The organism is Streptomyces sp. NPDC031132 (assembly GCF_055570595.1).
Window position 1 is genome coordinate 131,255 of record NZ_JBVIGX010000011.1, and the last position, 113,826, is coordinate 245,080.

Sequence of the window (113,826 nt, forward strand, 5' to 3'; positions counted from 1 at the left end):
CTGTCGTCTATGCGCTTCTTCCCCTCCCCCCCCCCCCCCGCCCCTCCCCCCCCCCCCCCCAGGCCCACCGCGCCGAGCCCGCCCGCGGGCCTACGCGCCGAACGCCTGCGACACCGCGTAGATCAGCAGTCCTGCCAGGGCGCCGACCACCGTGCCGTTGATGCGGATGAACTGCAGGTCGCGGCCGATGTGGGCCTCGATCTTCCGCGACGTGTGCTCGGCGTCCCACCCGGCCACCGTGTCCGTGATCAGCGAGGTGATCTCGGTCCGGTAGGTGGTCACCACGTACACCACCGCGCCCTCGATCCAGCCCTCCACCTTGTCCTGGAGCCGGCCGTCCGTCGCCAGCCGCGCCCCCAGCGACATCAGCGAGGACCGCACCCGCAGCCGCAGCTCGCTGTGCTCGTCCTCCGCCGCCGAGATGATCATCGACCGGATCGCGCTCCAGGCGGAGGCGATCGCGTCCTGGATCTCCTCGCGCTGCAGGATCTCGGACTTCAGGCGCTCCACCCGGGCCCGGGTGTCCGTGTCCGACTGGAGGTCGGCCGCGAAGTCCGTCAGGAAACGGTCCACCGCCCCGCGCGCCGGGTGCTCCGGCATGTCCTGCATCTCCGTCAGGAAGCGGAGCAGCTCCTTGTACACGCGCTCGCCGACCTTGCGGTCCACGAACCGCGGGGTCCAACCGGGCGCGCCGCCCTGGACGGCTCCCATGACCGAGTCCCCGTGCGTCACGAGCCAGTCGTGGGCCTTGAGGCAGACGAGGTCGACGACGCGGCGGTGCCCGCCGTCCGAGACGACCTTCTCCAGGGTCTTGCCGATCCCCGGCGCGATCTCGGCGGTCTCGGCCCGCCGGGTGATGGCCTCGCCGACGACGGCCTGCACGTCGGCATCGCGCAGTACGGTCAGGGCTCCGCGCAGCGCGGTGGCCAGCTCGGCCGTGACCCGGTCGGCGTGCGCGGGCTCGGCCACCCAGGCTCCGAGTCGGCTGCCGATGCGGAGGGCGTGCAGGCGGGCGCGGACCACGTCCGGGGAGAGGAAGTTCTCGCCGACGAACTCGCCGAGGGAGATGCCGAGCTGGTCCTTCTTGGTCGGGATGATCGCGGTGTGCGGGATGGGCAGGCCGAGCGGGCGCCGGAACAGCGCGGTGACGGCGAACCAGTCCGCGAGCGCGCCGACCATGCCGGCTTCGGCGGCGGCCCGGACGTAGCCGGCCCAGCCGCCGGCCCCGGTGTGCTCGGCCCAGGTGGTCAGTACGTAGACCAGCGCGACCAGGATCAGCAGGCCCGTCGCGGTGGTCTTCATGCGGCGGACGCCGCGGCGGCGCTCCTCGTCGGCCTCGCTGAACACGAAGCCGCCGGTTCCAGTGCCATTGCCTACGGCGTCGGTGCGGTTGTCCACGTGCTCCTCCCTTCCCCCGGGCGCCGGTTTTGTCTGCATAGCATCCGACTCCCCGGAGCCCCGAGGAGTTCCCGGCGCGCCGGTTCACTGCCCGCGAGGGGCCCGGCGTCCCGTACGACCCGACCGAGCCCGGTCACACACGGCCGCCGAGCCGGCGCCGGGGGGTGTCCGCGAAGTCGTGCCGGGCGCCCGACGGGCGCCGCGGGCCAGGCAGGACTCTGCGGACACCCCCTAGAGCTCCTTGCGGAGGTTCGGGCCGCCGGGGAGGGGCTTGGGGCGCTTCGGGGGTTTGGTTTTGATCTCTACGCCGCCCCAGAACGCGAAGCCCGTCACCACCACCCGCGGGGCGCCCGGGGTGACCGGGCCCGGGGTGTCGCGCTGGTCGAAGGCGCCCATGAAGCCGAAGCCCCGGACGTCGACCTCCACGCCCGGCGGGACGGTGATCTCGATCCCGCCCATGATCGCGACGCAGTTGATGACCACCTCCCGCTGCGCGAAGTTCGCCTCGCGCAGGTCGAGCTCGCCGCCGCCCCAGAACGCCACCGCGTCCAGGCGGGCGGGCACCGTCCAGTTGCCCTTGCGCTGGAACGACGACATGACGGCGACGGCCGGCGACGATCCCGCGGGCAGTCCGGTGCCCCCGATCCTGGACGGCCACGAGCGGTCCCCCGCAGCAGGCACCGGGGCCGGGGCCGGGCCCGACGACGCCATCACCATCGGGGCCGCGCCCGGCGCCGGCAAGTCACGGGTCAGTGGTTCCAGTGCGGCGTACGTCTTCGACTTGTACGCCGCTTCCAGCCGCTCCTCGAACTCCTCCATGTCGATCCGGCCCTCGGCGACGGCGTCCCGCAGACGCTCCACCACCCGGTCACGGTCGGCGTCCGACGCCCTCAACTCCGGCAACGGCTTCTCCGGCCGCTCGTCAGTCATGGGCAACAGCCTATGCAGCCACGCAAGGGAGTTGTATGGCCCAGCCCTGGACCCGTCCCCCGCTCGCCCCTGATTTATCCCCTACCCCTGACCCCTGACCCCGGACGCCTGGCCCCTGACCCGGACGCCTGGTCCATGGCCCCGGACGCCTGGCCCCTGACCCGGACGCCTGGTCCCTGGCCCCGGACGCCTGGTCCGTGGCCCCCTACCCCCGACCCCTGACCGCCCCCTCACCCCCGCCCCGCGTACATCCGCGCGATCACGTCCTCGATGTCCGGCTCCCGCACCGACAGGTCCAGGAGCGGGTACCGGGCCGCCACCTCCGCCACCAGTGGCGCCGCCGACGTCCCCGCCGGGAACGCCAGCCACTGCCGCGGGCCGTCCACCTTCACCACCCGCGCCCCCGCCACGCTGATCTCCGGAAGCTCCCGCTCCAGGTCCACCACCAGCGTCCGTTCGCCGCCGCCCTCCCCCATGGAGTGCAGGCCGGCCAGGACCCCGTCGTACATCAGCCGTCCGTGGTCGATCACCATCACCCGCTCGCACAACTGCTCGATGTCCTGCAGGTCATGGGTCGTGAGCAGCACCGTCGTCCCGAGCTCCGCGTTCAACTGCCGCAGGAAACCCCGTACCTTCGCCTTGCTCACCACGTCGAGCCCGATCGTCGGCTCGTCCAGGTACAGCACGTCCGGATCGTGCAGCAGCGCCGCCGCGATGTCTCCGCGCATCCGCTGCCCCAGCGACAGCTGCCGTACCGGTACGTCCAGCAGCTCGGCCAGGTCGAGACGGTCCACGCAGCGCTCCAGGTTCTCCGCGAACCGTGCCGCCGGGATCCGGTACATCCGCCGCATCAGCCCGTACGAGTCCTTCAGCGGCAGGTCCCACCACAGCGTGGTCCGCTGCCCGAACACCACCCCGATCCGGTGCGCCAGCCGCATCCGCTCCCGCGCCGGGTCGATGCCGGCGACCCGCAGCCGGCCGCCGCTCGGGGTGAGGATGCCGGTCAGCATCTTGATCGTCGTCGACTTCCCGGCGCCGTTGGGCCCGATGTAGCCGACCACCTCGCCCCGCGCCACCTCGAAGCTGATCCCGTCAACCGCCCTGACCTGCCGTTTCTCCCGACGCATCAAGCCCACCCGGCGCCGTACGTCGAAGACCTTCTCGACCCCGTCCAGCTCGATCAGCACATCCGTGCCCACAGCCGCTCAGCTCCCCGTACTCCGGTACGAACGAAGACCCGCACGCCACACCAGCGACGCGGGTACGAACACCACCAGCGCCACCAGCGGGCTCAGGAACGCCACCCACCCCGGCAGCCCCAGCGGATCGGGCCGCCCCAGCACGTACAGGGCGGGCAGCCAGTTCACGAAGGCCAGCGGCACGAGGAAGGTGACCCCGCGCAGCAGGTCCTTCCCGAACACCGTCGGCGGGTACTGGAGCATCGTGTTCCCGCCGTACGTGAAGGAGTTCTGCACCTCCGCCGCGTCCCCGGCGACGAACTGGAAGGCCGCCCCGGCCACCATCACCGCACCGAAGATCGCCGCCCCGGCCACGACCATCACCGGCATCAGCCCCACCTTCCCGGCCGTCCACTCCACGTCCAGCGCCGAGACCGCCCAGACCAGCACCGCCAGGCCCTGCCCGATCCGCCCCACCCGCCGCAGCGCGAAGCGGTCCGCCGCGACCTGCGCGAGCACCGGGACCGGGCGCACCAGCATGGTGTCGAGCGAGCCGTCGCGGATCCGGACACCGATCCGGTCCGTATTGCCGAGGAGCAGGTCCGCGAGCCCCAGCGAGGCCGAGGCGGACCCGTACAGCAGGGCGATCTCGGGCAGCGTGAAACCGCCGAGCGCGTCCACGTGCGAGAACATGATCCAGATCGCGACGAAGTCGAGGAGCGTGATCGCCGCGTTCCCGAAGGTGGAGAGCAGGAACGACGTCCGGTACGTCATCGTCGACCGGACCCACATCGCCACGATCAGCCCGTAACCGCGCAGCCCCTCCACGGCCCGGTTCCGCTCCGGTACGTGCAACGGCTCCGCGGGCCTCCCCGCCCCGGCCACCACCGCCTCAGCCACCCTGGACCACCGCCTTCCGCGTCGCCGCCGACTGCAACAGCCGCCCCGCGCCCAGCAGTACGAGCGCCCACCCCGCCTGGAAACCCAGCGCCCGCACCGCGCCCCCGGCGCCGGCGTGCACGCCCATCAGCACGTCCAGCGGTACCTGGATCATCGCCGCCCACGGCAGGACGCGGACGAACTCGCCGAAGCCGCCCGGGAACACCGTCAACGGCAGCAGCATCCCGGAGCAGAAGATCGTGACGACGACGGCCATCAGGTTGACCCCGGCCCCGTCCATCAGCCAGAACGCCGCCAGCCCCAGCAGGTACCGGATCCCGAAGCTGACGACCAGCCCGAGCAGGACGGACACCAGGAACAGCAGCCAGCGCACCGGATCGGCGGGCAGCGCCAACTCGAACGCCAGCGCCCCCGCGAGCAGCGGCACCACCCCGCGCCCGAGCAACTGGAAGGCCGCACGCCCCAGATCGGCCGCGAGCCACCACAGCTGCAGATCGGCCGGCCGGTACAGGTCGACGGCGATGTCACCCGTACGGATGCGCTCCTGGATCTCCTCCTGGAAGCCGCCGCCGATGAGCGCGCCCGCGGCGAGCAGCGACTGGCTCACCCAGACGAAGGTCAGCGCCTGCGCCTGGTCGTAGCCGCCGAGTCCGGGCCGCTCGTCCCACAGCGCGACGTACGTGTACGCGAGGATGAAGCCGAAGACGGTGTTGGTGAACACCCCTGCCGCCGTCGCCGTCCCGTACGTGGCGTAGCGCCGGAACCCGCCGGCCGCGACGGCCGGATAGAGCCACGCTCTGCGAGCCGTTGCCTGGCGCACCGTATCCCTCCGATTTCCCCGGTCGTTCCTACGTCGGCCAAAGCGCGCGAGCTTAGTGCGGAGGGGCGATCCACGCGACCGATTTACGCCCGTCCGAAGCGGAATGAGCGGTCATCGGGTAGACAGCACGGAGTACAGATGTGGATATTTCGTACGGCGTCGAGGAGTCCTGGCGATGAGCGACCAGTCACCACCACCGGGCTGGACCCCTCGTGACCCGGACACCCCCGCACAACCTCCCGCGCAGCGGCCGGCCACGCCCCACGACCGCAGCGACAACAACAACGAGAAGCAGTCGCGCAGAGCCGCCAACAAGGCCGAGCGGCAACGGAAGCGGACCGGCTGGCGCCGCCTCGTCCCCACCTGGCGCATGGTCCTCGGCACCGTCCTGCTGCTCGCCCTGCTGGTCCTCGGCGCCCTCGTCGCCGGCTACCTGCTCGTCCGCATCCCGCCCGCCAACGCCGCCGCCACCGCCCAGTCCAACCTCTACCTCTACGCCGACGGCTCCCAGCTCGCCCGCGACGGCGAGGTCAACCGCGTCAACGTCCCGCTCTCACAGATCCCCCGCACGGTGCAGGAAGCCGTACTCGCCGCCGAGGACCGGGACTTCTACTCCGAGCGGGCCGTGGACCCCAAGGCGATGATCCGCGCCGCCTGGAACACGGCGACCGGCAAGGGCACCCAGTCCGGCTCGACCATCACCCAGCAGTACGTCAAGAACTACTACCTGGGCCAGGAACAGACGATCAAACGCAAGGTCAAGGAGTTCTTCATCGCGATCAAACTCGGCCGCGAGAAATCGAAGGACTACATCCTCGAGGGCTACCTCAACACCAGCTACTTCGGCCGCAACGCCTACGGCATCCAGGCCGCCGCCCAGGCCTACTACGGCAAGGACGTCGGCAAACTCACCACCGCCGAAGGCGCCTACCTCGCCACGCTCCTCAACTCCCCCAGCGCCTTCGACGTCGTCGCCCACCCCCAGAGCCGCACCCGCGCGCTCGCCCGCTGGAACTACGTACTCGACGGCATGGTCAAGAAGCAGTGGCTCCCCGCGGCCGAGCGGACCACGACGCAGTTCCCCGAACCCGGCAAGGTCCGCCCGGCCGCCGGCCTCTCCGGGCAGCGCGGCTACCTCGTCGAAGCCGTCAAGGACTACATCGTCGAGCGCAAGATCCTCGACGAGAAGACCCTCGCCGAGGGCGGCTACCGCATCACCACCACCATCGACAAACGCCGCCAGAACGCCTTCGTCGACGCCGTCGACGAGAAGATGGTCAGCAAGCTCGACCCTGAGACGCGCAAGGCCGACCGCGTCGTACGGGCCGGCGGGGTCTCCATCGACCCGGCCACCGGCAAGGTCGTCGCCATGTACGGCGGCATCGACTACACCAAGCAGTACGTCAACAACGCGACCCGGCACGACTACCAGGTGGCCTCCACCTTCAAGCCGTTCGTGTTCGCCGCCGCCGTCGAGAACGACTCCCGCACCCAGGACGGCCGCCTGATCACCCCCAACACCGTCTACAACGGCGACAACAAGCGCCGCGTCGTCGGCACCCGCACCCCCTACGCCCCCGAGAACGAGGGCCAGTTGTCGTACGGGAACATCACCGTCACCACCGCCACCGACCTCTCCGTCAACGCCGTCTTCGCCCAGATGGTCGTCGACGTCGGCACCGCCAAGGTCAAACAGACCGCCATCGACCTCGGCATCCCCGAGAACACCCCGAACTTCGTCGCGAGCCCCGCCATGGCCCTCGGCACCATGCAGGCCAGCGTCCTGGACATGACCCAGGCCTACGCCACCCTCGCCGACCACGGCCGCCACACCCCGTACACGTTCGTCGACAAGATCACCAAGGGCAGCGACAGCATCCACCTGCCCGACCGCACCCCGCAGCAGGCCGTCAGCCGCGAAGCCGCCGACACGACCACGTCCATGCTGGTCAGCGTCGTCGACAACGGCACCGGTACGGCCGCCCTCGCCGCCGGGCACCCGGCCGCCGGCAAGACCGGCACCGGCGAACTGGACCGCTCCGCCTGGTTCGCGGCGTACACCCCGGACCTGGTCACCGTCGTCTCGATGATGGGCCAGGACCCCGACACCGGCTCCCTGGAATCCCTGTACGGAGCACTCGGCGAGGCCCGGATCGGGGGCGGCGGCTACCCGGCCCGGATCTGGGCGCAGTACACCAAGACCGCCCTGGAGGGCAGCGACCCGCTGGACTTCGACCTCGAACTCCAGCCGGGCGCCGAACCGTCCCCGCCGCCGTTCATCCCGAGCAGCCCGGAGCCGACGCCGGACGAGGACACCCCCGAATCACCGGCACCGCCGAGCCGGCCGAACCGCCCCGGCCGGCCGACACCACGGGACGGAGACGAGGACCAGGGCGGCCGGAACCAGGGGCAGGACACCGAGGGCCGGACCACGGAGGGCGACACCACCGCAGGCCAGAGCAACGAGGGCACCACCGGCGGAACGACCCCCGGAACCACCGGCGCAACGACCTCGGGCACCACGGCCGGCACCACCGCCGGCGCCCTGGGCGGCGTCACCGGCGGCCGCCCGCGCAGCCGCCCCCCGTCGGAATACCTGGAATAACCGGGACCACAGGAGTAGCCCGTACGAGGGGCTCAGTGACCGGAGGTCGCCTTCAGCCCCACCACCGCGACCAGCAGCAGGCAGATGAAGAAGATCCGGGCGGCGGTGACGGGCTCACCCAGCACCGCCATGCCCAGCACCGCCGCCCCGGCCGCACCGATGCCCACCCACACGCCGTACGCGGTACCGATCGGCAGGGACTTGGCGGCGTACGAGAGCAGCACCATGCTGGCGACGATCCCGGCACCGGTGAACACACTCGGCCACAACCGGGTGAAGCCCTCCGTGAACTTCATACCGATCGACCAGCCGACCTCGAGCAGACCGGCGACGAGAAGCAGAACCCAAGCCATGACAGGCACCTCCGGAACGAGAGCGAACGGGGTGCGTCGTCTTGTCGTACAGCCACGGCTACCCGGTACGGCGCGTCTCGTCGGGGGTTCCCCACCACCGTAGCAAAGCGCGTGCAGAAGGGCCGGTGACCCCGGTCACCGGCCCTTCGACGATCACTCTCCTACGGGTTCCTACAGGTAGAGCCCGGTGGAGTCCTTGGACCCCTCCAGCCGCTCCGCGGCCACGGCGTGCAGATCCCGCTCGCGCATCAGCACGTACGTCGCACCCCGCACCTCGACCTCGGCCCGGTCCTCGGGGTCGTACAGCACCCGGTCGCCCGGCTCCACACTGCGTACGTTCTGCCCGACCGCGACCACCTCGGCCCAGGCCAGCCGCTTGCCCACGGCAGCGGTCGCCGGAATCAGGATGCCGCCGCCCGAGCGCCGCTCGCCCTCCGGCAAGTCGGACTTCACGAGCACACGGTCGTGCAGCATGCGGATGGGCAGCTTGTCGTGGGTGGTGGTGTTGTCGCTCACGCCACGAACCTACCCGTCCGCGCCCCGCCCGTGCGCCGCAGGGTCATCAGCGCTTGCGCCGCGCCGACACCACGAGCAGGCCGATCACACCCGCCGCGAGCAGCGCGACGGGCGCGATCCGCTCGAAGCGCGGAGCGCCGTCCTCGTGGCACAGGCCGTCCCGTACGTCCGTCAGAAGACGGTTCACGGCGACGACGGCACGCCCGGCGGTGTGGTCCACGGTCGAGGCGACCCTGGCCTTCGCGTCCCCGATGATCGTCTTCGGGTGCATGCGCACGCCGATCTCGTCGAGCGTCTCGGCGAGCTGCTCGCGGCGGCGGACGATGTCCGCCTCGATCTGTGCGGGGGTCCTGGCTTCCGGCACCGCGCTGCCTCCGTCGTCGTGGTCGTGGTCGCATGGGGGCGTAGTCCGCCATGAACAGTCTGTCAGCTTAGTCTCGGACCGTACCGATCCCCTCCCGAGGAGACTGTTGACATGAGCGAGCGACTCCAGCCGGGCGACACCGCCCCCGCCTTCACCCTGCCCGACGCGGACGGCAACGAGGTCTCGCTCGCCGACCACAAGGGCCGCAAGGTGATCGTGTACTTCTACCCCGCGGCGCTGACGCCGGGCTGCACCAAGCAGGCCTGCGATTTCACGGACAACCTGGCGGTGCTGGCCGAGGCCGGCTACGACGTGATCGGCGTGTCCCCGGACAAGCCGGAGAAGCTGGCGAAGTTCCGCGAGAAGGAGCACCTGAAGGTCACCCTGGTCGGCGACCCGGAGAAGAAGGTCCTCGAGACCTACGGCGCGTTCGGCGAGAAGAAGCTGTACGGCAAGACGGTGACCGGGGTCATCCGATCCACGGTGATCGTGGACGAGGAGGGCAAGGTCGAGCGCGCCCTCTACAACGTCAAGGCCACGGGCCACGTAGCCAAGATCATCAAGGACCTGGGCATCTGACTCCGGCCAGCCCTCCACACCGACGGCCCGCACCAACCAACCGGTGCGGGCCGCTCCGTTAATCGGACGTAACTATCCGCATACCGGTTCGTTAACCCGTACGAAGCCACGAACGCGTGGCCGGCCCGGAGGGGCAACGATGGCGGTGCGATACACGCGAGACCTCCTGGAAGAGGCGGCTCGGGAAACGACGAACTTCAACGACGCGGTGATCTGGTGCGGGGCACCCCTACACCGGGCTCCAGGCGCTACCTGCGCGCGAAGATGCAGGAGGCAAGCGTCGACTTCTCCCACTTCCCGACGCAGTGGGTGCGGCACACGGAAGAGCGATTGCGAGAGTTGGTCGCAGCCTCGACGTCCGTCAGGGAGGTGGTCTCCCGGCTCGGCATCAGTCAAGTCGGCGGCAACCACACGCACATCAGCCGACGGATAGAGGCGCTGGGTATCGACACCTCGCACTTCACCATGACGCGGAAGCAACGCCCAAAGGGATCTCTGGGACCTGTGCTCACCCTGCGGACCCCAGAAGAGGGCAGGGTCCCGGGCGAGCGGCTGCGCAGGGCTCTGCTTGCGTCCGGAGTGCCGGAGGAGTGCGCGGAGTGCGGCGTCGGAGTGGAGTGGAACGGCAAGCCGCTCCGTCACGAAGTCGACCACGTCGATGGCAACTGGAGGGACAACCGAGCCGAGAACCTGCGGCCCATGTGCCCCAACTGCCACGCCGCGACCGACACCTACCGCGGACGGAACCGGCGGCGCGCGCCATGAAAAGTCAGAGGTACACACGTGACCTGCTCACACAGACAGCGCAAGGCGCCACCAGCCTCGTGGATCTGATGCGCCAACTCGGCGTCTCTCTCGAGAGCGGCGATCGCAACTACCTGCGCAACCGACTGGCCCACTACGGAATCGACACAGCACACTTCGTCGACGAGGCACTTCCCGCCCGAATCCCCCAGTCTTACACGAGGGAACGGCTGGCGGAGGCCGCCGCCCATTCGCACAGCATCGCCGACATGCTTGCCTACATGGGCGTCGTGCCCTACGACAGCGCGTTCGGCCACCTTCGGAAGAAACTCGATCGCTTTGGGATCGATACATCACACTTCACCACGCAGCTGCGCGGCAGAGAGCGGCTCTTCTCACGTGACGAGATCACCCAGGCCGTCGCCGAGTCCCAAAGCATGGCGGGAGTGATGCGATCGCTGGGGCACGGCGAATTCAGCGGAGCGGCTCGCGCGAAGGCGAGGCGGAGCATCAAGGAGTACGGCATATCGACGGAGCACTTCACAGGGCAGGGCCACACCGCAGGACGTCCCTCACCGACCCGCAGGGCGGCGGAGGACATCCTTCGACGGCTCGAAGTCGGCTCCAGCCGCGAAAAGACCGCTGTTCTGCGCCGCGCCCTTGATGACCTGGACGTACCGCACGTCTGCGACGAGTGCGGAGTCGGCGACACTTGGCAAGGCAAGCGGCTCGTTCTGGAGATCGATCACATCAACGGGGACCCGCTGGACAACCGCCGCGAGAACCTCCGTTACCTGTGTCCGTCCTGCCACAGCCAGACGGGTACATTCGCGAAACGATCTCGCCGCACAGCACAGGGGTAGGCACAGTAAAGTAGCCGCGATGGGTCCGTACCCCAGCTGGCCAAGAGGGCGCCGGTTTAGGTCCGGTGTGTCGTGGGTTCGAGTCCCACCGGGCCCACTCCACCGAGGCCCCGTACGCGAGTTCCGCGTACGGGGCCTTCGGCGTGCCAGAGCCGACTCAGCCCAGCAGGGCGCGGATGAACGGGACCAGGGCTCGGAAGGCCTGGCCTCGGTGGGAGATGGCGTTCTTTTCCGCCGGGGTGAGTTCCGCGCAGGTGCGGGTGTCGCCCTGGGGCTGGAGGATCGGGTCGTAGCCGAAGCCGCCGGTGCCCGAAGGGGCGTGGCGGAGGGTGCCCAGGAGGCGGCCTTCGACCACGCGTTCGGTGCCGTCCGGGAGGGCCAGGGCCGCCGCGCACGCGAAGTGGGCTCCGCGGTGTTCGTCGGCGATGTCCCCGAGCTGGGCCAGCAGCAGGTCGAGGTTCGCCTTGTCGTCGCCGTGCGTACCGGCCCACCGCGCCGAGAAGATGCCGGGCGCGCCGTTCAGTACGTCCACGCAGAGGCCGGAGTCGTCGGCGATCGCCGGCAGGCCGGTGGCCTGGGCCAGGGCGTGGGCCTTGAGGAGGGCGTTCTCGGCGAAGGTGACGCCCGTTTCCTTGACGTCCGGGATCTGCGGGTACGCGTCCGCGCCGACCAGCTCGTGCGGCAGGCCGGCGTCGGACAGGATGGCGTGGAGCTCGGCGATTTTGCCCGCGTTGCGGGTGGCGAGGATCAGGCGGCTGGTCATGGCGCCCATTATCCGGTCCGCTCCGAGCGGGTGGCGGCTCAGCCCGGGGTGCAGACCTTGGACAGTTCCTTCGCCGCGTCGGCGACGGGCTGGATGTCCGGGGTCGGGTTGCCGTTCTCGATGGCCGTGCGGACGTTCTGTACCGCCGTGGTCATGGAGGAGACGGCCTTGCTCAGGTCGGCGTTGTCCGTCTGGTCGCCGACCTTCTTGAGGTTCGTCTCGATCTGGTTCAGCGCGTTCTGGGCGTCCTGCGGGCTGTTGCCGGCCTGGGAGACCGCCTGCTGGAGGTCGTTCGCGCCGTCGGTTATGGCCACCGCCGTGTTCGCGCAGTCCATCGCCGTCGAGATCGCGTCACAGGACGTCAGCGCCGGGACGGCGAGAGCCGCGGCGAGCACGACCGCCGCTATGCGGTGCTTCGGGTTCATGGTTCGGGTCTCCCAGGGATCGACACGGATACGAGGACGGGCGCACGGCTGTGACACCGTGCGCCCGTAAGCAAGGGGACGCAGGAGCGCGCCCCGCGGTTCTGCCGGACACCCCCTAGAGCTGGAGCGCGCCGAGCTGGATGGCCTCGAGGTCGGCGCAGCCGCCGGCGGCCAGGTCCAGGAGGGCGTTGAGTTCCTTGCGGTCGAAGGGCTCGCCTTCGGCGGTGCCCTGGACCTCGACGAAGCGGCCGTCGCCGGTGCAGACGACGTTCATGTCGGTCTCGGCGCGCACGTCTTCCTCGTAGCAGAGGTCGAGGAGGGGGACGCCGTCGACGATGCCGACGCTGACGGCGGCGACGGTGCCGGTGAGGGGCTTGCGGCCGGCCTTGATCAGCTTCTTCTGCTGGCCCCAGGCGACGGCGTCGGCGAGGGCGACGTAGGCGCCGGTGATGGCGGCGGTGCGGGTGCCGCCGTCGGCCTGGAGGACGTCGCAGTCCAGGACGATGGTGTTCTCGCCGAGGGCCTTGTAGTCGATGACGGCGCGCAGGGAGCGGCCGATGAGGCGGGAGATCTCGTGGGTGCGGCCGCCGATCTTGCCGCGTACGGATTCGCGGTCGCCGCGGGTGTTGGTGGAGCGGGGCAGCATCGAGTACTCGGAGGTGACCCAGCCTTCGCCGCTGCCCTTGCGCCAGCGGGGGACGCCTTCGGTGAAGGAGGCGGTGCAGAAGACCTTGGTGTCGCCGAAGGAGATGAGGACGGAGCCCTCGGCGTGCTTGCTCCATCCGCGTTCGATGGTGACCGGGCGGAGCTGTTCGGGCGTGCGGCCGTCGATGCGAGACATGCGTCCGAGCCTAGTCGGTGCGCGGATACGCGAAGACCCCGTCCGGGTACGTGGGGGACGGGGCCTCGTGGGGGTGGGCGAGCGGGAGCTCAGCTCGCACCGTGCTCGTTCCGTACTTACATCATGTCTTCGATGTCGGCGGCGATCGGGTCGGCGTCGGTGCCGATGACGACCTGGATCGCGGTGCCCATCTTGACGACGCCGTGGGCGCCGGCGGCCTTCAGGGCAGCCTCGTCGACCTTGCTGGGGTCGATGACTTCGGTGCGCAGGCGGGTGATGCAGCCCTCGACCTCTTCGATGTTGTCGATGCCGCCGAGCCCGGCGACGATCTTCTCAGCCTTGGTGGCCATGTGTTTCTCCCTGAGTTCTACGAAGAACGAGTCTCGGCGGCCCTGTTCCAGCCAGCGCGGTCCGCTTTGTCACGGTAGCCCACTGTTGGCCCAGCTACGCGAGCGCGGGTCCAGCTTCTGCCGAATGATGACGATCAGCAGCAACCTGCCCTACGGGCGGGTGAGTGCGACCGCATCATAAGTGGTCTACACCAGTGTGCCGCACCGGGCGCACCTGCCCAAACGGGCCCGCCAGGAGGACGCCGATGAGCGCGAGCAGTGCCGAGGCAGCACCGCAGCCGAAGTGGTGGAGCGGCTTGTATCCGGGGCTGCAGAAGATGGGGCGCAGTCTTCAGCTGCCGATCGCGGTGCTGCCCGCGGCCGGGCTCCTCAACGGGCTGGGGCAGCCCGGTGTCTTGGGCGAGGAGGGCTTGAACTGGACGATCGTGGCCAGGGTGATGGTGGCCGCGGGCGGTGCCCTACTGAACGCGGACATCGGGCTGCCGTTGCTCTTCTGCATCGGCGTGGCGATCGGCATGGCCAAGAAGGCGGACGGTTCGACGGCCCTCGCGGCGGTGGCGGGCTTCCTCGTCTACCGGGGTGTGCTGCACGCCTTCCCCAACGTCTGCCCGGTCGGCACCACGGACATCGGCGGCGGCTGCCTGGGGCCGAACAACACCTTCGTGGAGTTCACGTATCAGAACCCCGGCGTGTTCGGCGGCATCATCATGGGCTTGCTGGCCGCCTGGTTCTGGCAGCGCTTCCACCGGGTGAAGCTGGTCGACTGGCTGGGCTTCTTCAACGGCCGCCGGCTGGTGCCGATCATCATGTCGTTCGTGGCGATCGGGTTCGCCGCGATCTGCCTGTGGATCTGGCCGCCGGTCGGCAGCGCGCTGGAGAGCTTCTCCGACTGGCTGGTGGGGCTGGGCTCCTGGGGCGCCGGCATCTTCGGTGTCGCCAACCGCGCGCTGCTGGTGATCGGCCTGCACCAGTTCCTGAACGTGCCGGTGTGGTTCCAGTTCGGCAGCTACACGAAGCCGGACGGGACGACGGTGCACGGTGACATCAACATGTTCCTGGCGGGCGACCCGAACGCCGGGCAGTTCCTGACCGGCTTCTTCCCGATCATGATGTTCGCGCTCCCTGCGGCGGCGCTGGCGATCACCCACTGCGCGAAGCCGCAGCGGCGCAAGGAGGTCGCCGGTCTGATGCTGTCGGTCGGCCTGACCTCGTTCGTCACGGGCATCACGGAGCCGATCGAGTACTCCTTCCTGTTCGTCGCGCCGGTGCTGTACGCGATCCACGCGGTGTTGACGGGCGTGTCGATGGCGGTGACGTGGGGGCTGGGCGTCCACGACGGCTTCAGCTTCTCGGCGGGCCTGATCGACTACCTCATCAACTTCGGCCTGGCGACGAAGCCCTTGTTGATCATTCCGATCGGCCTGTGTTTCGCGGTGGTGTACTACGTCGTGTTCCGCTTCGCGATCACGAAGTTCGACATCCCGACGCCGGGCCGGGAGTCGGACGAGGAGATCGCCGCGATGCAGGCGGACAACACGAAGGCGTAACGGACGCTCCACTGCGTCGAGGCCCTCGGATCCACGGGATCCGGGGGCCTTCCGCTTGTTGCGGGCCGCCGGTCGCCCGCAGGGGCGAGGTGTGGTGTAGACCACAGGAAATCGAAGGTTCCTTATCTATCCCCGACCATGCTACAACTGGTCTACACCACGGATTGGTGTAGACCACGCAAGCCCGGTCCGGAGCTCGCGTACCCCCGTTTTGAGACGCCGCCATCCCCGTTTGCACCCCCTGGGCGGCGCCTTGCCTTCTGGAGGAAGCCCATGTCCACAGCCACCGCTGCGGAAAAGAAGAAGGGCGCGGGCGTGATGGCAGTCATGCAGCGCATCGGCCGGAGCCTCATGCTCCCCGTTGCCGTGCTCCCGGCCGCCGCGCTGCTCGTCCGCCTCGGCGACAAGGACATGCTCGGCGACCCCTCGCTGCCGACGTTCCTGACCAAGATAGCCGGATACATGTCCGCCGGCGGCGGCGCGATCCTCGACAACATGGCGCTGCTGTTCGCCGTCGGTATCGCGATCGGCTTCGCCAAGAAGTCCGACGGCTCGACCGCGCTCGCCGCGGTGACCGGCTACCTGGTCTTCAAGAACGTGCTCGCCACGTTCACCGACTCGAACCTGCCGAAGATCGCCAAGGCGGTCGACGGCAAGGTCGTCATGATCGAAGCGCCGGTCGACGCCAAGGTGCTCGGCGGTGTCGTCATGGGCATCGTGGTCGCCCTGATCTACCAGAAGTTCTACCGGACCAAGCTGCCCGAGTGGGCGGGCTTCTTCGGTGGCCGCCGTCTGGTCCCGATCCTCTCCGCGTTCGCCGGTCTCGTCATCGGCATCGTCTTCGGTCTGATCTGGCCGGTCCTCGGCACGGGTCTGCACAGCTTCGGTGAGTGGCTGGTCGGCTCCGGCGCGGTCGGCGCGGGCATCTTCGGTGTCGCCAACCGTGCGCTGATCCCGGTCGGCATGCACCACCTGCTGAACTCCTTCCCGTGGTTCCAGGCGGGCGAGTACAACGGCAAGAGCGGCGACATCCCCCGTTTCCTGGCGGGTGACCCGAGCGCCGGACAGTTCATGACCGGCTTCTTCCCGATCATGATGTTCGCCCTTCCGGCGGCCTGCCTCGCGGTCGTCCACTGCGCCCGCCCCGAGCGCCGCAAGGTCGTCGGCGGCATGATGTTCTCCCTCGCGCTGACCTCCTTCGTCACCGGTGTGACCGAGCCGATCGAGTTCACGTTCATGTTCATCGCCCCGGTCCTGTACGCCATCCACGCGGTCCTGACCGGTGTCTCCATGGCCCTGACGTGGGCGCTCGGCATGAAGGACGGCTTCGGCTTCTCCGCCGGCGCCATCGACTACCTGCTGAACCTGGGCAAGGCCACCAACCCGCTGGGCCTGGCGGCCGTGGGCCTGTGCTTCGCGGTGGTCTACTACGTGGTCTTCCGCTTCGCGATCACGAAGTTCAACCTCCCGACGCCGGGCCGCGAGTCCGACGAGGAGCTCGCCGAGCTGCTCAAGGCCGAGGCCAAGTAACCTCGGCGCTGCGTACGGCGAAGCCCCCGCTCTCCCTGGACAAGGGAGGGCGGGGGCTTCGTCGTACGTACGGCCGCAGAGCCGTGCTCAGACCTCGTAGACGGCGCCCGCGTACGCGAGGTCGACCGAGCCGTCGTAGGCGGCGCGGGCGTCGGCGAGGTTCTGGCGGGCGTCCGTCCACGGCGGGATGTGCGTCAGGACGAGCCGGCCGACCCTGCCGCCGCGCGCGAACTCCCCGGCCTCGCGGCCGTTGAGGTGGAGGTCCGGGATGTCCTCCTTGCCGTGCGTGAAGGAGGCCTCGCACAGGAACAGGTCCGTGCCCTCGGCGAGCATCCCCAGCTCGGGGCAGACGCCCGTGTCGCCGGAGTACGTCAGGGAGCGGCCGCCGTGTTCGACGCGGATGCCGTAGGCCTCGACGGGGTGGCTGACCCGCTCGGTGCGGACCGTGAACGGGCCGATCTCGAAGCTGCCGGACTTCAGGGTCCGGAAGTCGAAGACCTCGCTCATGGAGCGCTCGTCGGGGACGTCCTCGTAGGCGGTCGTCAGGCGCTTCTCGGTGCCTTCGGGGCCGAAGACGGGGATGGTGCCGCAGCGCCCGCCCTCGTGCCGGTAGTAGCGGGCGACGAAGTAGGCGCACATGTCGATGCAGTGGTCGGCGTGCAGATGGCTCAGGAAGATCGCGTCGAGGTCGTAGAGACCGACGTGGCGCTGCAGCTCGCCGAGGGCGCCGTTGCCCATGTCGAGGAGCAGCCGGAAGCCGTCGGCCTCGACGAGGTAGCTCGAGCAGGCCGATTCCGCGGACGGGAACGACCCCGAGCAGCCGACGACGGTGAGCTTCATGGAGCGAGAACCTCCGGGGACGGTCCGTGGACGGAATGCGGGCCGTGCGTGGGTCGAGCGTAAGGCGCGAAACGTCAGGTCGCTCCTCCGCGGCAGGCCGTTGTGGGGGGAATCACCTGTGCTGTCACCCGGGGGAGCGACGGTGGGCACGGGCGTGCCGGTGCACTGCCGTGCTGAGGGGTCCGGGCGCGGCTACCTTCGGAATATGGACACGTCCTGGTGGCCCGCGGCGGCCGCGGTGGTGGCCGTGGTGCTGGTGGTGCTGGTCGCGGGGCGTCGGCCGGGGTTGCCCCGGCGGGCCCCGCCGCCGCACGGGCCGGGTGCGGCGCCGCGGCCGCGGTCGGGTGAGCTGTGGTGTCTGGCGGACGGGCGGCTGTGCCTGGTGCTGGCGGTGTCGTCCGTACGGGCCCACCGGGCGCGGGTCGCGTGGATCACCGGGAAGTACGACGACCGGCGGGCCGGGGTGATCCCGCTGCCCCCGGGGACGGTGGGGGCGCAGGGCCGGGCGAGCTTCCTGGAGGCGGACCGGCCGGCGGAGGTGTGGGTGTGGGAGTTCCGGAGCCGGCTGGGCGTGCTGGATCCTGCGGTGTGGGACGAGGTCAAGGGACTCGGAGGTGGCGCGTGATCCGGTTGCGGCGTGTGTACGACCCCCCGGAGCCGGAGGAGGACGGCGTACGGGTGCTCGTGGACCGGCTGTGGCCGCGGGGCCTGGCGAAGGCGGTGGCGGGGGTGGACGAGTGGCCCAAGGCGGTGACGCCGTCCGGGGAACTGCGGAAGTGGTTCCACGGGGGCGGGGGCACGGCGGAGGAGTTCCGGGCCCGCTACGAGGCGGAGCTGGAGGCGCCGGAGGCGGTGGCGGAGCTTCGGCGGCTGCGCGGCTTGGCCGAGGCGGGGCCGGTCACCCTCCTGACGGCGGTCAAGGATCCCGCGTCCAGCCACGCCGCCGTCCTGGCGGACCTGCTGTCCCGGTGACCGGGTGCCGGCTCCGCCGCCGGGCGGGGTGCGGGGCCGCTGCGTGTGCCTTCTCCCCGCCCCGCCCTTCTCCGGTTCACCGGGGCGAGCCCCGGACCCCGTTGCGGGGGCGCTGCTCCCGCGCCCCCGCGCCTCGAACGCCGGCGGGGGTGATCAGCCGCCGGCGGGGCCGGACCTACGCCCAGAGTTGGCCCTGGAGGGTTTCGATCGCTTCTTCCGTCGTCTTCGCCGTGTAGACGCCCGTCGAGAGGTACTTCCAGCCGCCGTCGGCCACGACGAACACGACGTCCGCCGTCTCGCCGGCGGCCACCGCCTTGCGGGCCACGCCGATCGCCGCGTGCAGGGCGGCGCCCGTGGAGACGCCCGCGAAGATGCCCTCCTGCTGGAGGAGTTCCCGCGTGCGGGTCACCGCGTCCGCCGAGCCCACCGAGAAGCGGGTCGTCAGGACGGAGGCGTCGTACAGCTCCGGGACGAAGCCCTCGTCCAGGTTGCGCAGGCCGTAGACGAGGTCGTCGTAGCGCGGCTCCGCCGCGACGATCCGTACGCCGGGTACGTGCTCGCGCAGGTAGCGGCCGACGCCCATCAGGGTGCCCGTCGTGCCCAGGCCCGCCACGAAGTGGGTGATCGAGGGGAGGTCCCGCAGGATCTCGGGGCCGGTCGTCGCGTAGTGGGCGCCCGCGTTGTCCGGGTTCCCGTACTGGTAGAGCATCACCCAGTCGGGGTGCTCCGCGGCCAGTTCCTTGGCCACCCGGACCGCGGTGTTCGATCCGCCCGCCGCCGGCGACGAGATGATCTCCGCTCCCCACATGGCCAGGAGGTCACGCCGTTCCTGCGAGGTGTTCTCCGGCATGACGCACACGATCCGGTAGCCCTTGAGCTTGGCCGCCATCGCGAGGGAGATGCCGGTGTTGCCCGAGGTGGGCTCCAGGATCGTGCAGCCGGGGGTCAGCCGGCCGTCCTTCTCGGCCTGCTCGACCATGTGGAGCGCGGGGCGGTCCTTGATCGAGCCGGTCGGGTTGCGGTCCTCCAGCTTGGCCCAGATGCGGACGTCGTCCGAGGGCGACAGGCGGGGCAGCCGGACCAGCGGCGTGTTGCCGACCGCGGCCAGCGGGGACTCGTAGCGCATCAGACGGAGCCGCCGGCGACCGCCGGGAGGATGGTGACGCTGTCGCCGTCCTTGAGCGCGGTGGAGATGCCGTCGAGGAAGCGGACGTCCTCGTCGTTGAGGTAGACGTTCACGAAGCGGCGCAGCTTGCCGCCGTCGACGATGCGCTCCTCGATGCCCTTGTGGCGCGTCTCGAGGTCCGCGAAGAGCTCGGACAGCGTGGCGCCCTCACCGTTGACGGCCTTCTCGCCGTCGGTGTAGGTGCGGAGAATGGTCGGGATGCGGACCTCGATGGCCATGGCAGGCTCCAGTTGTGAAGTGATGCGGGAGGGGCGTAAGGGCGCGCGGCGCATGGGCCCCCGCGCGAGGGGCCGTGGTGCTCAGGCGGCAGGACAGATGCTGCTGGCGAGGCGGCACAGGTCGACGTGCAGCCGCGCCACAAGCAGCAGCCTGCTGGGCGTCTCGATGCTCACGTCGTGGGGAACCATGCGGTCATGTTAACGATTCCCGGTCCCCCGTTTGGAGTGTGATCCCGCATCGTGGACCCAAACCGCTCACATCGTGGTCAGTAGGCCTCTACGACCCGCACTTCTTCCTCCGTGATGACGCCTTCGACGATCCGGTACGAGCGGAACTGGAACTCCCCGAGGCCGTCGGTGTCCGCCGTCGAGACCAGCACGTAGTGCGCGCCCGGCTCGTTCGCGTACGTGATGTCCGTACGGGAGGGGTAGGCCTCGGTCGCGGTGTGCGAGTGGTAGACGATCACGGGGTCCTCGTCCCGGTCGTCGAGCTCGCGGTACAGCTTCAGCAGATCCTTCGAGTCGAACTCGTAGAACGTGGGCGAGCGGGCCGCGTTGAGCATCGGGACGAACCGCTCGGGGCGGTCGGTGCCCGCCGGTCCGGCCACGACGCCGCACGCCTCGTCCGGGTGGTCCTTGCGGGCGTGCTCGACGATCTGGTCGTACAGCGCCTGGGTAAGGGTCAGCATGAGCGACAGGATAAGCAGACGGGCCCTCCCGTACCGAGGTGTGGTACGGGAGGGCCCGAATGCTGGACACGGGGCCCGTCAGGACCCGAGCGGGGCGCGGGCTAGGCGGCCGGCTCGGAGACCTTGCCGGCCTTGTTGAAGGCGGCTCCGGCCGGGTTGCGCTTCTTGAGCACCAGGTAGGAGACGCCCAGGATCAGGCCCCACAGCGGCGCGCAGTACAGCGAGACGCGGGAGTCCTTGTCGATGCCCATCATGACGATGACCATGCCGATGAACAGCAGGGCGAACCAGCTGGTCCACGGGGCGCCGGGGGCGCGGAAGGGGGACTGCGGCAGCTCGCCGCGGTCGGCCTTGGCGCGGTAGCGGATCTGGCAGACGAGGATCATGATCCAGGCCCACATGCCGGAGATGGTGGCGAAGGAGACGACGTAGTCGAAGGCCTTGCCCGGGGCGACGTAGTTGATCCAGACGCCCACCAGCATCAGCGCGGCGGAGAACGTGGTGCCCACGAGCGGGGTGCCGCTCTTGGTGAGCTTGGTGAAGAACTTCGGGCCCTGGCCGTTGAGCGCGAGGTCGCGCAGCATGCGGCCGGTGGAGTACATGCCCGAGTTGCAGGAGGACAGCGCGGCGGTCAGGACGACGAAGTTGACGATCGCGGCGCCGACGCCGAGGCCCATCTTCTCGAAGGCCAGCACGAACGGGCTCTCGCCCGCCTTGAAGTTGGACCACGGGATGACCGACATGATCATGATGAGGGCGCCGACGTAGAAGACGGCGATGCGCCACGGCACGGTGTTGATGGCCTTGGGCAGGGTCTTCTCGGGGTCCTTGGACTCGCCGGCGGTGACGCCGACCAGCTCGACCGCCAGGAAGGCGAACATGACGATCTGGAGGGTCATCAGCGTCTCGCCGATGCCGTTAGGGAAGAAGCCGCGGTCGCTCCAGAGGTTGGAGACGGAGGCGGTCGCGGCGGCGTCGGAGAAGCCGACGGTGAGGATGCCGGCGCAGATCAGGATCATGCCGACGATGGCGGTGACCTTGACCATCGAGAACCAGAACTCGAGCTCGCCGAAGAGCTTCACCGAGATCAGGTTGGCGGCGTAGAGGATGACCGTGAAGATCAGCGCGTAGGCCCACTGCGGGAAGCTGTCATGGGTCCAGTACGACATGTACTTGGCCGCCGCGGTCACCTCGGTGATACCGGTGACCACCCAGAAGAGCCAGTACGTCCAGCCGGTCGCGTACCCCCAGAAGGGGCCGAGGAACTCCCGGGCGTAGTCCGAGAAGGAGCCCGAGACCGGGCGGTACATCAGCAGCTCGCCCAGGGCGCGCATGATGAAGAAGATGACCAGGCCCGCGATGGCGTAGGCCAGGATGAGGCTCGGGCCGGCCTTCGAGATGGCCTTGCCGGCGCCCAGGAAGAGGCCGGTGCCGATGGCTCCGCCGATCGCGATCATCTGGATCTGGCGGGCTCCGAGTGCGCGGTGGTAACCCTCGCCGCCCTCGGCCCCGGCGCCCTCACCGGGTGCCCTGTCGTGCTGCTCGACCTGCACAGAGGTCATGTCTTGGTGCGCCTTTCTCCACGCCGACCCGCGCCTCGAAGGCAGCGGATCGGGTCCTCGATCCCCCCGGATACGGATGGAGTTGCACCCGGCGGTCAGCCGGTTCCAGCAGGCCGGGGGACATGGGTGGCGCCCCGTCGGCGGTCGTGAAGATTTATCACGGGCTTACGGGTGGCGCAGGCGCGGAAAAGTGATCTGGCGCACATCTAATTCAGGACAAAGGTCCTGAAACGCATCAGATCACCGCATCGCGGTGATCTGATCGTTATCCGGATTTGAGCGTCCGCTGAGCGAACAAGTTCGCGCGGGCGGAGTTCTCAGAGCGTTTCGATGAGCGTCTCCTGGAGGCCGCCGAGCCACAGGTACGCCATCACCATCGGCTTGCGCGGGTCGTCGTCCGGCAGCCGGAAGAGCATCGCGCTCTCGTCGTCCTCGGTGATGTCGAGGCGGGCCGCGATGGTCAGGCGCAGGTCGTTGAGCGCCCCCAGCCAGCGCAGCGGGAGTTCCCCGGTGAGCTCGAGCACGGCCGCCCCGTCGCCGCCGGGGGTGAGCGCGTCCAGGCTGCGCACGACGGCCAGCGCGTCCTCCCGCTTGCGGCTGCGCAGGTCGTTCTCGGTGAACCGGCGGAATTCCGCCGACCGGGCGGCGAGCTCCTCCGGGTCCGCCTTCTGGTCCTCGGGGCCGGGGCCGCCGTAGGCGTCGGGGAAGAGTCGCATCAGCGCGGGGTCGGAGGGGCGCTCGGTGGGCCCCTCGTTGCCCTCGGCGAACAGCACGGCCAGCGGGTCGGCGTCCTCGTCGGGCTCGGGCGCGCCCGGGCCGATGAGCTCCAGCAGCTGTACGGCGAGGGAGCGCAGGATGGAGATCTCGATCTCGTCCAGCGCGACGGCGGCGCCGCCGCCCTTGAGGGCTTCGAACATCCCGGCGGAGCGCCCCATCAGAAGCGGTCCTGGGAGAGGGTCGCCCACAGGCCGTAGCCGTGCATGGCCTGCACGTCGCGCTCCATTTCCTCGCGGGTGCCGCTGGACACGACCGCCCGCCCCTTGTGGTGGACGTCGAGCATCAGCTTGTGCGCCTTGTCCTTGGAGTAGCCGAAGTACGCCTGGAACACGTACGTCACGTAGCTCATGAGGTTGACCGGGTCGTTGTGCACCAGGGTCACCCAGGGAACGTCGGGTTCGGGGACGGCAAACGTCTCTTCGGCCGACTCGGTGCGTTCGATCTCAATGGGAGCAACACTCACTTGTCCCATGCTGCCACTGTGACCGGCCGGTCGCACAAACGGGTGTGCCCGGCCGGTCGCACGAACGGGTCCCGAGATCTCGTCACTTTGACGAAATGTGCGCTAGCATCCGTGACATGAACCCTGCGGACCTGGGCCTGCCGGTGGACGTGCCGTCGACAGCGCTCTTCACTGATCACTACGAGCTCACGATGCTGCAGGCCGCGCTGGCGAACGGCACCGCCGACCGCCGCTCGGTCTTCGAGGTCTTCACCCGGCGACTGCCCGAGGGGCGCCGCTACGGCGTGGTGGCCGGCACCGGCCGCGTCCTGGACGCGGTGGAGAACTTCCGCTTCGACAGCGCGGTGCTGGAGTTCCTGCGCGAGCGGGCCGTCGTCGACATGCGGACCCTGGACTGGCTGTCCTCGTACCGCTTCTCGGGCGACATCTGGGGCTACCCGGAGGGCGAGGTCTACTTCCCCGGGTCGCCGATCCTGCGCGTCGAGGGCAGCTTCGCCGAGTGCGTGCTGCTGGAGACGGTCATCCTGTCGATCCTCAACCACGACTCGGCGATCGCGGCCGCGGCCTCGCGGATGGCGTCGGCGGCCGGTGACCGGCCGCTGATCGAGATGGGCGCGCGGCGCACCCACGAGCTGGCGGCGGTGGCGGCCTCGCGCGCCGCGTACGTCGGCGGCTTCACCTCCACCTCGGACCTGGCGGCCGGCTTCCGGTACGGGATCCCGACGGTCGGGACCTCGGCGCACGCCTTCACGCTGGTGCACGACACCGAGCGGGACGCCTTCCAGGCCCAGGTGTCCTCGCTGGGCAGCGGGACGACCCTGCTGGTGGACACCTACGACGTGGCGGAGGCCGTGCGGACGGCCGTCGAGGTCGCCGGTACGGGGCTGGGGGCGGTCCGGATCGACTCCGGCGACCTGCTGCTGGTCGCGCACCGGGTGCGGCAGCAGCTGGACGAGCTGGGGGCGACGGCGACGAAGATCGTGGTCACCTCCGACCTGGACGAGTACGCCATCGCCTCGCTGGCGGCGGCGCCGGTGGACGCGTACGGGGTCGGCACCCAGCTGGTGACGGGCAGCGGGCACCCGACGTGCTCGATGGTCTACAAGCTGGTGGCGCGTGCCGCGTCGGCGGACCCGAAGGCTCCGCTGGTGCCGGTGGCGAAGAAGTCCACGGGCGGGAAGACCTCGATCGGCGGCCGCAAGTGGGCTGCGCGGCGGGTGGACGCGGAGGGCGTCGCCGAGGCGGAGGTCGTCGGCACGGGGCCCGTCCCGTCCGCGCTGGTGGACCGGCAGCTGCTGGTCGAGCTGGTCAAGGCCGGCGAGGTGGTCGCCCGCGAGCCCCTGGAGGCGCCGCGCGACCGCCACCGCGAGGCCCGCGCCGGGCTCCCGCTCTCCGCGACGCAGCTGTCGCGCGGCGAGCCGGTGATCCCGACCGAGTACGCCTAGCCGGTCCCCCGGGGCCGGGGGCGGCGCCCCCGGTTTCGGGGAGGGGCGGGGTGGGGGAAGAGCCCGCGCAGCGGCACATACGACAACCGAAGGACACGCGACATGCACCGCGCACTGATCGTCGTCGACGTACAGAACGACTTCTGCGAAGGCGGCAGCCTCGCGGTCTCCGGAGGGGCCGACGTCGCCGCCGCGATCACCGAGCTGATCGGCCAGGCCACGGCCGGCTACCGGCACGTCGTCGCCACCCGCGACCACCACGTCGACCCCGGGGCGCACTTCGCGCACCCCCCGGCCGAGCCGGACTTCGAGACCTCCTGGCCGGTGCACTGCGTCGCCGGAACCGAGGGCGTCGGGTTCCACCCGAACTTCGCGCCCGCGGTCGCCTCCGGGGCCGTCGCCGCCGTGTTCGACAAGGGGGCGTACGAGGCCGCGTACAGCGGGTTCGAGGGCGCCGACGAGAACGGCACCCCGCTCGCCCGGTGGCTGCACGACCGGCAGGTCACCGAGGTCGACGTCGTCGGGATCGCCACGGACCACTGCGTGCGCGCGACGGCCCTGGACGCGGCCCGCGCCGGTTTCACCACCCGCGTGCTGCTGGACCTGACGGCCGCCGTGGCCCCCCACACCGCCGCGCGCGCGGTCGAGGAGCTCCGGTCGGTCGGGGTCGGGCTCGTCGGCGAGAGCCCCCGCCAGAGCCCGTGACGGGCGGGGCGGGCCGGGCCGGGCGGCGGCCGGGTCGTCTCCCTAGTGGCCCAGCAGGGCGCGGATGGGGTGCCAGAGCTCCTGGGCCCGGTCCGGGGCGCCGCGCCACAGCAGCCCGTCCGGGTGGTGCAGGACGGCCGTGACCTCGTCCGGGGTCGGCGGCTGCGCGTTGCCGCGCAGGTACACCGCCCGCATCCCGAGGTTCCGCAGCCTGGTCAGGGCGCGGGCCCGGTTCGCGGCGTGCACCAGCACACGGACGTTTCCGCCCTCGCCGCACGGCCTCGGCAGCGTGAGCGCGACCACCACGCTGCCGCCTGGCAGTCTGACGAAACCTCCACCGGGCATGATCTTCAGCTCCCCCGTCAATAAGAAAACTCGCACCCGCATCTAAACGCGATCGGCCGCCGCCCGCTAGAGGGCGACGGCCGATCATGCTTTGACCTGCGGATTTACCGAATTACTTGGCGGCGGGCCCGACCTCGATCGTCATCTGGAGGCCGTCGTAGGTCTCCTTCGCGATCTTGATCTTGGTGTTGGTGTCAGCGACCTTCACCGAACCGGTCGGGTTCTCGTCGTAGTAGTACTTGCCCTTGTGGTCGTCGAAGACCAGGTTCGCGGGCTTCGGCTTCAGGAACAGCGACTCACCGTTCTTGTGCAGGGTGAACGCGTCCGTCGAGTACGCGCTGAACGTCGCGTCGTACGGCTGGATCTTGTTCCGCAGCAGGGTGCCGTCCGCCCACTTCATCGGCTTGGCGTTGGCGTCGATCGGGAGGATCAGACCCTGGCCCGGGTGCTGGCTGGTGTTGTTGTCCTTCTGGGACTTGTCCCACAGCCAGATCAGCAGGCCGTCCTGGTACGGGTAGTGCTCGACCCAGCCCGGCTTGGAGTTGGCCCAGCCGAAGTTGTACGGGCCCACCTTGAGGGTGGAGTCGTACGAGACGTAGCGGCGGTTCTCCGCGAGGTAGTACTGCGGGTACTCCTTGGTGAAGCCGGCGCCGATGCGCGAGAAGCCCTTGCCGGTCCAGCCGTTGTCGCCGTTCTCGGCGCCGTCGGTGAACAGGTTCTGGCCGTCCGCGGTGATGGTGAAGGCGTCACCGGTGAAGCCCTTGCCGCCCGCGCCGCCGTCCGTGGCGTAGCGGAACCGGACGTCGATCTTCTTGCCGGCGTAGGCGTCGAGCGGGAACTTCAGGTCCTGCCAGCCGCCGGAGACGTCGGTCAGACCGGCGTTGCCCGCGGCGTCGGCCGGGATGGCCTTGCCGTTGGCCGTGCCGTTCAGGACGGTCCAGGCGGCGCCGCCGTCGGTGGACACCTCGGTGTAGAGGTAGTCGTAGTCCTTCTCGATGTCCCACCAGCCCTTGAGGGACAGTGCGGCGGAGGACTTGCCGGTCAGGTCGACCGAGCGCGACAGGGTGTTCTTGAGGTCGTCGCCCATGTTGCTCCACCACTGCGAGGAGCCCTCGGCGGGAGCGACGATGTCGGTCTTGACCTGCTTCTTCGGCAGCTCGACGACCAGCGCCTGCTTGTCCTTGGTGTTGTACTCCGAGACGCCCAGCTTGTGGGTGGACTTCGTCGCGGCCTTGGCCGTGTCGTAGTTCAGCCAGCCCAGCTGGAGCTTGTCCCAGGCGGTCATGTCGCCCGGGAGGTCGCCTATGGAGTCCTTGCCGTTGCCGAGCCAGGAGCCGGCGGACATCAGGGACCAGAAGCCGACCGAGTTCTCGCCGCCACCGGAGGTGTCGTAGAGGTCCGGCAGACCGAGGTCGTGGCCGTACTCGTGCGCGAAGACGCCGAGGCCGCCGTTCTCCGGCTGCATCGTGTAGTCGCCGACCCAGATGCCGGTGCTGCCGATCTGGGTGCCGCCGGCCTTGTTGTTCGCCGGGCCGGTCTTGCCCGCGTCGGTGCCGTAGGCGTACCAGCGGTGCGCCCACAGCGCGTTGGTGCCCTGGACACCGCCGCCGGCCGACTCGTCCTCGCCCGCGTGGACGATCTGGAAGTGGTCGATGTAGCCGTCGGGCTCGTTGAAGTTGCCGTCGCCGTCGAAGTCGTTGCGGTCCCACTGGTCGTACTGCGCCAGCGTGGCCTTGATCTCGGCGTCGGTCTTGCCGGCCTTCTTCTGGGCGTCGACCCACGCGTTGACACCGTCGCGGACGGTGTCCCAGACGTTGGCGCAGTTGGTCTGACCGCAGTAGTTCGAGCCGTAACGGGCCTCGTTGTACGGGATCTTGACCCAGTCGGCGACCTCGCCCTCGACCGAGTAACGGCCCGAGGAGGTCTTCTCGTAGTAGGTCTTCAGCGAGTTCTTGCCCTTGCCGGTACCGAAGTACAGGTCCTGGAAGTACTCGCGGCTGAAGTCCTTGCGCCAGGCGGTGCTGTTGTTCGTGGCGCGGTCCGGCTGGGCGATCTGGTTGCGCGCCGGACCGGGGTTGCCCCCGTACTTCGGGACGGCCGGCTTCGGGCCGTCCGCACCGTCCGGGTCGAACATGGTGGTGTTGTCGACCTGGTCACCGAACTCGACGAGGATCGTGAAGATCTTGTCGGTCTTCTCGCGGCCGAGCTCGACGTACTTGCTGTCGTCGAGCTTGACGACCTTGGAGGCGCCGCGCTGCTCGACGGTCTTCTTACCCGACAGCACCTGCTCCAGGGCGGCTTCCCGCGCCTGGGCCTGCTGGTCGCTGAACGGACCCTTCAGGTTGTGCTGGACCGCCTCCTTCGCGGGCGCGGTCGGGTCCTGGCGGTCCGAGGCGGGCGCGGTCGACGGCGCCTCGGAGGCCTGGGCTGTGACGAGGAAGGCGCCCGAAGCCGCAGTCGCGGCCAGGGTCACACCGATGGCTGCGGTACGCAGCGCTCGTCGACGGCTGGAATTGCTGGTCACTTGATGTCGTTCCCCTCCCGCGGCCGCGACACAGGTCGGAACGTCTCCATAGGAGCGGGGGGTTCCGCGCGGCGCGCGTCTCAAGTGACGACATTTGACCGGAGAGTCTAAAGAAAAGACAGACCTTGACTTCTTCCTTACAACTGCACTATGCGGTCAGGGAGTTCCGGTATGCGGACGTTCCTCTGCCATATAGGACGAAGGGCGCGTCCTGACCACACTGTGGGACGGGTGGGTGAACCCGTGCGCCCCCCATGCCCCGGGCACCGTGGGTTAGGTCACGCTTACTGGCGGTTCCGCTCGGGAATCCCCCGACGTAGAGTCGCTTGACGCGCGACCTAGTTGAGCAGACTCCCCCTCCCCGCCTTGAGGACGGATATCGCCATGCCGCGTCCGACTGCCGCCCAGCTGTTCTACGGGTCCGCCACCGTAGTCGTGTCGACGATCGCCATGCTCCTGCTCTCGGAAACGAGCACGGGACGCGGGATCGCCGTCATCACCACCGTCGCACTGGCCCTCGGACTGCTCGTCGCGCTCACCGCCGCGAGCCCCCGCCGCCGCGGCCGGCACGCCGCCCCCGCCGGAGCCCCCGCCCGTACCCCTGCCGTTCCCCCCGGTGTTGCCGAAATCACTCCCGGACCGGCCCCCGCGGCCCCCGCGGACGCGGCGGCCGCCCGGGTGACTGAGCCCCGGGCGGCCGCCGTCGAACAGCCGGTGCACCACTGAGCCGTAGGCCGCCCAGCCGTACGCCGGTCCTCCTCGTCGCTACGCCCTCACCACCACGGTCTTGCCCACCTTGTCGTGCAGGCCCTGCTTGTACGGTTTGTCCACGAGGATCGAGACGATCAGCACGATCTGCCACAGGCAGGGGCAGCACAGGAGCGCGGGCAGCCAGAGCATGGCGGCCCGCCCGAGGGCCGCGCCGGACTGCGGGACGCTGCCGTCGTTGAGCATCGCGACGCGCAGCCCCAGCGCCTTCTTGCCGATGGTCCTGCCGTCCTTCTGGGCGAACCACCAGTCGTAGCCGACGAACAGGACGATCGAGATCAGCGTCATGGCCAGCCCGCTGCCGCTGTACGACTTGGTGAAGACCTCGCTGACGTCCTCACCCTTGTTCGTCTCGACCACGTAGCGGTTGGTGCCGAACGCCAGCTGGATGAGGAACAGCGGGATGAGCACGATGATCACGTCGATGATGCGGGCCCCGAGCCGCCTGCCGAAGTCGGCCAGCGGGGGCATTCCCGCGAGCGGATCGGGCATGCCGTAGCCACCGCCGTACGGGTCGCCCGGGCCGCCGTACGGGGGCGGCGGGGGCGGGTATCCGCCGCCGCCGGCGCCGCCGCCCGGGCCTCCCGGCGGCGGTGGGGTGCCACCCGGGGGCGGGGTCGGGCCTCCCGGCGGCGGGCCGTACGGCGAACCGCCCGACGGAGGCGTCGGTTCCTGGGGCTTCTTGAGGAACGGGTCGTCCTCGGGCGGCTGGCCCGGCGGCGGCTGATCGGTACTCATGGCCCGAGTCGAACCCGGCTCCGCGAACCCCGCAACGGGACGGCGTCCGTTCGGGGGAAGCGGCCCCCGGGCGGCCCCTGGCCGGGCCTCAGCGGGCCACGTACGTGCCGGCCGCCCGGTCGTGCCAGCCCCGGCGGCGGGGCCGGTCCACCAGGCACCAGAGGCTGCCGGGGAGCCCGAGGAACGCGTACACCAGCCAGCGGCGCAGCGCCGCGCCGAAGGTGGGCGGGCGGAGCGTGGCGGCGGACAGCACCCGGACCCCGAGGAGCTTCTTGCCCGGGGTGCGGCCCCAGCGGGCGGTGGGCAGCGCCTCGTAGAACACCCCGAAGAGCAGTACGGCGCCCAGGACGAGGCCCGCGTATCCGGCGATGGTGGTGTCGAACAGCCACACGGTGGTGGTCCGGCCGCTGCCCTTCGCGGCGTCGACCTTGGCCTCGAGGTGGGCGGCGGCCGCGGGAAGGAGGGGCCGGGCGGCCCCCGCCGCGACCGCGCCGAGTACGAGGGTGTCCAGCGCGCGGGCCAGGGCCCGGCGCACCAGACCGGCGGGGCGGACGGCCCGCTCCGCCATCCGCTCGAAGACGGCCCGCTCGGTGGGCCGGGAGGCCGTACGGCCGGCCGCCGGAGCCGGTGCCGCCGCGGCTTCGAGGCCGCGATCCGCCTCGGCGGGGGTGGCCGCCCGGCGGGGGGCAGGGGCGCCATCCGCGGCGGACCCTGCGGCCGGCCGGGGCCCGGACGCGGGGCGGCGGGCCGCCGGGGACTGCGCGGCCGGCGACGACGACGCCTGCGCGGACCGGGCCGGCGAAGCGGCAGCCGGGTCGCGCCGTACCGGCGTCACGGGCTCGGGGCGCGCCACCGCGTCGCGGTGCATCGGGGCCTCCGGCTCGGGCCGGGCAGCCGGGTCCCAGGCCGCCGGGGCCTCGGGCTCGGGCCGGGCCGCCACCGGGTCGCGCCGCGGTGCCGGGTCGCGGCGTACCGGGGTCTGCGGCCATGAGGAGGTGAGCCCGGACGGTCCGGCGCTGCCGCCGGGGGCGGCGGGCCACGCGGGCTCGACGGGAGCCGGGGCCGGGGCAGGAGCGGGAGCCGGGGCCGGCGCCTGGGCGGCCGGGGAGCGCGCGGACAGGATCCCCACGCCCTCGGCGGAGCCCCGGGCCGCCGAGGCCTGCTCGGGGAACCGCTCCGCGGTCGCCGCCGCGGCAGCGGACGGCGTACGGGCGAAGGACACCCCCGGCCCGCGCTCGGGCCGTTCGGCGGCGTCCAGCGGCTCCGGGCGCGGCCCGCGGCCCAGCGAGACCCCCGACGAAGGGGCGGGCGCGTGCCCCGCGTCGGGCTCGGGCGGCGGCGGGTTGCCCCAGGACACCCGGTGGTCGCGGGGCCCGCCGAAGCCGGCCTGGTGCAGCGGGTCGGCCTGCCAGGCGGGCGCGGGAGCCGGTACGGCGGGCCCGGCGACGGGTTCGGGCCCCGGTTCGGGCAGCGCCTCGGTCACGCCGGTCTCGTCCAGGAACACCGGGCCCGTCTCGTCGGACCGCGCGGCAGGGCGGCTCGTACCCGGAACCCAGTTGAGGCCGTTCCAGTACCGGACGAACCCGGGGATGGACGGATCGGGGTAGTAGCCCTCGCGGGCCGCGTGCTCGCCGTCACCAGGGGAGGCCGTCAATGTCCCCAACTCCGATCGTGGCTTGAGGCTTGTGGAAGGGGAGGACCATAGCCAAGAACCGTGCCCCGACAGGTCCTGTAACGGGAGATTCCAAGCGTCTTTGATCAGATGCGTGATCCCGTGCCGGACGTGGTGTATGGCACGGGGATGAGGGTCTCGGTCCGGTGGGTGGGGCCGCGTGCGGCGATACGGCGCCATGCGCGGCGGCCTCGGTCGCCCTGCCGGCCGCACCCGTCACGCCCGGGCGGGGCGGTGGTCCGGCCCGGGCGGCGCAGCGCCGTCCATACGGTCGACGGAAGCCTGCGGCCCGCGGCCTCCTCGCCGGAGGCGATCGCATCCACGTCATCCGCGTTCCAGTGCTCGGCCGGTGAGCGGCAGCCTCCGGCTCATGACCGCCCCCCTTCCGGCACCACGCTGTGCGGTCATACGACCAACGACGGGCACGGGAAAAAGGCACGCACCCGATCCCAGAATCTGCGCACGGCGACAGGATCGGGCGCAGCACACCATCGCAGTGGGGGGGGTGGCCCTTAGGGCGAACGGCTGTTCCTACGGCTGCTTTCAGCCATCCGACGGGATCAGGCCAATCCCCGATTCGGTGCGCGAAGTCGCGTCATACCCGGGCACATCGGCGCTCTCTCCGGGTGTGGGGCGCGAACCGGCCCCGCGACACGAACCGGAGATCCCGAAGTGAGGCCGCCATGCACCACCCCGTCATCGAGCGCGAGCTGGAACTCAAGCTGGTCCTGTCCCCCGAGCGCAGCGTCGCCGTCCCCGCCCGGCTGGTCTACCTGACGGACGACCCGTTCGCCGTGCACGTCACCTTCCACACCGGCTCCAGCGCCCCGGTCAACTGGACCTTCGCCCGCGAGCTGCTGGTCGAGGGGGTCTTCCGTCCGTGCGGCCACGGAGACGTCCGGATCTGGCCCACGAAGGTCGACGACAAGGCCGTCCTCTGCATGGCCCTGACCTCCCCCGACGGCGACGCCCTGCTGGAGGCCCCGGCCGGCTCGGTGTCGGCGTGGCTGGAGCGCACGCTGCGCGTGGTCCCGCCCGGCACGGAGGCCGAGCGGCTGGGCCTGGACGACGCGCTGGCGGAGCTGCTCGCGCCGACCCCGGCCGACGACCTGTGGATGCGGGATCCGTGGCCGTCGGACGAGTCGGCGGACGGCGACCTGTGATGCGGATCCGCCACCTCGGGCTCGTACGTTCCATACCCGGACCCGGCGTACGGTCAGAAGAGCTTGCCGGGGTTGAGCAGGCCGAGCGGGTCGAAGGCCTGCTTGACCGCGCGCTGCATCTCCAGCCCCACCGGTCCCAGTTCCCTCGCGAGCCACTCCTTCTTCAGGACCCCGACCCCGTGCTCGCCGGTGATGGTCCCGCCGAGGGCCAGTCCCAGCGCCATGATCTCGTCGAAGGACTCGCGGGCCCGGCGCGTCTCGTCCTCGTCGGCCGGGTCGAAGCAGACCACCGGGTGGGTGTTGCCGTCGCCGGCGTGCGCGCAGACCCCGATGAGCAGGTCGTACGTGCGGGCGATGGCGGCCGTGCCGTCGAGCATCTCGGCGAGCCGCGAGCGCGGCACGCAGACGTCGTCGATCATCGTCGCCGGGCGCAGGGTGTCCAGCGCGGTCAGCGACATCCGGCGGGCCTGGAGCAGCAGTTCGGACTCGGCCTCGTCCTCGGCGGGGACGACGGCGGTGGCTCCGGCGGCCGTGCACAGCTTCCCCACGGCCGCGAGGTCGTCGGGGGCGTGCGGGGTGTCGAAGGCGGCGAGGAGCAGGGCCTCGGTGGCGTCCGGCAGGCCCATGTTGCCGAGGGCGTTGACGGCGCGGACGGTCGTACGGTCCATCAGTTCCAGCAGCGAGGGCGTGAGGCCGGCCTCCATGACGGCGCAGACGGCCGCGCAGGCGGCCGCGGCCGAGGGGAACTCGGCGGCCAGCGCGAGCTGCCGGGGCGGCGCAGGGCGCAGGGCGAGAACGGCCTGGACGACGACGCCGAGGCTGCCCTCGGAGCCGACGAAGAGCCGGGTGAGGTCGTACCCGGCGACGCCCTTGGCGGTGCGCCGGCCGGTACGCAGGAGCCGCCCGTCGGCGAGGACCACGTCGAGGCCGAGCACGTACTCGGCGGTGACCCCGTACTTGACGCAGCACAGGCCGCCGGACGCGGTGCCGATGTTGCCGCCGATCGTGCACTGCTCCCAGCTGGAGGGGTCGGGCGGGTAGTACAGGCCCTGGGCGGCGACGGCCCGTGAGAGCACCGCGTTCACGACGCCGGGTTCGACGACGGCGATGCGGTCGACGGTGTTGATCTCGAGGATCCGGTCCATCTTGACGAGGGAGAGCAGGATGCAGCCGTCGGAGGCGTTGGCGGCGCCCGACAGACCCGTGCGGGCGCCCTGCGGGACGACGGGGACCCGTAGCGCGGTGGCGGTGCGCAGCACGTGCTGCACCTGTTCGACGGTGCGGGGCAGGACCACGGCGGCCGGGGTGCCGGCGGCGCAGAAGTTGGCCATGTCGGTGGCGTAGGAGGCGGTCACCTCGGGATCGGTGAGAAGGGCCTCGGCGGGGAGCCCCTCCAGGAGGCTCGCGCGCAGACGTACGGAGAGATCGTCGTCCATGACATCCATGAGCCCAGCGTGACACCGGGGGCCATCGGTGTGAACACGGCCGCGACGGGCTTCGGACACCTCGGCTAACTCATCATATTGACGCACAGTGACCCCATGGACCGTATCGACCGAATCGACGAGGAAGCGCAGCAGCCCGCGCCACCCGTGACCTTCACCGGCCGCAAGACCCTCGTGGCGGCCGCGGTCGCGGTGGTCCTGATCGCCGGGGCCCTGCTGATCCGGCCGGCCCGCCAGGGTGACGACGCGCGCCCGCCGGGGCCCACCGAGCGGGCCGCCTCGGCGGTCGGCATGGGTGCGCCGGCGGCGGCGGTGGACCTGACGGCGTTGGTCGCGGACCGGGAGAAATGGGTCGCGGGGCACGACAAGGACGACGCGTCCTGGGCGGTGCTCGGGGCGGCGTACCTGGAACAGGCGCGCCGGACGGCGGAGCCCGGCTGGTACCCGAAGGCGGAGAAGGCGCTGAAGCGGTCCCTGGAGATCCGCCCGGCCGAGAAGGGCAACTTCGACGCGATGACGGGCATGGGCACGCTGGCCAACGCCCGGGGCGACTTCGGAACCGGGAAGAAGTGGGGCGAGCTCGTACGGGCGCAGGCACCGAAGCGGTGGACGGCGTACCCGGTGCTGGTGGACGCGTACACGGGCCTCGGCGACTACAAGGCCGCCGAGCGGTCGATGGAGCGGCTGGTGGACCTGCGGCCGGGGCTGGCGGCGTTCATGCGGGCCTCGCAGGTGTACCGGGACCGCGGCTGGCGCGAGGACGCCACGATGGCGATGGAGCACGCGGGGGGTGCGGCGAAGGCGCCGGCGGAGAAGGCGTACGTGTTGTTCCGGCTCGGGGAGCTGGCCTGGGAGCGGGGGGACGCGAAGGAGGCGCTGCGCCAGTACGAGGGCGCGCTGCGGGCGGACCCGGCGCAGGCCGAGGCGCTGGGCGGCCGGGCCAGGGCACTGGCCGGGCTGGGCCGGGGCGGGGAGGCGGTCCGGGACTACCGGATGGCGCTGGGCCGGGCGCAGGTGCCGCGGCTGGCGCTGGAGCTGGGCGAGCTGCTGGATGCGCTGGGGCGCGGGGACGAGGCGAAGGCCCCGTACGAGATGCTGCGCGCGGCGGCTGCGCGGGGCGCGGCGGAGGGGGTGAACGACGCGGTGGTCCTCGGCCTGTTCGAGGCGGACCACGGGGATCCGGCGGTGGCCGTGCGGCGGCTGACGGAGGAGTGGTCGCGGCACAAGAACATGCACGTGGCGGATGCGCTGGCGTGGGCGCTGCACAAGACGGGCGACGACGCGGGGGCGCTGGAGTACGCGAAGAAGTCGACGGAGCGGGGGGCGCGGAGCGCGGACTTCGCGTACCACCGGGGGATGATCGAGCGGGGTCTGGGCGACGACGCGGGGGCCCGGCGCCACCTGGAGGAGGCGCTGCGGACGAACCCGCGGTTCTCCCCCGCCCGGGTCCCCCTGGCGAAGGAGGCCCTCGCTTCGATCGGCCAGCCGCCGCCGGGCGGCCCGGAGAACATGCAGCCGACCAAGCCGTGGGTGGCCCCGGACCTCCCCAAGGCGGCGAAGCCGAAGCCCCCGACCCCGGCGGCAAAACCGAAGCCGAAGCCGAGCCCCTCCCCCAAAACGGCCAAACCCAGCCCCGCGAAGGCCTGAGGCTCGCCCCGGCAGCGGCCCGCCCGTTCCAGCCCGCCGCGTTCGAGGCGCGGGGGCCCGGGGGCGGAGCCCCCGCAACTGAGCCGCACGTGAACCCGGCCCCGCCACACCCGGCCCCGCCGGCGTTCGAGGCGCCGGGGTTCGGGGGCGGAGCCCCCGGCAACGGCGCCGCACCCGAACCCGGAACCCGACACCGCCGGAGGCAACGGCAGAGCCCCCGGCGCCGACAGGCGACGCCAGGGGCCCGGGACCCGCGACCTACAGGTTGCCCCGCTTCTCCTGCTCCCGCTCGATCGCCTCGAACAGCGCCTTGAAGTTGCCCTTGCCGAAGCCCATCGACCCGTGCCGCTCGATGATCTCGAAGAACACCGTCGGGCGGTCCTGCACCGGCTTGGTGAAGATCTGCAGCAGGTAGCCGTCCTCGTCCCGGTCGGCCAGGATCTTCAGCTCGCGCAGCTCGTCGATCGGCACCCGCGTGTCACCGACCCACTCGCCGAGCGTGTCGTAGTACGAGTCCGGGACCGACAGGAACTGGACGCCCGCCGCACGCATCGTCCGCACCGTCGCGACGATGTCGTTCGAGGCCAGCGCGATGTGCTGGACGCCGGGGCCGCCGTAGAACTCCAGGTACTCGTCGATCTGCGACTTCTTCTTCGCGATCGCCGGCTCGTTGATCGGGAACTTGACCTTCTTCGTCCCGTCCGCGACCACCTTCGACATCAGCGCCGAGTACTCGGTCGCGATGTCGTCGCCCACGAACTCCTTCATGTTCGTGAAGCCCATGACCTTGTTGTAGAACGCGACCCACTCGTTCATCCGGCCGAGCTCGACGTTGCCCACGCAGTGGTCGATGGCCTGGAAGGTCCGCTTGGCCGGCGCCGCCACCATCGGCTCGACGGCGACGTAACCCGGCAGGTACGGCCCGGTGTAGTCGACGCGCTCGACGAGCGTGTGGCGGGTCTGCCCGTACGTGGCGATGGCGGCCAGCACGACCGTGCCGTGCTCGTCCTTCATCTCGTACGGCTCGTCCAGGCCGCGCGCGCCCTGCTCGACGGCGTACGCGTACGCCGCCCGCGCGTCCGGGACCTCGATCGCGAGGTCGATGACACCGTCGCCGTGCTCGGCGACGTGCTCGGCGAGGAAACGGCCGTGGTCCGTCGTCGGCTTGATCACCGAGGTGAGGACGAAGCGCGCGGAGCCGTTGGTCAGGACGTAGCTGGCCGTCTCGCGGACGCCGTTCTCCGGTCCGGAGTAGGCGACGAGCTTCATGCCGAAGGCGGTGGAGTAGTAGTGCGCGGCCTGCTTGGCGTTGCCTACGGCGAAGACGACCGCGTCCATGCCCTTCACCGGGAAGGGGTCTGCCTCACGCGCGGTGTGCGGGGTGGTCTCGAGGGTCTCAGTCATGAGCGCAGAGTCCCGCCGATCCACAAGCTGCGCAATAGTTTCCTGTTTGGCTGTACAGACTGACCAGCTGAGACGGAGTATGGCTGAGAGATCTGTGCAGTATGACCACCCGCGGAGCGGCCGGAGGCAAGCCATGGGAATCGACGAACTCGACGGCCGGCTCATCGTCCTGCTCGCCCGCGAGCCCCGGATCGGGGTCCTGGAGGCCTCGCGCCGGCTCGGCGTGGCGCGCGGCACCGTGCAGGCCCGGCTCGACCGGCTCCAGTCGAACGGGGTCATCCGCGGCTTCGGGCCGCAGGTGGACCCGGCGGCCCTCGGGTACCCGGTGACCGCGTTCGCGACGCTGGAGATCAAGCAGGGCCAAGGGGCCGACGTAAGGGCGCACTTGAACGGGGTGCCGGAGGTGCTGGAGCTGCACACCACGACCGGGCACGGGGACATGCTGTGCCGGCTCGTGGCCCGGTCCAACGCCGATCTGCAGCGGGTGATCGACCGGGTCGTCGGGTTCGAGGGGATCGTGCGGGCCTCGACGGCGATCGTCATGGAGAACCCGGTGCCGCTGCGGGTCATCCCCCTGGTGGAGCAGGCGGCGCACGAGGGCTGAGCCGTCCGGGCGGTTCTCAGAGGTTCCAAAGAAGACGTTGCAAAGAAACCCTTGCATAGAACCCTTTGCAACCTTACGGTTGAGGCATGCCCGTAGAGCCGAACGCCGAAGAACCGAACGCCGACGAACCCAAGGTCCGTACGCTCGACGCCCGCTCCCTGCGCGGCCTCGCCCACCCGCTGCGCATCCGCATGCTGGCCACGCTGCGCCTCGAAGGCCCGGCCACGGCCTCGCAACTGGCGGAGCGGCTCGGGGAGTCCAGCGGTTCCACCAGCTACCACCTGCGCCAGCTCGCCGCGCACGGGTTCGTCGAGGACGCGCCGGAGCACGGCAAGGGCCGCGAACGCTGGTGGCGGGCCGTCCACGACGGCACCCAGTTCGACGAGAAGCTGATCTACGCCGAGGACCCGGCCACCCGCGGTGCGGCGGACCTCTTCCTGCACGAGATCGCGACGATGCACACGCAGGAGGTGAGCACCTGGATCGGTACGGCCCACAACTGGCCCCAGGACTGGCGGCGCGCCTCGGAGATCAGCGACTTCACCCTGCGCCTGACGCCCGAGCAGACCCTCGAGCTGATCCACAAGGTGCACGACGTGATCAACAGCTACCGCGACCTGCCGCCGTCGGAGGGCGCGAAGACGGTCCGCCTCCACTCGCACGTCATCCCGCGGACCGGCGAGTAACCGCACCCGCCCCGCTGTCCTCCCCTTCCCGAGAAGGAGTCCTGCCGTGCACGCCTTCACGCCTGCCGAAATCCACGCCGAGACGCACGCCGGCCGTACCGCCGAACTCGCCGCCGAGGCCGCCGCCTGGCACCTCGCCCGTGACGCCGCCCCGGCCGCCCCCGCCCTGCGCGACCGGCTGGGCGAGGCCCTCGTGAGCGCCGGGATCCGGCTGATGCGGCCCGCGCACATCCACGCCCGGATCGCAGACGCCCTGAACGGTCCGCATGCCGCCCACGCCCCGCGCGCCGCATGAGCCGACGCCCCTTCGCGGCCGTCCTGGCCGCCAACACCATCTCCATAGCCGGGAGTTCCATCACCCTGATCGGCGTCCCGTGGTTCGTGCTCCAGACCACGGGCAGCGCCGGCCGGGCCGGGATCGTCGCCTTCTGCGCCACCCTGCCCGTCGTCGTCGCCGCGCTGGTCGGCGGCCCCGTCATCGACCGGATCGGCCGCCGCCGGGTCTCGGCGGCCTCCGACCTCGTCTGCGCCGTCTCGGTCGGCGCGATCCCGCTGCTGCACTACGCGGGCGCGCTGGAGTTCTGGATGCTGTGCGCGCTGATGGCCGTCGGGGGCCTCGTCCACACCCCCGGCCTGACCGCCCGCGGCGTCCTGCTGCCGGACCTCGCCGAGCACGCCGGCACCACCGTGACCCGCGCGGCGAGCCTGTACGACGCGGTCTCCCGCGGAGCGCGGATGATCGGGGCCGCGCTGGCCGGCGTACTGATCGCGGTCTTCGGCGCCGAGCCCGCCCTGCTGCTGGACGCGGCCACCTTCGCCGTGTCGGCGCTGCTGGTCACCGCCTTCGTGCGCGGGGTCCCGGCCGCCGAGCCGCAGCGCGCCTCCGGGAAGATCTCCTTCGCCGGCTACCGGGCCGAACTGGCCGAGGGCTGGACCTTCCTCACCCGCTCCCGGCTGCTGGCCGGCATCACCGTGATGGTGATGATGACCAACGGCCTGGACCAGGGCTGGTCCGCGGTCCTGCTGCCCGTGCACGGCCGCGAGTCCCTCGGCGGCGCCACCGCGGTAGGCCTGCTCGTCTCCCTCTTCGGCGGTTTCGCGCTGCTGGGCGCCCTGCTCTACGGGGCGTGGGGCGAGCGGTTCTCCCGCAGGACCGTGTTCGCAACGGCCTTCCTGCTGTGCGGTGCACCCCGGTACGCGGTGGCCGCCTTCAGCGACACGCCGCTGCCGCTCACGGTGACGATGGCGCTGTCCGGGCTCGGCGCGGGCATGCTGAACCCGATCCTGACCACCGTGCTCTACGAGCGGATCCCGGACGAGCTGCGCAGCCGCGTCTCGGGCGTGACCACGGCGGGCTGCGAGCTGACCATGCCGCTGGGCGGGCTCGCGGCGGGCCTGCTCGTCGACGGGTTCGGGGCGACGCCGGCCCTGCTGCTGTTCGGCGGCGCGTACCTGCTGACCACGCTCGCACCGCTGGTCTTCCCGGCCTGGCGCACGATGGAGCGCCTGCCGGAGGCCGGCGGGGACCCGGCCGGCCCGGCGGAGCTCAGCAGGACGGAACCGGCTCTCCCCGGGTGAGCGCGCGCAGCGACTGCACGGCGTCCGTCAGCGAACCGACGGGGACCAGCCGGAGCCCCTCGGGGAGTTCGGACTGCGCGTCGGCGCACTCGGCCTCCGGTACGAGGAACACGCTCGCCCCGTCGCGCTGCGCGGCCTGGGTCTTCAGGGCCACGCCGCCGACGGCGCCGACCTTGCCGTCCGCGCTGATGGTGCCCGTACCGGCGATCGTGCGGCCGCCGGTGAGATCGCCGCCGCTGCCGTCGCCGTCGAGCTTGTCGACGATGCCGAGGGAGAAGAGGAGGCCGGCGCTCGGTCCGCCCACGTCGGCGAGGTTGAGCTGGACCTTCACGTCCTTCGGGTCCTTGTGGAGGTAGCCGAGGGCGGCCTGGGTGGCCGTCGACTGCGACGTGGCCATTTGCTCCAGGTTGTGCTCCTCGATCTCCTCGTCGCTTCCGCCGGAGGGGTAGACCGCCTCCTTGGGCATGACCGCCCGGCTGCTGTCGAACCAGTCGTCGACGAGCTCGGGCAGGGTCACGGTGGTGGAGGGACCGGTGGCCTGGATGGTGGTCATCCGGAGCTGGCCCGTGGTCTGCCGGGTCGGGGCGCCCGTCACGGTGATCACGGGCTTGCCGTCGCGGGCGCCCAGCACGTCGGCCGTGAGCCCCGGCTGGGCGATCACGAAGGGCAGCGGTGCGAAGGCCGCGGCGGCGAACAGCCCGAGCACGGGCACGGCGCAGACGGCCAGGGCGGTGGGACGCGGCAGACGTGTGAGGCGAGAGAGCACCCGACCAATCTATCGGGCGCTCCCGACGCTCCCACGCCCCGCCATCCCGCCGCCCCTCGGCGCAGGGCGTCGGCGCGCTCCGGCGCAGGGCGTCGGCGCGCCTCGGCGCAGGGCGTCAGCGCGCCTCGGCGCAGGGCGTCAGCGCAGGGCGTCGGCGACCTCGCGGGCCGCGTCCACGACGCGCGGGCCGACCCGCTCGGGCACGGCGTCGGCCAGCATCACGACGCCCACGCTTCCCTCCAGTCCCGTGATGCCCACGAGGGGCGCCGCCGCGCCGCTGGCGCCCGCTTCGAGCTCCCCGTGAGTGAGCGTGTAGCCGGGCTCGGTGAGCGTGCCCTGACGGGCCGCCAGAATGGCCCGCCCGGCTGCCCCGCGGTCCAGCGGGTGGCGGAAGCCCGGCCGGTAGGCCACGTGGTAGTCGGTCCAGGTCGGCTCGACGACGGCCACGGCGAGCGCCTCGGTGCCGTCCACGAGGGTCAGGTGCGCGGTGGCGCCTATGTCCTCGGCGAGGGACCTCAGCGCCGGCAGGGCCGCCTCGCGCACGAGCGGATGCACCTGCCGCCCGAGCCGCAGCACGCCGAGCCCGACGCGGGCCCGGCCGCCGAGGTCGCGGCGGACGAGGGCGTGCTGCTCGAGGGTGGCCAGCAGGCGGTAGACCACGGTGCGGTTCACACCGAGTCGGTTGGAGAGCTCGGTGACGGTCAGACCGTGGTCGGTGTCGGCGAGCAGTTTGAGGACTCTGAGTCCTCGGTCCAGAGTCTGGGAGGTTTCCGCGGTCACGACGCCTCTCCCTCTCTCGGTGAGCGGCGGTGACTCTCGGGATGGAACGACGCCGGTCCCACGGCGACGCACGGAGAGGCCGCCGGTAGCGGCCATGGCACCGGCTGCGCTCCCGCGGCGGCGCTGCCACGGGGCGTTCGATGCGGGGACAGTAGCGAGCGGGTCCGCTCAGCGGAAGGCCTCGTCCAGAATCCGGGCGCCAACTGCCCCTTTGTGCCGGTTCAGGAGCGCCCGCGGAGCCTGTTCGTGACCTCGGCCCGCCGGCGGTGCCTGTGCGATCCCCCGACGCCGCTCCCGCGTCCGGGACCCCCGCAGCGCCGTGTGCGGACCCGCGGACGGACACGGAACGTGACCGGGGCCCGTACGAATCTCCGCACGGACCCCGCGTCACAGTCCGTAGAAACGGTGACGGAAGAGCAGAACGACGCGAGGACGGCGGGGGGACGGACGGGAGGCCGGACGGGCAGGACCGGAGCAGGGGACGCCGGGCGGACTCACCGCATCCGCGTGGCCCACTCCTGCACCTTCTTGATCCGCTCCCGCAGCTGCCCCGCCGTCGCCTCCGCGCTCGGCGGCCCGCCGCACACCCGCCGCAGCTCGGTGTGGATCACCCCGTGCGGTTTGCCGCTCTGGTGGACGTACGCGCCCACCATCGTGTTCAGCGACTTCCGCAGCTCCAGCAGCTCCTTGTGCGAGACCACCGGCCGCCGGTCGGCCGGCAGCTCCAGCAGGTCCGCCTCCGCGTCCGGCTTGCGGCGGCTGTGCGCGATCTGCCGCGACTGCCGCTTCTGCAGCAGCATCTGCACCTGGTCCGGCTCCAGCAGTCCCGGGATGCCGAGGTAGTCCTGCTCCTCCTCGCTGCCCGGGTGCGCCTGCATGCCGAACTCGGCGCCGTCGTACAGCACCCGGTCGAAGACGGCGTCGGACTCCAGTGCCTCGAAGGACATCTGCTCGTCCTCGCCGGTGTCCTCGTCCTCCTGCCGGTTCGCCTCGTCCATCTCCTTCTCGGACTCGGCGTACGGGTCGTCCTCGCCCTTCTTCTTCGGCTTGTCGAGGACGTGGTCGCGTTCGACCTCCATCTCGTTCGCGAAGCCCAGAAGATAAGGAATGGTCGGCAGGAACACGGAAGCCGTCTCGCCGCGCCGCCTCGAGCGCACGAAACGCCCGACGGCCTGCGCGAAGAACAGCGGCGTCGAGATCGTCGTGGCGTACACCCCGACCGCGAGGCGCGGTACGTCGACGCCCTCGGACACCATCCGGACCGCGACCATCCAGCGGTCGTCGTTTCCGCTGAAGGTGTCGATGTTCTTCGAGGCGCCGGTGTCGTCGGAGAGCACCAGGGTGGCCTTCGTCCCGGTGATCTCGCGGATCAGCTTGGCGTACGCGCGCGCCGAGTCCTGGTCGGAGGCGATGACGAGCCCGCCCGCGTCCGGGATGCCCTTCCTGACCTCGGTCAGCCGCTGGTCGGCGGCGCGCAGCACGTTCGGCATCCAGTCGCCGCGCGGGTCCAGCGCGGTGCGCCAGGCCTGCGAGATGGCGTCCTTGGTCATCGGCTCGCCGAGGCGGGCGGCGATCTCGTCGCCGGCCTTGGTGCGCCAGCGCATGTTGCCGCTGTAGGACAGGAAGATCACGGGGCGCACCACGCCGTCACCCAGGGCGTTGCCGTACCCGTAGGTGTAATCGGCGGAAGACCGCCGGATCCCGTCGTTCCCTTCCTCGTAGGTGACGAAGGGGATGGGGTTGGTGTCGGACCGGAAGGGCGTACCGGTCAGCGCGAGGCGCCGGGTCGCCGGGTCGAAGGCCTCGAGGCAGGCCTCGCCCCAGGACTTCGAGTCACCGGCGTGGTGGATCTCGTCGAGGATGACGAGGGTCTTGCGCTGCTCGCAGCGGTTGCGGTGCAGCATCGGCCGCACGCCCACGCCCGCGTACGTGACGGCGACCCCGTGGTAGTCCTTGCTGAGCGGTCCGGCGGAGTATTCCGGGTCCAGCCGGATGCCTATCCGGGCGGCGGCCTCGGCCCACTGCTTCTTCAGGTGCTCGGTCGGCGCGACGACGGTCACCTGCTGCACGACGTGGTGGTGCAGCAGCCAGGACGCGAGCGTCAGCGCGAAGGTCGTCTTGCCTGCGCCGGGCGTCGCGACCGCGAGGAAGTCTCGGGGCTGGGTCTGGACGTACCGGTCGAGCGCACCCTGCTGCCAGGCACGCAGCTTGCTGGCGGTACCCCAGGGGGCACGGCCGGGGAAGGCGGGTGAGAGGTGGTGGGAGGCGGTAGTAGTCACGGTCTCCGGTTCGGGCTCTCGGCGGCGGCGGTGGCGGCGGTCGTACGTAGGACAACCGGGCCACCTTACCGGGGCGGGCCGGTCCCTCGGGGAGGGACAGGCCCGTGACCTCGGCGGGTGCGGTGAGCGTCACATCCGGCGCAACCGCTCGGCGATACGGGCCACATCGGCCTCGTCGCCGGCCGCGACATCGATGACCAGGTCGTACGCGGCCTCTTGGTCGACGTCGGCGAGGTCGATGCCGTTCACGGCCAGGAAGGTCGCGGCGGCGAGCCAGGCCGTTCGCTTGTTCCCGTCGACGAGGGGGTGGTTGATCGCGATCCCGTGCAGCAGCGCGGCGGCCTGCTCGTACGGGTCCTCGTAGGCCGGCGTACCGAACATCCGGGCCCGCGGCCGGTGCACGGCGGACTCCAGCAGCCCGGGCGCGCGCAGCTCGACGCTCTGCTCGTTGGCGAGACAGGCGAACCGGGCCACGTCCAGCACCTCGGCGAGGGTCAGGTACCGCACGCCGGTCCCGGTCTCGGTCCCGATCCCGGTCGCGTTCCCAGTCCTGGTCCCGTTCCCGATCCCGGTCACCGGCTGAGCCGCTTCAGCAGCACTTGATGCCGCTGCGCCAAGCGCGCGGCCTCGCTCCCGACCCGGGTGCGCTCCTGCAGCAGGTACTGGCGCACGGCCTCCTGCACCACTTCCTCGGGGCTCCGCCCACTCGCATCGGCAAGATCGGCAAGCCCGGCCCGGTCGGCGTCCTCAAGTCGGATGATCAGCTTCTCCACGCCCGCAGCCTACGCACTGACGCCCCCCTCCTCACCCTCTTTTGGGCCCCGCCGAACCCGGCCGGGTCGCCACCCAGGCCTCGGCCCAGTCCGGCCCGCCGGGCCGAACCCAGCCCCGCCGGCGTGTGAGGCGCGGGGGGTCTGGGGGCAGAGCCCCCCGGCAGCCCGCGGCGCAGCCCGCCTACACCCGCGCAGCCACCGGCTCATCGGCGTCCAGCCGGGTCGCCACCCAGGCCCCCGCCAACGCCACCGCGGCCATCGGCAGGAACACGACCAGGAACGCGGCGGGGTGCGAGCCCGCCCCCTCAGCGGCCACGGCATGCGCCGCCCCCACCGCTCCCCCGCCCAGCGCGGCGAACGCCGCGCCCCCCGCCGCCAGCAGCACCACATTGGCCAGCGCGTCCGAGATCTGCAGCGCAGCGGAATTGGCCCCCGCCTCCTCCGGCGCCGAAAGCTTCAGCAGCAGCACGCTCGTCGAGCCGATCACCAGCCCCATCCCCAGGCACCCCACCGCCCATGCGGCGGCCAGGGTCCACACGGGCACGGACTCGATCAGCACGGCCGGGGCCGTGGCGATGGCGAACGCCACGAGCACCATCCCGCCGACCATCAGCCGTTCCCGGTACGGCGCCATCCGCCCCTTCGACTGCAGCCACGAGCCGCCCGCCCAGGTCACCCCGCCGGCCGCCAGCGAGAACCCGGCCAGCGTCGGGCTCAGCCCCCGCTGGGTGACCAGCATCAGCGGCACGAAGCTCTCCGCCGCGATGAACGACCCCGCGGCCACCCCGCGCAGCAGCACCACCGACGGCAGCCCCCGCCGCGCCAAGTAGGTCCCGCGCGGCAGCAGCCCCCGTACGGCGGGCACCAGCAGCGCCGTACCGGCCGCGGCCGGAAGCAGTGACAGCCACCGAAGGTCCTGGGCGGCGTACTGCAACAGCCCCGCCCCGACGGAGATCCCGAGCGCCAGCCGGATGCGTCGCCGGTCGAGGGCGGCGGGCGGCGCATCCGGATCCACCGGCCCGGACGCGGTCCGCCGTATCGCCGGCAACGCCACCACCAGCGGGACGACGACCAGCACCGGTATGCCGAGGAACACCCAGCGCCAGCCGAGGTGCTCGGTCACGGTGCCCGCGGCCAGCGGCCCGACGATCGACGGCACCACCCAGCTCGCGGCGAAGGCGGCCATGATCGCGGGCCGCAGCCGTTCCTCGTACGCACGGCTCACCACGACGTACAGGGCGACGATGACGAGCCCCCCGCCGAACCCCTGCACGGCCCGCCCGAGGACGAACACCCACATGTCCCCGGCGGTCCCCGCGAACACCAGCCCGGCGGCGAAGGCCCCGATCCCGACGGTCAGCGGCCGCAGCGGCCCCTGCCGGTCGGACCACTGCCCGGCCAGCACCATGCCGAAGAGGCTGGTGGTGAAGTAGGCGGAGAACGCGAAGGCGTACAGCCCGATCCCCTCCAGCTCCCGCGCGGCGACGGGCATGGCCGTCCCCACGGCGGTCGCCTCGAAGGCGATCAGGAAGATGACGGAGATGATCCCGATACTGAGCGTCCGGTACGCGGGCCCGAGGATCCCGCCCTGGGGCTGGGGCGGGACCGGCGACGCATCGCGCTGTGGCACGCGGGGTTCAAGGGCACTCATCGCCCCAGAGTAAGGCGCGTGCCCGGGTTGCGCCCCTGTCAATTCGGCGGATTCCCACTAGTCCGCGGGACCTAGGCCCCCTGCGGCCCATGAACGCAGCATGGCAGTCGCATTGCAGCCCCCACGTCCCTCTTCCCACCCCCCGCAGCCCCCCATACGGTCATACCCGTAACCACCCCACAGCCGTGTGCCCGAGTGGTTGAGGGACTCGCCTGCAAAGCGAGTTACGCCGGTTCGATTCCGGTCACGGCTTCCCGGGAAGGCCGCTCAGCCCCGCCTGAGCGGCCTTCTTCACGGCTTGGTCTTGGCGATCTTCTGTTTGACGACCAACGTGCCCGGGAGCCCGCCGTTGTCCTTGCACCCCAGCTTCCTGCTCATCGCCAGAGCAGCGGAGTGGGCGACGGCAAGGTTGGCTTCCCGCAACGACGGATCATCCCCCTTGGAGCCGGAGGCGACGCTCACGCCCACCTTGACCGGTACGGCGGTATCGGGTCCTGCGAGGCGAGGGCTGGCGCAATCGAAAAAGAGGAGAGCCTGGTCGGACAGGACCAGCGCACTCCGGCCCAGTTCGTACTCCCAGTAGTAGCCGTTGCCGAGCTCGCTGCCCTCTCCCGTCCGCTGCGATTCGGGCTGGATCTCGAACGACACCGACACGCGCCGCCTGTTCGTCGTGTCGAACGGCACTGCCTCGCAGACCCTCCCGCCCCGCGATGCACCGATAGCGGCGTAGCCACCGGAGAGGCTGTCGGCCACTGCTGCCACACTTTCGTGGGCGCTCTTGCGCGGCGGATCGAATTCCGAGGCTCCGGTGAGCAGCTCGACCGCACGCGCGGCCCCGGCATTGAGGAGGACGTCGCCGCACACTCCGGCTGCGGTCATCCGGACCGGTTGCCCGTCCTCCTGCTTCTCGCCGCTGCACCCCGCGAAGAGAGCGACCGCCATCACCGTTCCCAGGGCGGCACGGTTCCGGCGAACCGTACCCCGACCCAAAGCTGTGCGCCGCCCGCTCACTCGCCCGGCTTCTTGGCCTGGGGCTCATTGCCCGTATGCCTCTCAAGGCCCCAGCCGGTGTTGTATCCGGTCATCGATGACTGCCTCAGGACCTCGTCCAACGGGTCGTCCTCGCCGACCGGGTGCCGTTCGAGGAAGCGGTCCACGGGCTGTCGGGAATGACGCTCACCTTCTTGGTACACGGTCGCCTTGTCGTCATGCGCCTTGCCTTCGATCTTGTCCTTCTTGTGTTCCGACTCCGCGTCCGACCAATCGCTGATGAGCCCACCTGCGGCCTGCTCCAGCACTCCGCTTCCGGTGTCGACGGCCAGCGGCACGATCACGGCGGCCGCACCAGCCGCTAGGGCAGTGGCCGGCAAAAAGGCGACGCCCGCCGCGATACCTGCCGTGGCGCCGAACTCGATCCACCCCGAACGCTTCTCCAGAGCACGGTCGTAGTCCTTGAGCCACTTGTCCGCGTCGGCATCGATCTGCTTGCCCCGAGACTCATCCAGAATCCCCTGGAACTCCCCGCCGGTTCGGGCCGCCTCCATCAGGCCGCTCTGGTTGAGCTTTCCATCCGCACCCACCTGGCTCTCCAGCACGGAGGCCTGGAAGATCGACTCCGCCCGCGACATCGTGAGCCAGGACTCGGGATGCTGGCCCAAGGTGCTGAGGAATTTACGGGCCGCCTCCTGATCGAACTCCGCATGGCCCCCGGCGACCTGCGCGAAGACGCTCTTGGAGCCGTTTTCGTTCAGCGAGTGGTTCAAGTCATCGATGTAGCCGGCGCCCATGCGCCCGAGGCTGTCCGCCATCGACTCCTGGTTCTTCAGCAGTGCCGCATCCCCTCCGTACTTGGAGACGACCTCTTGCATGATCCGGGAGGAGACCTCGTCACGTTCGAGCTTGGGCGACGGGTCGTCCCAGGCGTGGCCCAGGGTTGCTGCCTCCAGGGCGTGGCCCAGGGCGTCCGGCATGTACTGCTGGACCTTCTTCAGGTCGTCGGGGTTCGTGCCTTCCATGTCGATCGTGAAGTCGTACTTCGCGTTGCCGAAGAAGTCGAGGTAGTTCTTGATCGGCTTCTTGTCAGCGCCCTTGCCCAGGTCTGCGGGGCCCGGCTTTTCCGTGCCGTCCTGGTTGTACGCGTGCGGGGGCCGTTCAGGGTCGAAGAACTGGGCCGATGCCTCCGGGCTGTGCCCCAGCGCCTCCAGGAAGCTGACCACCGGGTCGTAGCCGGCACCGTTGGTCCCGGAGGGGTTGAAGAGGTTCTTGCCGTAGCCGTTCAGCTGCCGGGTCTGGTTGAAGAAATCCGGATCCTTGGCATGGATCTGCGTGGCGTGCTCGGCGATCGGGACCAGGAACTTGGGGTCGTAGTTCCCGTACCGCATGATGCCGCCGAGCAGCTGGTACCCGTACGGCGGATGCTGGTCGTACTTCGCGAGCGGGATGTGCTCGGTACCCAGCCTGCGCAGGTCCTGCGCGAAGCTGTCGGGGAGGTGGGGCTCGCTCTTGGAGCTGGTGGCCGTGGCGAGGTTCAGTCCCAGGTTCTTCTGGAGCTCCTGGACGTCCTTGAGCCGCTGCTCGTCGAGCTTCGCGTAGTCGTACGTGTCCGTGGACATGTACCCGAAGAACTGGAGCGCGCCCTTGGGGCCGAGCGCCTCGTAGAAGTCCTTGGAGAACTCCGGGACCTTGGCGTTGTCCGCCAGCAGTTCGTTGAGCTCGACGAGCTCGGCGTGCGTCAGGGCCCGGCCCTTCTTGGCCAGGTCTGCGGCATGGCCGGCCTGCTCGGCGTCGAGGCCGGCGTACTTGGGCCCGCTGAAGTCGTGGCCGTCGGTGACGTTGGCGGCGAGCAGGCGGGCCAGCGACTGGTCGACGTCGTCGCAGTGGTCGACGATGTCGTCGATCTTCTTCTGCCACAGCCCGCGGTTCTCCCGGATCGACTGCTGGTAGTCGGGATCGTGACGCGCCGCGTTCCGCTCCGCCTCGGTGGCGAGCGGGGTGGCGGAAACCCGCCCGCCCGCATCCACCTGGAAGCCGGCTGCCGGTGCCTCCTCCGCCGCGATCTTCTTCAGTTGCTCCTTGGAGGACTTGAAGGCGGCGAGCCCCTCGGTCAGGGCCTTGTGGACGCCCTTGGCCTCCTTGGCCGCGTCCTCGAACTCCTTGGCCGTCTTGTCGACGAACCCCCGCGCCACACCGGCGGTGACACCGCTCCACTGGGCCTTGTCCGACTTGGCCTTCATCCCGTTGCGGGCCGACTCGGCCAGTTCGTCGAGCTTGTCGGCCATCGCCTTCCAGTCGGTGACGGCCGTCTGGAGCTTGTCGACGGGTGCGTTGAGCACGTTCTCGTACGTCAGCATCGTGGGCCTACTTGAGGTACTTGTCGATGGCGGAGGCCGTGAAGTCGGCTTGGAGCTGCTGCTCGTCCTTGGCATGGGAGGAGAGCGAGTAGTTGAGTCCGTTGGAGACGTTCGCGCAGGCGGCCACCAGGGTCTTCACCTGGCTCTCCCATGCGGTGTTGGCCTTGGCCAGAGCGGCGCCGCTGGAGAAACTCTCCTTGGAGAGGGCACCGGCCGCCTCGGCCGAGGATGCTGCGGCGTGCTTGCCGTCGGTCAGGAGCCGGGAGTGCAGCTTGTAGGCCTCGGTCCCGATGCCGCCGATGTGGTCCTGGTTGATCTCGAGATCGCCGCTGCCGGTCCCGCCACCGCCGGGGTCGGTGGGGACGTGGTTGATCCGCATCGAGACGTTGGCCGCGGCGGTGGCGCGCGCGGTGGACCATTCCTCGTCGAACGACATCGCGTGCTTTTCTCCTTGTGTCACATCAGCGTCTAACACGTTGAACTGTGCTTGTGGTTACGGCTCCGGCTGAGCAGGCAGGCTCCCATCCCGGGCAGGGCCCGGGGAAGGAGTCTGCGGGTGTCCGTCTGGTTCTGTACGTGGGGGGCGGATGTGGTGGCCGGTCTGCGGCGGCCCGGGGCAGGTGGAGGCTGCCGCCGCTGCGTCGGGGCGCGGGAAGGCATCCGCCGAACGGGGGTCGCCGGGGCGGGCAGCGCGGTGGGCGGGCGTATGGCTCCGCAGCCGGGGCGCGCGGACCGGAGCAGGGCTGGGGGCGTGGGCCCTCTCGCCGCCTACGGCCGCGGGGGAAGATGAGTTGGCCCTTGCGTAGGGCGACGTGCCGGACGGCGCCGTCGAGTTCCTCGCTCTGGGCCCAGCCTGGCGGATCGCCCCGGTGATCGGCTGACGGAGGCGCGGGCTTCGCCGCCTGCGGTGATGCGGAGGCATGTGGATTTCGGCGCCTGGGGCCGGGCTGCCGCTTGACGGTGTACGCGCTCAGGGCAGCGATACCGGTGTCGTGATCGTCGTGTCGGCGCGCTCGTCGCCGTCGTACCCGTGGGGGAAGTCCCTGCCCTGGACCGACTGGCCCTCGAGCTCGGAGATCCGGCCGACGCCGGTGTCGATCACGCCCTCGGGACGAGATGCCGCTGCTGAAGCCGAACCGTCTCGGCATGGGCGGCCGGGGTCGCGGCGACCCCGGCCGGCAGGAGACCCACCGAGGCCGAGGCCGCCCCGCGCCGCTGCATCTGGCCCCGTCAGGCGTTCCTGCGCCGGACTACGACCGCCGTGACGGCTCCCCCGATGAGGACGCAGGCTCCCAGGCCGAGCCCGATCCAGAGGAGGCTGCTGCCGCCGTCCTTCTTGGCCTCTGCCTGGGGTGCGTTGGACTCGGGCTTCTTGCCGTCAGCTGACGGGGCCGGCGAGTTCTTCCCGTCCGCCGCCGCCAGGTCGGGGAGCGGGAAGACGTCCGCCGGGCCGGGGTCACCGGGCGTGGGCACGGCAATCCGGGGCCGGACGATGCCATAGCCGATGTAGTCGTTGCGCGGAGCACCGTCAGTCGGCTTGCCGGCGGTGTTCAGGAGGACCCGGAGGACCTGGTTGTTGGTCCAGTCGGGGTGCGCGGACCAGAGCAGGGCGGCGGATGCGGAGGCGAGGGCGGTCGCGTCACTCGTGCCGTGGCTCGTGCAGAGACCGGTCTTGCCTGCGCACGCCGTGACGATGTCGATGCCGAGGGCCGCCATGTCGAGCTGCGGGCCGTGCTGCGATTCCTTGGTCGGTTCCCCCTTGGCGTCCACCGCGCCGACGGCTACCACTCCCGGGGTTGCAGCGGGATATTTGATCTCGTTGAGCGTATCCCCGTTGTTGCCGGCGCCAGCAAAGATCAGCTTCCCCTTGGAAAGCGCATACTTCACCGCTTCACGACGGGCTTCGTCGTCCTTCGGCGTGCCGGAAATCGCCAAGGAGATGTTTATGATCTTGGCATCTGAATCAGCCGCGTACCGGATGGCCGAAACCCAGGACGGGGTACTCAACCCGTCCAGCATGTTGGGCACACGGATCGGAAGGATCTTGGCGCCGGGTGCAAGGCCGAAAGCGCCATCACCACTCGGATGCTTTCCGGTTGCGGCAATGATTGCCGCCATGGTGGTGCCGTGACTGCTGGTGTCCGTACGTTCATCACCGCCGCTACCGCCCGGAAGGAAATCTTTGCCGGGGAGCACCTGCCCTTCAAGTTCCGGGATGTGGTTGACACCGGTATCGATCACCGCAACGGTGACGCCCTTCCCGTTGCTGATCTTCCAGATGTCATCGGCTTTCATGGTGTCGAGATGCCATTGCTGCGAGCGAATGGTCTCCGCATGGGCCGGGGTCGCGGCGACCCCGGCCAGCAGCAGGCCCACCAGGGCCGCGGTCGCCTTGCGCATGTGCATCTCGTACAACGTCCGTTCTGCTCAGTCGATCACCGGCGGAGCAACACGATGGTTGCCCTGCCAGGTCTCTTCGTCCTCGACCAGGTAGTCGGGGCGTTCGCCGTCCTGGTCCTCACGTCGCTTGCCCGGAGCGTGCGTACCCGCGTGGCCCATGGCACCGCCGCCGTTGCGTACGAGACCCGAGCCGCCCTGGGTGAACGGCTGGCCGCCGGTGGCCGCACGTCCGCCGGCCACACCCGGGCGGCCGCCCACGACGCCGCCCGGCTCCGAGGCCAGCCGACGTCCCACAGGGGAACCGCTCACTCCGCTGCCATGGGCACCGCCACCGTGGGGACCGCCCATCATGCCGCGGCCGGTCTGCGTACCTTCGTTGCCGATCACCGTGCCTCGCGGGATGCCCGCGTTGGGGCCGCTGGTCTGCACCTGGCGGCCCCCCATGATGCCGGAATCCCGCGGAGGCAGCCCGGAGATCGGGTTGACCTTGCTGAGGCCGTTACCGCCCGGACCGAGGTTCGGCAGCGGACCGGGGCCAAGACCGAGTCCGGGGATCGCCTTGCCGGTGATCGGCGGGAGACCCAGGGGCGGGATGGGGGCGACGGGGCCGGGTCCGGGGCCCACGGGGAGGTTGGGGACCGGTGTGCCCGTCGGGGGCAAGGTCGTCGTGGGCGGAGGCAGGGTGCCGACGTGGTCGAGGTCCACGTCCACGTTGTGGTCCGGGATTCCGGGCACGTGCGTCGGCCCTGTCGTCTGGGGCGGGGTGGCGTCTGCCTTCGGCTGATGCCCCGGTACCCAGCCTGGATCGTCATCAGAGCGGCCGTCGCCAGTGGTAGGCGACGTGTATGTCGTGTGACTCCCCGATCCGGAACTGCCTGTCGGCCGGGCCCTGTCCGTATCAGCAGCCACGTCTTGCGGCACGAAATCCGCCGGCGGCGGCGGAAACGTCGGGATCTCCGCCTTGTTCATCTCGCCGTACGACAGCTCGTAAGACTGCGCCAGGTTGTTCATCAACCTGATGGACTCACGGTGGTCCGCGTTGAGCTTGCTCTGCTCCTGCTGGGCGATCTGCTGCGCGTCCGGGTCGTTGTGCGCCTTGCGCGCCGCTTCCAGGTTCTCGGCGGACTTCGTGTCGTAGGCGGGCATGTCCCGCGCCTCGATCATCTTCTGGACGGTGTCACCCATCCACTTGGCGCCCGTCGCGCTGTACTCGCTCAGCCGGAGCGTCGCATTGCCGGCCCGGCCCACCCACTCCTGGAAGGCCGTGGCCGCTTCGCCCTCCCAGCCAGTGACACGGTGGTTCTTGAGCTTCTCCGCGATCTTCGCGATGTCCTCGGACGCCTTCTGCAGGCGGTCGGCACGGTCCTTGACCGCAGTCGGGTCCAGCGAGGCCCTCATCTCGCGCAGCTTCTGGTGCGAGTAGCCCTCAAAATTCGTTGCCATCAGTTGGTACCCCCTGCCGCGGGCTTCGAGGCCGCCAGCTTGCGCTGCTCCTCCAGATACGGGTCGCGCTCCGGCACGTACTGTGCCTCGGCCTGCTTGGCGATGGCCACCATGCGTCGCTGCGTGTCATCGTCCACCCCGGCAAAGCCCTTGCCCGCCGTCAGGATTGCGATGCCCAGGGCCTCGATCTGCTCCGCCAGGCCCTTCGAGAGCTTCTGCAGCTCCGTGATGACCGTGCCGTACGACTTGAAGAGGGCGTCCGCCTCCGGGAAGCCGCTGCCGAGCTTGCCCGCCGGCAGGGTGTCGTTCGCCAGCTTCTTGTGGTCCGCATTCGAGCCGGTGAGGTCGTCCAGCAGGTCCTTCACCATGGTCTGGTACCCCGACAGCGTGTCGTATTCGACCTTCAGCGCTGCCGCTTTCGCCTGCGAGGCAGCCTGCGCCCTGATCGCGTCCGCCATGCTCGTCGCGGCTCCCGCCCCGAACAGCCCCAGCCCGCTTTCCTCTGCCACGATGGCCTCCCCGACTCCCCGAAATCCCCGTGGTTGCAGCGTTTCCGCCGCTTCCCGTCCCCGTTCGCACCCGTTCGCACGCGCGCGTACTACGTCTTACCGATCACTCTAGCGACCGGTTCCGACAGTCCCAAGCTCGGGGTTGCACGTGCAATGGGGGTCACACGGTCACGAGTTGGGCGCCGCGACCGCCGCCGAGGGGCGGATCGGGAGCCTGTTGACCGGGCGGCCCGTGGCCGACCGTACCGCCGAGGCCACCGCCGCCGGGGTCGTCACCACGGGGATCGCGCTGGCCGCCTTCGCCCCGAACGGGGCCACCACGTCCCGCTCTTCGACCAGTTTGACGATGCGGACCACCGGGGCGTCCAGCGACGTCGGCAGCGCATAGCCCGTCAGGTCGGGGTGGCGGATCAGGCCCGAGGCCGAGCGGAGGTTCTCCGTCAGCGCCGCGCCCACGCCCTGCGTGACGCCCGCTTCGATACGGGCCTCCAGCTGGCGGGGGTTGAGGATGCGGCCCACGTCCTGGGCCACCGCCAGCTCCACCACCCGTACCGAGCCCAGCTCGATGTCCACGTCCACCACCGCGCGGATCGCGCAGAAGGCCAGGCCCACGAAGGCGTCGCCCTGACCGTCGCCGTCCAGGGGCTCCGTCGGGTGGGGGCGGCACTGGGCCGTGGCCCAGAGTTCCTTGCCCGCCATGGCTTCCGCGACCGACATCGAGAACGCGCCGTCGTACGACGTGATCCGGCCGTCCTGGATCTGGAGGAGTTCCGTCGACATGCCCAGCTTGTGGGCCATCGGCTGGAGGAGTTGGGTGCGGACCATTTTGGCCGCCCGTTCCACCGCGCCGCCGCTCACCCACGTGTGGCGGCCGTGCGCCGCCGGGCCCGCCGGCGGCTGGTCGGTGTCGACCGGGGCCGTCACGACCTCGTCCACGCCCAGCGTCTCCTGGACGATCTGGCGCGCGAGGGTCGAGAAGCCCTGGCCGGTGTCCACCGCCGCGCAGATGACCGTCGCCGATCCGTTGACGACCTTGACCGTCGCCGTCGAGACCTCGTCCGTTCCCTCCGCGCCGAGCATGTGGACCATGCCCACGCCGTACCCGACCCCGCGCCGCACCGCGCCCGGCTCGCCCGCGCCCTCCGGGCCGCCTGGCAGCAGCCAGTCCTCCTCGGGGGTGTCCTTCGGGAGGGAGGGGAGCTCGAAGTCGCGTACCGCACGCAAGAGTTCGGCCACGGGGGCCGGGCACGTCACCGTCTGGCCCGTGGGGAGGAGGTCGCCCGTCGCGAGGACGTTGCGCAGGCGCAGCTCCGCGCCGTCGATGCCGAGCGCGGCCGCGAGCTTGTCCATCTGGCCCTCGTACGCGGCGCAGACCTGCATCGCTCCCTCGCCCCGGACGTGGCCGGAGGGGGGGTTGTTCGTGCGGACCGCCCAGCCTTCCACGAAGGCGTGCGGGACGACGTACGGGCCGCACGCGAAGGCCACCGCCGCGGCCAGCGATTCGGAGGACGAGTCCGCGTACGCGCCCGCGTCCATCAGGATCTGGGCCTCGACCTTGACCAGGCGCCCCTCCGCGTCCGCGTGGTGGCGGTAGCGCAGCAGCGTCGGGTGGCGGTGGGTGTGGCCGAGGAAGGACTCCTCGCGGGTGGCGGCCAGCTTGACCGGGTGGCCGGTACGCAGGGCCAGCAGGCCCAGGGGAAGTTGGAAGGCCGCGTCCTCGCGGTCGGCGGTGGCGCCCGGGACGCCCGTGACGACGACGCGCACCCGGTCCGGTTCGAGGCCGAAGCACGCCGCCGCCAGGTCGCGGTCCAGGTGCGGGTCGGTGGAGGCCGTGTAGATCTCCACGCCCCCGTCGGGCCGCGGCACGGCCAGCCCGGCCTCGGCGCCGATGGGCGCGGGGTCCTGGCGGCCGATCCGGTACAGGCCCTCGACGACGACCTCGCCGGTGGCTTCCGGGTCGCCGTAGCGGAGCGGGATGTGCCGGATCAGGTTGCCGTCGGGGTGCAGGGCGGGGGCCCCGAAGGACTGCTCGGGGTCGGTGACCGCGTCGAGCAGCTCGTACTCGACGGCGATCGCGGCGGCCGCGAGGCGCGCGGTGTCCGGGTGGTCGGCGGCGACGGCGGCGATGGGCTCGCCGTGGTGGCGCACGACGTCGTGCGCGAAGACGGGCCGGTCGGCGATCCGGCGGCCGTGCGTGGTCGCGCCGGGGACGTCGGCGTGGGTGACGACGGCGCGCACGCCGGGCATGGCGGCGGCCGCGGAGGTGTCGACGGAGAGGATGCGGGCGTGGGCGTGCGGGGAGCGCAGCACGGCGGCCCAGAGCAGGCCCTCGGCCCACAGGTCGGCGGCGTACGGGAAGGTGCCCTCGCTCTTGGCGCGCGTGTCGGCGGCCGGTACGGAAGCGCCGATTCCGCGCGGTACCTCCTGCTCGCCCGTCTCGGGCGGCGCGGCCGCCGAAGCGCTCGTGGAGACCGTTACCGTCGCCGTTGCCGTGGCCGCGTCGTGCCCGCTCACGCCATGCCTCCGTGGTGGTGGATCCCGCCCTCGCCGGGCGGCGCCTGGTGCGGGATGCGCGCCTCCGGGCCGTTCCCGGCGCCGCTCCCGAGCCCGGACCCCTTGACGGACCCGCTCGCGGCCCCGTTGCCGGATGACGCTGCGGGCGCGTCGCCCGCAGCCGTCGCCTCGCGCTCCGCGACGACCTCGCGGACGGCCTCGATGACGCCCTTGTAACCGGAGCAGCGGCAGAGGTTCCCGCACAGGGCCTGCCGGGTCTCCAGCTCGCTGGGGGCGTGGTTGCCCTCCAGCAGGTCGTGGATGGTCATGGCCATGCCGGGTACGCAGAACCCGCACTGCACCGCACCCGACCTGCACAACGCCTGCTGCACGTCCGAGAGTTCCCCGCCACTGGCGAGTCCCTCCACGGTGCGGACCTCGCTGCTCGCCGCCGTCGCGGCCGGGACCAGGCAGGAGGCGACGAGCCGGCCGTCGACCTGCACCGCGCACGCGCCGCATTCGCCCTGCGAGCAGCCGTCCTTGGCGCCGGCGAGGCCGAGGCGCTCGCGCAGCACGTAGAGCAGGGACTCGCCGATCCATGCACCGGTGACGGGCCGGTCGGCGCCGTTGACGCGCAGGACGTAGGAAGCCAGCGGGTGCTCGTGATGGGCGACGGCCCCGGCAGTCGCTTCTTCTTCGTACGCCGGCCCCTCGATCGGGAAACCTCCGGCCGTTCCCGCGTCCGGCGCTGCCACGGCGCTGTCGGCGGTGTCCGCACCCGGCGCATCCCCGGCCCCGGCTCCGCCGGAGCCCGAGCCCGGACCCCCCGCAGCCCCGGCCTCCGCAACCACCCCGGCGGCTTCGCCGACTCCGAGTCCGCCTCCGGGCCCGGGCTCGAAGCCGCGCCCGTCCGTCCCGCCGGGCTCCGCCGTGAACCCGTGCTCACCGGGTTCACCCGCCGGTCCGGGCTCCGCCCCGGCGACGCCGTGGCCGGATGCCGTGAAACCGTGCCCGTTCGTGTCCCCGGGCTCCGCGAAGCCGCCGGTACCGCCGACGCCGTCTGCGCCCGGACCACCCGCGAGGGCGTACTCCGCCGCCGCGACGGTGCTCACCTCGCGCTCCCGCTCGGCCGCGTCGGCCACACCCGAAGCCACCGCCGCGTCGGCCACCGCCACCGCCCGCAGCTCGGGGGCCTCCGCCCCCGGATGCGGCCGCTCCGCCGTGACCGGCGTCGCCGCCGGGCCGTGGGCGGCCTCGATGTCCTGCGGAGCCGGATGCACCGGCTCCCCCTCCGGGAGCGTGCCCACGCCGGGCCCGCCCAGCACCCTCGGGCCGCGCCCGGGACCGCCGACCCCGGGGCCGCCGAGCCGCCGCAGGCCCGCGCCCGAGGTGCCCGCGTCCATCGTGTCCGGACGTGCCTCGGGCAGCACGCCCGAGCTCATCCCGGCACCCGGAACCGCACCCCCCGGAACCGCATCCGGAACCGCACCCTGAGCGGCATCCGCAACGGCATCCGGACGCGCGGCTGCCGCGGCCTCGAAGTCGGGGTGGGTCGCCCAGGGGGCCGCAGCGCCGCCCGGCAGGGTCGCCGGAGCCTGGCTCCAGTCGGCCTCCAGCCCGCTCCGCCGGAACTCGCCGGTCTCCTCGGGGAGTTCCGGAAGGGTCCACTGGCCGGTGGTCACGGGCTCGGAGTCCTGCACGGCCTCCGGGAACCGCCACTCGGCGGTCGCACCGGGATCGTGCCCGGCCTCGGCCGAAGCCGGAGCGTGGCCCACGGCCCGGCCCTGGGCGGCGTGGCCGTGCGCCTGGCCCTGCCCGAGCTCCTGGCCGTGGCCAGAAACCTGCCCCTGCCGCTGATCCGCGAACGCCGCCGCCACCGACGCCGGAATCGGGATCGAGGCCGGGATCGGCCCGCCGACCGGCGAGGGCGCAGCCGCGCCCACGGCACCGGCGCCGCCGGCCCCCGTACCGGCCTGCGGCGTCGTCCCCGCCTCCGGCCACTGCACCGGAATCGCCCACGTCCCCGTCGCCGCCGGATCCGCACTGGCGGAGCCCAGCGGCACGATCATCGGCGGCGGCACGTAGCCGTGCCCGGGCGCCGCGAGCGGCTCACCGGTGCCGAGCGCGTCCAGCATGTCCTGCGGCAGCTTCACGAAGGCCGTCGCGTCGGAGTCGTACTCGCCGCCCTGCGGCACCGGCTCCCAGCCCCAGCCGGCGCCGGTCCGGTCCGCAGGCCCTGCGGGTCCCGCGGGACCCGCCTCCTCCGTCGTTCCGCTCACGTTCTCGTTCTCACTCATGAGGTCAGCGCCCTCCCCAGGGCCCTCCGTGCCAGCACGGCCACCGTCCGCCGCAGATGCAGTACACCGGGAGCCACCGGTTCCCCCTGGTCGGGCACGCAGGCGGCCGCGACGTACTCGCCGAAGGCCTCCAGTGCCTCGGGGGCCAGCGTCCGCTCCCCGTCCCAGTCGATCAGCGAGGCCACCCACTGCTCGGCCTCCAGCGGCCGCAGCGGCATCGGGGCGACCGCGCCGATCGCACAGCGCACACCCCGGCGCGCGGGGTCCAGTACGAGCCCCACGGACGCCACGGCGCGCCCCGGCCCCGTACGCCCCGTGGCCTTCAGGAAGACCTGCGGCGCGTGCAGCAGCGGAACCCGTACGAAGCCGATCAGCTCGCCGGGCCGCAGCATCTCGCGGCCGGCCAGCAGGTGCGAGACCGGGATCTCCCGGCGCGAGCCGCCCGGGCCGTGGATGACGAGGATCGCCTCCAGCGCGGCCAGTACGGGCAGTGCGTCGCCCGTCGGCGCGGCGGTGGCGATGTTGCCGCCGAGGGTGCCGGCGTTGCGGATCTGCGGGGGTCCGGCGGCGCGTGCGGCCGCGGCCAGCGCGGGGATCAGAGCGGCGAAATCCGGCCGTCCCATCCGCGCGTGGGTGAGCCCGGCGCCGAGCAGGGCGTGCCCGTCCTGGTACTGCCAGCCGCGGATCTCGTTGATCCGGCCCAGGCCCACCAGGGCGGCGGGCCGCAGCAGCCCGGCGTTGACGGCGGCCATGAGGTCGGTGCCGCCGGCGACGGGCACGGCGGCGGGCATGGCGGCGAGCGCCGCCACGGCCTCGTCGAGCGAGGCCGGCAGCGTCACGGACTGCGCCGCCTGCGGCCCCTGAGATGAATGCAGTGCATGCGGTGCGTGCGTGGTCAACCCAGCTGCCCCTTCCCGATGTCCCGGTCCCGGCGCTCACGCCTGTCCGCCGTACGGTACGTGCTCACCGCCGGGACGTGGCAACTCTGGCACATCTTCCCCACCACCCGGCGCGAGGGTCCGGCGGGCGCCCCTGGAGCTCCCGGCCGTCCGGTTTCCCCCGTATCCACCGAATAAGCCGAATCAGAAGTATTCGCCGAATACACCGAAATCGAGCAAGAGTTCCCGACAGCCCCCAAGGACGAAGGACGTCCCGGAAGCCTCGAGAGTTCCGCAGAAGTCCGAAGGATTCCGAAGAGTGCCGAACCGTCCGGAAGGCCTCACGCGCTCACCCGCAGCCGCCGACGGCCACCCCGGCCGCCCAGGGCCTCAAGAACACCGCGCGCGAGACCCCGCGCGACACCGCACGAGACCCCGCGAGACCCCGCGATTCCCCCGCGACCGACGCGCAAGGGGCGTGCGAGGGCACGGGAGGTGCGCGGAAGGGCACGCAACGGCGCGGAAAGGTTCCGGCCACCGCCCGCTGCCCGCCCTCCACCCGCATCACACGTTCGGGGGCTCCCCTTCGATCGGACGCCCGAGCACCCCGGGCCGCCTCTGCCACGGCAACGGGCCGCCCGGCGGCCGGTAGTCGACGCCCAGCGCGTCCAGCCGCCGGTAGTGACCGTCCATCCGGGCCTCGAAGCCCGCGTAGTCCCGCTCCGCCGGCTCCGGCAGCCGCGACCACACCACCTCCGCGAAGGCCGCCAGCCGCGGGAACACCTGGTAGTCGACCCGGGCCTGGTTCTCCATCACCTCGGTCCACACGTTGGCCTGCGCGCCCAGCACGCGGGCCGCGGCCTGCGCGGACAGCTTCGGCGGCACCGGCTCGAAGCGGTACACGTCCTCCAGCGAGCGCACGTACCCGATCGGCATCGGCTCGTCCGGGCCGCCCGCCTGACGGTGGTCCAGGTACACCTGCTGCTCCGGGCACATCACCACGTCGTGCCCGGCCTCGGCGGCGGCGATCCCGCCCGCGTACCCGCGCCACGAGGACACCGCGGCCCCCGGTGCGAGCCCGCCCTCCAGGATCTCGTCCCATCCGATCAGCCGCCGCCCGCGCTCCGCGAGCCAGCCGTCGAAGTGCCGGACGAACCAGGACTGCAGCCCGTCCTCGCCGTCCACCCCCAACTCCCGGATCCGCTCCTGCGCGAGCGCCGACGCCCGCCACTGCTCCTTGGGGCACTCGTCGCCGCCCACGTGCACGAACGGCGAGACGTCCGCCGGGAACAGCTCCAGCAGCTCCTCGAACACTCCCTCGTAGAAGCGCAGTACGGCCTCGGTCGGTGCGAGCACGTTCTCGTTGATCCCCCAGTCGTCCCACACCTCCAGAGCGGCGGTGTCCACGACGTCGGTGTTCCCCAGCTCCGGGTACGCGGCGATCGCGGCCTGCGAATGCCCGGGCACGTCGATCTCCGGAACCACCCGGACGTGCCGCTCGGCGGCGTACGCGACGATCTCGCGGACGTCGTCCTGCGTGTAGAAGCCGCCGTGCGGGGTCTCGTTCCACAGCGGCGAGGCCCGGTGCCCCCAGCGGCTGCGCGGCCGCCACGCGCCGACCTCGGTGAGCCGCGGGTGGCGCTTGATCTCGACCCGCCAGCCCTGGTCGTCCGTCAGGTGCAGGTGCAGCACGTTGAGCTTGTGCGCGGCGAGCAGGTCGATGTACCGCAGCACCCCGTCCTTCGGCATGAAGTGCCGGGCCACGTCGAGCATCATCCCGCGCCAGCCGAACCGCGGTCCGTCCTGGACGCCCCCCACCGGCAGCCGCCACTCGCGGTCCGGCGCCGTCGGCGCGCGCCGGTGGGCCTCGGGCCCGAGCAGCTGACGCAGCGTCTGCGCGGCGTAGAAGAGGCCCGCCGGGTCGGCGCCCTCGAGCAGCACCCACCGCTGCGTGACGTGCAGCTCGTACGACTCCGCGCCGACGCTCCGCGCGAGCTCGGGGCGGAGCACCAGCCGGATGACCACGCGCTCGCCGTACGACTCCCCCGCCGCCGGCGCCGGCAGCTCCCAGCCGGTGGCGGCGCCCAGCTCGCGGCGCAGCCAGCGGGCGGTGCCCGCGGCGCCGGGGCCGACGTCGAGCAGCGGATCGTCCAGCACGCACGTGCCGGCGTCGCGGGCGAACCGCGCGTACCGCGGCTCCGGAATCAACTCGGGCATGGCCTCGGCCCCTCCACCGTCCGGGCGTTGCAGTATGCGCAACGCGCGTTTCGCATGGCGCCTGGCGCCTGCGCTGCGGCCGACTCTAAGCGGCCTCGGGGAAGTGGGAGTGCGTTTCCGCGTCGATCGGTGCGAGCTCCCGGCGTGCCGGGCGGCGTGGGGATGCGCCCCCACTGCCCCGAGGCCGCTCAGCTCTCCCCCGGGCACGGCAAAGGCCCCCGGACGCGCACCGGCGCGTCCGGGGGCCTTGGTCCTGCCGGGAGGGGCGAAGGACTACCCGAGGGCTACTTGTTGTCCTTGCCGCCCTTGTCCTTGTCCCCGCCGGGGCCCATCGACTCGTAGATCTCCTTGCACATGGGGCAGACCGGGTACTTCTTCGGGTCCCGGCCCGGCACCCAGACCTTGCCGCAGAGCGCGACGACGGGGGTCCCGTCGAGGGCGCTCGCCATGATCTTGTCCTTCTGGACGTAGTGGGCGAAGCGCTCGTGGTCGCCGTCGCCGTGGGACACCTGCGGCGTCGGCTCTACGAGGGTCCCCGTACCAGTCCCGCGCTCGGGCTCAAGAGTGCTCATAAAAGCCAGGGTACCGACCCCCGCGCGGGTCAGTTGAGCGACGGGTCGTCGGGATAGGTGGCGACCATCGCGAGGTCGCTGCGCTGGCGTCGCAGCACCGCGCGCCACAGCCTTTCCGGGTCCGGGAAGGACACGTCCCCCGGCTCCGACTCCACCACGTACCAGGCGCCGTCGCCGAGCTCGGTCTCCAGCTGGCCCGGGCCCCAGCCCGAGTAGCCGGCGAAGATCCGCAGCGAGCCGAGGGCCGCGGCCAGCAGCTCCGGCGGGGCCTCCAGGTCGACCAGGCCGATCGCCCCGTACACGCGGCGCCATCCGAGTGGCCCCTCCTCGCCCGGGATGACCGCCACCCCGAGGGCCGAGTCCAGGCCCACAGGACCTCCCTGGAAGACGACGCCCGGATCGCCGGCCAGCGTCGCCCAGGGCAGCAGGATGTCGCCGACGCCCACGGGGGTGGGCCGGTTGAGGACCACGCCGAGCGAGCCCTGCTCGTCGTGGTCGAGCAGGAGCACCACCGCGCGGTCGAAGTTCGGATCCGCGAGGGCGGGGGTGGCCACGAGCAGCCGCCCTGTGAGGGAGGACACCTCGGTCATGCCGACATGATCTCGCACAATCGCCGTTCAGGGGGAGCGGGCGAAGGGATCGGATCGCACGCAGCTCAGGGCGCACGGCAGCAGGAAGGAGCGCGCGGGGCCGGTACGGGCGGAATGCGACACTCCGCTGTGGGGCGGGCACTGAGGGTGTTGTGGCTAATTCATGACAGTCCTACGGCCGCGTCGACCTTACGAACAAGGGGGTCGTGCCCCTTACCCTTTTCCCTGGCCCCCTGCCCACCCTCCTCTGGCCTCGCCGGGGGAGCCCCTCTCCGGAACGCGAGATTCATGACCGGCACAGACAGAGACGACGTACTACTTGTCCATGGCGGTACCCCGCTCGAGGGCGAGATCCGTGTCCGCGGTGCGAAGAACCTCGTGCCCAAGGCCATGGTCGCCGCTCTGCTCGGCAGCGGACCCAGTCGGCTCCGCAACGTTCCCGACATCCGCGACGTCCGGGTCGTGCGCGGGCTGCTCCAGCTGCACGGAGTGACCGTGCGCCCCGGCGAGGAGCCGGGCGAGCTGGTGCTCGACCCGACGCACGTCGAGAGCGCGAACGTCGCGGACATCGACGCGCACGCGGGCTCGTCGCGCATCCCGATCCTGTTCTGCGGCCCGCTGCTGCACCGCCTCGGCCACGCCTTCATCCCGGGCCTCGGCGGCTGCGACATCGGCGGCCGGCCGATCGACTTCCACTTCGACGTGCTCCGCCAGTTCGGCGCGACCATCGAGAAGCGCGAGGGCGGCCAGTACCTGGAGGCCCCGCAGCGCCTTCGCGGCTGCAAGATCCGCCTGCCCTACCCCTCGGTCGGCTCGACCGAACAGGTGCTGCTGACGGCCGTCCTGGCCGAGGGCGTCACCGAGCTCAGCAACGCCGCGGTGGAACCGGAGATCGAGGACCTCATCTGCGTACTGCAGAAGATGGGCGCCATCATCTCCATGGACACCGACCGGACCATCCGGATCACCGGTGTGGACAGCCTCGGCGGCTACAACCACAAGGCGCTCCCGGACCGTCTGGAGGCCGCGTCCTGGGCTTCCGCGGCGCTGGCGACCGGCGGCAACATCTACGTGCGCGGCGCACAGCAGCGCTCGATGATGACGTTCCTGAACACGTACCGCCGGGTCGGCGGCGCGTTCGAGATCGACGACGAGGGCATCCGCTTCTGGCACCCGGGCGGCCCGCTCAAGGCGATCGCGCTCGAGACGGACGTGCACCCCGGTTTCCAGACCGACTGGCAGCAGCCGCTGGTGGTGGCCCTGACCCAGGCCGCGGGCCTCTCGATCGTCCACGAGACGGTCTACGAGTCCCGGCTGGGATTCACTTCGGCCCTCAACCAGATGGGTGCACACATCCAGCTGTACCGGGAGTGCCTGGGCGGCAGCGCCTGCCGCTTCGGCCAGCGCAACTTCCTGCACTCGGCGGTCGTCTCCGGCCCGACGAAGCTGCAGGGCGCCGACCTGGTCATCCCCGACCTGCGCGGCGGGTTCTCGTACCTGATCGCGGCCCTGGCGGCCGAGGGCACCTCGCGGGTCCACGGCATCGACCTCATCAACCGCGGCTACGAGAACTTCATGGAGAAGCTCGTGGAGCTGGGAGCCAAGGTCGAGCTCCCGGGCGGCGACCTCGTCTGAGGCGTTCGCGAGGCGAGTTCGAGGCGGGCGCCCCCCGAGGGAGGCGCCCGCACCTCGCTCCGCCGGCCCCGCACCGGCGCCGGCAACGCCCCTGCAAGGGCCCGCCAAGGCCCTGCAAGGGCCCCTGGACAGGCCGAAGGGCGGCCACCCACCCGGGTGGCCGCCCTTCGGCGTTCTCTGCGTACTGCTGCCGTCCCGAGGGCCTGCGCGGCCCCCGGCACAAGGGCGGACTACTTGCCCTTGGCGGCTTCCTTGAGCTTGGAGCCCGCGGAGACCTTCACGCTGAAGCCGGCCGGGATCTGGATGGGGTCGCCGGTCTGCGGGTTGCGCGCGGTGCGAGCGGCACGGTGGGTGCGCTCGAAGGTCAGGAAGCCGGGGATGGTGACCTTCTCGTCGCCCTTGGCGACAATCTCGCCGACGGTCTCGGCGAGCGCGGCCAGAACGGCGTCGGCGTCCTTGCGGGTCACCTCGGCGCGCTCGGACAGAGCGGCCACCAGCTCACTGCGGTTCATGTTGTACTCCCGTGTTCAACTTGCCTTAGAGGCGTGAGATCGAAGCCGATGCTGCCAGGGCCCTCGGACAGTCCCCGGACCCGGGTCTGAACGTCAGACCCTCTCGCCCGGTTACGCATCCTGCCCCCACCAGCGGCGGGAAAGCCAATCCGGCACCCGCCAGGGTCACACGAAAAGCGCCACAGTCACGCCGCGGTGACGCTCCGTCCGCACTTGGTGGATGCGGACCGCGGACCTCGCGGGCATCCCCGCAACCCTAGAGGCGGCCCGGCGGGCCCGCATCTCGCGACGCGCCGGGATCGGCAAGCCGTGAGGGCCGTCACAGCGGCCCCCACGCCCCTTGGCGGACACCGGTGGGCCCGGCGCCGGCCGGACCGCCGACGAGCCCGCCGACGGGCCCGCAGACCAGACCGTGCGTCAGGTCGCCGAGGCGGCCTTGCGGACGGCTCCGGCGACCGCGCCGGCCACCTTGTCGTTGAAGACCGACGGGATGATGTAGTTCGCGTTCAGCTCGTCCTCGCCGACGACGTCCGCCAGCGCGCTCGCCGCGGCGAGCATCATGTCCGTGTTCACCGTGCGGGACTGGGCGTCCAGCAGGCCGCGGAAGACGCCCGGGAAGACCAGCACGTTGTTGATCTGGTTCGGGAAGTCGGAGCGGCCGGTGGCCACGACGGCGGCGGTCTGGCGGGCGACGGCCGGGTCCACCTCGGGATCCGGGTTCGCGAGCGCGAACACGATCGCGCCCTCCGCCATCGCGGCCACGTCCTCGCCGGACAGCACGTTGGGGGCCGAGACGCCGACGAACACGTCCGCGCCGACCACGGCCTCCTTCAGAGTGCCCGTGTAGCCCTCGGGGTTGGTGTTGTCGGCGATCCAGCGCAGCGGGGAGTCGGCGTGCGCGTCGACCAGGTCGGGGCGGTCCGCGTGCACGACACCGTGGATGTCGGCGCTGACGACGTTCTTGACGCCGGCCGCGAGGAGCAGCTTGAGGATGGCCGTACCGGCCGCGCCGGCGCCCGACATGACGACCTTGACGTCGCCAACTGCCTTGCCCACCACGCGAAGTGCGTTGGTGAGGGCGGCGAGGACGACGATGGCGGTGCCGTGCTGGTCGTCGTGGAAGACGGGGATGTCGAGGGCCTCGCGCAGGCGGGCCTCGATCTCGAAGCAGCGCGGCGCGGAGATGTCCTCGAGGTTGATGCCGGCGAAGCCCGGGGCGATCGCCTTGACGATGGCGACGATCTCGTCGGTGTCCTGGGTGTCCAGGCAGATCGGCCACGCGTCGATGCCGGCGAAGCGCTTGAAGAGGGCCGCCTTGCCCTCCATGACGGGCAGTGCGGCCATGGGGCCGATGTTGCCGAGGCCCAGGACGGCGGAGCCGTCCGTCACGACTGCGACGGAGTTGCGCTTGATGGTGAGGCGGCGCGCGTCCTCGGGGTTCTCGGCGATGGCCATGCACACGCGGGCGACGCCGGGGGTGTAGATCATCGAGAGGTCGTCGCGGTTGCGGATGGGGTGCTTGGACGCCATCTCGATCTTGCCGCCGAGGTGCATCAGGAAGGTTCGGTCGGAGACCTTGCCGAGGCTGACGCCCTCGATCTCCCGGAGCTTGCCGACGATCTCGTCGGCGTGCGCGGTGGAGGTCGCGGCGATGGTGACGTCGATGCGGAGCTTCTCGTGACCGGAGGCGGTCACGTCGAGGCCGGTGACCGACCCACCGGAAGACTCCACGGCGGTGGTGAGCTGGGAGACCGCGGTTCCGCTCGCGGGCACTTCCAGGCGGACCGTCATCGAGTACGAGACGCTGGGCGCCGTTGCCATGGCCGTGTTCCTCTGTTCTGTCCCTGGTTCTTCTGTACACACAGGGTCCCGCTGCACGCCGGGTGCGGCAGGACCTGTTGTCCGATCGTCCCACCTACCAGCCAGTACAAGGTAACCAGCTACAAATTTCGGAAAGACACTTCCACCATACGAGATTGTCGGGGTGCGGGGAAGCGTAGCCGCGTACGAAAAAGGTCCGCGCCCCTCGGTGACCGAGGAGCGCGGACCTGTGTGAACGTCTATGACACCGACCCGCCATGCTCGCCTCGCGGCAAGTGGTCGCTCTAAGCGACGAAGGTTGGGCCCGGGGGCTTGGATCGAGTCGGTGCCGTACCCAGGCTAACAAAGGATCGCCGGAAGCGATCCCCCTCCAGGGGCTTGACCTCGCCCCACCACGCCGTTGGCTGCGGGCCATCCGGTCGTACGGGGCGAGCTCGGCCCGACTACGGCCTCAGCAGGCCGGGGACGCCCGCCGCGTCGGGCTCGTCGCGGCCCGTCGAGACCACCGTCAGCTGCTGCGTCGCGCGGGTCAGGGCCACGTACAGGACGCGCAGGCCCGCCGGGGACTCGTCCGCGATCTCCGCCGGGGAGACGACCACCGTGGCGTCGTACTCCAGGCCCTTCGCCTCGAGGCTGCCGAGCGCCACCGCCCGCTCCCCCAGGTCCGCCAGCCAGCCCGCGGCCTCCGCGCGCCGGTCCATGGCCACGACCACGCCGACCGTGCCGTCCACCTGCTCCAGCAGCCGCCGGGTCTCCTCGCGCACCGCCGCGCCCAGATCGGCCCCGGCAGCCGTGAAGCGGGGCTCCAGGCCCGTGGAGCGGACCGCCGTCGGCGGCTCCATGCCCGGCATCGCCAGCCGCAGCACCCGGGCCGCGACCTCCGCGACCTCCGCCGGGTTGCGGTAGTTCACCGTCAGGGTGAACCGCCGGCGCGGCCGGGACCCCAGGGCCTCGTCCCGCGCAGCCGCCGCCTCGTCCGGGTCCGTCCACGAGGACTGCGCCGGGTCGCCGACCACCGTCCAGGTGCCGTGCCGGCCTCGGCGGCCCACCATCCGCCACTGCATCGGCGTCAGGTCCTGCGCCTCGTCCACGATCACGTGCGCGTACTCGGTGCGCTCCGCCGCGATCCGCTCCGCCCGCTCCCACTGGGTCTCCTCGCGGGTCGGCATCAGCTCCTCCAGCCCGCTGAGCTGGTCCAGCGGGTCGAGCTGCCGCTTGCGCTTGGGCCGGGCCGGCGCGCCGAGCAGCAGCTGGAGCTCGTCCAGCAGCGCCACGTCGTGCACCGACAGCGGCCCCTTGCCGTCCGGGCCCACCCGGCGCAGCGAGCGCGCCAGCTGGCGGGTCTCGCGCGGGTTCAGGACCCGCCGCGACCAGCGCCCGAGCCGGCGCTCGTCGGCCATCGCGGCCAGCACCCCGCGCGGGGTCAGCTCGGGCCACCAGGCGTTCAGGAAGTCGATGAACGCGTCCTCGGTGGAGATGTCCTCGTCGAACGCGGAGCGCAGCTCGGCGGCGAGCTCCGGGTCGCTGTGGCGGCCGGCCCCGCCCGAGCGCGCGTACAGGGCGTCAAGGAGCAGCTTGCGGGCGCGCGGGCGCAGCAGGTTCACCGGCGCGGTGCCGCTGAGCACGTTCTGCCGGATCCGGTTCAGCTCGTCGGCCTCCAGCTCCTGGCGCCGCCCGAAGGCCACGACCCGCAGCCGCTCGGGCGCGTCCCCGAGTTCCAGTGCGCCCCGTACGGCCTTGTGGAGCACCTTGCGCATGCGGGAGGAGCCCTTGATGCGGGCCACGGCCGGTTCGTCGTACGTCGTCGCCTCCGCGCCGTCGACCAGCGAGCCGAGCGCCCGGATGGCGACCTGGCCCTCCTCGCCGAGGGAGGGCAGCACGCCCTCGGTGTACGCGACGAGCAGCGGGGTCGGCGAGACGATCAGGATGCCGCCGGAGTAACGGCGCCGGTCCTGGTAGAGCAGGTAGGCGGCGCGGTGCAGGGCGACGGCGGTCTTGCCGGTGCCCGGCCCGCCGGCGACCTCGGCGACCGAGGCGGCGGGGGCCCTGATCACCATGTCCTGCTCGGCCTGGATGGAGGAGACGATGTCCCGCATCGAGTGCGTACGGGCCCGCCCGAGCGCGGCCATCAGGGCGCCGTCGCCGATGGCGGGCAGCTCCCGGCCGTCGAGGAACGCGGTGACCTCGGGGCGCATCAGGTCGTCCTCGACACCGAGCACCTTGCGGCCCTTGGAGCGGATGACCCGGCGCCGCACGACCCGGCCGGGGTCCTTCGGCGTGGAGCGGTAGAACGGCGCCGCCGCCGGCGCGCGCCAGTCGATGACCAGCGGCGCGTAGTCGGCGTCGAGCACGCCGATGCGCCCGATGTGGAGCGTCTCGGCGATGTCGGCGGTGAGGTCCTCGCGGATCGCGTCGTCGGCCGGCTGGACGGAGGTGTACGCGCCGTCGGGCCCGCGCTCCCCGTCCTTGCCGAGGACGAGATCGATCCGCCCGAAGAGGAAGTCCTCGAACTCGTTGTTCAGCCGGTTCAGGTGGATGCCTGCCCGGAAGACCTGCGCGTCGCGCTCGGCGAGCGCGCCGGGCGTGCCGACCTGACCGCGCTTGGCCGCGTCGTTCATCAGGAACTCGGCCTCGTCGATCTTCTCCTCGAGGCGGCGGTACACCTGGTCCAGATGCGTCTGCTCGACCGCGATCTCCCGATCGCGGACGGAATCCGCCGTGCTGTCGACAGCGGCATTCTGCGCGGCCACCAAGGCCCCCTTCTGACGTGCATGGGCGACCGTCAACCGTACGCGAATCCACACCCTGTCCGCACGCCCGTTCCGGTGACCGGGCGAAGATCACTTCCCAGGCACCCTCCGGCGGCTACCCGGGGCGCGCCGCGAGGACCCGGCGGCGGTGCCGGGCGACCCGCTCGCGGTTGCCGCACAGCTCGCTCGAGCACCAGCGCCGCCGGTGGCCCCGCGAAGTGTCCAGGTAGACCCGGGTGCAGCCGTCCCCCTCGCAGGACCGCAGCAGGGCCCGCTCGCCGGGGTCGGTGAGCAGTTCCACGGCGTCCCGGGCGACGGCGGCGAGCAGCGCACCGCACTCCACCCCGCCACACAACTCCCGTACGAGGTGACCCTCTTGGTCCTGTACGGCACACAGTCCCGGGGGTGGACCGGCGGCCAGCGCGTTGACCCGGGCCAGCGCGCCCTCGTCGGGACCGGCCCCGGCGAGCTCGGCCCGTACGAGGCTCCCCACGTCGCAGCGCAGCGCCCGGAAGGCGTCGACCCAGTCGGGGCCCACCCGCGCGATCGGCGTCCGGTCGGGCACGAGCCCGGCTCCGGCGAGCCACAGCCGCAGCTCGTCGCCGTCCTGGATCTCCTCGGCGCCCGCGGGGGCGGCGAAGGTGGCCACCAGGTCCAGGCAGACCCGCCCGGAGTCGAACCACATGCCCGTCACCGCCTCTTGCGCCGGACACCCCGTGGGGGCGTGCCTCTCAGAGTGCCGCGCGCCGCTGCGATGCGGAACCCCCCGTACGGGGGCCAGGGCGCGCTCGTCTAGGGGGTGTCGTCGAAGTCCCGTCTGGCCGGCGGGGCCCTCACGGGCGGACGACGCTACTTTGACGACACCCCCTAGAGCGGCGGGTCGTCGTGCAGGAGGCGCTGGAAGAGGCGGTGGTCGCGCCAGGCGCCGTCGATGTGCAGGTAGCGGGGCGCGAGCCCGTACTGCTCGAACCCGGCCTTGGCCAGGACGCGCTGGGAGGCCACGTTGTCGACCAGGGTCCCGGCCTCGACGCGGTGCAGCCCGAGCTCGTCGTGGGCGATCCGGCAGACCTCTTCCAGGGCGGCGGTGGCCAGCCCCTTGCCGGCCCAGGCCTGGTCGACCCAGTAGCCGACTCCGCCGCTGCGGAAGGGCCCGAGGGAGATGCTGCCGAGGTTGATCGTCCCGACGGGCGCGCCGGTGGCGGCCTCGACGAGCACGTACGGTGCGAGGCGCCCGCCGTCGCGCTCGGCGAGCAGCGCCTCGATACGGGCGACCTGGCCCTCCTTGGTGAAGAACACCTCGGACCGCCACGGCTCGAAGGGCGCCAGGTAGGCCCGGTTCCGCGCCAGCACATCGGCCAGCCCCCCGGCGTCCCCGACCTCGACGCCCCGCATTTCCACCCCGCCAATGATCATGCACGCATCATTGCAGCGCCGCAGACGAAAATCAGCCCCGTCTGCGTTCGAGGCGCGGGGTCAGGGGCGCAGCCCCGGCAACGGCGCCGCACCCGACCGGTTCAACCGGTGGAGCCACTGGCGCACTCCCCCGCGTCCAGCGCCAGCCGGTACCCCCTCTTCACCACCGTCTGGATGAGGTTCGGCGCGCCCAGCGCCCCCCGCAACCGCGCCATCGCCGTCTCCACGGCATGCTCGTCCCGCCCCGCCCCCGGCAGCACCCGCAGCAGATCCGGCCGCGCCACCACCCACCCCGGCCGGTGCGCCAGCGCCCGCAGCAGGGCCATCCCCGCAGGCGGCACCGGCCTCAGCTCCGCGTCCACGAGCACCCCGTGCCCCCGGATCTCCACCCGGTGCCCCGCCACCGGCAGCACCCGGGCCCGACCCGGCAGCTCCTGGCACAGCAGCTGCACGAGCGGCCCCAGCCGGAACCGCTCCGGCTGCACGGTGTCCACCCCGCGGGCCTGCAACGGCAGCGCCGTCACCGGCCCCACGCACGCCGACAGCACGTCCCCCCGCAGCCCCGCGAGCACGGCCTCCGCCATCCCCCGCTGCTCCGCCCGGGACAGCAGCGAGGCGGCCGCCGGGGCCGAGGTGAAGCTCACCGCGTCGACCCCGCCGCAGGCCACGGCGTCCAACAGCCGGTCCAGCGGCCCGAGGTCCTCGGGGGCCATCCACCGGTACACCGGGACCACGACCACGTCGGCCCCGCCGGCCCGCAGCGCCTCGACGAACCCGGGCAGCGGTTCCCCGTGCAGCTGGAGCGCGATGCGCCGCCCCGCGACCCCGGCGGTGAGCATCCGGTCGAGCACCTCGGCGAGGGACTCCGACTCCGGGGACCAGGTCTCCACCAGCCCGGCGGCCCGGACGGCGCCCTTCACCTTCGGTCCGCGCGCCAGCAGTTCGGCGGCCCGCAGCCGCGCGAGCAGGTCCTCGCCGATGCCCCACCCGTCGGCGGCCTCGATCCAGCCGCGGAATCCGATCGCGGTGGTGGCGACCACCGTGTCCGGCGCGCAGTCGATCAGCTCCTTCGTGGCGGCGAGCAGTTCGCTGTCGTCGGCCAGCGGCACGATCCGCAGGGCCGGGGCGTGCAGGACCGTGGCGCCCCGCCGGCGGAGCAGGGCGATCAGCTCGTCCGCCCGCCGGGCTGCGGTGACTCCCACGGTGAATCCCGCCAGCGGGCCCGCCGTCGGGGCGGTGCCGGTGTGCGTGTCGTCCATGGTGACCTGCCTTGCCCAGTGGGTCGGTATCACATCGCGCGATCACGTGTCGCGTGAACGGGACCGAGCCTGTCAAGTCGGCGTGTCAGGCTCGGTTCCGTCGTATTTCGTGTCCGTAAACCGCCGTTACACCGAGGTGAGCTGGGGCTTCGCCTCGGCCCCGGCCGTCGGGAGTACCGTGAGGGCGGGTCGGCGAAGGTATACCGCCCACGTCACCGCGCAGCACGCCGCGTAGAAGCCGAGGAAGGTGACGAAGGCGGCCGTCCCGGATCCGGAGGTCGAGAACGCCTCCCGGAAGACCAGGTTGATGCCGAGTCCGCCGAGCGCGCCCACCGCGCCGATGAGCCCCATGGCGGCCCCGGACAGCCGGCGCCCGTACGCGGCCGCGGCCTCGGCGTCCATGCCCCGCGCCAGCCCCTTCGCCTGGAAGATGCCGGGGATCATCTTGTACGTGGAGCCGTTCCCCAGCCCGCTGAGCACGAACAGCGCCACGAATCCGACGAGGAAGACGGACAGCGACTTCTGGCCGGAGGCGTAGACGACGACCCCGGTCGCGGCGGCCATCGCCACGAAGGTCGCGAGGGTGATCCGCGCCCCGCCGAACCGGTCCGCGAGGGCGCCGCCGACGGGCCGGATCAGCGAGCCGAGCAGCGGCCCGATGAAGGTGAGCGAGGCCGCCTGCAGCGGCGTGCGGCCGAACTGCGTCTGGAGCACGAGGCCGAAGGCGAAGCTGTAGCCGATGAAGGACCCGAACGTGCCGATGTAGAGGAAGGCCATGATCCAGGTGTGGGCGTCCCGGACCGCCTCGCGGACGGCGCCCGCGTCGTTGCGCACCGGCGCCAGGTTGTCCATGCGCAGCAGGGCGAGCGCGGCCGCGGCCACGATCAGCGGGAGGTAGACCGCCAGGAGCAGCCTCGGGTGTCCGGCCCCGGCGGTGCCGATGACCAGCAGCGCGATGAGCTGCACCACGGGCACGCCGATGTTGCCGCCGCCCGCGTTCAGGCCGAGCGCCCAGCCCTTCTTGCGCAGCGGGAAGAAGGCGTTGATGTTGGTCATGGAGGAGGCGAAGTTCCCGCCGCCCACGCCCGTCAGTGCGGCCACCGCCAGGAAGGTCCCGTACGAGGTCCCGGGCTCCATGACGACCAGTGCGGCCACCGTCGGCGCGAGCAGCAGCAGGGCGCTGACGACCGTCCAGTTCCGGCCGCCGAACCGGGCGACGGCGAAGGTGTACGGCACCCGCACGAGGGCGCCCACGAAGGTGGCGGTCGCGATGAGGAAGAACTTCCCGGCCGGGTCGATCCCGTACGCGGGGCCCATGAAGAGGACCATCACCGACCACAGGGACCAGATGGAGAACCCGACGTGCTCGGAGAGCACGGAATAGAGCAGGTTCCGGCGGGCGATGCGCTCCCCGGACTCCTTCCAGAACGTCTCGTCCTCGGGTTCCCACCGCTCGATCCAGCGGCCCCCCTTGCGCGGTGCGGTCGTACTGGTCATCACACGCCTCCACAGCTGTCGCGTCCGTGGTGACGACGGTAGGAACGGCGCGTTTCGGCCCCGGTCCCCGCCGGATGACCGGTGGGAAACCTTGCACTCACCCGCCGCCGGAGCCGCCTGTGAGCGCGGCGGGGCGCCAGCCGGCCGGGGGTACGTCCAGCCAGCCGCGCTCGGCGGCGATCCCGGCCGCGGCCTGGTGCAGCGCGTCCAGCCCGGGATGGCTGAAGCCCTTGCGCCAGACCATCGACAGCGGGGACAGCGGCAGCGGCTCGACCAGCGGCCGTTTCACGGATCCGGGCAGGTCGAGGAAGTCGACGGTGACCAGCACCGGATTGCGGGTCTTGGCCATGACCCGGCGGAATTCCTCCTTCCCCATCGCCACGGGTGCGGGCGGCGCCAGGGCGATCCCGCGCCCGGCGAACAGTTCGCGGGCGAGCCCGGTCCACTCCAGGGTCCGCGGATTGCCGGCCCCCGCGTACACGGTCTCCCCGGCCAGCGCATCGAGCGGTACCTCGGCCCGCGCGGCCAGCGGGTGCCCGTCGGGCAGCAGCACCGCGAGCGGCTCGTACCGTACGGGCCGGTGCGCGAGGCGGGCCCGCAGCGCCGGGTCCAGCCCGTGGGCGTATCCGAAGGACACGTCGAGGCGCCCGGCGGCGACCTCGGCGGCCGCGTACGTCAGTCCGCTTTCGAAGCGGGCCATCAGCTCGCAGTCCGGGGCGAGTTCCCGGGCCCGCTCGAGCACCGTACGGGCGGTGCTCGGCCCGTCGGTGTTCAGGTCCACGAGCAGCGGGCGGGTGCCTGCGGAGGCGAAGGCGGCGGCGAGCTCGTCGTGCGCGGCCAGCACCCGCCGGGCCGGCGGCAGCAGCCGCTCCCCGTCGGCAGTCAGCTCGACGGCGCGGGTCGTGCGGACGAACAGGCTTGCGCCCAGGACCTCTTCGAGCCGCCGTACGTCCCGGCTCAGCGCCTGCTGGGCGATGTACAGGCGGGCGGCGGCGCGGGTGAAGTGCAGCTCCTCGGCCACCGCGACGAACCCGCGCAGCAGCCGGGGTTCCACATCACGGGGATTCACCCGAGGAGACTAACAACGGAAGCGGGTGAATGGCTCCCGAACAGGTGTTGGACGCCCGGGCACCCCGCGCCGGAGCCTTGGACCATGCCACCGCTGATGACCGTGACGGGCTCGACGCTCGTGATAGCCCCCGCCCCGCACCGCCGCCGGCCCCGCGTCGGGGGCCCGTACGCACGCCTCTTCTCGTATCCCGGGACCCGCGCCTTCACGGCCGGGAACCTGCTGGCCCGCCTCCCCATGGGCATGTTCGGCATCAGCGCGGTCATGATGATCGCCGGCCAGCGCGGCTCGTACGCCCTCGCCGGCGCGGTCACCGCCACCGGACTGGCCGCCACCGCGCTGGTCGCGCCGTGGACCGCCCGCCTGGTCGACCGGTACGGCCAGGCCCGGATCGCCGTCCCGGCGACGCTGATCGCGGTGCTCGGCTCGGTGGGGCTGGTCCTCTGCGTCCGCACGCACGCCCCGGCCTGGACCCTGTTCGCCTCCTACGCCGCCACCGCGACCACCCCCAACATCGGAGGCATGTCCCGGGCCCGCTGGACCCACCTGCTGCGCGACTCCCCCGCCGCGCACCACACGGCGATGTCGTTCGAGCAGGCCGCGGACGAGCTGTGCTACATGTTCGGCCCGGTGGCGGCGGCGTTCCTCTGCTCGGCCGCCTTCCCGGAGGCCGGCACCCTCGCGGCGGCCGCCCTCCTGCTCACCGGCATGCTGGTGTTCACGTCCCAACGGGCCACGGAACCCCCGGTGTCGGCGCCCGGCCGAGGCAGTTCCCCGCTCCGCGCGGTACGCCCCCTCCTGGTGCTCTTCCTCCCCCTGGGCGTGCTGTTCGGCTCGATGGAGGTCACGTCGATCGCCCACCTCGAGGCCCGCGGCCTGGGCGCCGCCACCGGCCTGGTCCTGGCCCTCCAGGCGGCGGGCTCCTGCGCGGCCGGCCTGCTCTACGGCGCCTTCCGCCCGCGCAGCCTGCGGACCTGCCTGATCACCCTGACCGCGGCGATGGCCCTCCCCTGGGCGGCAGCGGCCACGGGCTCCCTCCCGCTGCTGGCCGGCGCCCTGCTCCTGGCGGGCATGGCCACGGCCCCGACGATGGTGACGGCGATGTCCCGCATCCACGCGGTCACGCCCGAGGGCCGCCTCAACGAGGGCATGACCCTGGCGGTGACGGCCATCTTCGCGGGCATCTCGCTGGGCTCGGCCACGGCAGGCTCCCTGGTCGACCGCCTGGGCCCCACCACCCCCTACGCCCTCCCGGCGGCGGCGGCCGTGATCGCCCTCGTGGTGGGGACGGCGGCCACCCGTATCAGGTGACGGAGCGGCGGAACCCCCAGCCGGATGCCATCCGGATTCTGCGCCGCCTCGCCGAACTCCAACAGGGCCTGGAGCCGGTGACACGGAATCCTTCGACATCGAAGCGCTCCAAGGCCACCACGCGCATTGGCGCCTCAGGGTCGGCGACCACCGCGCCGTGTACACCCTTGAAGAGGGCCCGGACGGAGAGCTCGTCGTCACGGTCTGGGTCGTGGCCGTCGGCCACCGCCGCGAAATTTACCGCGCCCTCTAGCCGCCCGTGCACATGACGAAGGCCCCGCAGCCTGGCGGCTGCGGGGCCTTCGCCCAACATGGGATGAGTGGAGATGGCGGGAATCGAACCCGCGTCCAACGGTGCAGAAGCAGGGCTTCTCCGAGCGCAGTCCGCTGCGCTTTTCTCGGCCCCGGAGATCACACGGACAAGTCTCCGACGGGCCCAGTCACTGTTTGGTTTCCCTCCAACCCCCGTGACCGGGGCTAGAGGTTTAGATCCCTAATTGACGCCAGGATCCGGACCGGGACCACTTCCGGGCTGACGCTCCTCACAGAGGCTTCAGCTCACTGTTATTAGGCAGCGAGGGTGAAGCGGGAGTTATCGCTCTTGGAGTTGGCGATTATTTTTTGCGACATGTGGTTAGCGAGATCATTGCCGCTTCCTCGGCTCGCTTCCCCTGCATCGACATCCGCTGTCGAAACCGATCATCCCCATGTTTCACGCTGTTCAGTTAGGTAATGCACAAGCTGCTCCACCCCGGGGGGCGGTGCTGACGCCATGGTACGCGAAGTGGACCACGGGATGCCAGGAGATTACAGCTGGCCGCGCTCCTTGCGCTTCACGGCCGAGATCACCCGGTTCGTCTCGCGCGTGTCCTGCTTCTCGCGCAGGGCCTGGCGCTTGTCGTACTCCTTCTTGCCCTTCGCCAGCGCGATCTCGACCTTCGCCCGGCCGTCCTTGAAGTACAGCGAGAGCGGCACGATCGTGTTGCCCGTCTCGCCGGTCTTCGAGTCCAGCTTGTCGATCTCCTCGCGGTGCAGGAGGAGCTTGCGCTTGCGGCGGGCGCTGTGGTTGGTCCAGGTGCCCTGGCTGTACTCCGGCACGTGCACGTTGTAGAGCCAGGCCTCGCCGCTCTCCACCGACACGAAGCCGTCCACCAGCGAGGCCCGGCCCTGGCGCAGGGACTTGACCTCGGTACCCGTGAGCACGAGACCGCACTCGTAGGTGTCGATGATCGTGTAGTCGTGTCGCGCCTTCTTGTTCTGGGCGATCAGCTTGCGCCCTTTTTCCTTAGCCATAGTGCGGTCATTTTCGCACTACGGACCCACCCCGAGGCCACCCAATACCGTGCGCGCCCGTTCCTCGGCGCCGTCGGCCGCCGCCAGGTCCGGGGTGATGCCGTTGCCGTCGAGGCTGCGGCCCCCCGGGGTGCGGTACGTGCCGACCGTCAGCTCCGCCACCGAGCCGTCCGGGAGCTGCGTCGGCATCTGCACCGAGCCCTTGCCGAAGGTCCTCGTGCCCACCGCCACCGCGCGGCCGCGGTCCTGGAGGGCGCCCGTGACCAGCTCCGCCGCGCTCATCGTGCCGCCGTCGACCAGCGCCACCAGGGGTCTCGCGGTGTCCCCGCCCGGGCGCGCGTACAGGGCGCGCTGGGCCCCCCGTACGTCGTACGTGGCCACCAGCCCGCCGTCCAGGAAGGCGGAGGCGGCCGTCACGGCCTCGGTGACCAGGCCTCCGGGGTTGCCGCGCAGGTCGAGCATGAAGCCGGCGCCGGCCGGGGCCGCGCGGACGGCGGCCCGGACCTGTTCGCCCGAGCCGCGGGTGAAGGAGGCGACCTTGATGACGGTGATCCCGCCCGGGAGCTCCCGTACGGTCACGGGCTCGGCGCGCAGCTGCTCGCGGCGCAGGGTCTCGGTGCGGTCGACGCCGTCCCGGGTGAGGTGCAGGACGACAGGGGTGCCGGCCTCGCCGCGCAGCAGGGCGACCACGTCGCAGACGCGCAGGCCGGTGACGGGGTGGCCGTCGACGCTCAGCAGCCGGTCCCCGGCGCGCAGGCCGGCCCGGGCGGCGGGGCTGCCGGGCTGGACCTTCTCGACGGCGATGCGGTCGTCCCGGCGGCTCTCGATCCAGAGCCCGACGCCGGTCCAGCGGCCGTCGAGGTCGTCGGTGAAGGCGGCGTACTCGCCTTGGTCGTAGACCATGCCCCAGCGGTCGCCGCTGCGGCTGACCACCTCCTGGGCGGCCTTCTTGCCGGACTTGCCCTCGGCGACGGCCTCGGCCGCGGCGCGGGCGACGGCCTCGCGGTCGGCGGTGCCGCCCTCCCGGGGCGGCTCGGACGCGGCCGCGGGGGTCTGCGCGGCGGCCGTTAACCCGCCGCCGGCAGCGCCCAGGGCGTCCGCGCGGTCCCAGCAGCCGGTGCCCGCCGCGGTGCCGACGGCGGCGATGAAGGCCAACGTCAAAACGGCCCCGCGACGCAGGTCGCGGGGCCGGAGACAGAAGGCGGGCAGACCCGGCATGGCGCCGAGTCTAGGACAAGCCCCGTGGGGGCACGGCGGGTTGGGCGGACCTCACACGGGGCGCTTGTCACACCTTCAGGTACTTGCGCAATGCGATGAAGGCGGCCAGCGAGGGCATCAGCACCCCGATGACCAGCACCAGCGGCAGCTTGGTCAGGACGGAGTCCCAGCCGATGAAGTTGATCAGCTCCATCTTGGTGCGCAGCGAGGCGCCGTGGTCGATGACGAAGTACTGGCCGGCGCCGAGCATGACGCAGGCGAACATGCCGCCGATGAGGCCCGCGAAGGCGGCCTCCATGATGAACGGCACCTGGATGTAGAAGCTGGAGGCGCCGACGAGCCGCATGATCCCGGTTTCCCGCCTCCGGCTGAACGCCGAGACGCGCACGGTGTTGACGATCAGCAGCAGGGCCACGATCAGCATGATCAGCATGATGCCGAGGGCGGCCAGGTTGAGGTAGCCGAGCATCGTGAAGAGGTTGTCGAGCTCCTGGTGCTGGTCCTCCACCGACTGCACGCCGTCGCGGCCCGCGAAGGCGGTCGTGATGACCTTGTACTTCTCGGGCTGCTCCAGCTTCACCCGGAAGGATTCCGGCATCTGGTCCGGGGTGATCACCGAGGCGAGCGCGGTGTGCCCGAAGCGCTCCTTGTAGTGCTTGAAGGCCTCGTCCGAGGACTCGTAGCGGACCGTCTCGACGAGGTCCATCTTCTTCAGGTCGGTCTCGATCTGCTGCTTCTGCTCGGGCGTGACCGCGCCCTTGGCGCAGGCCTTGCTCCCGCTCTCGCTGGTGTCCTCCGCGTCGCTCTTGTTGCAGAGGTAGATCGAGACGTTGACCTTGTCGTACCAGTAGCCCTTCATCTGGCTCACCTGGTCGCGCATGAGCAGGGAGCCACCGAACAGGGCCAGCGACAGGGCCACGGAGATGATGACCGCGAAGGTCATGGTGAGATTGCGACGGAGACCGACGCCGATCTCCGACATGACGAACTGGGCGCGCATGACGTCTCAAAGCCCTTCAGTGCTGGTAGCCGTAGACGCCGCGCGACTGGTCGCGTACGAGTCGGCCCTGTTCGAGTTCGATGACGCGCTTGCGCATCTGGTCCACGATCTGCTGGTCGTGCGTGGCCATGATCACGGTGGTGCCGGTCCGGTTGATCCGGTCCAGCAGCTTCATGATGCCGACCGAGGTCTGCGGGTCGAGGTTGCCGGTGGGCTCGTCCGCGATCAGGAGGGCCGGCCGGTTGACGAACGCGCGGGCGATGGCCACGCGCTGCTGCTCACCGCCGGAGAGTTCGCCAGGCATCCGGTCCTCCTTGCCGCCGAGGCCCACGAGCTCCAGGACCTGCGGGACGGCCTTGCGGATCTCGCCCCTCGGCTTGCCGATGACCTCCTGGGCGAAGGCGACGTTCTCGGCCACGGTCTTGTTGGGGAGGAGGCGGAAGTCCTGGAAGACGGTCCCCAGCTGGCGCCGCATCTGCGGGACCTTCCAGTTGGAGAGCTTGGCGAGGTCCTTGCCGAGCACGTGGACCTGGCCGTGGCTCGCCCGTTCCTCGCGCAGGACCAGCCGCAGGAAGGTGGACTTGCCGGAGCCGGAGGAGCCGACCAGGAAGACGAACTCGCCCTTCGCGATGTCCAGGGAGACATCTCTGAGTGCAGGACGGTTCTGCTTCGGGTAGGACTTGGAGACGTTGTCGAATCGGATCACGGGTGCACCACGGTCGCCGGGAGTAGGTGTGCGGAGTCGGTGTGCGTGACCATACGCGAACGGGCGGGGGGTGGGGGCCCGGCGGCCGGAGTTGCCCGATATATCCCCTGGTCCGGGAGGGGCCGGGCCGTGATTGCCCGGACGGGCCGCGCCGAATGTCGCGGGAGCTGGCACAGTGGTAGGGGAACGGACTCGTTCCGTCAGGCGTTGTTCAAGGGGACGAGAGGAGGAGAGCGCATGACATATGACCGGCTCGTGTGCGCGAACTGCGCCGCGCCCGTCAGTCAGGGCCGCTGCCCGGTGTGCCGGGCGAACCGGGAGCGCCTCCAGCAGGAGGGCCCCTTCGCCGGCCTGAACCCCATGGCGCTCATCTTGCTCCTGGTGGTCCTCGTGGCAGCCCTGGCCTGGGTTGCACAGCAGGCGGCGTAGCCTCCCCGCGTTCCGATCATGACATTCCGGCATGGGAAGGGCCCGGACACCTCAGGTGTCCGGGCCCTTCCTGCGTCGCGCGCCGCCTTACGCGGTCTGCTCCTGCTGCTTGCGCCAGCGGATGCCGGCCTCGAGGAAGCCGTCGATCTCGCCGTCGAGCACCGCCTGCGGGTTGCCGACCTCGAACTCCGTCCGCAGGTCCTTGACCATCTGGTACGGGTGCAGGACGTAGGACCGCATCTGGTTGCCCCAGGAGCTGCCGCCGTCCTTGAGGGCGTCCATCTTGGCCTGCTCCTCCTGGCGGCGCCGCTCGAGCAGCTTGGCCTGGAGGACGTTCATGGCGCTGGCCTTGTTCTGGATCTGCGAGCGCTCGTTCTGGCAGGAGACGACGATGCCGGTCGGGATGTGCGTGATGCGCACCGCCGAGTCGGTCGTGTTGACGCCCTGGCCGCCGGGGCCGGAGGCGCGGTACACGTCGATGCGCAGCTCGGTCTCGTCGATCTCGACGTGGTCGCTGGTCTCGACGACCGGCAGCACCTCGACGCCCGCGAAGGAGGTCTGGCGGCGGCCCTGGTTGTCGAAGGGCGAGATGCGCACGAGGCGGTGGGTGCCCTGCTCGACCGAGAGGGTGCCGTAGGCGTACGGGGCCTTGACGACGAAGGTGGTCGACTTGATGCCGGCCTCTTCCGCGTACGAGGTCTCGTAGATCTCGGTGGGGTAGCCGTGGCGCTCGGCCCAGCGCAGGTACATGCGCTGCAGGCGCTCGGCGAAGTCGGAGGCGTCGACGCCGCCGGCCTCGGCGCGGATGTTGACCAGCGCCTCGCGCTCGGCGTACTCGCCGGAGAGCAGGGTGCGGACCTCCATCTCGTCCAGCGCCTTGCGGACGGAGACCAGCTCGCTCTCCGCCTCCGCGAGGGTGTCCGCGTCGTCCATCTCCAGGGCGAGCTCGAACAGCACCGCGAGGTCGTCGATGCGGCCGCGCAGGGTCTCGGTCTTGCGGACCTCGGCCTGGAGGTGCGAAAGCTTGCTCGTGATCTTCTGGGCGGCCTCCGGGTCGTCCCACAGGGACGGCGCGGCGGCCTGCTCCTCGAGCACGGCGATATCTGCCCTCAGCTTGTCGAGGTCCAGGACGGCCTCGATCGACCCCATGGTCGAGGAGAGGGACTTCAGCTCTTCGGAAACATCGACGACTGCCACGGGTCCAGCGTAGCCGGTCCGCGGACGGCACCGTCCGGGCAGGCCGGATCACCCGTTCTGGTGACCGGGGGAACGGGCGTACGCTCACGGTATGACTCTCCTCCTCGTCAAGCGCCGCCATGTGGACCACATGCGTGTCACGACGACGAGCTGTCTGCCGCCGGACCTTCCCCAAGCCTGATCCACCCCGATCCGACTTGGTCCTGTACGCGGCCCAAGCGGCTCCGGCGCCATCCCTGCCGGCGGCCCTCCCCATCCGCTGCCCCGACACCCTTTGGGGAACAGGACCCCGTGACATCCGAAACGGAGCCGTCATGCCGTCCGCGCACACCTCTCTTCCCGTCATCGATCTCTCCCAGGCCGACGACCCGACCCAGCGGGCCGATTTCCTGAAGCAGCTGCACGCCGCAGCCCGGGACACCGGCTTCCTGCACCTGACCGGGCACGGCATCACCGATGCGGAGACCGCCCGCATCCTCGAGGTGACCAAGACTTTCTTCGCCCTGCCCGAGGCCGACCGGCTCGCCGTGAGCAACCTGAACTCGCCGCACTTCCGCGGCTACACCCGCATCGGCCACGAACTGACCGGCGGGGCGTCCGACTGGCGCGACCAGCTGGACGTCGGCGCCGAGCGGCCGGCGCCGGTGGTGGGCCCCGACGACCCGCCCTACCTGTGGCTGGAGGGCCCGAACCAGTGGCCGCAGGCCCTGCCGGAGCTGCGGCCGGTCGTACTGGAGTGGCAGTCCCGGCTGGCCGCGGTGGCCCACCGCCTGCTGCAGGAGCTGCTGAGCTCGATCGGCGCCCCGTCCGACTTCTTCGACGAGGCCTTCGCGGACCGGCCGCACCTGCACACGAAGCTGATCCGCTACCCCGGCTCCTCCCCGACCGGCGACGACCAGGGGGTCGGGGCCCACAAGGACTACGGCTTCCTGACGCTGCTGCTCCAGGACTCGGTGGGCGGTCTGCAGGTGCGGCAGGGCGACGGGTTCCTGGACGTCCCGCCGATGCCGGGGGCGTTCGTGGTCAACCTGGGCGAGCTGCTGGAGATCGCGACGGAGGGGTACCTGGTGGCCACGGACCACCGGGTGGTCAGCCCGCCGGGGGCGGTGGAGCGGTACTCGGTGCCGTTCTTCTACAACCCGCGGCTGGACGCGGTGGTGGAGACGGTGCCGGGCGAGTACCTGCGGTCGGCGCCGGGAGTCGCGCACGACGCGTCGAACCCGCTGCACGCGGAGTACGGCCGCAACGAGCTGAAGGGCTGGACCCGGGCCCACCCGGCGGTGGCCCGCCGCTGGCACCCGGAACTGGTCCCCTCGGGCACGTAGCCCCCGGGTTTCCGCTGCGCGGAGCCTTTCCGCACCCCGCCCCTCCCCGAAACCGGGGCTCCGCCCCGGACCCCTTCGCCTCGAACGCCGGCGGCCTAGGGGATGTCGTCAAAGTAGCGTCGTCCGCCCGTGAGGGCGGGGCCGGCGGGGTCTGGTGCGTGTGATCGCAAGGCGGAGGAGGGAGGCGACGCTCGCGTCGTCGACCGACGACAACGCGGCGAGCGCGCGTGCCAGACCCCACCGGCCAGACGGGACTTTGACGACACCCCCTAGGGCTTCGGCTTCGACGGGGCCGAGTGCTTGCTGTCCTGCGGGGGTGGCGGCTCGTCGCCGGAGGCGGCCAGCCAGCCGCCCACGCCGAGGGCCGCCGCCAGGGCGACGGCCCCGGCCGTCAGCGCCAGACGCCGCTTGCGGGCCGTCTCCGCGCGGTGGCGGGCCGAGCCCGGCCGGTGGCCGCCCGCGGGGCGGGGGACCCGGGCCGTGCCCAGCGCACCCCCGGCCAGCTCGTCCGGCCCCGGCACCCGCATCGAGGTGTGCGTGTCCCGGTTCGAGTCCGTCGCGGAGCCCGGCACCAGCGGGACCACCCCGCGGCGGCGGACCGGGCCTCCGTCGGCTTCCACCGGCTCCGCCGACTCCGGCTCCGGGTCCGGTTCGTCCGGCTCGTCCACGTCCAGCGGCGGCATCCCGGCCAGGAGCGGGAGCAGGTCACGCAGGCGGACCGACAGCTCCGAGGCGCGCAGGCGCGACGCCGGAGCCTTCGCCAGGCACTGCACGATCAGCTGCCACAGCTCGTCCGGGATGCCGGGGAGGGGGACGACCGTCTCCGTCACGTGCCGGCGCAGCACCGCGCCCGGGTGGCCCCCGCCGAAGGGGGTGAAACCCGCCAGCAGCTCGTACAGGACGGTCGCCAAGGCGTATATGTCCACCGCCGCCCGCGGCGGCAGGCCCTCCACGATCTCCGGCGCCAGGTAGTCCGGCGTGCCGATGATCCGGGTCGTCGGGGCCGTGGCCCGCGCGCCCGGCGCCCCGGCCGCCCGGCGCGGCGAGTCGATCAGCTTGGCCACGCCGAAGTCCGTCAGCAGCGCGGGGTGCGATCCGCCCGGCCCCAGCGGCCCCTGCATGTCCAGCAGGACGTTCTCCGGCTTCACGTCCCGGTGCACGACCCCGGCCGCATGCGCCGCCGCCAGGGCGTCCGCGACGTCGGCGACGATCGCCACGGCCGCCTCGGGGGCGAGCCGGCGCTCCCGGTCGAGGCGCGTGCGCAGGTCCGTACCGCGTACGAGGTCCATGACCAGGGCCAGGTCGTTGCCGTCGACGACGAGGTCGCGGACGGAGACGACGTGGGGGTGGTCCAGGCCGAGCAGCGCGCTGCGCTCCTGGACGAAGCGTCCGACCAGCTCCTGGTCGGACGCGAGGTCCTCGCGCAGCAGTTTGACGGCGACGGGCCCGTCCGGCCCCTCGCCCAGCCACACCGTGCCCGCGCTGCCGCGCCCCAGGATCTGGTGCGCGGTGTACCGGCTGCCGATCTTCCGTGCCACGACTGCTCCCTCAGCGGCTGGCGTACGCACCAAAGCTACGCGGCCGGGTGGGGGTTGGACGCCCCGGAACGCGGCGACCTTCACTTCTGGGGGCGAAATCACGTCCCAGAAGTCGACAAATCCACGAAGTCGGCGTTACGAGGGCCCGCTTCAGGGCGTTCCGCCGCCCGTTCCGGCGCCCGCCGAGTCGCCGATCGCGCCGACCCAGTCGACGATGTCGGAGCCCCAGGTCCACAGCTGGTCCCACCAGCCCTTGCCGGTGCCGACCCACTCCTGGAGCGGGGTGAGCTCCCAGACCAGCCAGCCCGCCACGACGAACAGCAGGATCATGACCAGGCAGCCCTTGAGGCAGCCCAGGCCCGGGATCTTGACCGGGTTCGCGCTGCGGCGGCGCGGCTCGCGCGGCTCCCTGGGGGCGCGCTGCTGCGGCGGCGGGCCCTGCGGGGGCTGCTGCTGCGGGGGCGCCTGGCGCTGGGGCTGCTGCTGGTACGGGGCCTGCTGCGGCTGCTGGTACTGCTGGGGCGGCGGCTGCGGCTGGTAGTACGGCTGCTGCTGCGGAGGCTGCTGGTACTGCGGCGGCTGGGGGCGCTGCTGCTGGTACGGCTGCTGCGGCGGGCCCTGCCGGTACTGCGGGGGCTGCTGCGGCCGTTGCTGCGGCGGCGGGGGCGCCTGGCGCTGCGGGCGGCGGCGCAGCGGGTCCTCGCTCGGGTCGAGGTACTGCATCTGCGTCTGCTCGTTGCGGTCGCGCGCGGCCCGCATCTGGGACTGCCACGGGTGCGGCTGGTCCGGCTGCTGCACCGGGGGCATGACCGAGGTCGGGTCCGCGCCGGGGCCGCCCGTGCTGGGCAGCACCGAGGTGGCGTCGGCGGCGCCGACCGGCGGGAGCACGCTGGTCATGCCGTTCGGGTCGTACGCACCCATCGGCGACGCGGCGCCCGCGCGGCCGGGCAGCACCTGGGTCGGGTCGGCGGCGCCGCCGCCCGGGGTCTCGGGGACCGGCGCGGGCGAGGGGTCGGGCGCGAGCAGGGCGCCGACGCCGAGGGCGGCCTCCACCTCGGCGGGGGCGCTGTGCACGCCGATGCCGGAGGCGACCACGCGCAGTCCGCGGGCCAGGTTCTCGGCGCTGGGGCGCTCGTTCGGCTCCTTGCGCAGGCAGCGCTCGATGACGATCCAGAGCGGCTCGGGCACGTTCGGCGGGCGCTGCGGGTCCTCGCTGAGGTGGCGGTGGAGCACCTCGAGGGCGGTGCCGCCGGCGAACGGCGGGCGCCCGGTGACCAGTTCGTACAGCAGGATGCCGGCGCCGTAGATGTCGACGGCGGAGGTCTGCGGGCGGCCCTCGGCGGACTCGGGGGCGACGTAGGCGGGGGTGCCGACGAACTCGTGCGTGCGGGTCAGGCCCGGGGAGTCGGCGAGGCGGGCGATGCCGAAGTCGGTGAGCATCGGCTTCATCTGGCCGCCGCGCTCGTCGAGCAGCACGTTGGCCGGCTTCAGGTCGCGGTGGACCACGCCGTCGGCGTGGCTGGCGGCGAGCGCGTCCGCGATCTGGGCGGTCAGCAGGCTCGCGGCGACCGGTGTGAAGGGGCCGTTCTGCCGGATGTACTTGTGCAGGTCCGGGCCGTCGATCAGGTCCATGACGAGGGCGAGGAGGTCGCCCTCGACGACGAGGTCGCGGGTGCGCACGATGTTGGGGTGCGTCAGGCGCAGCAGGACGGAGCGCTCGCGCAGGAAGCGCATGACGATGTCCGCGTCCTGGGCCAGCTCCTCCTTGAGGACCTTGATGGCCACGGTCTCGCCGGGCTGCCCGGCGACGGCTGCCTCCGCGCCGGCGGTCTCCCGCTGGCGGGCACGCCAGACGGTGCCCGTGGCGCCGCGTCCGAGCGGCTCCTCGAGCAGGTACTTGCTGCCGACTGGCCGCACGTCTCGCGCTCCCTGCTGTCGTCCTGCTGTGGTTCGTTTTTCCGGCCCACTCTAGGGGGTGTCCCCGGGGAAGACGCGGGGTGCCGGAGGTTGGTTGCCGCACATATATACGAAGAGTGATGTTTGGCGGGGTATGCCGGGGGCGATTTTCCCCGGGGTCGCCCGGCGCTCCCCGGCTTTCGTCGGCTTGTATGTCCGGATGGGGCCTGCACGGATGCCTGGACGGGCACCTGGACGGATGTCTCGCACGGGCAAGGGGTGCGATCATTCAAGATCATTTATCGGACGGTGCCGGGCGTGTTGTCCGTGACAGGTGCGAGGATGCACCCGTACGGAACGGCCGGGACGGGAGCCCCGCCTTCCGGGCAGACCTGACCGGACGACGCGCCGTGCCGGGTGGGGGGTTGATCGGGCAGGCACGCCCGTCGTACCCCTGCCGGGCGCACGCACCGCGCACCGCGCAGAAGGGACCGCTGACGGCGATGCAGATCCGGCTGACCGTCCTTGGGTCGCGCAGCGGCCACCAGACCGCGCCCGCCGGCTGTGACGTGCTCGTCACCGCGCCCGTGGGCACCGCGCTCGCCGCCGTGGCCTCCGGCCTGGCGGCGACCGTCGGCGGGCCCGACACCGGCGGCACGGTCGTGCTGTACGCCGGTACGGAGCGGCTCGACCTCCAGCGGCGGGTGCTCGGCGAGCCGCCGCTCGTGGACGGGGCGGTGCTGGGGCTGCACGCGCCGGTGCCGGACGTCCTGCCGGACGGGACGGACGGCGCGCAGCTGCACGTGGTGGCGGGCCCGGACGCGGGCGGGGTGCACCTGCTGCACCCCGGGGCGATCCGCATCGGGCGCTCGGCCGACGCCGACGTCCCGCTGGACGATCCGGACGTGTCGCGGCTGCACTGCGCGGTGACCGTGATGCCGGACGGACGGGTGGCGGTGGCCGACCTGGACTCGACGAACGGCACGACGGTGGACGGCGCGGTGGTGGGGGCGCAGCCGGTGGCGCTGCCGCCGGGCGCGCTGCTCCGCATCGGGGAATCGACCCTGCGCCTGGCTCCCGACTCGGCGTCCCCGCTCCCGGTCGTCCCGGACCTGGAGGGCCATCTCTCCCTGGCGGGCCCGCCCCCGGACACCTCCGGCGAGGCGGACCCGGGCCGGCGACCCGGCGACCCCGCCGGTGCCTCCGGCCCTGGCTGGTCCGGCGAGGCCGGTCGCGACACCGGGCGCCCCGCAGAGCCCGGCCCTGGCGGGACCGGCGGTCACGGCGCGCCGTCCGCGGGGGGCCGGGCGCCCTCCCGGCCGGGGGCGGCCGGCTCTGCCGCCGCCCGGCAGGGATCGTTCCCCCACCCCGCCCCTTCCCGGAACGGGGGCTCCGCCCCCGACCCCGCGGGCCCCGGCCGACCCTCCGGGGCAGGCCGGACCGGCGAAGCCGAACCCGGTGCGGGCTCGCCCCCCGGCGGCCCCTCCGGGGGCACTGCAGGCATGAGCCGGGCACCGGGCATCGAAGCCGCGCACGCCACACCCTCCGGCGCTGCGTGGCCCGGCGCAGCCGGGGGCGGCCGGGCACCCGGCGCAGAGGCCGCACACGACACACCGGGCACGGGCCTGCACATCGGTACGCCCGGCGCGGCCCCGGCAGCGCACGGCGCCCCCGGCTCCGGCCCGACCGGCGGGTCCGCGGGCGGACAGGGGGGCTCCGGCGGTGGTCGGGCCGGGGCTGAACAGCGTGGGGGGCTCCGGCGGGGGATCGGGGCCTGGGCGCGGAAGTGGGTCCGGGGGGACGAGGGGCCCGCTTACGGGAGCGCCGCCGCCGAGGCGGTCGTGGCCGCCGTGCCCGACGCCGATGATCCCGCCGCGCTGCTGCTGGCCGCGCTCGGGCCGACCCGGCGGTTGTGGTCCCGCCCCCGGGGGCAGCTCGACGTCGGCCTCGGGGCCGGGAGCCGGATCGCGTTCCAGGACGTCGGCTCGCTCGGCATTGCCGGGCCCCGCGTACGGCTGACCGGGGTCGCCCGGTCCGTCGTCGCCCAGCTCGCCGGACTGCACGCGCCCGGGGAGCTGGAGATCGTGCTCCTCGCCGCCGACCGCGCGCGCGGCGTCGCCGAGCGGCGCGGCGACTGGGGCTGGCTCGGCTGGCTGCCGCACGTGCGCGCCGCGCACGGCCAGGACTGCCGGCTGCTCCTCGCGTACGACCGCGACCAGGCCAGCGCCCGCACCGGTGAGCTGACCCGGCGCCTCGACGACAGTCCCCTCGGCACGCACTGGGCCGCCGCCGACCCCCGCAGCGTCCGCGAAGCCGCGTACGCCCACCAGGGCCCGTACACCCTGCTCGTCGTCGACGGCGATCCCGGCTCCGGGGCGCTGCGCGACGTCACCGGCCGGCTCGCCTCGCACGGGCCGGCCGCCGGGATCCACGTCCTCGTACTGGCCGAGACGCCGGCCGCCACGCCCGCCTCCCCGCTCGCCGAGACGTACGAGGCGGCCTGCGCGAGCAGCCCCGCCTTCCGGGACTGCGGCGCGGTCGCCCTCCTCAGCGGCGATGTGGCCACGACCGTACGGACGTTCACGGTGAGTGGCGGCAAGCCGGCCCCGCCCGGCACCACCGCCACCGCCGACGCCGTCTCCGCGGCCTGGGCCGAGCGCTTCGCCCGGGCCCTGGCCCCGCTGCGCGCCGAACCCTCCCCCGCTGCGCCCCGCCGGGCCGTCGCCGCCGCGCTGCCGAACACCGCTCGGCTGCTGGACGAGCTGGGGCTGGCTCGGGCCACCCCGGCCTCTCTGATGGCCCGTTGGGCCGCCGCCACCGACCAGGGGCAGGAGGTGGGCGGCCGCGCCGAGCTCGTGCTCGGCAGCGGGCGGCGCGGGCCGGTCGGGGCCGAGCTGGTCCAGGACGGGCCGCACCTCCTCGTCGAGGGGCCCGCCGGCAGCGGCCGCACTGAGCTCCTGCGGTCGGTGGCCGCCTCCCTCTCCGCGGCCGCCCGGCCCGACCGGCTGGGCCTCGTCCTGCTGGACGGGGCCGGCGGCGAGCGCGGCGACGGGCTGCAGCCCTGCACCGAACTCCCGCACGTCGCCGCCCACCTCGTCGCCTCCGACCCCGTCCGGATGCGGGAGTTCGCGCAGGCCCTCGGCGCCGAGCTGAAGCGCCGGGCCGAGCTCCTGGACGGGGTCCCGTTCGCCGAGTGGCACGCCCGGCACGAGGTGGCCGACCGGATGGTCTCGCCGCGCCGGCCGAGCCCCGGCGAACTGCTCGGCGACCTCGACCCGCAGCGCACCGGCACGCTCCGGCTGCGCACCGCCGCCCCGCGCACCGACCCGGCCGGGCCGAGCCCGCTGCCCCGGCTGGTGGTGCTGGTGGACGACTTCGACGCGCTGGTCGCGCCCGGGCTCGGCAGTACGGGCCGCCCCGCCGCCGGCTCCGTCGTACGGGCGCTGGACGCGGTGGCCCGCGACGGCGCGCGCCTCGGCGTGCACCTGGTGGCCGCCAGCGCCCGCCCGGACCGTACGGCCGACAGCGAGCTGTCCCGTACGAACCCGCTCCGGATCCAATTGGACGCCCCCGACCAGCCGGGTCCCGGCCGCGGCCTGCTGCGGTACGCCGACGGGCGGACGGTTCCGTTCCAGGGCGGCCGGGTGACCGGCCGGATCCCCCGGACGGCGACGCAGCGTCCCACCGTGGTGCCGGTGGAGTGGGAGCGGATGGGCGATCCTCCGGCCCGCCGTCCCGTGCGCGAGCTGGGCAACGGGCCCACCGACCTGGCGCTGCTGGCGAGCGCGCTGGACCGGGCCTCGCACCTGGTCTCGGCGATACCCGTGCTGTTCCCGGCCGCCTCGCCGGCCGCCCCCGCGCCGTGAGCCCCGAGCTCGGCCCCCCGGGCCCCGGCACCTGAGCCCCGGGCCCGCGACACGCGGCGACACGCGGCGACACGGCTGAGGCGGTATTGCGGGGGTGCGCGGCTCGGCGTAGACCTTGTGGGACCAGTCACACCACGGGCATCGGGGGCAGAGCCATGCGCAGGCAGGGAACGAGCCGTACGACGAACCGTAGAAGCAGCCGCGCCGCCGCCTGGACGGCACTCGCGGCCGCGGGCGCGCTCGTGCTGAGCGCGTGCGGGGACGGCGGGGACAAGAAGGACGGCCCGCCGCAGGGCGGGGAGGCGTCCACGGCCGGGCAGCGGGTGGAATTACCGAAGCTGACCGGCCAGAAGCTGGAGGTCGCCGCGGTCTGGACGGGTCCGGAGCAGGCGAACTTCACGAAGGTCCTGAAGGAGTTCGAGAAGCGGACGGGTGCCACGGTCACCTTCGTCCCGGCCCAGGACCCGATCGTCACCTTCCTCGGGACGAAGATCGCGGGCGGCCAGCCGCCGGACGTGGCGCTGCTGCCGCAGGTCGGGGCCCTGGTGTCGGCGGTGCAGAACAAGTGGGTGCAGCCGGTCGGCCCGGAGGCCAAGGCGCAGCTCGACAAGAACTACTCGGACGGATGGAAGAAGCTCGGCGCGGTCGACGGCACCCAGTACGGGGTGTACTACAAGGCCGCCAACAAGTCGCTGGTCTGGTACAACGCGAAGGCCTTCGAGGCGGCGGGCGTGCAGCCCCCGAAGACCTGGAAGGAGCTGCTGACCGCGGCCGACACCCTCTCCGCGTCCGGTACCCCGGCCGTCTCGGTGGCGGGTGCGGACGGCTGGACCCTGACGGACTGGTTCGAGAACGTCTACCTCTCGCAGGCGGGCCCGCAGAAGTACGACCAGCTCTCGAAGCACCAGATCAAGTGGACGGACGACAGCGTCAAGCAGGCGCTGACCACCCTGGGCGAGCTGTTCGGGCGCAAGGACTTCCTGGCGGGCGGCCCGAGCGGGGCGCTGGCCACCGAGTTCCCGAAGTCGGTGACGCAGACCTTCACCGGGGGCGGCCGGCCGGCGGCCGCGATGGTCTACGAGGGCGACTTCGTGGCGGTGAACATCGGGCAGACCGAGGCGAAGGTGGGCGAGGACGCCCTCGTCTTCCCGTTCCCGGCGGTCGGCGGCAAGGCGCCGGTGGTCTCGGGCGGCGATGTCGCGGTCGCGCTGAAGCCGTCGGCCGGGGCGCAGGCCCTGCTGACGTTCCTGGCCTCCCCGGACGCGGCGGAGATCCAGGCCCGGGAGGGCGGTTTCGTCTCCCCGAACAAGTCGGTCGACCTGAAGGCCTATCCGAACGACATCCAGCGGGGCATCGCCAAGGCCCTGATCGCGGCGGGCGACGACTTCCGCTTCGACATGTCGGACCAGGCCCCGGCGGCGTTCGGCGGGACCCCGGGCGCGGGCGAGTGGAAGGCGCTGCAGGACTTCCTGGCGAACCCGTCGGACGTGGCGGGCATCCAGGCCAGACTGGAGGCGGACGCGGCCAAGGCCTACGGGAACTGATCCCGTGGCAGCCAAGGCCACCGCGCCCACCAAGGCCATAGCCGCCTCGGCTTCACGGTCCGCGGAGGCCCGGCGCCGCCGCCTCGTCGCGGCGGCGTTCCTCCTGCCCGCCCTGGTGCTGCTCGGCGCGCTCGTCGTGCACCCCATCGGCTACTCGGTCTACCGCAGCTTCTTCGACCGCTCGGGCGACACGTTCGTGGGCGCCGGCAACTACCAGGAGATCCTGCACGACGACACGATCCGCACGGCCCTGAAGAACACGGCCCTGTGGGTGGTGCTGGCGCCGACCACGGCCACCGCCCTCGGCCTGATCTTCGCGGTGCTCACCGAACGGGTGCGCTGGGGCACGGCGTTCAAGCTGCTCGTCTTCATGCCGATGGCGATCTCGATGCTGGCGGCGGGCATCATCTTCCGGCTCGTGTACGACCACGACCCCGACCGGGGGGTCGCGAACGCGGTCTGGGTCGGGGTCCACGACACGTTCGCGGAGTCCTCGGCCTTCCCGAAGGCCCGCCCGGGCCGCGACTCCCCGCTGGTCCCGGCGACGGGAGCCGCCGCGGGCGGCTTCACCACCCGCGATCCCGTACGGGCGGGCGCACCGGTGCTGCTCCCGCTGGTCGGCGTGGCCCCGGAGGACCTGCCCGAGGGGACCCGTACGGCCCGGGCCGCGCCCGCCGAGCCCGGCAATGTCACCGGGACGGCCTGGCAGGACTTCACCCGGGGCGGCGGCGGCCGGACGAACGCCGTCGACCCGACCGAGTCCGGTTTCGCGGGGATGCGGATCGAGGCGGTCAAGGACGGCAAGGTGGTCGACTCGGCGACGGCCCGCGCCGACGGCACCTTCACCCTGTCCGCGAAGGCCGACGGGGCGCTGCTGCGGCTGCCGGCGTCGAACTTCCGGGAGGCGTACGCGGGGGTCGAGTGGCTCGGCCCGACGCTGGTGACCCCGGCGGTGATCGGGGCGTACGTGTGGATGTGGGCCGGTTTCGCGATGGTGCTGATCGGGGCCGGGCTGGCCGCCGTACCGCGGGAGCTGCTGGAGGCGGCGCGGGTGGACGGGGCGAACGAGTGGCAGGTGTTCCGCCGGGTCACGGTGCCGCTGCTGGCGCCGGTGCTGGCGGTCGTCCTGGTCACCCTCGTCATCAACGTGATGAAGATCTTCGACCTGGTCTTCGTGATCGCTCCGGGCTCGGTGCAGGACGACGCCAACGTCCTGGCCCTCCAGCTGTACCGCACCTCCTTCGGCACCGACGCCGATCCGGGGCTGGGCAGCGCCATCGCCGTGCTGCTGCTGGCACTGGTGGTCCCGGTCATGCTCTACAACATCCGCAGGCTGCGGAAGGAGGGGTCCCGATGAGCACCTCCGCCGAGGCCCGCACGGGAGCACGTGCCGGTGCCCGCCCCGTTTCCCGCGCAGGTGCCCGGGCCGGCCGGCTCGCGGCCGGCGCGGCGGCGGGGGCCGTCCGCGTGTTCCTGGTGCTGGCCGCGCTGTTCTGGCTGCTGCCCACCCTCGGGCTGCTGATCTCCTCGTTCCTCTCCCCCACCGACCTGAACAAGGGAGGCTGGTGGCAGGCGCTGACCGCGCCGACGCGGCTGACGGCCGACAACTACGAGCGGCTGCTGGCCAACGACACCATCACGCATGCACTGCTCAGCACGGTGGCCATCGCGGTCCCGGCGACCCTCCTCGTGGTCGCCCTGGGCTCGTTCGCCGGATACGCCTTCGCCTGGCTGGAGTTCCCGGGCCGGGACTGGCTGTTCCTGATCGTGGTGGGGCTGCTCGTCGTCCCCGTGCAGGTGGCGCTGATCCCGGTCTCGGAACTCTTCGGCGCCATCGGGCTGTTCGAAACCACGGCCGGGGTGGTCCTGTTCCACACCGCGTTCGGGCTGCCGTTCGCCGTGTTCCTGCTGCGCAACTTCTTCGCGGAGATCCCGCGCGAGCTGCTGGAGGCGGCCCGTCTCGACGGTGCGGGCGAACTGCGGCTGTTCGCCCGGGTGGTGCTGCCGCTGGGCGGGCCGGCGATCGCCTCGCTCGCCATCTTCCAGTTCCTGTGGGTGTGGAACGACATGCTGGTCGCCCTGGTCTTCGCGGACTCGGCGAACCCGCCGGTCACGGTCGCCCTCCAGCAGCAGGTCCGGCAGTTCGGCAACAACATCGACGTGCTGGCGCCCGGCGCGTTCCTGTCGATGGTGGTGCCGCTCGTGGTGTTCTTCGCCTTCCAGCGGCAGTTCGTCACGGGGGTGATGGCCGGAGCGGTCAAGTAGGCCCGACAGACCCTGACGGCCCGGTTGACGTGCGGCGTTGACGCTCCGTAACCCGAATGCCACACGCTGCGTAACCCGATCGCCACGCCGGGGGTTGCTGGGCAATATGCCCGCGCCGACCCCTGGATGTGCCGTGCCCCGGTTCAGCGTCATCGTGCCCGCGTACAAGGTTCAGGCGTATCTCCAGGAGAGCCTGGACTCGGTCCTGTCCCAGTCCTACCCGGATCTGGAACTGATCGCGGTGGACGACGCCTCTCCGGACGCCTGCGGCTCGATCATCGACGAGTACGCGGCGCGGGACGCCCGGGTGACCGCCGTGCACCTGGCGCACAACCTCGGCCTGGGCCCGGCCCGCAACGCGGCCCTGGCCCGGGCGACCGGCGACTACCTGCTCTTCCTCGACGGCGACGACGTCCTCGCCCCGGGCGCCCTGCAGGCCATCACCGACCGGCTCAAGGACACCGGCTCCCCCGACGTCCTCGTCTACGACTACGCGCGCACCTTCTGGACGGGGGAGCTGGTGCGCAACCGCCTCGCGCACCGGCTGTCCGAGGAGGGCCCGGCCAGCTTCCGGCTCGCGGACCGCCCGGCCCTGCTCGGCATGCTGATGGTCGTCTGGAACAAGGCCTACCGCCGCGAGTACGTGGAGCGCGAGGGCCTGGAGTTCCCGCCCGGGTTCTACGAGGACACCCCCTGGACCTACCCGGCGCTGCTGGCCGCCGAGTCCCTCGCCGTCCTGGACCGGGTCTGCGTGCACTACCGCCAGCGGCGCACCGGCTCGATCCTGACCACCACGAGCCGCCGCCACCTGGACATCTTCGACCAGTACGACCGGGTCTTCGGGTTCCTCGCCGGCCGCCCCGAGCTGGAGCGCTGGCGCCCCACCGTGCACCGGCGGATGGCGGAGCACTTCTGCGCCCTGTACGCCGACCCGCACCGGCTCCCGCGTACGAGCCGCGCCGAGTTCTTCCACCGGGCCTCGGGGCTGCTGCGCCGCTACCGGACCCCCGGCTCGCGGCCGCTGTCCCTGTCGCGCACCGACCGGATCCGGCACACCCTGATGCGGTTCGGGGTGCGCCGGACGTACCGCACCCTCTCGCGGCTCCGCTCGGCCGCCCTGGCGGCGGGGCGTACGGGGGCGTCGCTGTGGCGGGGCCTGCGCGAGAGCGCACTGCGCCTGCACTACCGCGTCCAGCGGCTGCTGCCGCTGCGCCCGGAGCTGGCGGTCTTCTCCGCGTACTGGCACGGCGGCTACGCCTGCAACCCGGCGGCCGTCGAGGCCAAGCTGCGCGAGCTCGCGCCCCGGATGCGGACGGCGTGGATCTGCGACCCGCAGCACACGGCGACGCTCCCGCCGCAGACGGCGATGCTCCGCCCCGGCTCCGCGGCGTACTGGACCGCGCTCGCCAGGGCCACCTACCTCACCACGAACGTCAACTTCGACCGCGCGCTGGTCAAGCGGCCGGGCCAGGTGCTGCTGCAGACCCAGCACGGCACCCCGCTCAAGCGCGTCGGCCTCGACCTCCAGGACCGTCCGGCGGCCACGCCCATCACGGATTTCGCGGGCCTGCTGCGCGGCGCGGACCAGTGGGACTACCTGCTCTCCGCGAACCGGCACTCCACCCTGGTGTGGGAGAAGGCGATCCCCTCCTCGTACACCACGCTCGAGTACGGCTACCCGCGCAACGACGCCTTCCACCGGGCCAGCCTGGACGACGTCCTGGCGCTGCGCGAGCGCCTCGGCATCCCGGCGGGCTCGACGGCGGTCCTGTACGCGCCGACCCACCGGGACTACCGGCGCAGCCGGCCCGAACACCTCGACTTCGAGCGGGTGCTGCGCGATCTGGGCCCGCGCTTCACGATCCTGGCGCGCACGCACCTGACGTACGCGGACGCGCCCGGCCGGCAGGTGCGCCACCCGCGCCTGGTCGACGTCTCGGCGTACCCGTCGGTGGAGGAGCTCTGCCTGGCGTCGGACGCGCTGGTGACGGACTACTCCTCCCTGATGTTCGACTACGCGGCGCTGGACCGGCCGATCGTGATCCACGCGGACGACTGGGAGGCGTACGAGGCCGCCCGCGGCACGTACTTCGACCTGCGGTCGTTCCCGCCGGGAGCGATCGCCCGGACCGAGGACGAGCTGGTGGACATCTTCGCCACCGGCCACTGGCAGGGCTCGCGTTCGGCGCAGCTGCGGGCGGCGTTCCGCTCGCGGTTCTGCTCGTACGACGACGGCCACGCGGCCGAGCGCGTCGTCCGCCGCGTCTTCCTGGGCCAGCCGGCCGTCGTCCCGCCGGTCGTCCCGCTCGCGGAGCGCCGCCCCGCTCCGTCGGCCCCGTCCTCGGCCCCGCCGTCGGCTCCGTCCGCCACCCCGGAACCCACATTGGCACCGCTGACAACTCCCGGTCTCCGGCCGTAGCCGGGCCGTCCTTCCGTTCCGATTAATCCGCCCGCGGACCGGCTTCTTCTGGGCCACTATGGGAGCGCCTTGCTTGTGTGTTGATCGTCGGGCGTCCCCACACGGAAGAGGTGTCATCATGGCGTTGACCGGATCGTGGAACGCGGAGTTAGCCAGCCGGCTCGTGGAATCGAACTTCGTTCAATGGCAGTACGGCGCACGGTTCCTGCCCACCGCATCCGTCCCGCTGCACCCGGCGGTCGAGGAGGCGGGCCGGCTGGTCCCCGAGAGCGGGGTCGAGCGGCATCCGTTCTTCGCTCTGGCCGGGGCCTCGCGACCGGCCCTGGAGTTCTGGGTCACGCAGGAACTGTTCGTCACCGGGGTGTTCGCACAGCTGCTCGGCCTCACGTCGAGCGCGCTGGTCAACGTTCACCAACGGGCCCGTTTCAACCTGGTGTTGCAGGGGGAGCACGGAGGCGTGAAGGACGGGGTCGCACGGGCGTCCCACCCGTGGCTGCTGCACAAGCTGGCGCACAGCATGGGCATCGCGCCCGACTCCGTCGCACCGGCCGAACCGACCTACGAGTTCCTGCGGGACCTGGCGTCCTCCATGAGCTCCCCGATCAGCGCGCTGGGCGCGCTCGGAGTGGGAAACGAGCAGATGCTGGTCCCCGAATACGGGGCCGTCAAAAGCGCTTTCGAAAGCGCGGCACCGGACGTGGACCACGGCGATTTCCTGAACGCCAACATCTATGAGGATACGGAACACTCGGCGCTCATCGCGCATATAGCATCCGAGCTGATCGCGCACGATCCGTCACTGGCCGAGGACTACTTGACGGCCGCCCGCAGCTCTGTCACCGCACGGATGCGGTATTACGACAGGTTGGCCGATCTCTTCACATGACCATCAGTCACTATCCGACGTTTGGGGTATCGCGTGGCCGATCTGGGAAAGATCCTCGTAACGGGCAGCAGCGTGGCGCAGAAGCACCTCGACCGGTTGTCCGAGTCCGGCTTCCGGGTGCACGCGGTCCCGGGCCTGCTCAGCGAGGACGAGCTGGGCACGGAGCTGGAATCGTGCACCGCCTATCTGCTGGGCGGGGATGAGTACGCCTCCCGCGCGGCGCTCACCCGGGCCAAGTCGCTGAAGGTCGTCGGCTTCCTCGGAGTGGGCTACGGGTCCTTCGTCGACGCCGACGCCGCGGCCGAACTCGGCATCGCCGTGACGAACACCCCCGGAACGCTCACCAACAGCGTCGCCGAGTTCACGGTGGGCCTGCTCCTCGCCCAGCGCCGCCAGATCCCCTCGTACGCCGACGACTTCCGCTCCGGGCGCTCCGGAGGCGAGGAGAAGCAGCACGACCTCGCCGGCCACCGGCTCGGCATCATCGGCCTGGGCGCGATCGGCACCCGCATCGCCGAGATCGGCGCGCTGGGGCTGGCGACGGAGACGGCGTACTACTCCCGGACCCGCAAGCCCGACGTCGAGGAGCGCCTGGGCATCACGTACAAGGACCTGCCGAGCCTGCTGTCCTGGGCCGAGAACCTGATCGTCATGGTGCCGGACACCCCCGAGACGCGCGGCATGATCGGCGTGGACGAGGTCGCCCTGCTGCCGGCCGGCGGGATCACCCTCGTCAACACGGCGCGGCCCTCCGTGATCAGCCCGGCGGCGCTGCTCCAGGGCCTGAAGAGCGGGCGCATCCACACCGCGGCGTTCGACGGCTTCTACGGCGCGGACGAACCCGAGACGGCGGAGCTGCTGGCGCTGCCCGCATCGAAGCTGCTGGTCACCGGGCACATCGGGTCGCTGACCCACGACGCCCGCGATGCGATGGCCGTCAAGTGCATCCAGTCCATCGTCAACGTGGTGACGGGAGAACAGGACTCCTACGTCGTCAACCGGAGCAGCTGAGCATGGGCTCCGCACTCGTCGTCGTCGGAGCGGGCGTCATAGGCTGCGCGGTCGCCGCGGCGGCGAGCGACCTCTTCGACAAGGTCGTGCTCCTGGACGCCCGGCCGGACACCGGGCTGGCGGCGAGCTGGGCGGCCATCGGCGGGATCACACCGCAGAGCGACGACTTCTGCCGCGGCCCGCTGCGGCAGTTCGCCGAGGCGAGCCGGCGGATGTACCCGCAGTGGCTCGCGGGTCTGGAGGCCGGATCCGGGATCGAGGTGCCGTTCCTGGACTCCGGACTCCTCCAGGTGGCCCTGGACCCCTCGGAGCAGCAGCGGGTCAAGGAGCAGCTGGTCCCCCAGTGGGTGGAGCAGGGCTTCCGGGTCGAGCAGCTCGATGCGCGGACCACGGCGCATGCCGAGCCGCTCCTGTCGCCGGCCGTGCTGTCGGCCGTACGGCTGCCCGGCGAGGGGGCTCTGGAGCCGCGGGTGCTGATGTCCGCGCTGCGCGAGGTGCTGCGCCGGGACCCGCGGATCGAGGTCGTGGCCCGGGCCCGGGTACAGGCCGTCACGCCGGGCGCCCGGGGGGTCGAGGTGCTGCTGGAGGGCGGTGACGTCGTCCGGGGGGACCGGTGCGTGGTGGCCGCGGGGGCGTGGAGCTCCGAGCTCGTGCCCACCCGGCCCGGCGGGCAGTTCCCCGTACGGGGCCAGGCCGCCGAGCTGGTGGTGCCGGACGCCGGGGGCTATCCGCTGCGCCACCACGTGTACTGCAAGGTCGCCTTGGACGACACCACGGTCTCGTCGTACGTGGTCCCGCGCCACGACGGCCGGGTGGTGGTCGGCGTGACGTACGACCAGGGCCGATGGGACGAGGAGCCGGAGGACCGTGCGACCGAGCGGCTGCTGGCCGCACTGCAGCTGGTGGTGCCGGCCTCGCGGGACTGGAGGCTGACCGGCTCCTGGGCCGGGATCCGGCCCGGGACGGCCGACGGCTACCCCCTGGTGGGGAACGCCGACTCCGACGGCAGGGTCGTCATGGCGACCGGGCACTTCGGCGTCGGGATCACTCTCGCCCCGATCACGGCCGCTCTGGTGCGGAGCATCCTGTCCGGGGCCGCGCTGACCGCAGGCCAGGCGGATGCCCTGCGTGTGATGGACCCGCGGCGATTCCTGTGAGGTGCGTACCGAGTGGCGGCAGCAGACCTGAAGGTCATATGGCGTAGCGGGGCGATGCGCTGGGGGCTCCTGGCCGGGGTGGTCCTGCTCCTGTCCCTTCCACTGTGGGGGCTCCAGCCGTACGGCAAGAAGTTCGACCACGACACGGCGGGGACTTGGGGGGACTGGGTCAGCGGGGTGGGGCAGGTCGGTGCGGTCACGGCCGCGGTCGGCACCGTCCTGCGCTCCGAGAACCGGGACCGCAGGAGGCAGCGCACCGCCGCGGCCGCATGGATGACGGTGCTGTCGGACGACGGTCAGCCGTACTGGGCGGTGCAGGTGGAGAACTCCACCTCCCTGCCGGTCTTCCGGTGGCGGGCGGACAGCCCGGACGGGTCGGTGCACCTGTGCCACGAGGACCTCGGGCCGCTGGTCCCCGGCCGGTCGGACTACGAGGTCCCGCTGACCGTGCAGCCGGACCAGAGCCGGGCGCTCCCGCTGAAGTTCGTATTCGTAGACAGTGATGGACGGTTCTGGAGCCGCTCGGAGCTGGGGGGCATCACCGCCGTCCCCGAGCCCGCGTCATGGCATCCGGCCGGCCCGTGATGGGTGAGGTGATATGACCCCTGAAGAAGGCTCCGGCCTGCAGGGCGCACGCCCGGCGATCCGTCGCATCAACCCGCAGGCGCCCCGCGGGACGGGTGAACGCGTCCCGGACCAGCCGGGGCCGGCCGCTCCGGCCGGCCCCGCTGCACCGGACCCGGCACCGACTCCTGCTCCGGGCCCGGGCCCGGGCCCGGAGCCGCGGGAGCTACCCGTGGAGCTGGTCCACTACCTGGGCGCGCTGCGCGCCCTGTCGGCGACCAGCCAGGAGGGCGCGGACGCCGTCGCCTTCCCCGACCGTCCGCTGGACGCGGTCTGGATCCCCCGGGAGGTGCGGGAGATCGACGCCCTGGCCCGGACCGCCCCTCCGGGCGACGAGGACACCCCGGGCCTGCCCCTCGACGGGATCGTCCTGCACGGCGCGGGCCGCTCCGTGGTGCTCATCGGGCCGCCGTGCTCCGGGCGCACCTCGATCTGCACGCACTACGCCTCGCTGCTCGCGGAACGGGCGCTGGACGGCGATGCGGAGGCGCCCGTACCGCTACTCGTCAACGCCCTCGACGTGCCCGCGCAGGGCGACTTCGCGGCGACCGCCGAGGCCATCACGGACGCCGCCGTCACCCGTTCGGGGATCGGGGTCTACGGCGGCACCGCCCGCACCCTGCTGCGGGGCTCGCTCGACCGGGCGTTCCTCTTCGTGGACGGCGTGGAGGACGTGCCCCTGCACGGCCACGCGAGTTCCGACAACTGGTCGCCGCGCACCGTCCTGCAGACCCTGGCGCAGCTCCACGTGCACTACCGGAACCTGCGCGTCCTTGTGACCATCTCGGATTCGGGCTGGTTCTCCGCCGAGTGCGGCAGGGCGCGCGACGTCAGCGCCTACTTCCTTCGGCCGCCCAAGCAACGCGACCTCGAGAACTACATCACCGGATGGTTCACCACCTGATGACCCCTCACGAAGGAAAGCTCTCGGAGCGGCTCATCGCCGCGATCCGGGGCGACAGCGCCCTCGCCTCGGCCGCGCGCGTCCCGTACCTGCTGCACCTCCTGGTCGTCTCCACCGAGCGCAACCACGAGGTCCCCACGTCCGTCGGGCACTTCTGCCGGCTGGCCTCGGAGGAGTTCCTGCACAAACGTCCGCGCAGGCGCGCCGCGGCCGCGGCGGAGCCCTGCCTCCTGCGGCCGGGCTACGACACCGAGATCCAGCGGATCATCGAGGAAGTCGGGTTCTCCATCACGTCGTTGAGATCCGCGCAGCCCGAGGCGAACTCCATCTCCGCGGCGGCCGTCCACGAGCCGATCCTGCGGGCGCTGGGCGAGGAGCGGGAGTTCCTCGACGCATATCCGGCCGTGGTCGACTACGTGCAGTTCCTCAGGAAGGGCCACGGCCTGCTCGCGGTCGACACGGCCACCCAGCTCTCGTTCCGGGAGAACCTCTTCCGCGACTACTTCGCCGGGTGCGCGCTGGCGCGCCGGGACTCGGAGACCATCGTCGGCCTGTGCCGCCATCCCATCTGGCACGCCCCGCTGCGCTACTGGGCCAGTGCCCAGACCACGGCCGAGGGGCACCGCCTGGTCACCGGCACGGCGGCCGAGCTGGCGGGCGCCGCGGAGGAGGCCGGGGACGAGGGACTGCCGCTGTGGCTGCTCGCCGGCGAGCTGCTCGTGATCCTCGCGGCGGCCCGGCCGAACGCGGAGCCGTCCGGGCTCGTACGGCAGCTGCGGCGCTCGGTCTCGGACTCCGTCGCCGCCGCCCGCGGGGACCGGGGGCAGGATCTGGAGACCCGGGCGCGTGCGGCGACCGTGCAGGCGCAGCTCAATCCGTCCACGTGGGAGGAGAGATCGCGCTCGTTCCTCGCCCGGAGCTGCGTCATACCGGCGGGCGAGTACCCCATCGGCTCCACCACCCCGCTCAACTCGCAGGACGACAAGTACCGGCACATCGACTGGTTCCCGCAGCGCACGGAGAGCGTCGGATCGTTCCGGATCTCCACGCTGCCCGTCACCAACCGGGACTACGCGCAGTTCGTCGCCTCGGGCGGGTACCGGGACCTCGACTGCTGGCCGGACGGACCGGCGCGGCTGTGGGTCAGGCACGACCCGTCCTTCATCGACGCGCCGGACGGACCGCGCGCCGGGTCGACGGACACCCAGCGGATCCATCTGAGCAAGGAGATGCGGGAGGGCATCGTCGACGAGGAGTCCCTCCAGGAGTACGTGGACCAGCTGCTGCTGCGCCGCGTGCCGCTCTACTGGTGGGACCCCCGCTACAACCAGCCCACGCAGCCGGTCGTCGGGGTCAACTGGTGGGAGGCACTGGCGTACTGCCGCTGGCTGACGAGGCGGCTGCGCGAGCGGAACGTACTCGACGAGCACAGCTACGCGGACATCCCCACCGAGGCGGAATGGGAGTGCTCCTGCCCGGGCCGCCCGGCGTCGGACCCCTACCCGTGGGGGAGCGAGTGGGAGGAGGGCATGGCCCATGTCCGCACCGCTCAGGGCTGGACCCAGCGCTCGGTGCCCGTGGGCCTCTTCCCCTGGGCGGCCCGGGAGGACGGGCCCCAGGACATGATCGGCAACGTGTGGGAGTGGACGCGGTCCCTGGCCTGGTCGTACGACGACACCCGGCCCGGCCGCGAGGACCTGCGGGCCCCGGGCGACCGCATCGTCCGCGGGGGCTCCTGGTTCTCCCGCGAACAGCGCGCCCGCATGATCCAGTTCCGCTCGTACGACCCGCCGCAGAACGCGTACGTGGACCTGGGTTTCCGCGTGGCGTTCTACACCCCCTAACCGCGGCCTCGGCGGCCGCTGTCGTCCGCGTCAGGACGCGGACGACGTGGCCGTCAGGCCCGCCACCACCGAGCGGGCCAGGTCGTCCAGGTACTGCGCCGGCACGGCGTCGCGTACGACGACCTGCCGCCAGTAGAGCGGGCCGATCGCCAGGTCCAGCGCCCGGCCCGGATCCGTTCCCGCCGCGAGTTCGCCCCGCGCCACCGCCTCCGAAACGATCCCCTCGGCCATCCGCCGCTCCCCCTCGAGCAGGGCGCCGCGCACCGCGTCCGCGATCTCCGGGTTGCGGGCCGCCTCGACCAGCAGGTCAGGGATCACCGCCGAGGCGACGGGGTGCCGCAGCACGTGGGACATCACCTCGAGCAGGGCCCGTACGTCCCCGTACAGCGAGCCCGTCGCGGGCACCGGCAGGCCGTCCACCGCGAAGGCCCCGACCAGGTCCAGCACCAGGTGCAGCTTCGACTTCCAGCGCCGGTAGACGGCCGTCTTGCCGACGCCGGCGCGCCGGGCGATCCCCTCGATGGACATCCGCGAGAACCCGACCGCGGCCAGTTCGTCCAGTACCGCGGCCCGGATCGCCTCGGTCACGTCCTCGCGCAGGACGGCGGCTCCGGCGGGGGCGCGGCGGGCGGGGGCGGCGGCAGGGTCGGTGGTCATGCACAGAGCATAGCCGGGGACGCCGGGACCAGCTCGTCACGACGATACGGTTGCGTTCCGACGTACTGCGGCCTAACCTCGCCGTAGCGACGATACGGACCCGTCCCATCGCCGGCCGACGCCCCGACCCCGTCGAAAGCGAAGCTCGTGACCCCCGTGACCGAGACCATCCCGCCCGAGGCACCTGCCGGGCCCGAGGCGCCCGAGGCGCCCGCCGCACCCACCGCACCCGCGCCCGCCGCGCCCGTCACGCCCGCAGAACTGGCGGCGGCCCACGGCCTGACCGTCAGCGGCGCCCGCCCCCCGCTCCCGAGCTACGTGCGCCAGCTCTGGGGCCGCCGCCACTTCGTGACCGCGTACGCCACCGCCCGGATGCACGCCACGTACAGCACGGCCAGGCTCGGCCAGGTCTGGCACCTGGTGACCCCGCTGCTCAACGCCGCCGTCTACTACTTCATCTTCGGCATCGTCATGAACGCCAGCCACGACGTGCCGGACTACATCCCGTTCTTGATCACCGGTGTCTTCGTCTGGGACTTCATCGGCAGCTCCATCAACGCCTCGACCCGCGCCGTGCACGGCAACCTCGGCCTGGTCCGCGCCCTGCACTTCCCCCGCGCCAGCCTGCCGCTGTCCACCGTCGTCCAGCTCTTCCAGCAGCTGCTCGTCACCATGGGCGCGCTCGTCCTGCTGCTGCTCGCCTGCGGCCAGACACCGACCTTCACATGGCTGCTGGCCGCGCCCACCCTGGCCCTGATGGCCGTCTTCTGCGCCGGCGTCGCCATGGTCATGGCCCGCATCGGCAGCAAGAGCCCGGACGTCAGCCAGCTGATGCCCTTCGTCCTGCGCACCTGGATGTACTCCTCCGGGGTCATGTGGTCCATCGACCAGATGCTCCGGAAGGACCACCTCGCGCACTGGGTCACCGTCGTGCTCAAGACCAACCCGGCAGCCGTCTACATCGACCTGATGCGCTACGCGCTGATCGACAGCTTCGACCCGCACGCCCTCCCGCACCACGTGTGGGCGATCGCCGTCGGCTGGGCCCTGCTCGCCGGCGTCGGCGGATTCATCTACTTCTGGAAGGCTGAGGAGGAGTACGGCCGTGGCTGACACCGCAACCGCCCCCGCACCCGCACACCACGCACCGTCCGTGGCGGTGCCCGACACCCGCGTCCCCACCGTCATCGCCGACGAGGTCCACGTCGTCTACAAGGTGCACGGCGCAGGCGGCCGCAAGGGCGGCGCCACCGCCGCCCTCAGCCGGATCTTCTCCCGCAAGCCGGCCCCCGGCATCCGCGAGGTGCACGCCGTCAAGGGCGTCAGCTTCGTCGCGTACAAGGGCGAGGCCATCGGCCTGATCGGCTCGAACGGCTCGGGCAAGTCCACGCTGCTCTCTGCGATCGCCGGCCTCCAGCCCGTGGCCCGCGGCAGGATCTACTCCCACGGCCAGCCCTCGCTCCTCGGCGTGAACGCCGCCCTGATGAACGACCTCACCGGCGAGCGCAACGTGGTCCTCGGCGGGCTCGCGATGGGCATGTCCAAGGAGCAGGTCCGCGAGCGCTACCAGGGCATCGTCGACTTCTCCGGCATCAACGAGAAGGGCGACTTCATCTCCCTGCCCATGCGCACGTACTCCTCCGGCATGGGCGCCCGGCTCCGCTTCTCCATCGCCGCCGCCAAGGACCACGACGTCCTGATGATCGACGAGGCCCTCGCCACCGGCGACGCCGCCTTCCAGCGCCGCAGCCAGGCCCGCATCGAGGAGCTCCGGGAGCGCGCCGGCACCGTCTTCCTCGTCAGCCACGGCATCGGCACGGTCCGCGAGACCTGCGACCGGGCGATCTGGCTGGAGGCCGGCGTCCTGCGCATGGACGGCCCCTCCGCCGAGGTCTGCGATGCGTACGAGGAGTTCACCTCGGGCCGCTGAGGCCGCGACGGCCCTGCACGAAGCGGGCGGCCCCGGGACCATCAGGTCCCGGGGCCGCCCGTTCAGCCGTTGCGGCGGAGCGCAGCTGCTAGACGTGGGTCCGCAGCAGCGAGCGCATCGTCCGCATCGCCACGGACAGGTTCGCCAGGTCGAAGTCGTCCGACCCCCGGATCTCGTCCAGGGTCGTCCGGGCCCGGCTGATGATCGCCGCGTTCTTCTCCTCCCACGCCTTGAAGCGCTCTTCGGGAGTCGAATCGCCGTTGCCCACCGCCAGCACGTCGGCGGTCAGCGCGGCGTGCGCCGCGAACAGGTCCTCGCGGATGGAGGCGCGGGCCATGGACTGCCAGCGGTCGGCCCGCGGCAGCTCGATGATCCGGTCCATCAGCTGCGTGATGTCCAGGCGGTCGGCGAGGTCGTAGTACACCTCGGCGACACCCAGCGGGTCGACGCCCGTGCGGTCCGAGATCGCGACGATGTCCAGCGTCGGGAAGGCCGAGGAGAACCCGGCGACCTTGGCCGCCAGCTCCGCCGGCACGCCCTCGCCGATCAGCTCGTCCATGATCGACTGGTACCACTCGAGGTCGGCGCCGCGCACCAGCTTGGGCAGCTCGGCCCAGACCTGGCTCACCCGGTCACCGAAGAGCTCGATGGTCTCGGTGATCTGGAGCGGCTGCGGCCGGTTGTTCAGCAGCCACCGGGTACCGCGCTCGACCAGGCGCCGCGAGTGCAGCCGCACCCGGGTCAGGACGTCGGCCGCGACCCTGTTGTCCAGCGCCTCGACCGCGTCCCAGACCTCGGCCAGGCCGAAGATCTCGCGGGCCGAGAGCTGCGCCCGGACGATCTCCTCCGTGGAGGCCCCGGTCTCCTCGCGCAGCCGGTGCAGGAAGGTCGAACCACCGGTGTTGACCGTGTCGTTGACCAGCAGCGTCGTGATGATCTCGCGGCGCAGGGCGTGCGCGTCGATCTGCTCGGGGAACTTCCCGCGCAGGGCGGCCGGGAAGTACGCGTGCAGCAGGCGGCGCAGGTACACGTCGTCCGGCAGCTCGGTGGCGATGAGCTCGTCCGCCACCGTGATCTTGGTGTAGGCGAACAGGACGGCCAGCTCCGGCTGGGTCAGGCCCTTGCCGTTGTTCAGCAGCTCGCGGATCTGCCGGTCGGTGGGCAGGAACTCCAGGCTCCGGTCCAGCAGTCCGGCCGACTCCAGGCGGCGCATGAAGCGCTGCTGGGCGTGCAGCAGGCTGGGGGCCTGGGCGCTGCCGTTGGCGAGGGCCACGTTCTGCGCGTAGTTGTTGCGCAGCACGAGGTGGCCGACCTCGTCGGTCATCTCCGCCAGCAGCGTGTTGCGCTGCTTGACGGTCATGTCCCCGTCCGTGACCACCGCGTTGAGCAGGATCTTGATGTTCACCTCGTGGTCGGAGGTGTCCACGCCGGCGCTGTTGTCGATGGCGTCGGTGTTGACCTTGCCGCCCTCGCCGCCGGCGCCGATCCGGGCGAACTCGATCCGGCCGAGCTGGGTCAGGCCCAGGTTGCCGCCCTCGCCGATGACCTGGGCCCGGACGTCCCCGCCGTTGACGCGGATGGCGTCGTTGGCCTTGTCGCCGACGTCCGTGTGCGTCTCGGTCGACGCCTTGACGTACGTACCGATGCCGCCGTTCCACAGCAGGTCCACGGGGGCCTGAAGGATCGCCTTCATCAGGTCGGCCGGGGTCATCTTGCTGACGCCGGCCTCGATGCCGAGGGCCTCGCGGACGTGCGCGTTGACCGGGATGGACTTCGCCGAGCGCGGGTGGATGCCGCCGCCCGCGGAGAGCAGCTCCGTCTTGTAGTCGGCCCACGAGGAGCGCGGCAGCTCGAACAGGCGCCGGCGCTCGGCGTACGAGGTCGCCGCGTCCGGGGTCGGGTCGATGAAGATGTGCCGGTGGTCGAAGGCGGCGACCAGGCGGATGTGCTCGGAGAGCAGCATGCCGTTGCCGAACACGTCGCCGGACATGTCGCCGACGCCGACGACCGTGAAGTCCTCGGTCTGGGTGTCGTGGCCCAGCTCGCGGAAGTGCCGCTTGACGGACTCCCAGGCGCCGCGGGCGGTGATGCCCATGCCCTTGTGGTCGTAGCCGGCCGAGCCGCCCGACGCGAACGCGTCGCCCAGCCAGAAGCCGTACGCCTCGGCGACGCCGTTGGCGATGTCGGAGAAGGTCGCGGTGCCCTTGTCGGCGGCGACGACGAGGTAGGTGTCGTCCTCGTCGTGGCGGACCACGCCGTTCGGCGGCACGACCACGCCGCCGACCATGTTGTCGGTGATGTCGAGCAGCGCCGAGATGAAGATCTTGTACGAGGCGATGCCCTCGGCGAGCCAGGCGTCGCGGTCCACCGACGGGTCCGGCAGGTTCTTGGCGACGAAGCCGCCCTTGGCGCCGACCGGCACGATAACGGTGTTCTTGACCATCTGCGCCTTGACCAGGCCGAGGATCTCCGTACGGAAGTCCTCGCGCCGGTCGGACCAGCGCAGGCCGCCTCGGGCGACCTTGCCGAAGCGCAGGTGGACGCCCTCGACGCGCGGGGAGTACACCCAGATCTCGTAGGCCGGACGCGGGGCCGGGAGCTCCGGGATGGCCTGCGGGTCGAACTTCATCGACACGTACGCGTGCTGCTCGCCCGCGTCGTTGAGCTGGAAGAAGTTGGTGCGCAGGGTCGCGTTGATCAGCGTGAGGAACGATCGCAGGATCCGGTCCTCGTCCAGCGAGGCGACCTGGTCCAGGGCCCCCGCCAGCTCCTCGAGCATGGCGTCGATGAGCTCGGTGCCGGCGGACTGGCGGCCGGGCGAGAGCCGGGCCTCGAAGAGCGAGACCAGCAGCCGGGTGGTGTGGACGTTGTTGCGGAGGGTGTCCTCCATGTAGTCCTGGCTGAAGTTCACGCCGGCCTGACGCAGGTACTTGGCGTACGCGCGCAGCACCACGGCCTGGCGCCAGGTCAGCCCGGCGCTCAGCACCAGGGTGTTGAAGTTGTCGTTCTCGGCGTCGCCCTGCCAGACCGCGGAGAAGGCGTCCTGGAAGCGCTCGCGGGCGTCGTCGCCGAGGTAGGTGGTGTCACCGTTGCCGGCGGGCAGCGGCATCCGCAGGCCGAAGTCGTAGATCCACGCGTTGGTGCGGTCGCTGCAACGCAGCTCGTACGGGCGCTCGTCGGTGACCTCGACGCCCAGGCGCTGGAGCACGGGCAGCACCGCGGAGAGCGAGACCTGCTCACCGGTGCGGTAGATCTTGAACCGGCGCTCGCCGGGGGCCGCGCCGACCGGCTCGTACAGCGAGAGCGCGAACTCCCGGTCGCTGGCGGAGAGCCGCTCGATGTGGCAGAGGTCGGCCACGGCCGCGCGCGGCGAGTGGTCGGCCTTGTAGCCCTCGGGGAAGGAGTTGCCGTACTTGCGCAGCAGCTCGGCGGCGCGCTCCTCGCCCAGCTCGGCGACCAGGGCCTCTCCGAAGCCGTCTGCCCAGGAGCGGGCGGCCTCGACCAGGCGGGTCTCGAGGCGCTCGACGTCGGCGTCGGTCAGCGCGGGCAGCTCGGTGCCCTGCGGGACGCGGACGACGAAGTGGATGCGGGAGAGGATCGACTCGGTGTTCCAGGCGGTGAAGTCGACGCTGCTGCCGCCGAGCTCCTCCTTCAGGATGTCCATCAGGCGCAGCCGCACGCCGGTGGTGAAGCGGTCGCGCGGCAGGTAGACGAGCGCCGAGTAGTAGCGCCCGTACTCGTCCTGGCGCAGGTACAGCCGCAGCCGGCGGCGCTCCTGGAGGTACAGGACGGACGTGGCGATCTCGCGGAGCTTGTCGACCGGCGTCTGGAACAGCTCGTCGCGCGGGTAGGTCTCCAGGATCTGCAGCAGGTCGCGGCCGTCGTGGCTGCTCGGCGAGAAGCCGGCGCCTTCGAGGACCTCGGCGACCTTGCGGCGGATGACCGGGACGCGTCGCACGGACTCGGTGTACGCGGCGGAGGAGAACAGGCCGAGGAAGCGGCGCTCGCCCACGACGTTGCCCTCGGCGTCGAACTTCTTGACGCCGACGTAGTCGAGGTACGAGGGGCGGTGCACGGTGGAGCGGCTGTTGGCCTTGGTCAGCACCAGCAGGCGGTGCTCGCGGGCCTTGGCGCGGGCGTCGGCAGGCAGCCGGTTGAAGGACGGCGAGACCGGGTGGCCGTCGTCCTTGCCGCTGTGGTGCGGGTCGGAGCGCAGGATGCCGAGGCCGGTGCCGGGGACGGCGGCCAGCGAGTCGCCGTCGACCAGGTTGTACTCGCGGTAGCCGAGGAAGGTGAAGTGGTCGTCGGAGAGCCAGCGCAGCAGTTCGCGGGCCTCTTCGAGCTCGTACTCGCGCAGGTCCGGGGCGACCGGCTCGTCGGGCAGGGCGTCGGCGATGCGCAGCGCGGCGTCGCGCATCTTCTCCCAGTCCTCGACGGCCTCGCGGACGTCGGACAGGACGCGCTTGAGGTCGTCGTTGATCTGCTTGAGGTCGGCGCGGTCGGTCTCTCGGTCGATCTCGACGTGGATCCAGGACTCGACGAGGGAGTCGTGGGGGCGCGCGGTCTTGGGGCCGTGCGCGTCGCAGTCGGGACCGAGGATCTCGATCAGCTTGCCGGTGACGTCACGGCGGACGACGACCTGCGGGTGGATCACGACGTGGATGCCGCGGCTCTGCCGGGACAGCTCGTTCGTCACGGAGTCCACGAGGAACGGCATGTCGTCGGTGACGACCTCGACGACCGAGTGGCTGGACGTCCAGCCGTTCTCCTCGACCGTGGGGGTGTGCACGCGCACGTTCGCGGTGCCCTGCGGCCGGTTCTCGGCGAGACGGTAGTGCGAGAGCGCAGCCCCGAACACGTCGACCGGGTCCCGGTCGAGGAGGTCCTCCGGGGCGGTGTGCAGGTAGTAGCGCTGGAGGTAGGCGAGAGTGGTGTCCCGGTCGGGGCGCTCTCCCTGCTCGGCCCCAGTCGGAAGTAGCCCCCCGGCCGGGCTGTGCTCAGCTACCCGGGCCGCCCGCGCGAGCAGCTCGGCCTTTGCTTCGTCCAGCTTGGTCTGCATGTCCTCTGGCTCCTGTCGCGCGCCATTGCGTGACGTAGGTGAAGGAAGGAATGGCGTGGCGCCGCGACGCGGGGTGACCGCTGGGGATCGGCGCTCTGCCGTGATGAGAGGCGACCGGGAAGGAACTGGCCATGATCGGCTGCGGCTCCCGGCAGCAGGGATCAGCGAAGGCCCGGGCACGGTCGTGCGCCGGGCGCTGGCCGGAGGCGTCAATGCCTCCGATGACTATCGCGCTGATCACGGGTACCAGGCTATCTCGCCGGACCCCCTGTCCGTCACGCACTGGATCTGTACAAAAGCAGGTCCCGAACTTTGACGTTGTGCGCAGTGACGGGGGCATATTCAGCACGTATTTATTCGGCCAGTGCGCGAGCAGCGCATACGGCTTCTGCCAGCGTGTCGACGACGGCGACACCCGCCGATTCCAGACTGCGTCGGCTGTGCGAACCACCCGTGTAGAGGACGGCTCTCGCACCCACGTGCGCAGCGGCCAGGGCATCGTCCACGGCGTCCCCGATGAGGACCGTACGGGAAGCGGTCACACCCGTCTGCTCCAGGGCCGCCAAATGGCGTACGAGATGTCCTGCCTTGCTCGTGTGCGAGGGGCCGGTCCGGCCGTCGACGCGCAGGAAGTGCCGGTCGATGCCGTGCGCCTGGACGAGCGGTACGAGCTTCTCGTGGGGCGCGAGCGAGAGCAGGGACTGCGTGAGGCCGTCGGCCTGCCAGTCGCGCAGGAGCTCGCGGGCCCCTGCGGTGAGCCCGGCGGCGTCGGCGGCGGCCCAGTAGTGCCGGTGGAAGGTGGCGTCCATGACCTCCCACTCGGCGTCGGTGGGCAGCCGCCCCATCAGCCGCTCGTAGAACTTCGGCACGGGTACGACGTACAAGTCGCGGTAGCGCTCCAGGGTGATCGGTGCGAAGCCGAACTCGGCGAAGGAGGCGTTGGTTGCGGTGATGACGGCGTCGATGTCGTGCAGCAGCGTGCCGTTCCAGTCCCAGACTATGTGGACGGAGGTGGTGGCGGAGCCGGCCGGGATACCGGAAGCGATCACTTCAGCAGCCCCGGGATCTCCTGGACGCCGAACCACAGCAGCTCGTGGTCCTCGGCGCCGTCCACGGTGAACTGCGCGTCGTCGTCCCCGCCGTCCGCGGCCTCGAGGGCAGCGGCGGCGGCCGTCACGTCGCCCAGGGCGTCATCGGCGTCCACGTGCACGGCGGCGGCCACGGAGAGGCGTACGGCGGCGGCGAGGGTCACCTGGCCGAGGGCGGCCTCGTCGACCCCGGGGGTCGCGGCGGCGGCCTTGTCGTCCACGTCGACGGCGACGACGACCCGCTTGCGCGGGGTCGCCGTGTCCTCGGCGAGCATCCGGAGGGAGGCCGCGGCGGCCTGCCCGAGGGCGGCGTACTCCAGCTCCTCCAGGTCGTCCGACACGTACCACTCCCGCAGGCCGGGCGTGACGGCGTACGCACGCAGCGGGGCGGGGCCCAGCTCACCCGCCTTGTGCGCCTCGGCGAGCCCGGGGAGGGTCAGGGGGACGTACACGCGCATGGCCGGCTGCTTTCGGTAGTCGGAAACGCCCTCAGGATACGACTTGGCGGAACTCCGCCGGGTGACGGCGCCGGTCCCCCTTCGGGCTCCCGTCCGCCGCCCGGATCCCGTCCACCGCGTGCCGCCCCGAGGCGCGGGGACCGGCCGGGGGCCGTGCGGCGCCCATCCGGATAGGTGAACGGGTCCCGGCCCGTGCGGGCCGCGGAGACGCCGTTGCGGAGGGTGGTCACGGACCGTAGAAGTCCCCTAACAAGTTACCGCCCGGTACCGTCCGGGCCCGGACTTCTCGGGGACGACCGCCATGACCAGGACCAGGAACACCACCCGGCCCCCCGGCCGCCACGACCAGCGCCGCCCCCGCACCCCGCGGGGCCCGCACGACTGGTTCGCGGAGCGGCTGCTGGCGGTGGTCAGCGGCCAGCGGCCGGTCCACTCGCTGCTGGGCCACACGGTCGGCCCGGCCTACGACCAGCTGGTCACCCTGGCCCCCACGGCCCCGCTCCGGGACCGGCTGCGCCCGGTCCTGCGCCAGTGCGGCCGCTTCCACCCCGGGCCGGGCGTGATCGAGGCCTTCGCCCGCATCGCCATGGGCGACCGCGTCTCGGCGATGGCGTTCCGCCTGGAACAGGGCCCGGACCTCCGCTGGCGCTGCGCAGCCGTCGAAATGGCCCCTCTGGCGTGACCGGGGCCCTATCGGCCGGTCCACCAGGCGGCGGCTCCGCTGCCGGTGGCCGTGGTCACCAGCGCAATGAGCCAGACGGGGACACGGTGAATGACCACGTGCAGCCCGCCACAGCGCAGCTCGAACTGCGGCTGCTGCCGATTGCTCTCAACTCGCTTGTCCATGGCTTCAGTTAAGCACCGGGCATCCCCTCCGGGTCATGAGCCGGATCTGTACAAAACGGAGGGGGCAATTTTGACAATGTGCGCAGCGACCGGGCCCGCACCGGGCACCGTGCTGCGGGCTCCGCCCGGGGGTTCGCGGGCCGGGGAACGCCGCGGGGGGGGGGGGGGGGGGGGGGGGGGGGTGTTGGGGGGGGGGGGGGGGGGGGGGGGGGGCGGGTGGCTGGCTGGGGGGGGCGGGCGGGGTTGGTCGTCGTCGGGGCGTGC

99 protein-coding genes, 2 tRNA genes, 1 other RNA gene and 1 riboswitch are annotated in these 113,826 nt (G+C 71.8%); of the genes, 36 read left to right on the forward strand and 66 right to left on the reverse strand.

What is annotated here, in order from left to right:
- Positions 1-90 precede the first annotated feature (90 nt).
- From ACZ49B_RS18885 to ACZ49B_RS18905, 5 genes are all read right to left on the reverse strand, one after another.
- Complete coding sequence (locus tag ACZ49B_RS18885) at positions 91-1,437, reverse strand: DUF445 domain-containing protein (RefSeq protein ID WP_468307018.1); 1,347 nt, start codon at positions 1,435-1,437, stop codon at positions 91-93.
- Between the two features lie 192 nt (positions 1,438-1,629).
- Positions 1,630-2,328 (reverse strand): DUF1707 SHOCT-like domain-containing protein, encoded by a 699-nt coding sequence (locus ACZ49B_RS18890; RefSeq protein WP_468307021.1) that lies wholly within the window; start codon positions 2,326-2,328, stop codon positions 1,630-1,632.
- A gap of 230 nt (positions 2,329-2,558) precedes the next feature.
- Positions 2,559-3,527: an ABC transporter ATP-binding protein gene (locus ACZ49B_RS18895; RefSeq protein WP_468307024.1), complete on the reverse strand. Its 969-nt coding sequence runs from the start codon at positions 3,525-3,527 to the stop codon at positions 2,559-2,561.
- A 6-nt stretch (positions 3,528-3,533) separates the two neighbouring features.
- Complete coding sequence (locus ACZ49B_RS18900) at positions 3,534-4,406, reverse strand: ABC transporter permease (RefSeq protein ID WP_468307027.1); 873 nt, start codon at positions 4,404-4,406, stop codon at positions 3,534-3,536.
- A complete protein-coding gene (locus ACZ49B_RS18905; RefSeq protein WP_468307030.1) occupies positions 4,399-5,226 on the reverse strand; it encodes an ABC transporter permease in 828 nt (275 codons plus the stop codon). Before ACZ49B_RS18905 ends, ACZ49B_RS18900 begins: the two co-directional genes overlap by 8 nt.
- A 175-nt stretch (positions 5,227-5,401) precedes the next feature.
- Here ACZ49B_RS18905 and ACZ49B_RS18910 point away from each other — a divergent pair, with 175 nt between their 5' ends.
- Positions 5,402-7,831, forward strand: a complete 2,430-nt coding sequence (locus ACZ49B_RS18910) for a transglycosylase domain-containing protein (RefSeq protein ID WP_468307032.1) — start codon at positions 5,402-5,404, stop codon at positions 7,829-7,831.
- Between the two features lie 32 nt (positions 7,832-7,863).
- Here the strand turns inward: ACZ49B_RS18910 and ACZ49B_RS18915 are convergent, their stop codons facing one another.
- The 3 genes from ACZ49B_RS18915 to ACZ49B_RS18925 form a co-directional block, all read right to left on the reverse strand.
- Complete coding sequence (locus ACZ49B_RS18915; RefSeq protein WP_214938444.1) at positions 7,864-8,184, reverse strand: DMT family transporter; 321 nt, start codon at positions 8,182-8,184, stop codon at positions 7,864-7,866.
- Positions 8,185-8,214: 30 nt separating this feature from the next.
- A riboswitch (guanidine-III (ykkC-III) riboswitch) is annotated at positions 8,215-8,293 on the reverse strand.
- A 62-nt stretch (positions 8,294-8,355) separates the two neighbouring features.
- The gene (locus ACZ49B_RS18920; protein ID WP_327362646.1) at positions 8,356-8,700 is read right to left on the reverse strand and encodes a GroES family chaperonin; all 345 of its coding nucleotides are present in this window, start codon (positions 8,698-8,700) and stop codon (positions 8,356-8,358) included.
- 46 nt (positions 8,701-8,746) lie between these two features.
- Positions 8,747-9,064, reverse strand: a complete 318-nt coding sequence (locus ACZ49B_RS18925) for a DUF3618 domain-containing protein (RefSeq protein WP_468307035.1) — start codon at positions 9,062-9,064, stop codon at positions 8,747-8,749.
- A gap of 111 nt (positions 9,065-9,175) precedes the next feature.
- On the opposite strand from ACZ49B_RS18925, the gene bcp reads away from it, so the two are divergent.
- The 3 genes from bcp (at position 9,176) to ACZ49B_RS18940 (ending at position 11,347) form a co-directional block, all read left to right on the forward strand.
- The gene (bcp, locus tag ACZ49B_RS18930) at positions 9,176-9,643 is read left to right on the forward strand and encodes a thioredoxin-dependent thiol peroxidase (RefSeq protein WP_266628944.1); all 468 of its coding nucleotides are present in this window, start codon (positions 9,176-9,178) and stop codon (positions 9,641-9,643) included.
- Positions 9,644-10,404: 761 nt separating this feature from the next.
- On the forward strand, positions 10,405-11,250 hold the full coding sequence (locus ACZ49B_RS18935) for an HNH endonuclease signature motif containing protein (RefSeq protein WP_468307038.1): 846 nt from the start codon (positions 10,405-10,407) through the stop codon (positions 11,248-11,250).
- Positions 11,251-11,271: 21 nt separating this feature from the next.
- Positions 11,272-11,347, forward strand: a tRNA-Leu gene (locus ACZ49B_RS18940).
- A 60-nt stretch (positions 11,348-11,407) separates the two neighbouring features.
- On the opposite strand, the gene rdgB is transcribed toward ACZ49B_RS18940, so the two are convergent.
- From rdgB to ACZ49B_RS18960, 4 genes are all read right to left on the reverse strand, one after another.
- Positions 11,408-12,013, reverse strand: a complete 606-nt coding sequence (rdgB, locus tag ACZ49B_RS18945; RefSeq protein ID WP_468307040.1) for an RdgB/HAM1 family non-canonical purine NTP pyrophosphatase — start codon at positions 12,011-12,013, stop codon at positions 11,408-11,410.
- Between the two features lie 38 nt (positions 12,014-12,051).
- A complete protein-coding gene (locus ACZ49B_RS18950) occupies positions 12,052-12,438 on the reverse strand; it encodes a hypothetical protein (RefSeq protein WP_468307042.1) in 387 nt (128 codons plus the stop codon).
- A gap of 115 nt (positions 12,439-12,553) precedes the next feature.
- A complete protein-coding gene (gene rph / locus ACZ49B_RS18955) occupies positions 12,554-13,279 on the reverse strand; it encodes a ribonuclease PH (RefSeq protein WP_030299875.1) in 726 nt (241 codons plus the stop codon).
- Between the two features lie 116 nt (positions 13,280-13,395).
- Positions 13,396-13,680 carry a PTS sugar transporter subunit IIB gene (locus ACZ49B_RS18960; protein ID WP_078987119.1) on the reverse strand — a complete coding sequence of 95 codons (285 nt, stop codon included), beginning with the start codon at positions 13,678-13,680 and terminating at the stop codon, positions 13,396-13,398.
- A 194-nt stretch (positions 13,681-13,874) separates the two neighbouring features.
- On the opposite strand from ACZ49B_RS18960, the gene ACZ49B_RS18965 reads away from it, so the two are divergent.
- Positions 13,875-15,176 (forward strand): PTS transporter subunit EIIC, encoded by a 1,302-nt coding sequence (locus tag ACZ49B_RS18965; protein ID WP_468307045.1) that lies wholly within the window; start codon positions 13,875-13,877, stop codon positions 15,174-15,176.
- Between the two features lie 273 nt (positions 15,177-15,449).
- Positions 15,450-16,706: a PTS transporter subunit EIIC gene (locus ACZ49B_RS18970; RefSeq protein ID WP_468307048.1), complete on the forward strand. Its 1,257-nt coding sequence runs from the start codon at positions 15,450-15,452 to the stop codon at positions 16,704-16,706.
- An 87-nt stretch (positions 16,707-16,793) separates the two neighbouring features.
- On the opposite strand, the gene ACZ49B_RS18975 is transcribed toward ACZ49B_RS18970, so the two are convergent.
- Positions 16,794-17,546, reverse strand: a complete 753-nt coding sequence (locus tag ACZ49B_RS18975; protein ID WP_468307051.1) for an MBL fold metallo-hydrolase — start codon at positions 17,544-17,546, stop codon at positions 16,794-16,796.
- Between the two features lie 205 nt (positions 17,547-17,751).
- On the opposite strand from ACZ49B_RS18975, the gene ACZ49B_RS18980 reads away from it, so the two are divergent.
- Together ACZ49B_RS18980 and ACZ49B_RS18985 are read left to right on the forward strand one after the other, a co-directional pair.
- Positions 17,752-18,171, forward strand: a complete 420-nt coding sequence (locus ACZ49B_RS18980; protein ID WP_468307054.1) for a hypothetical protein — start codon at positions 17,752-17,754, stop codon at positions 18,169-18,171.
- Positions 18,168-18,518 carry a DUF488 domain-containing protein gene (locus tag ACZ49B_RS18985; protein ID WP_468307056.1) on the forward strand — a complete coding sequence of 117 codons (351 nt, stop codon included), beginning with the start codon at positions 18,168-18,170 and terminating at the stop codon, positions 18,516-18,518. The genes ACZ49B_RS18980 and ACZ49B_RS18985 overlap by 4 nt, the downstream gene beginning before the upstream one ends.
- 175 nt (positions 18,519-18,693) lie before the next feature.
- On the opposite strand, the gene ACZ49B_RS18990 is transcribed toward ACZ49B_RS18985, so the two are convergent.
- The 7 genes from ACZ49B_RS18990 to clpS form a co-directional block, all read right to left on the reverse strand.
- Positions 18,694-19,644: a PLP-dependent cysteine synthase family protein gene (locus ACZ49B_RS18990; RefSeq protein WP_468307057.1), complete on the reverse strand. Its 951-nt coding sequence runs from the start codon at positions 19,642-19,644 to the stop codon at positions 18,694-18,696.
- The gene (locus ACZ49B_RS18995) at positions 19,644-19,922 is read right to left on the reverse strand and encodes a MoaD/ThiS family protein (RefSeq protein ID WP_136225447.1); all 279 of its coding nucleotides are present in this window, start codon (positions 19,920-19,922) and stop codon (positions 19,644-19,646) included. The genes ACZ49B_RS18990 and ACZ49B_RS18995 overlap by 1 nt, the downstream gene beginning before the upstream one ends.
- An 81-nt stretch (positions 19,923-20,003) precedes the next feature.
- Positions 20,004-20,111, reverse strand: a complete 108-nt coding sequence (locus ACZ49B_RS19000) for a putative leader peptide (protein WP_311318620.1) — start codon at positions 20,109-20,111, stop codon at positions 20,004-20,006.
- A gap of 77 nt (positions 20,112-20,188) precedes the next feature.
- A complete protein-coding gene (locus ACZ49B_RS19005) occupies positions 20,189-20,611 on the reverse strand; it encodes a M67 family metallopeptidase (RefSeq protein ID WP_030299894.1) in 423 nt (140 codons plus the stop codon).
- 101 nt (positions 20,612-20,712) lie between these two features.
- Positions 20,713-22,173 carry an amino acid permease gene (locus tag ACZ49B_RS19010; RefSeq protein WP_468307061.1) on the reverse strand — a complete coding sequence of 487 codons (1,461 nt, stop codon included), beginning with the start codon at positions 22,171-22,173 and terminating at the stop codon, positions 20,713-20,715.
- Between the two features lie 317 nt (positions 22,174-22,490).
- A complete protein-coding gene (locus ACZ49B_RS19015; RefSeq protein ID WP_468307063.1) occupies positions 22,491-23,108 on the reverse strand; it encodes a DUF2017 domain-containing protein in 618 nt (205 codons plus the stop codon).
- Positions 23,108-23,422 (reverse strand): ATP-dependent Clp protease adapter ClpS, encoded by a 315-nt coding sequence (clpS, locus tag ACZ49B_RS19020; protein WP_030299901.1) that lies wholly within the window; start codon positions 23,420-23,422, stop codon positions 23,108-23,110. The genes ACZ49B_RS19015 and clpS overlap by 1 nt, the downstream gene beginning before the upstream one ends.
- A 107-nt stretch (positions 23,423-23,529) precedes the next feature.
- Here clpS and ACZ49B_RS19025 point away from each other — a divergent pair, with 107 nt between their 5' ends.
- Both ACZ49B_RS19025 and ACZ49B_RS19030 read left to right on the forward strand, forming a co-directional pair.
- Positions 23,530-24,858 (forward strand): nicotinate phosphoribosyltransferase, encoded by a 1,329-nt coding sequence (locus ACZ49B_RS19025; RefSeq protein ID WP_468307066.1) that lies wholly within the window; start codon positions 23,530-23,532, stop codon positions 24,856-24,858.
- A gap of 102 nt (positions 24,859-24,960) precedes the next feature.
- Entirely contained in the window at positions 24,961-25,563 is a 603-nt protein-coding gene (locus tag ACZ49B_RS19030) for an isochorismatase family protein (RefSeq protein WP_468307069.1), read from the forward strand.
- Positions 25,564-25,605: 42 nt separating this feature from the next.
- Here ACZ49B_RS19030 and ACZ49B_RS19035 read toward each other — a convergent pair whose 3' ends face one another.
- Both ACZ49B_RS19035 and ACZ49B_RS19040 read right to left on the reverse strand, forming a co-directional pair.
- Entirely contained in the window at positions 25,606-25,908 is a 303-nt protein-coding gene (locus ACZ49B_RS19035) for a hypothetical protein (protein ID WP_030158646.1), read from the reverse strand.
- A 112-nt stretch (positions 25,909-26,020) separates the two neighbouring features.
- Positions 26,021-28,432: an immune inhibitor A domain-containing protein gene (locus tag ACZ49B_RS19040; protein ID WP_468307072.1), complete on the reverse strand. Its 2,412-nt coding sequence runs from the start codon at positions 28,430-28,432 to the stop codon at positions 26,021-26,023.
- 384 nt (positions 28,433-28,816) lie between these two features.
- Here ACZ49B_RS19040 and ACZ49B_RS19045 point away from each other — a divergent pair, with 384 nt between their 5' ends.
- Complete coding sequence (locus ACZ49B_RS19045) at positions 28,817-29,158, forward strand: hypothetical protein (RefSeq protein ID WP_468307075.1); 342 nt, start codon at positions 28,817-28,819, stop codon at positions 29,156-29,158.
- A 39-nt stretch (positions 29,159-29,197) separates the two neighbouring features.
- Here the strand turns inward: ACZ49B_RS19045 and ACZ49B_RS19050 are convergent, their stop codons facing one another.
- Together ACZ49B_RS19050 and ACZ49B_RS19055 are read right to left on the reverse strand one after the other, a co-directional pair.
- The gene (locus tag ACZ49B_RS19050; RefSeq protein ID WP_468307078.1) at positions 29,198-29,938 is read right to left on the reverse strand and encodes an RDD family protein; all 741 of its coding nucleotides are present in this window, start codon (positions 29,936-29,938) and stop codon (positions 29,198-29,200) included.
- A gap of 88 nt (positions 29,939-30,026) precedes the next feature.
- On the reverse strand, positions 30,027-31,592 hold the full coding sequence (locus ACZ49B_RS19055) for an RDD family protein (protein WP_468307080.1): 1,566 nt from the start codon (positions 31,590-31,592) through the stop codon (positions 30,027-30,029).
- 701 nt (positions 31,593-32,293) lie between these two features.
- Here ACZ49B_RS19055 and ACZ49B_RS19060 point away from each other — a divergent pair.
- Positions 32,294-32,773, forward strand: coding sequence for an SsgA family sporulation/cell division regulator (locus ACZ49B_RS19060; RefSeq protein WP_468307083.1), 480 nt, complete (start codon positions 32,294-32,296; stop codon positions 32,771-32,773).
- A gap of 53 nt (positions 32,774-32,826) precedes the next feature.
- On the opposite strand, the gene ACZ49B_RS19065 is transcribed toward ACZ49B_RS19060, so the two are convergent.
- Entirely contained in the window at positions 32,827-34,209 is a 1,383-nt protein-coding gene (locus tag ACZ49B_RS19065) for an FAD-binding oxidoreductase (RefSeq protein WP_468307260.1), read from the reverse strand.
- 105 nt (positions 34,210-34,314) lie between these two features.
- On the opposite strand from ACZ49B_RS19065, the gene ACZ49B_RS19070 reads away from it, so the two are divergent.
- Positions 34,315-35,865 (forward strand): tetratricopeptide repeat protein, encoded by a 1,551-nt coding sequence (locus ACZ49B_RS19070; protein WP_468307086.1) that lies wholly within the window; start codon positions 34,315-34,317, stop codon positions 35,863-35,865.
- Positions 35,866-36,123: 258 nt separating this feature from the next.
- Here the strand turns inward: ACZ49B_RS19070 and hppD are convergent, their stop codons facing one another.
- A complete protein-coding gene (hppD, locus tag ACZ49B_RS19075) occupies positions 36,124-37,269 on the reverse strand; it encodes a 4-hydroxyphenylpyruvate dioxygenase (protein ID WP_468307089.1) in 1,146 nt (381 codons plus the stop codon).
- Positions 37,270-37,402: 133 nt separating this feature from the next.
- Here hppD and ACZ49B_RS19080 point away from each other — a divergent pair, with 133 nt between their 5' ends.
- From ACZ49B_RS19080 to ACZ49B_RS19095, 4 genes are all read left to right on the forward strand, one after another.
- On the forward strand, positions 37,403-37,873 hold the full coding sequence (locus tag ACZ49B_RS19080; RefSeq protein WP_030299924.1) for an Lrp/AsnC family transcriptional regulator: 471 nt from the start codon (positions 37,403-37,405) through the stop codon (positions 37,871-37,873).
- An 86-nt stretch (positions 37,874-37,959) separates the two neighbouring features.
- The gene (locus ACZ49B_RS19085) at positions 37,960-38,559 is read left to right on the forward strand and encodes an ArsR/SmtB family transcription factor (protein WP_468307091.1); all 600 of its coding nucleotides are present in this window, start codon (positions 37,960-37,962) and stop codon (positions 38,557-38,559) included.
- Positions 38,560-38,605: 46 nt separating this feature from the next.
- Positions 38,606-38,854 carry a hypothetical protein gene (locus ACZ49B_RS19090; protein ID WP_468307093.1) on the forward strand — a complete coding sequence of 83 codons (249 nt, stop codon included), beginning with the start codon at positions 38,606-38,608 and terminating at the stop codon, positions 38,852-38,854.
- Positions 38,851-40,137: an MFS transporter gene (locus tag ACZ49B_RS19095; RefSeq protein WP_468307096.1), complete on the forward strand. Its 1,287-nt coding sequence runs from the start codon at positions 38,851-38,853 to the stop codon at positions 40,135-40,137. The genes ACZ49B_RS19090 and ACZ49B_RS19095 overlap by 4 nt, the downstream gene beginning before the upstream one ends.
- Here the strand turns inward: ACZ49B_RS19095 and ACZ49B_RS19100 are convergent.
- The 6 genes from ACZ49B_RS19100 to ACZ49B_RS19125 form a co-directional block, all read right to left on the reverse strand.
- Entirely contained in the window at positions 40,106-40,903 is a 798-nt protein-coding gene (locus ACZ49B_RS19100; RefSeq protein WP_468307098.1) for a S16 family serine protease, read from the reverse strand. The genes ACZ49B_RS19095 and ACZ49B_RS19100 overlap by 32 nt on opposite strands.
- 138 nt (positions 40,904-41,041) lie before the next feature.
- A complete protein-coding gene (locus tag ACZ49B_RS19105) occupies positions 41,042-41,683 on the reverse strand; it encodes an IclR family transcriptional regulator (RefSeq protein ID WP_266628887.1) in 642 nt (213 codons plus the stop codon).
- Between the two features lie 494 nt (positions 41,684-42,177).
- A complete protein-coding gene (locus ACZ49B_RS19110; RefSeq protein ID WP_030299935.1) occupies positions 42,178-43,962 on the reverse strand; it encodes a DEAD/DEAH box helicase in 1,785 nt (594 codons plus the stop codon).
- Between the two features lie 129 nt (positions 43,963-44,091).
- Positions 44,092-44,469 (reverse strand): type II toxin-antitoxin system death-on-curing family toxin, encoded by a 378-nt coding sequence (locus ACZ49B_RS19115; protein ID WP_468307101.1) that lies wholly within the window; start codon positions 44,467-44,469, stop codon positions 44,092-44,094.
- A gap of 65 nt (positions 44,470-44,534) precedes the next feature.
- Positions 44,535-44,735 carry a hypothetical protein gene (locus ACZ49B_RS19120; RefSeq protein ID WP_468307103.1) on the reverse strand — a complete coding sequence of 67 codons (201 nt, stop codon included), beginning with the start codon at positions 44,733-44,735 and terminating at the stop codon, positions 44,535-44,537.
- A 181-nt stretch (positions 44,736-44,916) separates the two neighbouring features.
- A complete protein-coding gene (locus tag ACZ49B_RS19125) occupies positions 44,917-46,386 on the reverse strand; it encodes an MFS transporter (protein WP_468307106.1) in 1,470 nt (489 codons plus the stop codon).
- A gap of 181 nt (positions 46,387-46,567) precedes the next feature.
- On the opposite strand from ACZ49B_RS19125, the gene ACZ49B_RS19130 reads away from it, so the two are divergent.
- Positions 46,568-46,639, forward strand: a tRNA-Cys gene (locus ACZ49B_RS19130).
- Between the two features lie 38 nt (positions 46,640-46,677).
- On the opposite strand, the gene ACZ49B_RS19135 is transcribed toward ACZ49B_RS19130, so the two are convergent.
- From ACZ49B_RS19135 to ACZ49B_RS19195, 13 genes are all read right to left on the reverse strand, one after another.
- Positions 46,678-47,328 (reverse strand): hypothetical protein, encoded by a 651-nt coding sequence (locus tag ACZ49B_RS19135; RefSeq protein ID WP_468307109.1) that lies wholly within the window; start codon positions 47,326-47,328, stop codon positions 46,678-46,680.
- A 65-nt stretch (positions 47,329-47,393) separates the two neighbouring features.
- Positions 47,394-49,736 carry a hypothetical protein gene (locus tag ACZ49B_RS19140; RefSeq protein ID WP_468307112.1) on the reverse strand — a complete coding sequence of 781 codons (2,343 nt, stop codon included), beginning with the start codon at positions 49,734-49,736 and terminating at the stop codon, positions 47,394-47,396.
- A gap of 7 nt (positions 49,737-49,743) precedes the next feature.
- The gene (locus ACZ49B_RS19145) at positions 49,744-50,172 is read right to left on the reverse strand and encodes a hypothetical protein (RefSeq protein ID WP_468307114.1); all 429 of its coding nucleotides are present in this window, start codon (positions 50,170-50,172) and stop codon (positions 49,744-49,746) included.
- 534 nt (positions 50,173-50,706) lie between these two features.
- Entirely contained in the window at positions 50,707-50,838 is a 132-nt protein-coding gene (locus ACZ49B_RS19150) for a hypothetical protein (RefSeq protein WP_468307117.1), read from the reverse strand.
- A 128-nt stretch (positions 50,839-50,966) separates the two neighbouring features.
- Complete coding sequence (gene mycP, locus ACZ49B_RS19155; RefSeq protein WP_468307120.1) at positions 50,967-52,136, reverse strand: type VII secretion-associated serine protease mycosin; 1,170 nt, start codon at positions 52,134-52,136, stop codon at positions 50,967-50,969.
- 27 nt (positions 52,137-52,163) lie between these two features.
- The gene (locus ACZ49B_RS19160; RefSeq protein WP_468307123.1) at positions 52,164-53,579 is read right to left on the reverse strand and encodes a WXG100 family type VII secretion target; all 1,416 of its coding nucleotides are present in this window, start codon (positions 53,577-53,579) and stop codon (positions 52,164-52,166) included.
- Positions 53,579-54,088 (reverse strand): hypothetical protein, encoded by a 510-nt coding sequence (locus ACZ49B_RS19165; RefSeq protein ID WP_468307126.1) that lies wholly within the window; start codon positions 54,086-54,088, stop codon positions 53,579-53,581. The genes ACZ49B_RS19160 and ACZ49B_RS19165 overlap by 1 nt, the downstream gene beginning before the upstream one ends.
- A gap of 168 nt (positions 54,089-54,256) precedes the next feature.
- Complete coding sequence (locus ACZ49B_RS19170; protein ID WP_468307129.1) at positions 54,257-56,602, reverse strand: xanthine dehydrogenase family protein molybdopterin-binding subunit; 2,346 nt, start codon at positions 56,600-56,602, stop codon at positions 54,257-54,259.
- Entirely contained in the window at positions 56,599-58,878 is a 2,280-nt protein-coding gene (locus tag ACZ49B_RS19175; RefSeq protein WP_468307132.1) for a (2Fe-2S)-binding protein, read from the reverse strand. The genes ACZ49B_RS19170 and ACZ49B_RS19175 overlap by 4 nt, the downstream gene beginning before the upstream one ends.
- On the reverse strand, positions 58,875-59,777 hold the full coding sequence (locus ACZ49B_RS19180) for an FAD binding domain-containing protein (protein ID WP_107093410.1): 903 nt from the start codon (positions 59,775-59,777) through the stop codon (positions 58,875-58,877). The genes ACZ49B_RS19175 and ACZ49B_RS19180 overlap by 4 nt, the downstream gene beginning before the upstream one ends.
- A 543-nt stretch (positions 59,778-60,320) precedes the next feature.
- Positions 60,321-61,973 (reverse strand): beta-N-acetylhexosaminidase, encoded by a 1,653-nt coding sequence (locus tag ACZ49B_RS19185; RefSeq protein WP_468307135.1) that lies wholly within the window; start codon positions 61,971-61,973, stop codon positions 60,321-60,323.
- A 284-nt stretch (positions 61,974-62,257) separates the two neighbouring features.
- Positions 62,258-62,545 carry a DUF3039 domain-containing protein gene (locus ACZ49B_RS19190; protein ID WP_468307138.1) on the reverse strand — a complete coding sequence of 96 codons (288 nt, stop codon included), beginning with the start codon at positions 62,543-62,545 and terminating at the stop codon, positions 62,258-62,260.
- 29 nt (positions 62,546-62,574) lie between these two features.
- Positions 62,575-63,135, reverse strand: coding sequence for a YqgE/AlgH family protein (locus tag ACZ49B_RS19195; RefSeq protein WP_468307141.1), 561 nt, complete (start codon positions 63,133-63,135; stop codon positions 62,575-62,577).
- Between the two features lie 288 nt (positions 63,136-63,423).
- Between ACZ49B_RS19195 and murA the strand changes: the two genes are divergently transcribed.
- On the forward strand, positions 63,424-64,770 hold the full coding sequence (gene murA, locus ACZ49B_RS19200; protein WP_468307144.1) for a UDP-N-acetylglucosamine 1-carboxyvinyltransferase: 1,347 nt from the start codon (positions 63,424-63,426) through the stop codon (positions 64,768-64,770).
- 230 nt (positions 64,771-65,000) lie between these two features.
- Here the strand turns inward: murA and ACZ49B_RS19205 are convergent, their stop codons facing one another.
- The 8 genes from ACZ49B_RS19205 to ACZ49B_RS19240 all read right to left on the reverse strand — a co-directional run bounded on the left by ACZ49B_RS19205 (position 65,001) and on the right by ACZ49B_RS19240 (position 75,091).
- A complete protein-coding gene (locus ACZ49B_RS19205; protein ID WP_030161324.1) occupies positions 65,001-65,282 on the reverse strand; it encodes an HU family DNA-binding protein in 282 nt (93 codons plus the stop codon).
- A gap of 417 nt (positions 65,283-65,699) precedes the next feature.
- Positions 65,700-67,103, reverse strand: coding sequence for an NAD-dependent malic enzyme (locus ACZ49B_RS19210; protein ID WP_468307148.1), 1,404 nt, complete (start codon positions 67,101-67,103; stop codon positions 65,700-65,702).
- A 443-nt stretch (positions 67,104-67,546) separates the two neighbouring features.
- Complete coding sequence (locus ACZ49B_RS19215; RefSeq protein WP_468307151.1) at positions 67,547-69,853, reverse strand: HelD family protein; 2,307 nt, start codon at positions 69,851-69,853, stop codon at positions 67,547-67,549.
- A 115-nt stretch (positions 69,854-69,968) separates the two neighbouring features.
- Complete coding sequence (locus tag ACZ49B_RS19220) at positions 69,969-70,538, reverse strand: CGNR zinc finger domain-containing protein (protein WP_468307153.1); 570 nt, start codon at positions 70,536-70,538, stop codon at positions 69,969-69,971.
- Positions 70,539-70,720: 182 nt separating this feature from the next.
- Positions 70,721-71,266: a GNAT family N-acetyltransferase gene (locus ACZ49B_RS19225; protein WP_468307156.1), complete on the reverse strand. Its 546-nt coding sequence runs from the start codon at positions 71,264-71,266 to the stop codon at positions 70,721-70,723.
- 101 nt (positions 71,267-71,367) lie between these two features.
- A complete protein-coding gene (locus ACZ49B_RS19230) occupies positions 71,368-72,525 on the reverse strand; it encodes a uroporphyrinogen-III synthase (protein WP_468307159.1) in 1,158 nt (385 codons plus the stop codon).
- Between the two features lie 126 nt (positions 72,526-72,651).
- Positions 72,652-74,022, reverse strand: coding sequence for a nitrate/nitrite transporter (locus ACZ49B_RS19235; RefSeq protein ID WP_468307161.1), 1,371 nt, complete (start codon positions 74,020-74,022; stop codon positions 72,652-72,654).
- Between the two features lie 97 nt (positions 74,023-74,119).
- Positions 74,120-75,091: a LysR family transcriptional regulator gene (locus ACZ49B_RS19240; RefSeq protein ID WP_468307164.1), complete on the reverse strand. Its 972-nt coding sequence runs from the start codon at positions 75,089-75,091 to the stop codon at positions 74,120-74,122.
- A gap of 84 nt (positions 75,092-75,175) precedes the next feature.
- Between ACZ49B_RS19240 and ACZ49B_RS19245 the strand changes: the two genes are divergently transcribed.
- The gene (locus ACZ49B_RS19245; protein WP_468307166.1) at positions 75,176-76,402 is read left to right on the forward strand and encodes an MFS transporter; all 1,227 of its coding nucleotides are present in this window, start codon (positions 75,176-75,178) and stop codon (positions 76,400-76,402) included.
- Between the two features lie 318 nt (positions 76,403-76,720).
- Here ACZ49B_RS19245 and ssrA read toward each other — a convergent pair.
- From ssrA to ftsE, 5 genes are all read right to left on the reverse strand, one after another.
- Positions 76,721-77,109: a transfer-messenger RNA gene (gene ssrA / locus ACZ49B_RS19250) on the reverse strand.
- A gap of 100 nt (positions 77,110-77,209) precedes the next feature.
- Complete coding sequence (gene smpB / locus ACZ49B_RS19255; protein WP_030161337.1) at positions 77,210-77,695, reverse strand: SsrA-binding protein SmpB; 486 nt, start codon at positions 77,693-77,695, stop codon at positions 77,210-77,212.
- Positions 77,696-77,713: 18 nt separating this feature from the next.
- Positions 77,714-78,913 carry a S41 family peptidase gene (locus tag ACZ49B_RS19260; RefSeq protein ID WP_468307170.1) on the reverse strand — a complete coding sequence of 400 codons (1,200 nt, stop codon included), beginning with the start codon at positions 78,911-78,913 and terminating at the stop codon, positions 77,714-77,716.
- 67 nt (positions 78,914-78,980) lie between these two features.
- Positions 78,981-79,913: a permease-like cell division protein FtsX gene (ftsX, locus tag ACZ49B_RS19265; protein ID WP_468307173.1), complete on the reverse strand. Its 933-nt coding sequence runs from the start codon at positions 79,911-79,913 to the stop codon at positions 78,981-78,983.
- A 16-nt stretch (positions 79,914-79,929) separates the two neighbouring features.
- A complete protein-coding gene (gene ftsE / locus ACZ49B_RS19270) occupies positions 79,930-80,619 on the reverse strand; it encodes a cell division ATP-binding protein FtsE (protein WP_030161344.1) in 690 nt (229 codons plus the stop codon).
- A gap of 237 nt (positions 80,620-80,856) precedes the next feature.
- Between ftsE and ACZ49B_RS19275 the strand changes: the two genes are divergently transcribed.
- Positions 80,857-81,048 (forward strand): hypothetical protein, encoded by a 192-nt coding sequence (locus ACZ49B_RS19275; RefSeq protein ID WP_053784895.1) that lies wholly within the window; start codon positions 80,857-80,859, stop codon positions 81,046-81,048.
- A gap of 87 nt (positions 81,049-81,135) precedes the next feature.
- Here the strand turns inward: ACZ49B_RS19275 and prfB are convergent, their stop codons facing one another.
- Positions 81,136-82,245, reverse strand: coding sequence for a peptide chain release factor 2 (gene prfB, locus ACZ49B_RS19280; RefSeq protein ID WP_468307177.1), 1,110 nt, complete (start codon positions 82,243-82,245; stop codon positions 81,136-81,138).
- Between the two features lie 314 nt (positions 82,246-82,559).
- Here prfB and ACZ49B_RS19285 point away from each other — a divergent pair, with 314 nt between their 5' ends.
- Positions 82,560-83,570: an isopenicillin N synthase family dioxygenase gene (locus ACZ49B_RS19285; RefSeq protein WP_468307179.1), complete on the forward strand. Its 1,011-nt coding sequence runs from the start codon at positions 82,560-82,562 to the stop codon at positions 83,568-83,570.
- 269 nt (positions 83,571-83,839) lie between these two features.
- On the opposite strand, the gene ACZ49B_RS19290 is transcribed toward ACZ49B_RS19285, so the two are convergent.
- Positions 83,840-85,108 carry a serine/threonine-protein kinase gene (locus ACZ49B_RS19290; protein ID WP_468307182.1) on the reverse strand — a complete coding sequence of 423 codons (1,269 nt, stop codon included), beginning with the start codon at positions 85,106-85,108 and terminating at the stop codon, positions 83,840-83,842.
- Between the two features lie 150 nt (positions 85,109-85,258).
- Complete coding sequence (locus ACZ49B_RS19295) at positions 85,259-87,025, reverse strand: protein kinase domain-containing protein (protein ID WP_468307185.1); 1,767 nt, start codon at positions 87,023-87,025, stop codon at positions 85,259-85,261.
- Positions 87,026-87,507: 482 nt separating this feature from the next.
- Here ACZ49B_RS19295 and ACZ49B_RS19300 point away from each other — a divergent pair, with 482 nt between their 5' ends.
- The 11 genes from ACZ49B_RS19300 (at position 87,508) to ACZ49B_RS19350 (ending at position 103,524) form a co-directional block, all read left to right on the forward strand.
- Complete coding sequence (locus tag ACZ49B_RS19300) at positions 87,508-90,870, forward strand: FHA domain-containing protein (RefSeq protein ID WP_468307263.1); 3,363 nt, start codon at positions 87,508-87,510, stop codon at positions 90,868-90,870.
- 155 nt (positions 90,871-91,025) lie between these two features.
- The gene (locus tag ACZ49B_RS19305) at positions 91,026-92,414 is read left to right on the forward strand and encodes an ABC transporter substrate-binding protein (protein ID WP_468307188.1); all 1,389 of its coding nucleotides are present in this window, start codon (positions 91,026-91,028) and stop codon (positions 92,412-92,414) included.
- A gap of 37 nt (positions 92,415-92,451) precedes the next feature.
- Positions 92,452-93,771, forward strand: a complete 1,320-nt coding sequence (locus ACZ49B_RS19310) for a carbohydrate ABC transporter permease (RefSeq protein ID WP_468307266.1) — start codon at positions 92,452-92,454, stop codon at positions 93,769-93,771.
- Positions 93,768-94,679, forward strand: coding sequence for a carbohydrate ABC transporter permease (locus ACZ49B_RS19315; RefSeq protein ID WP_468307190.1), 912 nt, complete (start codon positions 93,768-93,770; stop codon positions 94,677-94,679). Before ACZ49B_RS19310 ends, ACZ49B_RS19315 begins: the two co-directional genes overlap by 4 nt.
- 133 nt (positions 94,680-94,812) lie before the next feature.
- Complete coding sequence (locus ACZ49B_RS19320) at positions 94,813-97,098, forward strand: bifunctional glycosyltransferase/CDP-glycerol:glycerophosphate glycerophosphotransferase (protein ID WP_468307193.1); 2,286 nt, start codon at positions 94,813-94,815, stop codon at positions 97,096-97,098.
- Between the two features lie 118 nt (positions 97,099-97,216).
- Positions 97,217-97,984 (forward strand): iron-containing redox enzyme family protein, encoded by a 768-nt coding sequence (locus ACZ49B_RS19325; RefSeq protein WP_468307196.1) that lies wholly within the window; start codon positions 97,217-97,219, stop codon positions 97,982-97,984.
- A gap of 33 nt (positions 97,985-98,017) precedes the next feature.
- Positions 98,018-98,995, forward strand: a complete 978-nt coding sequence (locus ACZ49B_RS19330; protein WP_468307198.1) for a 2-hydroxyacid dehydrogenase — start codon at positions 98,018-98,020, stop codon at positions 98,993-98,995.
- Positions 98,926-100,152: an NAD(P)/FAD-dependent oxidoreductase gene (locus ACZ49B_RS19335; protein WP_468307200.1), complete on the forward strand. Its 1,227-nt coding sequence runs from the start codon at positions 98,926-98,928 to the stop codon at positions 100,150-100,152. Before ACZ49B_RS19330 ends, ACZ49B_RS19335 begins: the two co-directional genes overlap by 70 nt.
- 12 nt (positions 100,153-100,164) lie before the next feature.
- Positions 100,165-100,737, forward strand: a complete 573-nt coding sequence (locus ACZ49B_RS19340; protein WP_468307203.1) for a hypothetical protein — start codon at positions 100,165-100,167, stop codon at positions 100,735-100,737.
- Positions 100,738-100,750: 13 nt separating this feature from the next.
- Complete coding sequence (locus ACZ49B_RS19345) at positions 100,751-101,680, forward strand: hypothetical protein (protein WP_468307206.1); 930 nt, start codon at positions 100,751-100,753, stop codon at positions 101,678-101,680.
- The gene (locus tag ACZ49B_RS19350; RefSeq protein WP_468307208.1) at positions 101,680-103,524 is read left to right on the forward strand and encodes an SUMF1/EgtB/PvdO family nonheme iron enzyme; all 1,845 of its coding nucleotides are present in this window, start codon (positions 101,680-101,682) and stop codon (positions 103,522-103,524) included. The genes ACZ49B_RS19345 and ACZ49B_RS19350 overlap by 1 nt, the downstream gene beginning before the upstream one ends.
- Before the next feature lie 30 nt (positions 103,525-103,554).
- On the opposite strand, the gene ACZ49B_RS19355 is transcribed toward ACZ49B_RS19350, so the two are convergent.
- Positions 103,555-104,181 carry a TetR/AcrR family transcriptional regulator gene (locus ACZ49B_RS19355; protein WP_468307212.1) on the reverse strand — a complete coding sequence of 209 codons (627 nt, stop codon included), beginning with the start codon at positions 104,179-104,181 and terminating at the stop codon, positions 103,555-103,557.
- 147 nt (positions 104,182-104,328) lie between these two features.
- Between ACZ49B_RS19355 and ACZ49B_RS19360 the strand changes: the two genes are divergently transcribed.
- Together ACZ49B_RS19360 and ACZ49B_RS19365 are read left to right on the forward strand one after the other, a co-directional pair.
- Positions 104,329-105,294 (forward strand): ABC transporter permease, encoded by a 966-nt coding sequence (locus ACZ49B_RS19360; protein WP_468307215.1) that lies wholly within the window; start codon positions 104,329-104,331, stop codon positions 105,292-105,294.
- A gap of 40 nt (positions 105,295-105,334) precedes the next feature.
- Positions 105,335-106,111 (forward strand): ABC transporter ATP-binding protein, encoded by a 777-nt coding sequence (locus ACZ49B_RS19365; RefSeq protein ID WP_468307269.1) that lies wholly within the window; start codon positions 105,335-105,337, stop codon positions 106,109-106,111.
- Positions 106,112-106,199: 88 nt separating this feature from the next.
- Here the strand turns inward: ACZ49B_RS19365 and ACZ49B_RS19370 are convergent, their stop codons facing one another.
- From ACZ49B_RS19370 to ACZ49B_RS19380, 3 genes are all read right to left on the reverse strand, one after another.
- Complete coding sequence (locus ACZ49B_RS19370; RefSeq protein WP_468307218.1) at positions 106,200-111,170, reverse strand: NAD-glutamate dehydrogenase; 4,971 nt, start codon at positions 111,168-111,170, stop codon at positions 106,200-106,202.
- 353 nt (positions 111,171-111,523) lie between these two features.
- Entirely contained in the window at positions 111,524-112,219 is a 696-nt protein-coding gene (locus ACZ49B_RS19375; protein WP_468307221.1) for an HAD family hydrolase, read from the reverse strand.
- Positions 112,216-112,716, reverse strand: coding sequence for a DUF6912 family protein (locus ACZ49B_RS19380; protein WP_468307224.1), 501 nt, complete (start codon positions 112,714-112,716; stop codon positions 112,216-112,218). The genes ACZ49B_RS19375 and ACZ49B_RS19380 overlap by 4 nt, the downstream gene beginning before the upstream one ends.
- A 301-nt stretch (positions 112,717-113,017) precedes the next feature.
- Here ACZ49B_RS19380 and ACZ49B_RS19385 point away from each other — a divergent pair, with 301 nt between their 5' ends.
- The gene (locus ACZ49B_RS19385; protein WP_468307227.1) at positions 113,018-113,398 is read left to right on the forward strand and encodes an Rv3235 family protein; all 381 of its coding nucleotides are present in this window, start codon (positions 113,018-113,020) and stop codon (positions 113,396-113,398) included.
- Positions 113,399-113,406: 8 nt separating this feature from the next.
- On the opposite strand, the gene ACZ49B_RS19390 is transcribed toward ACZ49B_RS19385, so the two are convergent.
- Complete coding sequence (locus ACZ49B_RS19390) at positions 113,407-113,562, reverse strand: hypothetical protein (protein WP_389593025.1); 156 nt, start codon at positions 113,560-113,562, stop codon at positions 113,407-113,409.
- Positions 113,563-113,826 lie beyond the last annotated feature (264 nt).

Bases quoted from the DNA above. Each gene is read 5' to 3' on its own strand.
- ACZ49B_RS19345 (WP_468307206.1), top strand. From the start codon at position 100,751: ATGACCCCTGAAGAAGGCTCCGGCCTGCAGGGCGCACGCCCGGCGATC.
- ACZ49B_RS18975 (WP_468307051.1), bottom strand. From the start codon at position 17,546: ATGAAGCTCACCGTCGTCGGCTGCTCGGGGTCGTTCCCGTCCGCGGAA.
- ACZ49B_RS18915 (WP_214938444.1), bottom strand. From the start codon at position 8,184: ATGGCTTGGGTTCTGCTTCTCGTCGCCGGTCTGCTCGAGGTCGGCTGG.
- ACZ49B_RS19245 (WP_468307166.1), top strand. From the start codon at position 75,176: ATGCCACCGCTGATGACCGTGACGGGCTCGACGCTCGTGATAGCCCCC.
- ACZ49B_RS19370 (WP_468307218.1), bottom strand. From the start codon at position 111,170: ATGCAGACCAAGCTGGACGAAGCAAAGGCCGAGCTGCTCGCGCGGGCG.
- ACZ49B_RS19175 (WP_468307132.1), bottom strand. From the start codon at position 58,878: ATGAGTGAGAACGAGAACGTGAGCGGAACGACGGAGGAGGCGGGTCCC.
- ACZ49B_RS18950 (WP_468307042.1), bottom strand. From the start codon at position 12,438: ATGAACCCGAAGCACCGCATAGCGGCGGTCGTGCTCGCCGCGGCTCTC.
- mycP (WP_468307120.1), bottom strand. From the start codon at position 52,136: ATGCGCAAGGCGACCGCGGCCCTGGTGGGCCTGCTGCTGGCCGGGGTC.
- ACZ49B_RS19315 (WP_468307190.1), top strand. From the start codon at position 93,768: ATGAGCACCTCCGCCGAGGCCCGCACGGGAGCACGTGCCGGTGCCCGC.
- ACZ49B_RS19195 (WP_468307141.1), bottom strand. From the start codon at position 63,135: ATGACCGAGGTGTCCTCCCTCACAGGGCGGCTGCTCGTGGCCACCCCC.
- ACZ49B_RS19060 (WP_468307083.1), top strand. From the start codon at position 32,294: ATGCACCACCCCGTCATCGAGCGCGAGCTGGAACTCAAGCTGGTCCTG.
- ACZ49B_RS18980 (WP_468307054.1), top strand. From the start codon at position 17,752: ATGGACACGTCCTGGTGGCCCGCGGCGGCCGCGGTGGTGGCCGTGGTG.
- ACZ49B_RS19000 (WP_311318620.1), bottom strand. From the start codon at position 20,111: ATGGTTCCCCACGACGTGAGCATCGAGACGCCCAGCAGGCTGCTGCTT.
- ftsX (WP_468307173.1), bottom strand. From the start codon at position 79,913: ATGCGCGCCCAGTTCGTCATGTCGGAGATCGGCGTCGGTCTCCGTCGC.
- ACZ49B_RS18890 (WP_468307021.1), bottom strand. From the start codon at position 2,328: ATGACTGACGAGCGGCCGGAGAAGCCGTTGCCGGAGTTGAGGGCGTCG.
- ACZ49B_RS18965 (WP_468307045.1), top strand. From the start codon at position 13,875: ATGAGCGCGAGCAGTGCCGAGGCAGCACCGCAGCCGAAGTGGTGGAGC.
- hppD (WP_468307089.1), bottom strand. From the start codon at position 37,269: ATGACTGAGACCCTCGAGACCACCCCGCACACCGCGCGTGAGGCAGAC.
- ACZ49B_RS19065 (WP_468307260.1), bottom strand. From the start codon at position 34,209: ATGGACGACGATCTCTCCGTACGTCTGCGCGCGAGCCTCCTGGAGGGG.
- ACZ49B_RS19140 (WP_468307112.1), bottom strand. From the start codon at position 49,736: ATGCTGACGTACGAGAACGTGCTCAACGCACCCGTCGACAAGCTCCAG.
- ACZ49B_RS19220 (WP_468307153.1), bottom strand. From the start codon at position 70,538: ATGTGGTTCGACTCCGGGCGGGTCTGCCTGGACCTGGTGGCCACCTTC.
- ACZ49B_RS19025 (WP_468307066.1), top strand. From the start codon at position 23,530: ATGAACCCTGCGGACCTGGGCCTGCCGGTGGACGTGCCGTCGACAGCG.
- ACZ49B_RS19260 (WP_468307170.1), bottom strand. From the start codon at position 78,913: ATGCCGGGTCTGCCCGCCTTCTGTCTCCGGCCCCGCGACCTGCGTCGC.
- ACZ49B_RS19070 (WP_468307086.1), top strand. From the start codon at position 34,315: ATGGACCGTATCGACCGAATCGACGAGGAAGCGCAGCAGCCCGCGCCA.
- ACZ49B_RS19085 (WP_468307091.1), top strand. From the start codon at position 37,960: ATGCCCGTAGAGCCGAACGCCGAAGAACCGAACGCCGACGAACCCAAG.
- ACZ49B_RS19095 (WP_468307096.1), top strand. From the start codon at position 38,851: ATGAGCCGACGCCCCTTCGCGGCCGTCCTGGCCGCCAACACCATCTCC.
- ACZ49B_RS19285 (WP_468307179.1), top strand. From the start codon at position 82,560: ATGCCGTCCGCGCACACCTCTCTTCCCGTCATCGATCTCTCCCAGGCC.
- ACZ49B_RS19145 (WP_468307114.1), bottom strand. From the start codon at position 50,172: ATGTCGTTCGACGAGGAATGGTCCACCGCGCGCGCCACCGCCGCGGCC.
- ACZ49B_RS19045 (WP_468307075.1), top strand. From the start codon at position 28,817: ATGCCGCGTCCGACTGCCGCCCAGCTGTTCTACGGGTCCGCCACCGTA.
- bcp (WP_266628944.1), top strand. From the start codon at position 9,176: ATGAGCGAGCGACTCCAGCCGGGCGACACCGCCCCCGCCTTCACCCTG.
- ACZ49B_RS19305 (WP_468307188.1), top strand. From the start codon at position 91,026: ATGCGCAGGCAGGGAACGAGCCGTACGACGAACCGTAGAAGCAGCCGC.
- ACZ49B_RS18885 (WP_468307018.1), bottom strand. From the start codon at position 1,437: ATGCAGACAAAACCGGCGCCCGGGGGAAGGGAGGAGCACGTGGACAAC.
- ACZ49B_RS19355 (WP_468307212.1), bottom strand. From the start codon at position 104,181: ATGACCACCGACCCTGCCGCCGCCCCCGCCCGCCGCGCCCCCGCCGGA.
- ACZ49B_RS19135 (WP_468307109.1), bottom strand. From the start codon at position 47,328: ATGGCGGTCGCTCTCTTCGCGGGGTGCAGCGGCGAGAAGCAGGAGGAC.
- clpS (WP_030299901.1), bottom strand. From the start codon at position 23,422: ATGGGACAAGTGAGTGTTGCTCCCATTGAGATCGAACGCACCGAGTCG.
- ACZ49B_RS19390 (WP_389593025.1), bottom strand. From the start codon at position 113,562: ATGGACAAGCGAGTTGAGAGCAATCGGCAGCAGCCGCAGTTCGAGCTG.
- ACZ49B_RS19300 (WP_468307263.1), top strand. From the start codon at position 87,508: ATGCAGATCCGGCTGACCGTCCTTGGGTCGCGCAGCGGCCACCAGACC.
- ACZ49B_RS19125 (WP_468307106.1), bottom strand. From the start codon at position 46,386: ATGAGTGCCCTTGAACCCCGCGTGCCACAGCGCGATGCGTCGCCGGTC.
- ACZ49B_RS19205 (WP_030161324.1), bottom strand. From the start codon at position 65,282: ATGAACCGCAGTGAGCTGGTGGCCGCTCTGTCCGAGCGCGCCGAGGTG.
- ACZ49B_RS19385 (WP_468307227.1), top strand. From the start codon at position 113,018: ATGACCAGGACCAGGAACACCACCCGGCCCCCCGGCCGCCACGACCAG.
- ACZ49B_RS19030 (WP_468307069.1), top strand. From the start codon at position 24,961: ATGCACCGCGCACTGATCGTCGTCGACGTACAGAACGACTTCTGCGAA.
- ACZ49B_RS19325 (WP_468307196.1), top strand. From the start codon at position 97,217: ATGGCGTTGACCGGATCGTGGAACGCGGAGTTAGCCAGCCGGCTCGTG.
- ACZ49B_RS19230 (WP_468307159.1), bottom strand. From the start codon at position 72,525: ATGGACGACACGCACACCGGCACCGCCCCGACGGCGGGCCCGCTGGCG.
- ACZ49B_RS19235 (WP_468307161.1), bottom strand. From the start codon at position 74,022: ATGACCAGTACGACCGCACCGCGCAAGGGGGGCCGCTGGATCGAGCGG.
- ACZ49B_RS19050 (WP_468307078.1), bottom strand. From the start codon at position 29,938: ATGAGTACCGATCAGCCGCCGCCGGGCCAGCCGCCCGAGGACGACCCG.
- ACZ49B_RS19350 (WP_468307208.1), top strand. From the start codon at position 101,680: ATGACCCCTCACGAAGGAAAGCTCTCGGAGCGGCTCATCGCCGCGATC.
- ACZ49B_RS19225 (WP_468307156.1), bottom strand. From the start codon at position 71,266: ATGATCATTGGCGGGGTGGAAATGCGGGGCGTCGAGGTCGGGGACGCC.
- ACZ49B_RS19275 (WP_053784895.1), top strand. From the start codon at position 80,857: ATGACATATGACCGGCTCGTGTGCGCGAACTGCGCCGCGCCCGTCAGT.
- ACZ49B_RS19080 (WP_030299924.1), top strand. From the start codon at position 37,403: ATGGGAATCGACGAACTCGACGGCCGGCTCATCGTCCTGCTCGCCCGC.
- ACZ49B_RS19005 (WP_030299894.1), bottom strand. From the start codon at position 20,611: ATGCTGACCCTTACCCAGGCGCTGTACGACCAGATCGTCGAGCACGCC.
- ACZ49B_RS18995 (WP_136225447.1), bottom strand. From the start codon at position 19,922: ATGGCCATCGAGGTCCGCATCCCGACCATTCTCCGCACCTACACCGAC.
- ACZ49B_RS19210 (WP_468307148.1), bottom strand. From the start codon at position 67,103: ATGGCAACGGCGCCCAGCGTCTCGTACTCGATGACGGTCCGCCTGGAA.
- rph (WP_030299875.1), bottom strand. From the start codon at position 13,279: ATGTCTCGCATCGACGGCCGCACGCCCGAACAGCTCCGCCCGGTCACC.
- ACZ49B_RS18910 (WP_468307032.1), top strand. From the start codon at position 5,402: ATGAGCGACCAGTCACCACCACCGGGCTGGACCCCTCGTGACCCGGAC.
- ACZ49B_RS19190 (WP_468307138.1), bottom strand. From the start codon at position 62,545: ATGAGCACTCTTGAGCCCGAGCGCGGGACTGGTACGGGGACCCTCGTA.
- ACZ49B_RS18990 (WP_468307057.1), bottom strand. From the start codon at position 19,644: ATGCGCTACGAGTCCCCGCTGGCCGCGGTCGGCAACACGCCGCTGGTC.
- rdgB (WP_468307040.1), bottom strand. From the start codon at position 12,013: ATGACCAGCCGCCTGATCCTCGCCACCCGCAACGCGGGCAAAATCGCC.
- smpB (WP_030161337.1), bottom strand. From the start codon at position 77,695: ATGGCTAAGGAAAAAGGGCGCAAGCTGATCGCCCAGAACAAGAAGGCG.
- ACZ49B_RS19185 (WP_468307135.1), bottom strand. From the start codon at position 61,973: ATGCCCGAGTTGATTCCGGAGCCGCGGTACGCGCGGTTCGCCCGCGAC.
- ACZ49B_RS19380 (WP_468307224.1), bottom strand. From the start codon at position 112,716: ATGCGCGTGTACGTCCCCCTGACCCTCCCCGGGCTCGCCGAGGCGCAC.
- ACZ49B_RS18935 (WP_468307038.1), top strand. From the start codon at position 10,405: ATGAAAAGTCAGAGGTACACACGTGACCTGCTCACACAGACAGCGCAA.
- ACZ49B_RS19010 (WP_468307061.1), bottom strand. From the start codon at position 22,173: ATGACCTCTGTGCAGGTCGAGCAGCACGACAGGGCACCCGGTGAGGGC.
- ACZ49B_RS19035 (WP_030158646.1), bottom strand. From the start codon at position 25,908: ATGCCCGGTGGAGGTTTCGTCAGACTGCCAGGCGGCAGCGTGGTGGTC.
- ACZ49B_RS18970 (WP_468307048.1), top strand. From the start codon at position 15,450: ATGTCCACAGCCACCGCTGCGGAAAAGAAGAAGGGCGCGGGCGTGATG.
- ACZ49B_RS19160 (WP_468307123.1), bottom strand. From the start codon at position 53,579: ATGGCAACGAATTTTGAGGGCTACTCGCACCAGAAGCTGCGCGAGATG.
- murA (WP_468307144.1), top strand. From the start codon at position 63,424: ATGACCGGCACAGACAGAGACGACGTACTACTTGTCCATGGCGGTACC.
- ACZ49B_RS19015 (WP_468307063.1), bottom strand. From the start codon at position 23,108: ATGGGGCGCTCCGCCGGGATGTTCGAAGCCCTCAAGGGCGGCGGCGCC.